The organism is Agarivorans sp. QJM3NY_33 (assembly GCF_050870865.2).
Classification (GTDB): domain Bacteria; phylum Pseudomonadota; class Gammaproteobacteria; order Enterobacterales; family Celerinatantimonadaceae; genus Agarivorans.
In genome coordinates, this window is sequence record NZ_CP194039.2 from 3,893,396 (window position 1) to 4,008,738 (window position 115,343).

The following is a 115,343-nucleotide window of genomic DNA, read 5'->3' on the forward strand; positions in this document are numbered from 1 at the left end:
TCGCAAGTTGTTTCAGATACCCTAACTTGGGTGATTACTGGCTCCTATGCTGCCGAAACCTTTACCCGAGGTTCAGGTACTTGGGCAGCCAATCCCGCATGGCAATCGGTAGATAAAGTGGTGATAGTCTGGCCAACTGAGGTTGCCGGGAATACGACCGGGATCCAAGGAACGGCTGGCTATCAAGAAATAGCTATATCCAGCGTGACGATTTCGGATTTTGTCGCTGCGACTAACACGGCCCCAGCCCTTGATTTAAATGGTGTTGGCGCGGGTAACGATCACACGATCTCGTTTAGCACCAGTACTGTATCCATTGCCCCCGATGCGACGGTCACCGATGGTGATGGCGATACCATGAGTACTATCACCGTCACGATGGCGAGTCGCCCGGACGGAAGTGCAGAAGGCTTGAACGTGACGGCCGCAGCAAAGAATGCACTAGGTGGTATCAGTGGACAAAGTGACAGTGTGCTGCAAAATACCATTAGCATAACAGGCGCATCAGCGACCACGGCACAAGTGGCTACTTTTTTGCAAAGTATCACTTATAACAATACGGCGGGTTCTCCGGATCTGAGCGCCAGAAGCGCGACGGTGGTAATCAACGATGGGACTGATGATAGCCTCACTCGGACCGTGACGATTAATGTGACAGGAGATATCACTCCGCCCAGTGGCCACAGTGTCGCCTTGAATCAAACAAGCTATAACGCGACACAAGCCAGCAGCCTATCCTTCCAGTTTGCTAGTGGTGAAGTTGGAGCAAACTACAGTTATAGCCTGACATCAACTGGGGGCGGGAGCGCAATTACGGGGACAGGCACACTTGCCACGGCCGTAGATACGGTTAGTTCTTTGAATGTCACAGGGCTGAATAATGGGACATTAACCCTGAGTGTGGTTGTGACCGATGCGGCAGGCAATGCGGCGACAGCGGTCACCGATACGGCCACGCTCGATAAAATCCCCCCCACTGTGGTGACAACCACATCAGATAACGCGCTAAAAATGGGAGAGACGCCAACCCTAACCTTCACCCTGAGTGAAGCAAGTAGTAATTTTGCTTCTGGGGATGTCGTCGTTACGGGGGGAGCACTGTCAAACTTTAGTGGCAGTGGCTCACTGTATACGGCTACATTTACACCGACCACAAACAGTACCACGGCGGCAACCATTAATGTGGCCGCAGATACCTTTACCGATCTAGCGGGCAACAACAATACGGTTGCCACTCAACTGAATATGACGGTAGATACCCTGCGTCCCAGCGTGACCCTGTCGAGTAACAAAACCCAGTTAAAAGTCGCTGAAACCGCCACCATTACCGCAACGTTAAGCGAAGCGAGCAGTGACTTTACGGTCAGTGATATCGCGATCATCGGCGGTACCTTAAGTGGATTTACCGGCTCAGGCACCAGCTATACGGCCACCTTTACGCCAACCACAAGCAGCACCACGGCGGCAACCATTAATGTGGCCGCAGATACCTTTACCGATCTAGCGGGCAACAACAATACGGTTGCCACTCAACTGAATATGACGGTAGATACCCAGCGTCCCAGCGTGACCCTGTCGAGTAACAAAACCCAGTTAAAAGTCCCTGAAACCGCCACCATTACCGCAACGTTAAGCGAAGCGAGCAGTGACTTTACGGTCAGTGATATCTCTATTACGGGCGGAACCTTAAGTGGATTTACTGGTTCTGGTATCAGCTATACGGCCACCTTTACGCCAACCGCAAACAGTACCACCGCGGCAACCATTAATGTGGCCGCTGATACCTTTACCGATCTAGCGGGCAACAACAATACCAGTGCAACCCAACTGAATATCGCGGTGGATACCCAGCGTCCCAGCGTGACCCTATCGAGTAATAAAACCCAATTAAAAGTCGCTGAAACCGCCACCATTACCGCAACGTTAAGCGAAGCGAGCAGTGACTTTACGGTAGGGGATATCCTTGTAGCGGGTGGTAGCCTGTCAAGCTTTAGTGGCAGTGGCTCACTGTATACGGCTACATTTACGCCAACCACAAACAGCACCACGGCGGCAACCATTAATGTGGCCGCTGATACCTTTACCGATCTAGCGGGCAACAACAATACAGTTGCCGCTCAACTGAATATGACGGTAGATACCCTGCGTCCCAGCGTGACCCTGTCGAGTAACAAAACCCAATTAAAAGTCGCTGAAACCGCCATCATTACCGCAACTTTAAGCGAAGCGAGCAGTGACTTTACGGTAGGGGATATCCTTGTTGCGGGTGGTAGCCTGTCAAGCTTTAGTGGCAGTGGCTCACTGTATACAGCCACCTTTACGCCGACCACAAACAGTACCACGGCGGCAACCATTAATGTGGCCGCAGATACCTTTACCGATCTAGCGGGCAACAACAATACGGTTGCCACTCAACTGAATATGACGGTGGATACCCAGCGCCCCAGCGTGACCCTGTCGAGTAACAAAACCCAGTTAAAACTCGCTGAAACCGCCACCATTACCGCAACTTTAAGCGAAACGAGCAGTAACTTTACGGTCAGTGATATCGCAATCATCGGCGGTAGCTTAAGTGGATTTACCGGCTCAGGCACCAGCTATACAGCCACCTTTACGCCGACCGTCAACAGTACCACGGCGGCAACCATTAATGTGGCCGCTGATACCTTTACCGATGCTGCGGGCAACAACAATACCAGTGCAACCCAACTGAATATCGCGGTAGATACCCAGCGTCCCAGCGTGACCCTGTCGAGTAACAAAACCCAGTTAAAAGTCGCTGAAACCGCCACCATTACCGCAACGTTAAGCGAAGCGAGCAGTGACTTTACGGTCAGTGATATCGCGATCATCGGCGGTACCTTAAGTGGATTTACCGGCTCAGGCACCAGCTATACAGCCACCTTTACGCCGACCACAAACAGCACCACGGCGGCAACCATTAATGTGGCCGCAGATACCTTTACCGATCTAGCGGGCAACAACAATACGGTTGCCACTCAACTGAATATCGCGGTGGATACCCAGCGTCCCAGCGTGACCCTGTCGAGTAACAAAACCCAGTTAAAAGTCGCTGAAACCGCCACCATTACCGCAACGTTAAGCGAAACGAGCAGTAACTTTACGGTCAGTGATATCGCGATCATCGGCGGTAGCTTAAGTGGATTTACCGGCTCAGGCACCAGCTATACAGCCACCTTTACGCCAACCACAAACAGCACCACGGCGGCAACCATTAATGTGGCCGCAGATACCTTTACCGATGCTGCGGGCAACAACAATACCAGTGCAACCCAACTGAATATCGCGGTAGATACCCAGCGTCCCAGCGTGACCCTGTCGAGTAACAAAACCCAGTTAAAAGTCGCTGAAACCGCCACCATTACCGCAACGTTAAGCGAAGCGAGCAGTGACTTTACGGTCGGCGATATCTCTATTACGGGCGGCACCTTAAGTGGATTTACTGGTTCTGGTACCAGCTATACAGTCACATTGACCCCCACAGCAGAGGGTCAAATAAACGTTTCCGTTGCCGCAGATACCTTCAGCAATGCATCTGGCAACCTGAATATAGCGTCAACAACTCAGCATATTCAGTATGACGGAACCGCCCCTTATATTACGGCATTGCTTCCTGCAGATAACAGCGCCAATGTGGCTAAGGATGCGTCGTTGGCGCTCACATTTAACGAAACCATAGTTGCCGGGAGTGGCAATATTTCTATTTTTGACAGCGCCGATGATAGCTTACTCGAAGCCATAGCTGTGGGTGGTTCGAAAATAATCATGACTGGGCAAGTTGTGACCATCAACCCTACCGCCACTTTTACGCCTACTCACAGTTATTATGTGCTGATTGGGAACAATGCCCTTGAAGATAGTGCAGGCAACACCTTTAGCGGATTTTCGACACAAAACTCATACAACTTCACCATTAACAACCTCGTTCCTCATGTATCCGATGATGCCATTTCAATCGCTGAAGATAATCAAGTTGCGATTGCTGTTTTGGAGAATGATAGCGACGACGATAGTCCAATCAATTTAGCGAGTATGACGATTCATAGTCAGCCGCTTCATGGCATTACCCGTGTGAATACCGGAACGGGAGTCGTGAACTACACACCGGATCCTAATTATGTCGGCAGCGATAGCTTTACCTATACAGTTGAAGATATCTATGGAGGCGAATCCATACCCGCAACAGTTACCCTAACAGTGGCACCTGTTGCCGATGATCCGGTAGCGATCAATGATGTTGCAGAGACAATGGAAGATACCTTATTACCAATTGACGTTGTTGCCAATGATACCGACCCAGATATTGGCGATATACTAAATACCACTCAAATTGTAGTCACACCACCCGCACATGGCAGTGCCGTGGTAGCTGATGGCAAAGTGAACTATACACCCTCCCTTGATTTTACCGGGACAGATCACTTTAGCTACACCGTTGCTGATAGCACTGGGCGAGTGTCGAACCTTGCCACGGTCACGATCAATGTATCTGGAGCAAATGAGGCTCCTATCGGCGTCGCAGATAGTGTCACAACAGACGAAGATCATGACGTTGATATCAATGTGCTTGTCAACGATACCGATAGCGACGGCACAATTGATGTCGCCAGTGTCCAAATAGTTAAGCCACCAGCGCATGGTTCGGTGAGTGCAAATGCCAGTGGAGTGTTGACCTTTACCCCTGAGGCTAACTATAGCGGTGGTGATAGTTTCACCTATGTTGTTGAAGACGATTTACATGCTAGTTCTGCAGAAACCACCGTCACGGTGACCATCAATTCTCTCAATGACGCGCCAGTTGCCCGCGATGACATCGCGATGCTGCAGGCAGATATTCCCCATCGCATCAATGTGTTGGGGAACGATAGTGATATCGATGGCACACTAAATCTGAGTTCGATTTCTATCGTAGCAACGCCAACGCAAGGGCTTGCCACAGTGATTGCTTCTGGTCTGATTCAATATACCCCAAACACACATCTTAGTGGAGAAGACAGCTTTACCTATACGATTGCCGACAACTCAGGTGCCATTTCTAATGTGGCCACCGTGACGCTGACCAATAATGTGGTGAACCACCTCCCCATAGCGAACAACGATGAAGCCTCAACAGAAGAAGATCAGCCGGTCAGCCTAAATGTAACCAGCAACGACAGCGATGTTGACGGTTCACTGGAAACCACATCTTTAATGATCGTAACAACTCCGAGTTTAGGTTCGGTCACCGTGAATGGCGATGGGTCGATCACCTACATCCCTCAGGCAAATGCCAGTGGCCTAGATAGTTTCATGTATACCATCAGTGACAATGAAGGGGGGCGCTCCAATCAAGCCACCATACATATCACGATTCGTGCGGTGAATGATGCCCCCAGTATCAGCATTGACTCTACCATCAGTACCGATGAAGATAATGACCAGAACCTAAGTTTTACTTACACAGATGTAGATGACAACACGGTCGTCGCAAGTGTCAGTACCCAAGCAAGCCATGGCACAGCCAGCGTAAACGGCACCAGCGTGAACTATATACCCGAAGCGAATTTCTTCGGTAGTGATAGCTTTACCCTCACTCTCACCGATAATGCGGGCTATACCACCACCCAACAAATTAACGTCACCGTTTCTTCAGTCAATGATGTGCCGAGCATCAACATAGGCTCCACCTTAAGTACCGATGAGGATAATAACCAAAGTCTCAGTTTTAGCTACTCAGATGTGGATGGCGATACAGTAGTCGCTTCAGTATCCACCCAAGCAAGCCATGGTACGGCCAGCGTAAATGGCACCACCGTCAGCTATGCCCCCGTAGCGAACTATTTTGGCTCGGATAGCTTTACCCTCACCCTAACCGATAATAATGGTTACAGCACCAGCCAGCAGATCAACGTCACCGTGGCCTCGGTGAATGATGCGCCCAGCATTAGCATGGGCTCCACCTTGAGCACCGATGAAGATAATAGCCAAAGTTTGAGTTTTACTTATTCAGACCTAGACGGTGATACCGTGGTCGCGAGTGTTAGCAGCCTAGCTAGCCATGGTACGGTGAGCGTAAACGGCACCAGCGTGAGCTATGCACCCGAAGCGGATTTCTTTGGTAATGATAGCTTTGTCCTCACTCTCACCGATAACAATGGTTATCAAACAACAAAAACCATTACCGTGAATGTTAACGGACTTAACGACAAACCGATTGCCGAAGATGATTTACCAATTTTACAAACCAATGATGAGAACCGCTATCAAATAGACGTCTTAGCCAATGATAGTGATGCCGATGGCGACCCTATTTCCATTATTGCAGCCTCGGTGAGTGTAGGAGAAGTGCGAATTAAAGATAACCAACTCGTTTATCAAGCGCCTATTGGCACCGCGGGTAAAGTCGAATTTAACTACATGATTCAAGATCCAACGGGAGCAAGTGCCAGTGCCCAAGTCTCTTTACTACTGCAAGCGATTGCCAATGAGCGATTACCTACATTAAGTCCACCTGAGGATGTTGTCGCAAATGCCACGGGCTTATTTACAAAACTTGATATCGGAAAGGCAAGTGCGGTTGATGCAGCAGGTGAAGCGCTTCCAGTTTCTCTGGTGAATGGCCCGAGCTTATTTCCTCCCGGCAATAACACTGTACATTGGCAAGCCAGTGATGCTCAAGGCAACACCGTGATCTTAAGCCAGAATATAAAAGTAAATCCATTAATTTCAATCGCTAAAGACCAACAAGTGGTTGAAGGTACAGAGCAACAGGTTACGGTATACCTGAATGGTAAAGCCCCTGACTACCCGGTTCGCATTGCTTATAGCGTTTCGGGAACCGCAGATGAGAACGACCATGATTTAAGTGACGGGGAACTTATTATTGAGCAGGGAACGGAGGGGGTGATTCCATTATTCATTTACCAAGATTCGCAAACAGAAGGAAATGAAACCATTGAAATTCACCTCAGTCGCGAGCACAACTTAGGCAATAAGTCGGTACATACTTTAACGATTGTTGAAAACAATGTGGCCCCAGAAATGGAGCTTCAAGTTTCACAAGCTGGAGAACAGCGGCATTTAGTGCTCAATAATCAAGACTTAGTGCTCATTAAAGCCTTAATATCCGATGCTAACCCAGCTGATAATCACACTATAGTCTGGGCTTCCAAGCATTCAGAGATGATTAATTTAGCGACCGAACAGGATCAATTCATTTTTAACCCAACATCCTTAGTTCCTGGAATATACCCGTTAACCGCAACGGTAAGTGATGATGCCCCCGAAGCTCTCAGCTCCAAACAAAATATATATATTGAGGTGACCAACGCACTCGCCGAACTGGGGAATGAAGACAGTGATAATGATCTGATCTCAGATGCCCAAGAGGGCTATAAAGATTCTGACAATGACGGAGTTCCTGATTACCTCGACGCCATTGATGAATGCAACGTATTACAAGAACAAGTCTTACACGGACATCAATTCTTAGTAGAAGCAGAGCCCGGCGTTTGTTTACACAAAGGAGTTACCATTGCTGGAAATCAAACAGGCGGCGCGCAATTACTTGAACACGAGCTACTAGCCAATGATGAGATGACGAATGTAGGTGGTATATTTGATTTTATTGCGACGGGTTTAGCGACACCGGGACAAAACTATACGGTAGTACTCCCCCAACGCTTACCTATCCCCGAAAGTGCTGTTTATCGAAAATTTCAAAACGGACAATGGGTTAATTTTGTCGAAGATACAAATAATATAGTCAGCTCTGCGGCTGGCGAACAAGGGTACTGTCCGCCCCCCAATGATCCACAGTGGGCTGCTGGCTTAAACGCTGGATATTGGTGTGTGCAATTAACCATTCAAGATGGAGGCCCAAATGACGATGATGGCCTTGTGAATGCAAGTATTACCGATCCGGGCGGAGTCGCCATAAACTTAAGTAACAACCAATTTCCTGTCGCAATGCCCGATAGTGTGACCGTAAAATGGAATGAGAGTATTGTTATTGACGTTCTCGCAAATGATACCGATCCAGATAACGATACACTTAATATCACTGCCGCAACGGTCGACTTTGGCGAATTATCCATTGAAAATTCACAACTGGTATACACCACGTCAGATAGCTTTTTCGATAAAGCAATCATTCAATACAACATTACCGATAACCATGGCGGATCAGCTTACAGCTCCGTTGTTATCCAAGTTGTCAACAACTTTGCTCCGATAGCCCATCAAGATAGCGCCACGACCGACGACCATAGTCAAATCAAAATTTCGGTCCTGAGCAATGATCTCGATGCCGACAATGATCAACTAACCCTCACTCAAGCAAGCGCAAACTATGGAGACGTAGTCATCAATGATGATCAAACCTTAACTTATACACCCAAACTAGGTTTTGATGGCGAGGATATGATCACTTACAGCATACAAGATGAAAAATCAGCAAGCGCACAAGGCACGGTAATGGTCACGGTGAAAGCCTATGTATCAACTACTGTTGAAAACTCTTCGGGAGGCTCTATGGGAGTAACTATGTTGTTATTCGCAGGCTTGCTCCTGCTACGTCGCCATAAACAAATAGGCAGCATGCTATTATTACTTATCATTAGCGCTCAGGCACAAGCAGAGCCAAACCGATGGTCAGTTGAAACAGAGCTTGGCTATGCCAAAGCACACCACAACAGTGAACTCGATAACATTCCTTCGGTACAAGTCATGGATACTGATGACTCAGATTTTGCTTGGTCCATTGGAATTGCTTATCGTTTCAAACCCAAGTGGAAGTTAGCCCTTCGCTACATCGATCTTGGTCAGGGCAGTGCCACTTTAAAAGCGGAGACTCTCTCACCCGAGGAATACCACCAAGCCGTTGCAAAGGCGACGCCAGTACTTGGCCATGGTTTCGCAAGTGATTTGAGTTACCAACTGCTGAATAACGAGCATATTCTGGTTGATGGCAGCCTAGGCCTGTTCCGCTGGAAAAGTCAGTTAGAAAGCATTGTGCAAGACAGTGTGATCCAACATGATAAAACCGCCACCGATCCCTATCTCGGTCTACAAGCCGCTTATCAATTAAGTCCTCAATGGGCCCTAGGCCTTGGATACGCTCATTATTTCATTTCTGAGAACGATATTGACGCTTTCAGTATAAAACTTATTTATCGTTTATAAGCCATCCTATTTACAGGGTTCTATTATAAACAAATCCGCAGCTCTTTCGATTTGCAGCACCAAAACCTCAAAGTGCTGCAAATTCTCGGCTTAAATCGCAATCAAATATCCTTGAAATACCTCAATAGATAACGCTTGCTATAAATAACTCATTGTAGCCATTCAAGCACTTGTTGATAACTGGGTACACTGCCTTTGTGTATCACCTGTTCATCAAGCACCACCGCAGGTGTCGACATCACCCCATAAGCCATAATTTGAGCTGGCTGTTCGACTTTCTCCACACTAATTTCGCTATCTAATTCATTGGCGGCTTTTTCTAATAAAGCGACGGTATTTTTACAGTTACGACAACCTGAGCCTAAAACTTTAAAATGTTTCATGATTCACTCCTAAATAAAAGTACTTAAAAAATTAAAAATCCAACCAATCAAGGTGAAGGAACACAACAAGGTCACGAATAAAATGGCTAATAAACGCCATTGCATCACTTGTTTTAACAAAATAAATTCCGGCATACTGGCGGCCACAGTACTCATGCAAAAAGCCAGCGTCGTACCTAAAGGTAAGCCGTTCACTAACAAACTTTCCATGATGGGGATCACCCCTGTCGCATTCGAATAGAGGGGAATGCCAATCACCACCGCAGCAGGCACCGACCACCACTGACCACTTCCCAAATGTTGTTCTATCCAACCATCAGGAACAAAACCATGTAAGGCAGCACCAACTCCAACGCCGATAATCACCCACTTCCAGACACGAGAAAAAATAGTTCGAGTTTCATCGAAAGCAAATTGATGGCGAGCTCGATAACTTAAACGTGTAGAACGTTGCTCATTAGAAGGCTGTGCACTTTGGCTTTGTCCCTCATGTAAGGCCTTAGCCGCAAAAGACTGCAACCATCGCTCCGCATGAATGGCATCAAGAAACAGCCCGCCAAGGATCCCAACCGACATCCCTATCAGCAAATAAAGTAGGGTAAACTTCCACCCAAGCAGGCTCATCAGTAATAATATGGCAACTTCATTGATAAGCGGCGAGGTCAGTAAAAAGGCCATGGTGATGCCCAAAGGGATCCCAACTGAACTAAATCCCAAAAACACTGGAATACTAGAACAAGAGCAAAATGGGGTAATCGCGCCAAAGACACTCGCCAATACATAGCCAAACCCGCGGCTTTTACCCTGTAGAAAATCCCTTACTTTTTCCACGTCTAGAGACGCCCTTAATAAGCCAATGAAGTAAATCATCACCAGCAACAAGGCAAAAATCTTGGTGGTATCTTCAATAAAAAAATGTACCGCAGTGGCCCATCGCTCATCAGGTTCTAAATTTAATAAGCGGTAGGTAAACCAGTCTGCGAACCAGCTAAAATAGTAGAACATCATTGTCTCCCCTAGAGTTCACACCATCGGCAATGCAACCATGGTGAAACTCACTTGTAATTTTCGATTAGCAGTGTCTTTAGGGTAAGACGGCACAGGAAGTGAAAAGATGCAAAAATATATGCCCCCTCTTAAGGATAGTTAAACTTCGAAGCTCCACACTGGTTGCGAATCACAGTTATAACGGAAGCAAAAATCGGAATAACAAGCACAGGAAGTGTCGACGGAAAAAATTTGATCACTCCATGGTTCATCGAATTCCTGTCCAAGTGCGAGTTACTTTTAAACTAATGCGTATTTGCCCCAAAATGAGTTAGCTTATTTTTTTGGGGAGCTGTTAGTCTCGTTTTTATCATTTAGTTTCGTTTGCGTAATTTGTCAAAGTAATCAATGATAGAAATGGATCGATGATTGATTCCGAGTAAAAAACTAAGGTAGACAATGGGTTAATATCAAATCATAAATTGATGAGCGAACGTGATGAAGATCATGTTTTTTGTGATAGGACGCGCGCTCATTGAATGGGATAGGCCGCACGTGCGGCCTACTTAGCGTTATGTGTCACTGTCCTTCAAGGATTAGATGAAATATTTAAGTGTAATGTTCATTATTCTAGCTATATTGGTAACGTTTATTACTAATTATTGCTTCGAAAATGCAGGCTCGCCTCAACTTATAGCTAATGTTATGAGTATATTTTGGGCTCCTTTTTATACTGCTACTTCTGGAGTAAACGTTGAGCCTACTCCTTTCTATTTAGTTGAAAAAAATTCAACTTATATATTAATTAGTGCAGGTGTAACCTTATCTCTAGTTGCCAGTATGATTGAAATTGTGAAATTAATGAAATTTGGTAAAAACCAACAATCAGCATGTGTAATTGCTTTGTCTGTATGCCTTTTATATTTCAACGCTAGCATTTTCGCATGGAACACATAATCGGGTAGCCGGAGGTATCTAGCCTCCAGCCCCCACAACACCCTGCATGCGGCTCCGCACAGGGCGTTTCACTTAGAATAGTGAAGCTTTATCCATCCATCTCGTAGCGCAAATAGACCTTGGGATTTCAAGTAAGCATTCGATAATGCTTGTTGGATCCCCGGTGTTTTCGAGCTCCTCCATGGGCCTTTACTGGTGATACCACACGCCACTGCGGCTTGAACATGTACCCCTCGGCGCATGAGATTCCTCACTTTGGTTCTCGGTTTTCGCCATTGTCGCCAATAGGCCATTCGTACTCTGCGTCTTACCCAATGATCAAGATCGACACACAGTTGATAGCAATTCGCGATCCCAAAGTAGTTTATCCAGCCTCGGAGATATTGGCTCACTTTAGCGAGCTGGTAAGTCATCGAGACGCCCCAGTTTCGGTTGGTGAGGCGCTTTAGCTGTTGTTTAAACCGGTGTAGCGTTTTGGCATGGATTTGCAGCCGTCCCGCTTTGAAAGTAAACCCTAAGAACTGACTCTTCGCTGTTTTAACCACCTGGCTTTTGGTGGTGTTAACGATTAACTTTAAGCGGCGTTGCAAGAAGTGACTAATGCTCGCTAGCACCCGTTCTCCTGCACGCCGACTTTTCACCAAGATGGTGAAATCGTCAGCATAGCGGGCGAATTTATGGCTCCGTTTCTCCAGTTCTTTATCTAATGGGTCGAGCATGATGTTGGCCAGCAAGGGGGATAATGGTCCGCCTTGTGGTACACCTTCTCGAGTTTGCTGATAGCACTGGTTATGGATAAAACCCGCTCTTAAGTAGTGTCCAATCAGCTTAAGTAAGCGCTTATCTTGCATTCGGTGACCCAGTTTACTCATCAATAAGTCATGATTAACTCGGTCAAAGAATTTAGATAAATCCACATCTACCGCAAAACGTCGGCCTTGCTTGATGATGCTTTGCACTTGTTTCACCGCTTGTTGCCCATTCTTGTTTGGTCTAAATCCAAAGCTGTTCGCTGAGAAGCTAGGGTCAAAGATAGGCGTTAGCACTTGGGCAATGGCTTGCTGGATGACACGGTCGAGCACGGTTGGGATCCCCAGTTGGCGTTTACCGCCATCGGGTTTGTCAATCTCCACACGGCGAACCGGTTTAGGTTGATACTGGCCGTAGCGCAGTTCCGCCGCCACCTGTTTCCAGTGTGCTTTTGCCCAAGCAGGGAAGGCGTCAATGGACATGTTATCTACGCCAGCAGCCCCTTTATTGGCTCGAACACCTTGCCACGCGAGCTGAATATTCTGCCGCGTTAGCATATGTTCGAATAGATGTTGGCTAAAGGTTGGCTGCGAGTTATTACGCTGAATCGCATCTACGCCGGACGGCGAATGGGTGTTCAAGTTTAACAAGGCTCCTCCTTTATTCTAAGTGTTCAGGCCTTCACCGTGTCCCAACCATTACGATGGGCGTTGGGCTACTATGCCGTCTGCTGAATTCTACTTAATCACCAATTGAGTTGCCCCAAATAGCGCTATCGTTGTTCATCGTATTTGCTCACTTAAGTTGATGAGACTTAAGTGCCAGGCCTGTTTGAGCTAGCGGCCAAGCTAGTGAGTTTAACGATCGCCTGTTAAGCAGATCTCCCCACTCTTTGTTTATAAGAAGTAGAACATGCACTTTCTCTTTCTCTGCACTGCTGCATCATTTACGGTGGCCGTTAGATCACATGGCTTCGTTGTCTTGTGCCAACTCGCCTCCAGCCTACGCCTCATATGATGTTCTTGTTCATCAGCTCGCAGATTTGCGTCCGGCTTCCTTCAGACATTCCCTCGCGGCAATGCCCTTGCCATTCGCTAGTAGTTAGCGTTTAATAATCAAAATATTATTAAACGGTGACCTTCCTACAGAGGACTTTCACCTCATTAGTTCATGCCCATGCTGGGCGTACACAATGCATTGCAGCGGACAAGCCGCTGAATGTGGCGTTAACCCATAGAAATTTTTATCCGAAACAGACGCTTTAGAGTTAAGGCTTTAACTCGGAAATGTCCACAGATGTTTCAGTCCACCCAGACCGATTGTTATTGCTACTGGATCAGTTCTAGTTGATTGCCAAACTCAACGTTGACCAACAACATTGAGAGGAGGTCATCATGAGAAAATTATCTTCTGGAAAATGCAGTGGCATCAAAAGGCCATTTAAGCTTGAAGAAATCTGGCGAGTCAGAACTAGATTGGAGATTGAAAACAACCTAATGCAGCTTGCGTTACTGAACCTAGCTATTGATAGCAAGTTAAGAGCGAGCGATTTGCTAAAGCTGCACGTATACGATGTTTCTTCGCAGGGAGTTATCTACGAAAGGGTGCAATGTATTCAACAAAAAACAGGCACTGACGTACACTATGAGATCACTCCGAGAACGCAACAAAGCATTAGCCGATGGATCTTTTCAGCCTCCCTAGAGGCAAGCAGTTTTTTATTTCCGAGTGGCCGCCGTAAAGAGCAACCTATCAGCTACTCATACTATCGTTCAATTATCAGGAATTGGGCTGTAAAGCTTGGATTGAATGCGGACTATTATGGTACTCATTCCATACGTCGCACCAAAGCAACATTGATTTATGCCAGAACAAAAAACATTAGGGCGGTACAAATCCTACTTGGGCATTCGAAGCTAGATAACACTATTCGGTACCTTGGCGTTGAGCTAGAAGACGCTCTGAGACTCTCTGAGAAAACAGACTGCTGATCAGCGCTGATACAGGCTTTTCTTCTCTTCTGAAAAGCCTGTGCTCCAAAGTGAGTTAGTGTTGTTCACCAGAAATTTGGGTTTTGGCTATTTCTAGTAGAATCTAGTATGAGACTCCATCAGCAATTAAACCGGCTGCCCTTATCAAGTTTAACTCGTTAGAACGCATGTCCTCCGAAGTAGATTATTAAGAGTTGTTTTTAAACTAATTTCTCGCTGTTGCTAAAATTGCTTGCAGTAATCTTCGCCTTTGACTTACCATCACGATGATATGAAAGCTTTGTTTTTGATCTTTGTGTTTTGCTTACAAATGGTATCCGGCGTTTCTAGCGCTTCGGAGCATTCTTCGCATGCGCAAAAACATAGTGCCGATCAAGAAATAATGCACATGACTATGGATTGCCATAATGATGGCAATATTCCTGACAATGAGAATAAATCTAAGCTGGATGACTTATGTAAGTTAGATTGTCAGTTGTCATTGTGTGCTGCAACGCCTGCATTCATATCTTCCAGCCTACACTTCATACCGCAGCCACAAAGTGCAGCGACCAGTTTTTACACTTTTAATCTCCACCCGTCTTTACAGGAACTACCCTTCAGACCCCCTCTTACTGTTTGATTTAGTTAACTATTTCTTTAATCAACAGTAAGGAAGAAACATGTTTATTCCCTCTTGCAAAGAGGTTGTGCTTGTCGTTGCGCTATCGACAAGTGCCACGGTGATAGCCGCCCCCTTAAATATTGAACGTGCAGTAGAGCTAGCGCTTAGTAGCGATCCATCTGAGAGTTTATATGCTCAGCGACAACAACAAATTGCAGCCATGGGTGTGCAGAGTGGTCAGTTAAAGGACCCTATGATCAGGCTAGGTCTCGCGAACCTACCCACTGATAGCTTCAAATTTGACCAAGACCCTATGACTCAGCTGAGTGTTGGGCTTGCCCAAGAGTTTAGCCGAGGCAATACCCGTGAGCTAAGCGGCCAGCGTTACCAAATATTGGAGCAGCAAACTGGCCATCAAGCTGCTGAACGCCGCTTGGAACTTAGCCAGCAAATCCGACAAATGTGGCTAAGTGTGCGTTTCGCTAACACGGCACAACATCTTTTAGCCGAGAACAAGCAATTGTTCGCTCGCAATGTTGAGCACGTGCGTGGCCAGTTCGAATTGGGCTACAAGCAAAGCCAAGACCTGTTCCAAGCGGAGCTACAACTAAGTAAGTTTGATGAGCAGATTGCGGCCTTTTCCCAGCAAGAACAAGCCTATCGAGGACAGTTAGCAACGTGGCTTGGCGCTCAGGCTTACCAACCATTTGATAGCGCACTTCCGCAATGGGATGCCACCGCTAATTATGCAGAGCAAGCCAATACCGAACACTACACACTGCTGTCGCAGCACCCTCTGGTGTTGGTGAAACAAGCCGCCATTGATGACGCTGAAAAACAAATCGAAATCGCCAATGAGGCTTACAAGCCCGCCTTTAAAGTCGAAGTCGGATATGGCCATCGAAACAGTCGTGATATGGATGGTAGTGCTCGTCCCGATTTGGTTTCTGGTTTTTTGTCTATGGACGTCCCATTGTTCACTGATAAACGTCAAGACCAGGCGGTTATTTCAGCTACACGTGGTAAGGGGGTGAAGCAAGCGGAACGCGACCTACTGCTAAAAAACATGAATGGTAGGCTCAATGGTCAGGTTGCACAGGTACAAAACCTTAACCTGCGCTTAGCTCGCTATCAGCAAACTTTGTTGCCACAAGCCCAAGCTAATACCCAAGCCGCTATCCAAGGTTATCAATCTAATACAGTGAGCTTTGAGCTGGTGGTCAAGGCTTTCATGGATGAAACCGCCTTGAAGCTGGAGTTTGAACAGCTGCAAACCCAGCAATACCAATCCCTTGCTCAAGTTCGTTATTTTCAGGCCCTGTAGGAGTAGAACCGAATGAATAAATTTGTATTAAGCAGTCTATTTCTAGCCCTTGGCTTGGGCGGAGGTTACTTCGCAAATGACTTGATGCAGCAACAGCATAGCACTGATAGCCACACTGGTTATAGTGTATCGGGGGAAGCTAAGCCGCTGTACTGGGTCGCGCCAATGGACCCTAACTATCGCCGTGATAAACCCGGTAAGTCTCCTATGGGGATGGATCTCATTCCAGTTTTTGAGGAGAGTCAATCTGCTAGTCAACCCGGCTTAGTCTCCATCGACCCGAGTGTTGAGAATAACCTAGGTGTGAGAACAGCCAAGGTTGAGCTTAACAGTTTCGCCACGGCCATTGAAACAGTGGGCACACTAAACCTGAACGAGAATACGCAGTGGCAACTTAATAGCAGGGTTGCAGGTTGGGTTGAAAAGCTGGCGGTAAAAGCAGAGGGCGAGCGTGTTGATGCAGGCCAGTACCTTATGTCTATTTACTCACCGGAGTTAGTTAAGGCCCAAGACGACTTACTCAATGCCCTGAACATGGGTAACAAGCGTTTGATTGACTCAGCTAAGACTCGACTTAATGTACTGGGCATGTCAGCTCAGCAAGTTAAGCGCGTGACTAAGCAACGTCGTAGCGAACAGTTAGTCGAACTATATGCACCAAGCTCTGCTTACATCGCCAAGCTTGGTGTTAGGGAAGGCGCTTATATTACCCCTGCTACCAAGCTAGTTGATGCCGGAGCCTTGGACAGCATTTGGTTAATCGGTGAATTATTCGAGTCCCAAGCAGGCTTAGTGGCGCAGGGGGACCGGGTAGAAATGCGTGTAGACAGCTACCCCGGACAAACCTGGCAAGGTGAAATTGACTACATCTACCCAAATCTTGACCCGCTTACTCGCACCCTGCGTGTTCGCATGGAGTTTGCCAATGATGATGAGCGGCTCAAACCTAATATGTATGCTCGAGTCGGTGTCTCCTCGGCACAAGCGAGCCAAGTATTAACCATTCCTAGCGAAGCGGTGATTAGAGGCGGCCGCTTTGATCGCGTAGTAATGAAGCGAGGCGCAGGAAAGTACCAAAGTGTGCGAGTTGAAGTCGGTCGCGAAAGTCAGGGGCAAATGGAAATACTTGATGGCTTGATGAGTGGTGACACCATCGTGACGAGTGCCCAATTTATGTTGGATTCTGAATCTAGCTTGAGCGCTGATTTCAATCGCATTGGCCCCCCAGATAGGCTTACCGAGTCGGTAGTGGCGAGTGGTGTGGTAATGGCGGTAAAAGACGGAGCCCTCACCATTGCCCATGAACCCGTACCAGAGTGGGAATGGCCAGGTATGGTGATGGACTTTCCATTGGAGCAGGCTGAAATTACCGAGCAGATCGTGCCGGGAAGAGAACTCAAATTTACCATTAACAAGCAAGACAATCAGTTTCCCATTTCCAAGCTTGTCCCAGGTGACTTGAATCTTGAAGCATTGAAGCAACCAGCGATGGGTCATGACCACAGCACGATGGACCATTCACAGATGGGACATGGCCCACAGCAAAGCGCAGATGTTGATACTAGTACCTTAGTGGATGAGGATTTGGATTGGCTAGATTTCGATGATGAAGAGGGAGAGCAGTAATGATCCCTAGTATTATTCGCTGGTCGATACACAATCGTTTTTTAGTCTTAGTCTCAACGCTCGCCATATTGGTTTACGGCGGCTTCGCTATCAAAAATACGCCAGTCGACGCCATTCCAGACTTGTCCGATGTGCAGGTCATCATTAAGACCTCGTACCCAGGCCAAGCTCCACAGGTGGTTGAAGATCAGGTTACCTATCCCTTGACCACCGCCATGTTATCAGTACCGGGTGCGCAGACCGTGCGTGGCTACTCGTTCTTTGGTGATTCCTATGTCTACATCATTTTTGAAGATGGTACCGATATTTACTGGGCACGTTCGCGGGTACTAGAGTACTTATCGCAAGTCGCACCTAATTTGCCGGCAGCAGCAAAGCCCGCGCTAGGGCCTGATGCTACTGGGGTTGGCTGGGTATTTAGCTATGCCTTGGTCGATCGCACCGGTCAGCATGACCTTAGTCAGTTACGCAGTATTCAGGATTGGTTCTTGAAATACGAGCTGCAAACGGTTGCTGGTGTCAGTGAGGTAGCAACGGTCGGTGGAATGGTGAAGCAGTACCAGATCAGCATCGATCCCGATCGCTTGCGAGCCTACCAGCTGAGCCTGCCGCAGCTAAAGAACGCGATTTCCCAAGGGAACCAAGAGACCGGTGCTAGCGTGATTGAAATGGGTGAAGCCGAGTACATGGTGCGCAGTAGCGGCTACATCAGCTCGGTCGAAGACTTGCAACAATTGCCATTAAAGCTCAACCCGCAAGGTATCCCCTTGCTACTGGGTGATGTTGCCGATATTCAAGTAGGGCCACAAATGCGCCGAGGGCTCTCAGAGCTTGATGGCGAGGGCGAAGTGGTCGGTGGCGTAGTGGTGATGCGCTACGGGGAAAATGCCCAGCAGGTGATTGCCGCAGTCAAAGACAAGCTGGATAGTTTGAGCGCTTCACTGCCCGATGGCGTAGAAATTGTCACCACTTATGACCGCTCCGGTTTGATTGAACGTGCAGTAGAAAACCTCAAAGACAAACTGATTGAAGAGTTTGTGGTGGTGGTCTTAGTGTGTGCGGCCTTTCTGTTCCATATCCGCAGCTCACTGGTGGTATTGGTTAGCTTGCCTGTGGGGATCATTATTGCCTTTATCGTGATGAGCTGGCAGGGAATTAACGCCAACATCATGTCGTTAGGAGGCATTGCCATTGCCATCGGCGCGATGGTCGATGGAGCCATCGTAATGATTGAAAATGTGCACAAGCACATGGAGAAAACCGAGCTGACTGATGCTAATCGCTGGGAAGTGATTGGTAAATCCGCGTCAGAGGTGGGACCTGCCTTGTTCTTCTCGTTGTTGATCATTACCTTCAGCTTCGTGCCAGTCTTTGCCTTGCACGGCCAAGAAGGCAAGATGTTCTCTCCCTTAGCCTACACCAAGACTTATGCCATGGCAGCAGCAGCTGGCTTGGCAATCACGCTAGTGCCAGTACTTATGGGGTACTTTATTCGCGGCAAGGTGATTGCCGAGCATAAGAACCCATTAAACAGGCTACTCATAGCCAGCTATAAGCCATTACTCAACCTCAGCTTAAAAGCGCCAGTGTTAGTAGTAGTCATCGCTGTCGCCTTAGTCGGTGTAGGTTTTTATCCGGTAAACAAGATTGGTAGTGAGTTTATCCCCCCTTTGGATGAGGGTGACTTGATGTACATGCCAACCACTTATCCTGGGATTAGTATTGGCAAGGCGCGAGAAGTCTTACAACAGACCAATAAGCTGATCAAGACAGTGCCAGAAGTAGAAAGGGTATGGGGCAAAGTCGGTCGAGCAGAAACAGCGACTGATCCCGCACCTCTCACGATGATCGAAACCTTCATCACGCTTAAGCCTCGAGAGCAATGGCGAGAAGGAATGTCCACCGACAAACTGCGCCAAGAGCTTGATAACTTGGTGAACTTCCCTGGATTGACCAATGCCTGGGTAATGCCGATTAAAACCCGTATCGATATGCTTGCGACTGGGATTAAAACGCCTATTGGCATCAAAATATCAGGGGAAGACCTCAGTATAATTGAGACTATTGGTAAAAACATTGAAGACATCCTTGGCCAAGTTCCTGGCACCGCCTCCGCATACGCTGAGCGTGTTGCAGGTGGACGCTATGTAAAAGTAGATATCGACCGGATCGCAACTGCTCGCTATGGCCTCAACATCGCAGATGTGCAGGCAGTAGTGTCTACCGCCATTGGCGGGATGAATGTGTCAGAGACAGTGGAAGGCCTAGAGCGTTACCCAATCAACTTGCGCTACCCTCAGCGTTACCGCGACAGTGTAGGACAACTAAAACTATTACCCGTGGTCACGCCCAGCGGACTGCGATTGACCCTTGGAGATGTGGCAGCGGTTTACGTTGAAGATGGACCTCCAATGATCAAGACCGAAAACGCACGTCCTAATGGCTGGATCTTCGTTGATATTGAAGGCCGTGACTTAGGCAGCTACGTACAAGATGCTAAGCAGTACGTGCAAGAGCATCTAACTCTGCCAGCGGGCTATTCAGTCAGTTGGTCAGGGCAATACGAATACATGGAACGTGCAGAGGCCACTTTGAAAGTAGTGGTACCGGCAACGCTCGCCATCATCATGTTGCTGTTGTACATGGCCTTTAGGCGAGCGGGTGAAGTGCTACTAATCCTAGGCACCTTGCCCTTAGCGATGATTGGCGGCGTTTGGCTCATGTATCTATTGGGTTACAACTTCTCCATCGCCGTTGGCGTGGGTTTCATCGCTCTAGCTGGGGTTGCTGTAGAAATTGGCGTCATCATGCTGATTTACCTTAATCAATCACTTGAAGAGACCTTGTCCAAACACATCATTATTAACAGGCAACAATTACGCACAGCCATTGTTGAAGGTGCTGGTTTGCGTGTACGACCGGTGATGATGACCGTAGCCACAGTGGTCATAGGCCTGATTCCGATTATGAATGGTGAAGGCACCGGCTCCGAAGTTATGCAAAGAATTGCTGCACCGATGATCGGCGGTATGGCCTCAGCGGTGGTATTGACCCTGCTAGTGCTGCCCTCAGTTTATTACTTATGGAAGCGCGTATCTCTGCGCAAACTAATTAACGAATAACAATTAAGGAAAAATTAATATGAAAAAATTAGCTTCAATACTTACCGCATCCATCCTTACACTAGTGAGCGTTACAGCCAATGCCCACAGTGAACACTGTAAAAACACCGAGCTTGGCTCGGTTATGGAGGACATGAAATCTGAGCTTAAAGCCTACGTTGATGCATTCAAAGGTGACGATCAGGTAGCTATGCAGCAACATGCAGCACAACTGATTAGTAATGCTAAAGAAGCTAAGCAATTGATCCCACTGAAACTGCAAGATAGCGAACATCACATGGCTGAGCATGATGATCATATGGTAGAGATGGCTAAAGTGGACCACTCTGGTATGAGCCATTCAACTATGGATCATAGCGCTATGGAAAGTATGGATCACAGTAACATGCCAGATATGGAGGATATGGACCACAATACCCATATGGCGCATATGAGCTATATAAAAGGTATAGATGAACTGCTGGTGTTATTTGGCCAACTACAACAAGTTGATGACAAGAAACTCGTCAAAAACACCCTAATCAAGGTGAAGAAGCATAGCAAACGAAGTCATAAACAATTTCGTATGAGTTGTGATAAATAGTATTTATTGGCCGTCATAAACTGGCGGCCTAGCAAGACCCCTAAAGCGCCTAAGGCAAAGAGTGAGAGGGTGATGATGAATGTTAAGCAAAAAATTTTGGTATGGGACAGATTTATTCGTTTTTATCACTGGCTGCAATTAGCTCTGCTAGTCGGCTTGTGGTTAAGTATGAAGTACGATGAAGTCGATTTGCACATGCAGCTAGGCTTGGCACTCTTGGCTTTGCTTCTGGTTCGATTCATCTGGGGCTACTTTGGTAGTGAAACCGCGCTGTTGAAGTCACTACAGCTTCATCCTAAAGGTGCACTCGATGAACTTAAACAAGAATTGGGCGGCACAGAAAGCATACATACTGGGCACTCTTACCTCGGTTCTTATATGGTGCTGGCTTTATGGGTACTGCTATTAATACAACTTCTATCTGGCTTGTTTAATTCTGATGACATTCTCTCTGATGGCCCCTTATATGCCTACGTGGACGAAGAATACTACGAATGGTTTAAAGCCCTCCATTCAAGTAACGCCGATTACTTATTTGCGCTTATCGCAATTCACATACTGGCGATTGGATACTTTTGCTTAAGGAAGCGTGGTTACTTGAGTGCTATGTTCAGTGGTTATAAGAATAAAGATATCGCAACCAAACCTAACATCAAGCCTGGGCTTTGGCCGATATTGGCAGCTAGTCTGCTGATAGCATTGACCTTAGTTTTCTAAATCGTAAACAACTACAGAATGAAAAGGCCTTGAGCGTGACTCAAATCAGCGGCTTTTTTGATCTAACTTATCATATAGATAAATTGGGTTTGCGAGAATAAGAGTGAGAACAGTTACTATTTTTTATTAGAATTCTTACTTACAGGGATGGTAAATAAGTTTATGGATCACCAACATCAAGCCGCTTTTGATATTAGCAGCCAAGCTCACCAACACGATTTTTCTCACCACACCAATCAAGGTGAACAGCGTACATTAATTGTATTAATGCTTACTGCCATTACCATGATAGTTGAAATTGTTGCTGGAACTTGGTTTGGCTCCATGGCTTTGCTTGCTGATGGATGGCACATGGGGACTCACGTTGCTGCATTCGCGATAACTATCTTCGTTTATCGATATGCTCGCAAGCACGTAAACAACCCCAAGTTCAGCTTTGGTACCGGAAAAGTCAGCTCGCTTGGAGGTTTTGCCAGTGCAATTGCTTTAGCGGTAGTTTCTCTTCTCATGATAATTGAGTCGATTACTCGCTTCTTCGAGCCACAAGCGATTGCCTTTAATCAAGCGATTTTAGTTGCTGTTATTGGCTTGTTAGTTAACTTAGTAGGTGCTTGGATTCTCAAAGATGATCACCATCATCACCATGATGAAGAACACAGCCACTCTCACCAAGATCACAATCTACGCGCAGCATATATGCACGTACTGGCCGACGCACTAACATCATTACTCGCTATATTCGCTCTGCTCGCTGGCAAATACGCTGGGCTTAATTGGTTAGACCCAGTAATGGGTATTGTGGGAGCTCTAGTTATAAGTAAATGGGCTTGGGGCTTAATATCATTAACAAGTAGTCACTTACTCGACCAACAGTGTCAAACCACCGAGAACCGTGTGCGTGAAGCTTTGAAAGACGAAGAGATAGAAATCACAGATTTGCATGTTTGGCACCTCGGAGAGAAGTCACTTAGCGCTGTAATCTCAATACGTAGCGAAGCACCTCGTTCGTTGATAGCCTATAAGCAGCTGTTACAACATATTCCCAAGCTGAGACATGTAAGTATCGAAGTTCATAAGTAGTACTCAACGTTTTACTTTAAAAAAAGCCATAGAGTCGCTTATTTTAACCGAGTGCTAACTCGTTATTGTCCAGAGGCGTGTTACAGCGAAGAATCGCAACCCAAACATATATGGGATCCACGTATTTACAAAGTGATAATTTCAATAGACGGTTAAGATACGTACGTATATTCGGCTTCTTGTTGAAGGCGCTACCTGGTAAGGCCTTACCACATACTGGAATCCTCGTTTTTTTCATTCTCCTAAGTCTAGTCTTGGCAAAGGAGGGAGTGGATCCCATACATCAAGTTGGAAGTCATACGAGATATTTGGCAAACAAACAACCTGTGTCCAAATTATAATAATGTTACTGTGAATCTGGCTTACTAGAGCAGATTTACTGTCATTCATGTGGGTCTGACTTATGAACCCGCTCATTATCCAAACTTTCTAAACGACATTTAAATTGCATATTGAGTTCTGCAAGTGTAACGGTCTCAAGTTGAGCGATAAATACACGTCGAGACATCTCTAAAGCATGGTTAAGAGACTCATCAGCTATCTGCTGTACTAAACATGTTGGGTTGTCGGAATCGCTTGATATTGCAAATAAGCGAGGCATACCTAAGGCTTCGTAAAGCCCAAGCAACGTAATTTCGTCGATGCGTTTCATTAATATCCAGCCTCCATTATGCCCTTTGTTGGACATAACATAACCTCTATCACGTAACCCTGACATTGTTCGCCGGATGACAGATGAATTTGTATTTAGCATCTTAGCTAAAGCTTCAGAGGTTAAAGGTTGCTGAGTATCGTGCATATGTAGTAAGGCATGAATAACTCTTGATAGCCGAGAATCGGTTCGCATCGCTAACTCCTTTTCATGTTGCTTTTAAAGATACATGAAAATACAATGGTCTTCACGATACATTTGAAGTTACATGAGTTGAGTATAATGAACGATCAATGTCTACCAAACAGATGGCAAGCACTCTTCTTCTTGTTGCTTGCCAACTTCCTCAATATATTGGATGTAACCATTGTTAATGTTGCTATTCCGCGGATTTACCAAGATATGGATATTTCACATTCTCAAGCACAATGGGTATCAATCATATATTTGATAAGCTTCTCTGCCTGCTTGCTTCCTTTGGGTAAGCTGGGAGATATGTATGGCAAATTGCGATTATTCAAAAGCGGGCTAATCGCCTTTATGGCGACATCATTGATGTGTGCGGTTTCTCCTAGCATTGAGATGCTAATGTTCAGCCGGTTTTTTCAAGGTTTTGCAAGTGCGATGATGGTTCCACAGGTGTTAGCCATTGCAGTGTCAATGTTTCCTGTAGAAGAAAAAACAAAGATGTTTGGTTATGTGGGGATTGTGGGAAGTTTAGCGTCAATCCTTGGCCCCGTCGTCGGAGGGACGTTGATTTCACTCAATCTATTCAGCCTTGATTGGCGAATTATCTTTGTTATAAACATTCCCATTGGAGTAATCGCGTATTTTGGCGTGAAAAGAAATCTAGCGAACGAAGTGAAAAGGTCACGATTACGAATAGATTGGCTAGGGAATAGTCTAGTTATATTGATGAGTATTTCTCTTATTGTGCCTCTCATTGAAGGCTACAGCTTAGGCTGGCAACCATGGATACTGGCTGTGTTAGCGATGTCTCTACCTAGTATATGGGGGCTCAACCTTTGGTTGAAGAAGCCTACAGCAGATAGTCGTCGTCCTAAATTGATATCTGTTGGCCTATATAAAAACCGTTTCTTCACAAACCAAGCTATGTTCATGATGTTGTTTAGTACCACGACTCCAGGGTTGTTCTTTGTACTAACATATTACATGCAGAGACATCTTGGCTTTAGTCCGTTTGAATCAGGAGCTGTGACTTTGGCATTCCCTTTAGGGGTTCTTATCTCTTCATCAGTGCTAAAAAATAGCCCTTTATCATGGCAACGCTACAGAGTCTTTGGTGGTTGTTTAGGACTTACCGTTGCATGGTCAATACTATATCTCACAATTAGCTATATTTCTGTATTTGATGAGTTATATTGGATTTCATTGCCTTTATTCATAGGAGGGCTTGGAATGGGAAGCGCAATAATTGCGTTATTTCAAAGCATGATGAGCACTGTAGATAGAGAAGATTCTGGTACTGCTTCAGGTGCAATGCAAGCATTACAACATATAGGTATGGCAATAGGTATTGGTATAGCTGGCCAGATCTATTTTATATCTATTGATTTTTATGAAATGCCACTGGTAGCGATGAAAAACTGCGTGTTATACAGCGCAGTCATGATTGGAGGATTTACGTTGAAGTCTCTTCATAGTTTCATCGGCAAAAAAAGAAATATCGTTGACGTTGTAAGAAACTAAGAGCACATAATTGTGCTCCCAAGTAATTTAAAAATTACATTACTTTTAGTAAGTCGAAAATCAACGATTAGAGCATGATTTCTATCGTGTTTTTGTCAAAAAACTTACCCAGCGTTGTAGCCAGACTATACCTTGGCATTAACTGATAAGCATTCTTCCGAGCCAATCCCCCTTTAATAAGCAATGTCCAACAATGAATTTGGAAGAGAGCAAGCTATAGTATTTATTAAACGCTCGCTACAGACCAAGATGACTGCATTTTTCCATCAAACTATAGTGTCCTTCGATAGTAAGCCCGCTGATTTAAGAGCGCTTCGGTTTAAAGCAACAGATCTGCTGTTGCTCATCATAAGCAATTTGACATGCACAATTAAGTTGCTGTTTAAGCTTCACTCTGGCGCGCTGCAAACGAGACTTAGCCGCCGATAAACTCAGTTTATGCTGCCTCGCATAGTCTTGTTGCGACATCCCTACAATGTCACAGCACTGAATAATATGACGATCGCGCTTCGCTAATCGCTCGAGCTGTCTGGGTAAGCATTGAACTAAGGCATCGATCGGCTCAAGCGCCGTTTGTGGCTGCTCAAGACGATTCAAATCATGACTGCTAATAAACTTTGCAGACTCGCGATAGTGATCGACTAAACGATTTTTCGCAACTTTAAACAACCACGCTTTCACATTATCGAGACGACAAAACTTGTCCTTCTGGCGTAAGGCTTTCACAAAAACATCTTGTAGCACATCTTCTGCTAACAAGGAGTCTTGGGTCTGTGAGAGTAACCAACCCAACAAAACTGTTTGATATTGTAACCACGCTTGAGTTAAACACGGTTTCGGCTGAGCACGCGGCATGAATCACCTTTTAAAGATTAATGGAGCACAATTGCATTCAATTTCTGAGATGGCGAGTGCCGTCATATCCGATGGACACTCGCAAGATTAACAGTGCCGTTCAAAGGCCCTTCCACTATACGGTGTAGGCTTCGATTTCCATTTTTAATTGCTCAGCTAACTTGGCCAAAGCCATCGTTGAGCTGGAGCTTTGCTCGGCTCCCTGAGCCGTTTCATTAGAGATATCACTAATCGCAATAATGTTCTGATTGATCTCTTCGGTGACTGAGCTTTGTTGTTCAGCAGCAGTCGCGATTTGTGCATTCATCGCCGAAATATGATCAACACTTTGAGTAATTTGCGCTAAAGCGTCCCCCGCCTGTAAAGATTTTTCGGCTGTTAACTTCGCGTTATTAGCCCCCTGCTCAAGCCGTTGGGTTGACTCTCGACTGCCCTCTTGTAATTGCGAAATCGTTTGCTGAATTTCCCCTGTCGACTGTTGAGTACGACTGGCAAGGGTTCGAACTTCATCGGCCACAACCGCAAAACCTCGGCCTTGCTCGCCGGCCCTAGCCGCTTCGATAGCCGCGTTCAGTGCAAGTAAATTAGTTTGCTCAGAAATACTTTGAATCACTTCTACCACGCTACCAATTTCTTCCGCATGCTGCGCTAGCTTTTGCATTTCTTTAACCGAGTCTTGCATTTCATTAGACAAACTTTCGATCATCGCGATACTCTGCCGCACCACCTGTTGACCATCGGCGGCGGCCAAATCGGCTTTTTCCGATGCCTCGGCGGCTGTACTGGCGCTTTGCGCGACTTCATGAACAGTGGCCGTAAACTGGTGCATCGCCGTTGCAATTAACTGAGTTTGTTGCTGTTGATCAAAAATGTTTTGTTTGGTTTGCATCGCAACCGATGAACCTTCTTCTGCTGAACTAGCAAGCACTTCAACCGACTGCTTATTGGTACTCACCACATGTTGAAACTTAGCCACGATGGTATTCACATCGCTGGCAATATCAGTAAATTCATCCTCTCCATCCACATCAATTCGCTGGGTTAAATCCCCCGCAACAATCAAGCTCGATTTAGCTTGAAGCTGACGAGCCGCTTCCGAAACGCGCTTCACTATCAGTGCCGACAGACCAATAATCACCAACAAACTTAAACTAATAATAATACCAACCGACCACATGAAATGTTCGGTATCAGCTTCGGCCTGTTGAAAGTTTTTAGCGGCTTCATCTATTTGCAGCTTTAAGAATTGTTGGGCGACCATGGTGACAGAGGCATAACCAGGGTTAATCACCTTTAATAATACCAAATTAGCATCAGTAAACTGGCCTTGCTGTAGCGCTTTAATCGCAACCTCAAAACCACGCTGCGTCACTTGGTCAACTTCTTTCGCCAGCTGCTGAGTAACCCTGCGTTCTTCATCCGATAAATCTGAACCTAATATTTCCCGGTCAATCAGCTGATGCAAGGCTTCAATGTTAGTTTGAATCGCATCGATATGTTTACCTAAAGGATGGTCATGCATTTTTGCAAATTCAGAGCTGGGATCGTGCTGAAAGGCCAATAATAAGGAGCTTCGCGCACTGCCGATATTATCCAAAATCTTACCAGCTCGAACGGTGTGTTGTATCCCTTGAGTATATAAATCTTCTATTGCGGCTTTCTCTCGGTTCATCCCGGTAATACCTTCATAAGCCAAAAAACCAAAGGCAATAAGAAATAATAAAATGATAACTTTAAGTCGAAAACTAACTGTGCGCATAAATCCTTCCATGTGAGAGAAAACCCAAATCACCGTAAATTTGAATAAATGACCAAAATTGGCTCGAAATCCCTTATTCGTCACGGTCAGTGTTATTCAAAACAAACGTATCTTAATTTCAATCTTCCAAAACAGCGTCAAACGCTGTTAATCAAACCCTGCGGTGCATTGGTTGCGCATTAAGCCACCACATAACTAGTTTCACATGGCATGCCTTACTTAAAAACACCATAAACCGCAGTAAAAGAATCCCCCAATATGAACCGTTGCTGATAGTTAAATACTAGAACAAGCAGCTAACTATCATTCACAATCTATTTGATAAGAATCAATAAAACAGTACTTTGCTTGAAGAAAGCATGGATTAGATATAAGCAATCTTCCAAATCAAAACACAAAGCGGAGAAGTATCAACTATTCAAGGGATAACGAGTTGATTCAGCGCCGCTGGTTTTGCTATCGACCACAGCCAAGGAAAGTTGAACAATTTGCTCCAAAGTAAAATATTGGTCAATCGCGAAAATACCGCCTCCCCAATCATTAGTCTCACTTGCGGCCAGTCGGCAGCCAGCAATATAAAGCCGCTTTCTTAAGTATTTCTTAAGAAAACAATTTTAAGCTCTCTGCGTTCAGGCGGATCCTCGTTTGCTGTTAACAGAGCCACGAGGAAAGCTTCATTTATTAAAATTAACCACTGATTAAGACTTATGAAACAAACTCATACTGGCCTCGCACGCATTATTTATGCCACAGGATTTTCTATAAATGGTTTCATTTCCGCCTGGAAAAGTGAAGCCGCTCTCAGGCAGGAAGTCACGTTATTACTGCCTTTAGCCATCACAGCCTTATTTCTGCCTGTAAGCAAGAGTGAGCAGATTTTGCTTATTGGTAGCCTGATACTGGTTCTGATTGTGGAATTACTCAACTCAGCCATCGAAACGGTGGTTGATCGCATCGGCTCTGAATGGCACGAGCTGAGTGGTCAAGCCAAAGACATAGCCTCAGCCGCGGTGCTTACATCTCTCATTTTCGCTGCTTTTACTTGGAGTTGGATTCTCATTTAACATGCGTTCATTAACTAGATTCGCCTTACCCTATTGGCTCGCCACTTTGTTCATCGCCCTGTATTTTGCAGTGGTACTTAACCTTCCCATATACGCCAAAATAAGTGAGATATTCAGCCACCTCGAACAAGTAAAACTAGGTTTCATCATAAGCATTCCGCTATTTTTTGTACTCGCTTTAAACCTGATATTTCAGCTGTTCTCTTGGCCGTTACTGTTTAAACCATTTTTTATTCTATTGATCTTATTATCGAGTATTGTCAGCTACAGTAGCTTTAACTATGGCACCATTTTTGACCAAGATATGTTGGTTAATATTTTGGAAACCAATGCTGGTGAAGCCAGCTCATATATCAGCTTATATTCACTAACCTGGATCCTTGGCTTAGGCGTTCTACCAAGTGTTCTACTCGCGCTATTACCAATAAAAAAAGAGCGCACCTTTATTCATTTCATCGCTAAAAAATGCTTAGCCATGATCCTATCTGTTTTGGGTATTCTATTAATCGCAGCTTTGTATTATCAAGACTACTCGTCGGTCGGTCGAAATAATTCCTATTTAAATAAAATGATTATTCCTACCCAGTTTGTCTACAGTGCCTATGGGCAGGTCAAAGACAGCTACTTTACTAAACCCATGGTCTATAAAACCCTCGCAACCGACGCCAAACAAATAGCAAATGCTGCTGCGAACACAAGTGCAAATAAGCCGAACTTAGTCATCTTTTTATTAGGTGAGACCGCCCGCGCACAAAACTATCAATACCATGGCTATGCTCGTGATACTAACGCTTATACCCAAGCCTATCACCCGTTCTTCTTTTCCAATATGTCCTCCTGCGGCACAGCCACTGCAGTATCGGTACCTTGTTTATTTTCTAACATGAATAAAGCTAACTTCAATCGCAAGCAAGCCGATCACCAAGACAACCTGTTAGATATTCTGCAACGAGCTGGTATTAACTTACTATGGAAGGAAAATGATGGAGGCGATAAAGCAGTCGCAAAAAACATTCCTCTCATCAATATAGATACTTCGCGACAAGATCAACAATGTAATGGTCATAGTTGCTATGACATGGTGCTATTGGAAAATCTCGATCAACAAATCTCGGCGATGTCAGGGAATCGTATGATTGTGATGCATCTGATGGGGAGCCATGGCCCCACCTACTTTCAACGCTACCCAAGTTCAATGGCAACCTATCAACCCGATTGTCCACGAGCCGATATTGAAAACTGTTCGATAGAGCAAATTCAAAATAGTTACGATAACAGCATTCGCTACACCGACTTTGTCACCGCACAAGTGATAAAACACTTACAAAGTTTGCAACAATACAATACTGCGCTGATCTATGTCTCAGACCATGGAGAATCACTGGGTGAAAATGGTCTGTTTCTGCATGGCATGCCCTACAGCTTAGCCCCAGAAACCCAAACCAAGGTTCCCTTGCTGTTTTGGATGTCTCCAGGTTTTGCGAAGCAAAAACATATCGACTCAAGCTGTTTAAACGCTTCTCGTGATAAGCCTTATTCCCACGACAATCTATTTCATTCCTTACTCGGTTTAATGGATGTCTCGACTCAGGAATACCATGCCTCTGAAGATATATTCAGCCCTTGTCGTTCACTTACAAACAGCTCTTTTTAGCCTATTTTGTCAAACCTTAAGTCTTCCTTAAGTTTTGCAACTTATGATGAATTTGAAACTAAACGAACAGGAGAACAAGATGTCACCGATTAAAATGTCAACTCAACTTATTGCATGTATCCTAGCCGCAACCTCCTTTGTGGCTTTAGCCGACCCTACTTGTACTCAACAGCCTGAAAGTACTTGGATCCCCATCGAACAAGCCCAACAGCGGGTTGAAGAAATGGGTTACAAAATCAAAGTATTTAAAAGAACCCACACTAGTTGCTATGAACTTTACGGTCATACCAAGCAAGGAAAACGAGCAGAAATTTACTTTAACCCAACCAACATGGAAAAAGTAAAAGAGGAAATCGATGACTAAACACTACGTTTGGGATTGGCTAGTAAGACTGACTCACTGGACCGTTGCAATACTATTTTTAAGTAACTTTTTATTGCTGGAAGAAGGCAGCGAACTGCATCAGTGGGCAGGCTATGGGGTCTTAGCCGCTATTGCGACGCGTTTAGTCTGGGGCTTGATTACCCGTTCACCGGCTCGACTCAGTACTTTTAGGCCGTCAATCGCAGCAGGTATTGCTCACCTAAAGGAGGTGCTTGTGAGCAGGCAAGATCAACACCACGGGCACAATCCCGCAGGTGCTTTGATGATCTGGCTCATGTGGTTTTTACTGATTGCTACTGGTCTTTCGGGCTGGGCAACCCAGACCGATCTATTCTGGGGAGAAGAGTGGCTTGAGAAAGTCCATGGATTACTAGCTGATCTGTGTATGATCGCCGTTGCAATCCATGTTTCAGCGGTGATCATCATGACCAAAATCACCGGCAACCCTTACCTCAATGGCATTTTGTGGGGTCGTAAAAACTAATCTGGTGTACAGTCAACAATGCAGTTCCACTGCATGGTTGACTGTACAAAACGACGAAACTGGAATGACTATTTTCGCGACAATTGTTACTTCAAATAAATTACACCAGACTCTCCCTTGAGGTGATTTATTTAAGAACCGCACATCATCCCAACGCTCGGTTCAAAGCGCTCAGCGACCAGGCTATGTTACCGCTTCACCTTAATCGCAGCTCAGGCGCTATACCTATCAGCCTTTGAACAGAAGAATCCCCGCCTTCTGCAAACAAACTCAGCTCGAAGCAACATCGACCACTTCGAGTCTACAAGTCCTCGCTTCTGGCATATTAAGCCTGAAACTGATGAATCAAGCGCTGTAAGGCTTGTAGTTTATCGACCAACATCCCCGTGCGCTCGACCGACTCATCCCCTGTCACCGCCGTTTCCTCGGTTAGCTTATTAATATTAATCAAATTACGATTAATTTCTTCGGTCACCGTGGCCTGCTCTTCTACTGCCACTGCAATTTGATGACTAGTATCCGTCACACGATGCAACATATCACCAATTTCAATCAGCGAATCTCCGGTATTCTGAGCATTCACTAAACATTGCTCAGAGAGCACCTCACCCGAGGCCATGGTTGAAATTGCCTGCTCAGCAGTAGTTTGCAAATTATTAATCATGGTATGGATTTCTTCGGTAGAAACTTGCGTTTTCTGGGCTAAGTTTCGCACCTCTTCCGCCACCACAGCAAAACCGCGCCCAGCATCGCCAGCTCGAGCGGCCTCAATGGCCGCATTCAAAGCTAACAAGTTGGTTTGGTCGGCAATCGAACCAATCACATCGAGGATCCCTTCAATTTGCTGACTACTTTCAGCCAATTGACTCACCACTGCTTGGGAGTTTGCTAACTCCTTATGTAAAGCCTGCACCGAGTCGATCGTGGTATCAACCTGTTGTCGCCCTGCAACCACCGCGGTATTGGCTTGGCTGGTCAGCTGCGATGCTGACTCGGCACTTTCCGCCACTTCTCGAGTAGCATGAGCCATCTCGGTCACCGCTGTAGCGACCTGAGTGGTTTCATCGTTTTGCTGAGAGAGACTCTGTTTCATAGACTGCATGGTCGCCAATTCATCCTCGGCAGACAGCAGAATATCGCCTGTGGTTTCCCCAGTGCGAGCCACCACTGCACGCAATTCAGCTTGGCGCATCCGCAAGGCCAATTCGATGGCCGAAAACTCATCATAATGATCAGTGTAAAGATTTTCCATCAAAGGGTTGTGGTAGGCCTGCTGGGCTCGTTGATTCAGTTGTTGAATCCGCGAGCGTTGTCGCCAGCCGAAAAATAGGCTGGCAGCACCAAGTAAAGCGCCTCCCCCGGCCAACCAATACATTCCCGCAGTCAAAGCCTGCCATTCCAGCAAGCCCAACATGCTTAGCGTTAATAGCAACATATAGGAAGCATAGTGATGTCGCCAGCCCAATAAACGCTGCGGTTTTTTTCCTTGCTGCAATTGACTATAGGCCGCATCCGCTCGTTTAATTTGTTCACGTTCAGGGCGTGATCTCACCGACTGATATTCAATGGTTTCACCCTGTTCATTTTTAATCGGCGTAACAAAGGCACTCACCCAATAGTGATAAGCGCTATCTTTACAGCTATTTTTGACTAAACCCATCCAGCTTCGGCCCGATAGCAAATACTCCCACATCTGGGCAAAGGCCACTTTGGGCATATCCGTATGTCGGATAATATTATGTGGTTGACCCGATAACTCAGTGGCCGAGTAACCTGCTACATCACAAAAGCTTTGATTGGCATAAGTGATATAACTATCGTTATCGGTGGTAGAGATCAGACTGTCAAATTCAGAGTAATCGACTTCTTGTTGAGTTACGTGCTGTTGTACTGCCATAACGAATACTTATATCTAAAAAATATAAATATACACAAAAAAATACACATAAAAAAAACAATTTATGTATTTAACAAATATGTAATACACTGATATTTTTCTTCTATTTTATCATTAGTTTGTTTTTCAAAATATTGCTCTGAATTTTGATGGCTATCCGTAGAAATAATATGTTTAGAGTCATAAAAACAGTCTTGAACAGATAAAACCATGAATATTCATCACTCGTTTTTTTTAATATATTTAACTAACTAGCAAACTAAAGTATCCACGACAATCCCCGTAGATTCGCACTCCAGGCCGATAAATCAAAAACCATCAAATCTTTAAGGTTCTCAATCAAGCTCAAAAACTTAGAAATATCTTTGATTCATATAATAAATTCGACGAAGCCAAAAACATTTTCACTTTATTTCAAAAGCATTGCTAATAAGCGGCCATAAATTATTTTAGACATTACTAATATATAAATTAAAACTGTGAACTCCCTACATGGATCCTTTGATAAATTTTGATCTAGATAGCTCTCATAAAATGCAGCGTATGCTAAATTTTTACTAATTTTGATTTCTTAAGATTTAGCGTCGGCAGTGAATCACCTGCCTTCATAACACCGTGCCATAGCATCGTTAGCGACTAACGAATGGCAAGCTATTGCCTATTCTTAGCGCGGCAAGATGGTGCACTGAACTTAAGGAACCCTGATGAAAGCAAAATCTGTCGATTTATCAAGTCCTCCCGACCTTACCTTGAGCCATGGCACAGGTGCCGTCGCAAAACGAAAACCAATTTATCAATCGCTGCTGCCACCTTGTAATGCTGCCTGTCCGGCGGGAGAAAATATCCAAGCTTGGCTATCACTAGCTCAACAAGGTGATATACAACAAGCTTGGCAGGTATTGATGAACGACAATCCTTTCCCAGCGATCCATGGCCGAGTTTGCTACCATCCCTGTGAAGCAGCCTGTAATCGCAATGAGGTGGATCAAGCCGTCTCGGTACACGCCATCGAGCGTTACTTGGGCGATGTCGCCTTAGCCGAAGGCTGGCTACCTGAATACAATGCCACGCCGAGTGGCAAAAAAATCTTGATTGTGGGGGCTGGTCCCAGCGGCTTATCCGCCGCCTACCACCTAGCTCGTTTAGGACACAGCGTAGAAATACGCGATGCCGGCAACAGCGCTGGCGGCATGCTACGCTTTGGCATTCCGGCCTATCGCTTACCGAGAAATATATTGGATGGCGAGATCTACCGCTTACTTAGAATGGGGGTAAAAATCACTCTCAACCACCGGGTCGACGATCTAAAACAGGAGCGAGAACAAGGTGGGTTTGCCGCCGCCTTTGTTGCCATTGGCGCTCACATCAGCAAGAAAACTGAGATCCCAGCCCAAGAGGCGAGCAAGATCATCGATGCCGTCAGTTACTTAGAAGCCATCGAACAGGGCCAAAAACTCAATCTCGGTCGTAGAGTCGCCATCTACGGAGGAGGTAATACCGCCATGGATGCAGCCCGCAGTGCCAAACGCCTTGGCGCCGAGCCAATGATCATCTATCGCCGCGACATGGCGAATATGCCCGCCCACCAGTTTGAGGCCTATGAAGCGCTGGAAGAAGGAGTGCAAATCAATTGGTTACGCACCATCAAAGACTTCAGCGAACAACAACTCACCGTCGAGTTGATGGAATTAGACGAACAAGGTTACCCTCAACCCACCGGTAAGTTTGAAACACTTTCCGCCGATAGCCTGATCTTAGCCCTCGGACAAAACGTCGATACTCGCCTGCTCAGCCAGTTCGAACAGATCCGTTATCACGATGGTGTGGTGGAAGTAAATCAACACATGATGACCGGTGCCGAAGGTATTTTTGCCGGCGGTGATATGGTGCCTTCGCTACGCACTGTGACCATTGCCACAGGCCACGGCAAAAAGGCCGCCCATTGCATCGATACTTGGTTACAACAAACAGAACTAACCACGCCCCCAAAAGCAAAAATCGCCACCGCCGAACAGCTTCACCTCTGGTATCAAACTGATGCCCCTGTCAATCCCAAAAATCAACTCCCCCCCGAACAACGGGTTGATGATTTTAGCGAAGTCACTCAAGGTTTAAGCGCTGAACAGGCTCAATTTGAAGCCCAACGCTGCTACTCCTGCGGCAATTGCTTTGAGTGTGACAGCTGCTATGGCGCTTGCCCACAACAAGCCATTAGTAAGCAAGGCGAAGGACAAGGTTATGCCATCGACTATCAACGTTGCACTGGTTGTCAAGCCTGTGTAAACCAATGTCCTTGTGGTGCGATGACCATGATCGATACGGTGGAGGAAAACCAATGAAACCACGCATGCTCACCCTCGACGGTAACGAAGCAGCGGCTCGAATCGCCTATTTATTTAGTGAAGTTTGTGCCATTTATCCCATCACCCCCTCTTCAACCATGGCTGAACTGGCCGATGAATGGGCCAATCAAGGAAAACCCAACCTATGGGGACAAATACCAGAAATCATTGAGATGCAAAGTGAAGGCGGTGCGGCTGGCGCGGTTCACGGCGCGCTGCAAGGCGGCGCTTTAGCCACCACCTTTACCGCTTCTCAGGGCTTGATGTTAATGCTCCCTAATATGTACAAAATTGCTGGAGAGCTAAGCCCAGCGGTATTTCATGTAGCCGCTCGCGCCTTGGCTGCTCAAGGATTATCGATTTTTGGCGACCATCAAGATGTAATGGCAGTGCGCGCCACAGGCTTTGCCCTGCTCGCATCGGCCTCGGTGCAAGAGGCGCAAGACATGGCTTTGGTGGCCCATCTCGCAAGCCTACGCTGCCGCATTCCCTTTGTGCATTTCTTCGATGGCTTTCGAACCTCCCACGAAGTCAATAAAATTGCCGCTCTGGACGCCACGCAAATTAAGCCGCTGGTCGACGATCACTGGGTGTGGCAACACCGCCAACGCGCGCTCTCACCAGAACGCCCAAAAATTAGAGGCACCGCTCAAAATCCCGACGTTTATTTTCAGGCTCGCGAGAGCGTCAATCCTTATTATCAACACGCCCCCAGCATCGTTGCCGATGTGATGCAGCAGGTCGCGAGCCTAAGCGGTAGACCTTATCGCCCCTTCGATTATCATGGTGCAGCAGACGCCAGCGATGTACTGGTGGTGATGGGCTCGGCGAGCATCACCGTACAACAAGTGGTCGCGCACCGCTGTCAACAAGGCGAAAAAGTTGGTGTGGTTACGGTACGGCTATACCGTCCCTTTAGCAGCGAACACTTTTTGGCGGTATTGCCAAATACGGTGCAAAGGATAGCAGTGCTTGATCGCACCAAAGAGCCCGGCTCACAAGCCGAACCATTACTACTGGATGTTCAATCGGTGATCCACGAACACCCCGAGCGCCTGCATATTAAGGTCTGTGGTGGGCGCTATGGCCTATCCAGCAAAGAATTCACCCCAGCCATGGCCGATGCGGTCTTTAAATCCCTACGCGCTTCGCCAGTTAAAACTCGTTTTAGCGTTGGCATCAACGACGATTTGAGTCACCTCAGCCTAACAGTTGATAGCAAAATGACTTTGCCAGAAACCGGCGTCAGTAGCGCACTGTTCTATGGTTTAGGTTCCGATGGAACGGTTGGGGCCAATAAAAACACCATTAAAATCGTCGCCGAACGTCCGGGGTATTATGCGCAGGGTTACTTTGTTTATGATTCTAAAAAGTCTGGCTCAACCACGGTTTCGCATTTACGTTTTGCCCAACAACCGATAGATGCGCCCTATTTGCTGGAACACGCCGACCTAGTCGCGGTTCACCAACCGCAATTATTACGACAAATGGACTTAGTGAACAAAATCAAAGCACAAGGCTGTTTGTTGCTCAACAGCAGCTTGAATGACCAACAACTTTGGGACTCATTCACCGCAGATACTCAGCACTCTATTCTTGAGCAGCAAATCAAGGTATATGCGATTGATGCCACCGCGGTCGCCCTCGCTGGCGGCATGGGGCGCCGAATCAACACGATTATGCAGGCCTGTTTCTTTGCCTTAGCCAACATTCTGCCACTCGAGCAAGCCTTAAACGCCATGAAACAAGCCATTACCAAGAGCTATCAACGCAAGGGGGCTAAAGTTGTCGAGGCCAACCATGCCGTTGTCGATGCTAGTATCGCCGCGCTACGAACAGTGACTTTAGGCCAGGCAAATTCGGCACGACAACTGAGCCCCGCGCTCAGCCCGCAGGCTCCGGCCTTTATGCAACAGGTCACCGCCAAGATGATCCGTGGTTTAGGCGATCAAATTCCGGTATCGATGCTGCCCGATGATGGCACTTGGCCCAGCGGCTCCAGCCGTTATGAGAAACGTAACATTGCCGCCACACTGCCCAAATGGGACAGCGAGGCCTGCATTCAATGCGGAAACTGTGTCATCGTTTGCCCACATGCGGCGCTGCGCGCCCGTTTCTATCATCAAGCTTACTTAGCCCAGGCGCCCAGCAGTTTTGCGTCGGCAGCTCTGGCCGCCCGAGGCTTTCCCGATACCCACTATACTTTGCAGCTCTACGGGGATGATTGTACTGGTTGCGGATTATGTTTCGAGGCCTGTCCGGTGCGCGGCCCCGAACAACAGCGAGCGCTCACCATGCAGCCCAAACCGCAACAGCAACAACCGCTGCGTGAAGCGCTGGCTTTTTTCGAAAGTTTGCCAGTCAACGATCGCAGTCGTGTGGATTTTTCCACTGTGCATGGAGTGCAATTTCTTGAGCCGCTGTTTGAATTTTCCGGGGCCTGTAGTGGCTGCGGTGAAACACCTTATTTGAAACTGATTACCCAACTATTTGGCGATCGTATGTTAGTTGCCAATGCCACCGGCTGTTCATCTATTTATGGCGGTAATTTACCCACCACTCCTTGGTCAAAAAATGCCGAGGGCCAAGGACCCGCTTGGTCAAACTCGCTATTTGAAGACAATGCCGAGTTTGGTTTGGGTCTGCGACTCAGCGCCGATCAACAGCGACGCGAAGCCGAGAGACAACTACAGCAATGGCAACCCGCCTTCGATCCACAACTCATCGAAGCGGTACTCAACGCGCCTCAGCAGTTTGAATCCCAACTCAGAGCACAACGTCAACGCCTGCAGCAACTAATGCAACAAATTAAAGGCCATGCTCATGCACAAACGCTCAGCTCGGTATTAGATTATCTGTTACGTCGCTCGGTATGGATAGTGGGCGGCGACGGCTGGGCCTACGACATTGGTTTTGGCGGCTTAGACCATGTATTGGCTTCCGGCCGAGACGTGAATATTTTAGTCATGGATACCGAAGTCTACTCCAATACCGGTGGCCAAATGAGTAAATCAACCCCGCTAGGCGCGGTGGCTAAATTTGCCGCTGGCGGAAAAACCATGGCCAAAAAAGATGTGGCCCTGCAAGCCATCGCCTATGGCAATGTTTATGTGGCAAGAGTCGCGCTGGGCGCCGATCCTCAGCAAACGCTGTTGGCCTTACGTGAAGCCGAAGCCTATCCCGGCCCTTCACTAGTGATAGCCTATTCACATTGCATTGCCCACGGTATTGATATGCAAAAAGGTTTAGATCAGCAACAAAATGCAGTCCTCAGTGGGCACTGGCCATTAATTCGCTATAACCCAGTGCTGCGCCAGCAGGGAGCGAACCCTTTTGCCCTAGACAGCTTACGCCCCAGCGTGCCCTTAAAACACTACCGAGAACAGGAGAATCGTTACCAGATCTTAGCCCAGAGCCAGCCCGAAGAGGCGCAACGTTTAATGGATATTGCCGAGCAGGTGGCGCGTCAAAAATGGGCCACCTACGAAGAAATGGCCCATCGAGATGCCAGCCATTTCCATCCCGATGCACGGCGTGAACTTTAAACAAAGAGGGAGAGGCGGCGCCAGCCATACTCTCCTTCGCTCCGATGCGCGCGTGAAAATCAAACAGATACACCTTAAACAAAGAGCGAAAGAACAGGCGCTGACGCGACAAAATTAACAGAACCGAACAGGACCTTTGACTTTGCAGGGCAAACTTTAGCTGGGGATTCCCCCTGACATATCTCTTCCATCCCTGTCACCATTGATTACCTGCATAAGGGTGCCGCTGAGGCTCATAATCCCAAGTATTCGAATCAGCAAAACAAAGGAGCCTTTTCATATCCTAAACTTGTTCATTTCTAGCGAGCTTGGCCGACCGATGTTCAACAGACGACCCATCTCGCTCAATACAGAATGTTCTAGATAGCTATCGAGCTTACGCCACCGAGGTTTATGAAGTTTAACTAAAGTCCCCAAGATAGCGACGATTACTATGGGATTAAAAGCCTATAGTCTAATCTTTAATTAACTCGATAATGAATGTTAAAACAATGAGCTAGCCCTAAAATAAAACATATTACTTAAACGATAAATGATTATTATTTGTCACCGATATATCAAGTCGGTATATTAAATAAACAAAAGGAATTTTCATCTAGCCCATAAGATATACGCTCTTTTTAGCCCTAACAGATGACCCCATAGAGGGATGAATCGTGCGCAGCTAAATAACGATGACTTAGCAAATTAAGCGAGGATGCATGCAGAAAATAAAAGGCAAAAGTGTTTTTTGTTTGGTCGCAACTTGTCTCATTTGCTTACTTCTGATTGTTTCCCCCCAATCGACTTTCGCTCAAGTTGATGCGCAACAACCGCTCAAAATTGGTTATCGGATCGACAGTGCCCCCCTTCAATATCAAGACGAATCTGGTCAAGCCAGCGGCGTTCTGATCGATTTTTGGCGAATATGGGCCGAGAAGAGCCAACAATCTATCCAGTTTATCGGAGGAAACAACAGTGAAACTCAACGCTGGTTAAATGAAGGAAAGGTGGATGCGATTGCAGGCCTGTTCAGCAGCGCCCAACGTGAAACCCAAATGGCATTTTCTAAGCCCTTATTACATAGCGCTTATTCCCTATACTACAACCCCAACTTAACTCAACTTGATACCAACCTCGATATCAACCAACGCTCCATCGGCGTGACTCAGGGTAGCTACCATCATCAATGGCTGCTAGAACATTACCCCAAGGCTGATATACATAGTTATTCCGGCTACAACCAGCTATTTGAAGCCGCAATCACTGGAGAGGTTGAGCTGTTCATCACCCAAGCTATCTATCTAAAAAAATACCTCAGTGATCATCCGGTGAGCGTTCGTTTTGAAGCCTTTACGTCGGTGCTGTATGACCGAGCCTACCGCGCAGCCGTAAAGCGCGATAATCAACAGCTGTTAGCTAAAATTAATCGCCACTTGGCAGATATATCCAATCAGGACAAAAATGCTATTTCTGCAAAATGGAGCGGTTTTCACTGGGAATATCTGCCCCCAAAATTAAATGCTATCAATAATGCCAAAGTTCAGCTCAACTTAACCCCGACAGAACAAGACTGGTTAGCGAAACATCCAGAGATCACCATTGGCGTTGATGGCAATTGGCCACCGGTAGACTTTACCAACCAACAAGGCATACATAGCGGAGTTCTCTCCGAATATTTAGAGCTTATCGAGAACCGTTTAGGGATCAGCTTAAAAGTGAAAAGCAATGCTCGTTTCAAAGACATGGTTCAGCAGTTAAGGAAAGGAGAAATTAAGCTCGGCACTACCATTGTACAAACCGCAGACCGAGAACAAGACTTATGGTTCACCCTCCCCTATTTCAGCGCAGTGAAAGTCATAGTCAGCAACAGCGAAGGCAAGCAATATAGTGACTTAGCTCAGCTCTCGGGGAAAACGCTAGCCATTGAAGATGGCTTCTTCCTTATCGATGTACTGCGTAAAAGTCATCCCGAGATCAACTTAAAAACCTACCCTTCCACCGCTGATGCCTTGAAGGCTCTCTCCTTTCAACAAGTTGATGCGTATGTGGGAAATCAAGCGGTAATCTCGTGGTTAAAACAAAACTTACAGCTCAGTAATATTTCCTTTAGCGGTGACCCTCAGCTGCCTTTCGCCTTACAACGCTTTGCGGTACATCAAGACCCACAATGGCAACCCTTGGTCGGCATTCTGAATAAAGCCTTAGCCAGTATCAGCGTTGCCGAACGCCAAGCCATACTCAGTCACTGGGTAAACAACCGCCAACAATTCATCAATGCCCTCCCTCTCAATCTAAGCAACCAACAAAATATTTGGCTAGAACAGCACCAACAATGGAACATTGGCGTAGACCCTAAATTTGCCCCCTTGAGCTTTATGGATGAAAAAGGCTCCTTTGGCGGTATCTCTTCAGAAGTTCTGAATATCGTGACCAACATTATTGGCGTAAGCTATAAACTTTCTGAAACAAGTAGTTGGTCAAATACCTTACAAGCTCTCCAGCAAGCCGAGGTCGATATCGTCCCATCGGTTCCCTATGTCGAACAAAATCAACAAGACACAGCAGAAATGCTGTTCAGTAAGCCCTACCTAACTCGCCCCTATATGATATTTGTGCAGGACAACACCCAATTTGTGAGCAGTGTTGAAGATCTCGTCGGACATCGAGTGGGGGTGCTCAATCACCACAACTTAGAAAACCAACTACAGGTAGATTACCCACTACTCGAACAGTTTCCTTTCTCATCACCTCAACAAGCCTTGTTAAGCTTAAGTGCTGGCGAAATTGATGCCTACATCGGGATCCTGGACTCCACTTCCTTATCATTAACCGAGTTAGGCATCGCCGATATCAAGATAGCCGCACCCAGTCCCTACTCTTACCAAGCATCGATTGGCGTCCGTAAAGATTGGCCTGAATTAATACCCATCCTCAATCAGGCTATCGACCGAATATCGGCACAACAAATGAAGCAGATCAAGAACCACTGGTTTTCAGTTGACTTTGAGCATCAAGCAAATAACTACTTAATTTGGCGAGCCATTCTAATCACTTGCATGATTGCACTGCCAATTATCATTGTGATTTTCATTTGGAATAGAAAACTTGCTATCGCCAAGGATAAATTAAAGCTGAGTAGTGAAAAGCTCGCACAAGCCAAACAAAGTGCAGAACAGGCCAATAACTTTAAAAGTCAGTTTTTAGCCAATATGTCTCATGAAATCCGGACCCCGATGAATGCTATCGTCGGCTTTACACATCTGATGCTCAGTAGCAAACTGGATGATACCCAGCAAGACTACGCCAAGAAAATAAAACGCGCGTCGCTCACCCTACTGGGCGTCATCAATGACATCTTAGATGTGTCTAAAGTCGAAGCTGGCAAGCTAGAAATAGAGCAAATCAAATTCCATTTAAGTGAAATTGTCTACAACCTATCAAATCTGTTGGCACCAAAAGCAATAGAGAAGAACATAGATATCTTCATGGATGTTGATCCGAAAGTGCCCGATATCCTGATTGGCGACCCTCTCAGGCTAGAACAGATCCTGATTAACCTGACTCAAAATGCCATAAAATTTACAGAGCAGGGACAAGTTGTGGTGAAGATCAAACTGCTCGAATCGGTGCCAAACCGGGTTACCCTTGAGTTTTCGGTCAATGACACCGGCATTGGGATCTCCGAAGACAACCTCAGCAAATTATTCCAGCCCTTTGTTCAGGCCGACGACAGCCTCACTCGAACCCATGGCGGTACCGGCCTGGGTTTAAGCATCAGCAAATTATTAGTCGAGCTGATGGGGGGAGAAATCTGCGCCACCAGCATTGAAAATCAAGGCAGTACTTTTAGCTTTCAGCTTAACTTAGCTTACTCCGAAGACAAACAATACGACCAACAGTTGCAAGCCGAACTCAGAGATATGCGAGTTTTGGTGGTCGACGACAACCAATTGGCCAGAGACATTAGCAGCGAAATATTACACTCCTTCTCATTTAGAGTTGATTGCGCGAGTAACGCTGCAACCGCCATCGATATGCTTGACCGACACAACAACATCGAACCGGAAGATCCCTATCGCTTGGTATTAATGGATTGGAAAATGCCACGAATGAATGGCATTGAAGCGAGTAAATACATCAAAGAAATGCCTCTTCGCATGATGCCCGCAATCATTTTAGTCACCGCCTATGGGCGTGAAGATGTGCTGCGGCAGGTAGAAAAAGAACAACTTGACGCCTTCTTAATTAAACCACTCAACGCTTCACTATTATTTGATTGCATCATGAAGCTATTTCATCAACAGCCAAGCAGTTCACTGGCAACTCAAGCGATGGTCCCCCACTTACTTGAGGGCAAGGTATTGTTAGTGGAAGATCACCCCATTAACCAAGAACTCGCCAAAGAAATGCTGACCCAAATGGGCCTGCAAGCCAGCATTGCCAAGCATGGTCAACAAGCAATCGATATGCTGCAAGCTGAGGCCTTCGATTTAGTCTTAATGGATATACAAATGCCAGTACTCGATGGCTTTGAAGCCACTCGAGCCATTCGCAAGAATAGCCGCTTCGCCAAACTCCCGATTATTGCCATGACCGCTCATGCAATGAAAGAAGATCAGCAACGATGTTTCGAAGCAGGCATGGACGCTCACCTAGCGAAACCTATCGATCCCGAGCAATTATTCTCAGTACTAAGCCAATACCTTGCGCCTCAAGCGCAGCCAGATACTGAGCCAGCGCTGGTGATAAACGCTCCAGCCGAAGATCCATTACCAGTCATTGACGGCTTAGATAGCCAATGGGGGATCACCCGAGTCGGCGGCAATGCACAGCTTTACCAAAAACTACTGAGTGATTTTTATAGCAGGCATCACCAAGAATTAGAGACCCTTTCTCAGGCGTGTAGGCTACAACAATTTGACGATGTAAAACGCATTATTCACACCATTAGAGGGGTCGCAGGTAACCTTGGTGCCAAATCGCTCGAACAAGCAGCGACCGATTTTGAACCGCTCATCGCCCAAGCAGAGCAAGCTTTTGCCAGCCAACAATGGCAGGAGTTTCAGCACCAGTTTAAGCACTTGTTCGAACAACTTGCCAGTAGTCTTGCACCACCCAGCTCAGCCCCTGAAATCGTCAGTCAATCACCAACAACTGTACTCAATACTAGCGCCGAAGCTCTATTAACGCCGCTTCGAGAATTACTAGAAGAAGGCAATCCACAGGCCAAGAAAACCATTACTGAATTTGAAAATAAGCTACCGCGTATACTCTATGATGAGCTCGTCAGACTGATCAACGAATTTGAGTTCGACAATGCCCTCACGGTGCTAGACGAACATATCAATAAAAAAGGATAGGTTACACCAACATGCTTAAGCCAACAGAAAAAATACTGATTATTGATGACGAAACATTTTATATCGATGTGCTAGTGGAGTTGCTCGCCCAGAAATTTGTGGTTTCGGTGGCTAAAAATGGCGAACAAGGTTTAGAGCGGATCAGACGTGGCTTCTTACCTGATCTCATCCTATTGGATGTATTAATGCCGGGATTGGATGGCTATCAGGTTTGCCAACAGCTCAAAGCCATGCCCGAAACCAAAGACATTCCGATTATTTTCTTAACCGTCAAAAGCGATGTGGAATCGGAAATTCATGGTTTCAACCTAGGAGCGGCCGACTACATCTCCAAGCCCTTTAGCCTGCCAATCGTGAGTGCTCGAGTGAACACCCATATGGTTTTAGCCAGAATGCACAAAACCTTACAACAGCAGAATTCACAGCTTGAAGAGCTGGTCAATCAAAGAACCAAAGAGATCTCGCGCACCCAAGATGTGGCGATTTATTGCATGGCCTCGGTCGCTGAAACCCGTGATAACGAAACCGGTAAACACCTGCGACGAACTCAGCATTACATCAAACTATTGGCAGAGTACCTAAGAGAGCAAGGATTCTATACCGCTCAGCTCGACAACGACTTCGTTGAACTATTATTTAAATCTGCGCCGCTGCATGATATTGGTAAAGTCGGCGTGCCCGATGCAATTCTGCTTAAATCCGGGCCTCTCGATGCAACTGAATGGCAAGAAATGCAAAAACACTCAGAATATGGGCGCGATGCCATCTTAAAGGCCGAGAAAGAGTATGGACCGTCCAGTTTTTTAAGCATCGCCAAAGAGATTGCCTATAACCACCATGAAAAATGGGATGGTAGCGGTTACCCTCGGGGTTTATCGGGGGAGCAAATTCCGCTCTCGGCACGGCTAATGGCCATTGCCGACTGCTATGACGCACTGATCAATAAGCGCAGCTACAAACAAGCTTTTAGTTACCAAAGTGCCAAAGAGATCATCCTCCAGGGACGCGGTAGCCATTTTGAACCCGCTTTAGTCGATGCCTTTATCGTCTTAGAAGCGTCCTTTATAAAAATTGCCCAACAATTTGCCGAAGATGAAGACGAATAAATGTCCTTTGCACCACTAAGTTTCAGGCAAACCAACATCACTCTGGGCAGTGAAACAACAAACAGGATGGTTCAGAGATAGTTTTCAAGAACTCAGCCCCCCATTGCTAAGTAAAAAACAACCGCCCTCAATAAGCTTCATTCACTTACTGAGGGCAGTTAATCTTCGACCGCCTTTTAATACCCATCTAACTCATTATCGGCAGATTTATTCTGCGTAATAAATTGCTCATATAAGTAATCCGATTGGTATAATTCAATGGCTTAAATTAATGCTGCGATACTAAGCTGCCGTGTTTTTCTCTGCTTTTCATCCAAAGCATAATGCCACCGAGTACCGCGAAAGGAACGATCGGATCCACTAGGGTCCCCCCTTGACCAAAAATAAGGTTTAGGAGCATCACAATACTCGCGCCAATTGCCCAAGCAATGGTCGAAGTCACACTCCAGATCTTCAATTGGTCACCCAACTCGGTAATCCCCAAAGTACGACTGATGATATGAAAGTAAGAGTCATTTAGATGGGAGAAGCCAACCGGGCCTACCGCACATGCCAATGCAACAAAGACCGGATCCAGACCCAAGGTTTCCACCAATGGTAATGCCATGGTGGCTGCAACCATCATTGATGCCGTCGCGGAACCTTGGATCAAACGCAACATCGAGGCTATCGCCAATGGCACCAATAAAGGAGGTATGCCACTACTTGAAATCGCTTCTGCCACCTGAGGGCCAGCACCGGATGCTTTGAGCACTGCGCCCATTGCGCCACCACAACCAGTGACCACTAAGATAAGACCGGTAGTGGCCAGCGAATCGTCCATCGATCCCACCATATCTTTGCGTTCGATATTCCGCGTTAGACCATAGAGCGCCATTAATACGCCAATCCCTACCGCCACGACAGGGTTGCCGACTAATGACAATAAGGCGTGAAAAGTCGAATCTCCTTTACCAACAATAGTATTCGCCAAGATCAGCGCTATCGGGATCAGGATCGGTCCAAAAGATAGAAAGTTACTTGGCAGTTTTTTCTCGTCGGCTGCTTGCACGGTATCTAAATTCGCCCAAGCCGCTTCGGAAGTAATCCATTGCTCACCGTTTGGCACGCGGTAGTACTCTTTGCCTATTTTTCGAATATAAAACAAGGACAACAGCATCATCGGAATAGAGACCAATAATCCCCATAACATGTATACGCCCAAGTCCACACCAAGAATGCCAGCAACTGCCACTGGGCCAGGCGTTGGCGGCACTAAGGCGTGAGTGATCAGCAAACCAAGCGCTAATGTGACCCCTAAGCCCACGGCAGATTTTCCGGTATTGCGTGAAATGGCACGCACCAGTGAGTGCAAAATGATATAGGCCGAATCACAGAATACAGGGATCGCCACCAGCACCCCTGTGAGACCAAGCGCTATATCTTCACGTCCTTTACCACAGAGCTTCACGAAGGTTTTTGCCATTCGAATCGCCGCCCCGGAGCGCTCAAAACATGCCCCCATGATCACGCCAAACGCGATAATTAAACCAATGCCACCAAGCACTCCACCAAAACCCGCTTTAATCGCACCAATCAGTTCCGTTGGTGCCATTCCGGCAAATAAACCCATGATGATACTGGCAATAACCATCGCCAATGCCACGGGGATCCGTGTTTTAATAATCATCCCCATCATGGCAATGATCCCGACTATAATTCCTATAAGAGCAGCGTCCATTATATTGTCCTACCTATCAGATTATATTTCTTCAGTTGTGTTTAGCTACTACCTCCTTGAAAGGAGGCAGTGAGTTTGGTTGTCGTTCTTATTATGTGTTGCTTAAAGGTAAGGTCTGACCCAGCCTAAACCAGCTTCAGTGCTTGACTTAGGTTTATATTCGCAGCCAATCCATCCTTGGTACCCCACCTTGTCTAATACTTGAAACAAATATGGATAATTCAGTTCACCATCTGAAGGTTCATTGCGATCGGGAACCGAAGCGATTTGAACATGACCAATATCGTCCGCCAAATCCGCCATCAGCACGGTGACGTCTCCATCCATGATTTGTGCGTGATACAAATCAAATTGTAGTTTTACATTGGTGCGTTCAACTTGCTGAATAAGCGCGACGGCGTCCCGCTGATGGGACACAAAATAGCCTGGTACATCGCGAGAATTAAGCGGCTCGATCATCAGCTCAATTCCCTGCTCAGCAAATCGGTCTGCGGCATAACGAATATTGCTGATGAATGTGTCGACATGCTGTTGCTCACTAAATTGCGGATCCACAAGACCTGACATGGCGTGGACTTTTTTGCAGTTGAGTGCCTGCGCATACATCATCGCGGTGTCGACACTTTGCTTAAACTCTTGTTCCCGTCCAGGAATAGCCGCAAAACCCCGCTCCCCTGCATCCCAATCACCCGGCGGCATATTAAACAGCGCCAGTTCAAGGCCAAATTGACTTAACTTATCTGCCAATACTTTTGGTTCATAGGCATAGGGAAACAAAAACTCTACCGCTTTAAAACCCGCTTGATGGGCTTGCTCAAAACGCTCCAAAAAGTCCACGTGGTTGAATAACATCGTTAGATTTGCTGCGAATTTGGCCATTACTTGCCTCTCCCTTTTAGGTCTTCGACTTCTGCGTCGCTGAGATAACGAATTGGATAGTCCTTCAGTAAGAACATTAGTTTTGCTGTTTCTTCCAGCTCCTCGGCATTGTCAACTGCATCCACTAAATCACTACCGGTGATCACCGGTCCGTGGTTGGCAAGTAAAAATGCTCGATAGTCGGCGGCTTGTTTACCCAAGTCTTCGGCTATTTTAGGATCTCCCGGTCTTAAATATGGAAGCACTGGCAGCTGCCCAATTCGCATCACGTAATATGGTGTGAACGGGCGAATGGCATTTTCCACCGTCAAATTATCCAAACACGACAATGCAGTGAGATAAGTCGAATGTAGGTGCACAATGGCGTTACAGTCTGGATTATTACGATAAATAGCCAAGTGAAAAGCGACTTCTTTCGATGCCTTATGCCCAGAAATTAAATGACCGTCGATATCCACGACCGAGAGCTGCTCAGCCACTAATCGGCCAAATGATGATCCGGTTGGCGTCGCCAAGAAGTGCCCATTGGGCAGTTTAACGGATAAGTTTCCCGCGCCACCCGTCGCATAGCCTCGTTCAAACATAGAGCGAGCTAAGTCGACCATTTGTTGTCTAATTTGTTGCTCTATCATGCAAGAAAACCTTGTGCTTTAAAGAAGAACTGCGGATCACCAAAATTGCCCGATTTCAGCGCCAACGACAGCGAGCCATCAAGGGATTTGACCCAAGGCACACCGGGAGCGATTTGAGGACCAATGTGAAAACCCGCAACGTCAAGACTTTGGGTCACCGTACCGGAGGTTTCTCCCCCAGCTACAATAAAATTGACCACGCCATGCTCTTTTAGTTGGTGAGCGAGCAAACTAAAAAAGGACTCAACTGCATGACTTGAGGCTTGAGCACCGTATTGGCTTTGAATTGCACTGAGTGTCTCAGTATCGGCCGTAGCATAAACCATGGGGGCAAATTCACCGTCGAGGTTCGTGATGACCCACTGCATTACACTTTCGCTGTAGGATGGATCATTGATACACGCAGCAACATCCACCGCAAAGTGTGGCGCTCGCGCTTGGTAAGCCACAACTTGTTGATTGGTCATCGCTGAACATGAGCCAGAAAGCACCACCGTTTTTGCTTGACGAGGTAAGCCTTGCGCTTTGGCTTCAGTTTGCTCCGCCAAACTTCGCCCCCAATGTTGAGCGATGTCAGCCGCTAAACCGGAGCCCCCGGTCACTAATTTTAACGACTGAATCGCCTCCCCTATTGTCGCTAAATGCTGCGCATTGAACGCATCAAGCACTGCGTAACGAAAGCCTTGCTGTTGTAACTCAGCAAATTTTGCCTTGAGTGCTTGGCTACCTTGCTCAATCACTTGATAATTCACCAAACCAGCATCGCCATCAGACTGTGCATTCATCAGACGAACTAAGTTTGAATCCGTCATTGGAGTGACGGGGTGATGACGCATTCCAGATTCATGCAGCGGCTCACCGAACACAAATAAATGCCCGTTAAACACCGTGCGACCGTTCACAGGCAAGGCCGGACAAACAATCGTGAAATTTTCGTTCAGTGCTGCCAACAACGCGTCCGTCACAGGACCAATATTACCTTGTGCCGTGCTATCGAAGGTTGAGCAATATTTGAAGTAAAACTGTTGGCAACCTCTGGCCTGCAACCATGCTAAAGCCACCAGTGAGTCGGATATTGCCTGATCGACCGGACAAGAACGTGATTTCAAGCTTATCACTACAGCATCTGCTTCAATCTCTATCGGCAAACTCGGAACACCATTTAACTGTACCGTTCGCATACCATTTTCTACCAGAAAACCGGCAATATCGGTGGCACCAGTAAAGTCATCTGCAATCACACCAAGTAACATTATGACTCCTCCATGCCGGGCAATTTGATGCCGTCAAAAATTTTAATCACCGCGCTGTCATCTTCTTTGCCAAAACCAGCATTGCTAGCAGCGGTGAACATGTTCAAGGCGGTGCTGGCTAGCGGCAATGGAAATTTAAAATCTTGCGCCGTATCCGCCACCAGATTGAGATCTTTCACGAAAATATCCACCATCGATTTGGGTGTATAATCCCCATCCACCACATGCTTCATACGGTTTTCAAACATCCAAGAGTTCCCCGCAGCATTGGTCACCACTTCATACATCACATCTAATGGGATTTGCGCCCGTGCTGCCAATGCCATAGCTTCGGCCCCCGCCGCAATATGCACTCCCGCCAAAAGCTGATGAATAATTTTCACGGTTGCCCCCAAACCGATGGCTTCGCCAATGTTGTAAACCTTTGCAGCTGTCGCATCCAATACTGGCGCAAGCTTGGTAAACGCCGCACTAGAACCGGCAGCCATAATGGTCATCTCACCCGCTTCGGCTTTCACTGCACCTCCCGATACCGGGGCATCCAACATCAACAGACCATATTTTTTCAACTCTGCGTCTATTTGCTGTGCATCTTGAGCTGAAATAGTGGCCGAAACCATGACTGCCGTATTTGGCTTTAAATTTTCTGCCAAACCGGAATCAAACAGGATCGATGTCACTTGTTTGGCATTTATCACCAGCAGTAACACTGCATCCAGCAGCGGCGCAAATTGCTTCGCATCTGTCGATACACCTTTGGCACCAAAATGATCTAAGGTCTCTAAAGCCATTGGATTAAGGTCAATCCCATAAACATCGAGACCTGCACGGACACAAGATTTCGCTGCCCCCATCCCCATCGAGCCTAAACCAATCACAGCTACCGATTTAACTATTTGATTATCCATCGTCTTTTCCCAAAACATGTTGAATACAGTGTGTTAATTTATGTTCCATGGTGTGATTATATGTTAATTAATGTGAAGAAACCTGAGATGTAACTCACAAACAGCAATATTAATATTAAATTCAGGTAAAAAAATCGCATGACCATTAACAAACCCGCTCAGCATCCGCCAAGACAATATTCTAGCTAACAATTATTAACACAACTTCACAGTTTTATCCCTTACTGTTAAGATACAAACATCACCAACTCTCATAAATAATAAATCTGAATGATCCCAGCAGAACGCCATAAGTTAATCTTGTCACTACTTTCACAGCAGCAGCTCATCAGCATTAACCAGCTGATAGAAAAATTAGATGTTTCGCATATGACAATACGAAGAGACATCGCAAAGCTAGAACAAAAAGGAAAAGTATTGTCGGTTTCCGGTGGCGTTCAACTGACTCAAAAAATCCATCAAGAGGCCTCTCACGATGCAAAAGCCACCCTGCACGCACAGGAAAAAGTCGCAATTGGCGCCCTAGCCAGCCCTCTCATTCCCAAAGCATGTACCGTCTATTTGGATGCAGGAACGACAACCCTAGAAATAGCCCATTTAATTAGTGAGCGTTCCGATTTAGTGATCGTCACCAATGATTTTGTGATTGCCAATTTTCTGATCCAGCATAGTCACAGTGAGATTTACCATACTGGCGGGCGAATTGATCGAGAAAATCAATCTTGTATTGGCAGCAAGGTAGCTGAATTTCTATCTGGTATGAATATCGATATCGCCTTTGTGTCGACGTCTTCTTGGAACTTAAAAGGAATATCCACCCCCAGTGAGCCCAAAGTCATCGTGAAAAAAGCCATCGCGCAAGCCGCGCAGAATGTCGTTTTAGTTTCTGATGCCTCAAAATACGGAAAAGTAGGCACTTTTCACGCCCTAGACATTAATCAATTCAACATCATCATTACCGATTCAAGTTTTCCACAGAGTATTCAACAAGAGTTACAAGAGAAAGGGATCACCGTGCTAACTCCGCGATAGCTGCCCATCAAGCTGACCGCTTCGCAGCCGAGGCCTCGGTTATTCACAACAATCACGCAAACTCATGTTTGAGAAGCGACGCTTAATATGCTTTGATCGACCAAACAACGGCAAGCCCCCTGCTTGGTCGCGTGCTACTCTTGCTTCAATCGAAGAGCAGCCCTTAATCACGCAGGTATTCCACATGCTGCGGTCAGCTTCACTTCAATTATCAGCAACAATCCACCAAGCAAAACCCTCCCATAAATGTTCATCAATGCACCTAATTAGTTCAATTCGATGATTTTATTTGTTTGATAGGCAACTTTCCTTCCAGCCAATTTTGTCATCTTACAAATTGATTGAATAAATCTTATTTCATATACGAATAAACAAAAAAACATAAAAATCACATAAAATTAATAACTTAAAAACATACTTGAAATTAAATCATAAGTTACACAATTATTTACCTGCTTATAAAAGCAGCATAATTCAAGTTCTCATTGGAGCTTAGGCACTCAATTTGCAGAAAACCTAACCAAGTAATTAATCATAATGATTTGTATTTAATATTTTTCACTCTGTCATGCATCTTTTGGGAGCTGAAATGACATCCGAATTCAAGAATAAAACCAAACGAAAACTATCAGACTTAATTGTCGATGAAGTAAAACGGCTGATTGTGTCTGAAGAACTCAAGCCAGGGGATCGTCTACCCAGTGAAAAAGATTTGATCGAGCAATATCAGATCTCCAAAGGAACAGTTAGAGAAGCATTAAAAGCCTTGGAAGTTGAGGGTTTGATCAAAACAAAACCAGGTCCAGGTGGCGGTGCATCACTGACTGAAGTTGGCACCGAGCCAGCCAGTAAAGCCTTGCGAAACTACCTTTACTTTCGTCACATCAGCCCAGAACAACTGTATCAAATGCGAAAACTAGTTGAGGTTGAGATAGCCGTGTCTGTGGTCGGACATTTGACGGAAGACGAACTTTCATTGCTGAGAAAGTACACCGATCAGTGCAGTAAAAAACCAAGCACAGAAGAAGAGCAGCGACTGCAGAAAATCGCCGAATTGGAATTCCACAATGTGTTAGCGGATGCTTCGCCAAATCCAGTTCTGGGATTTTTTGGACGATTTTTAAACGAATTATTGAGAGATCTCGTCGTATTAAAAAAAGCCTATTTAATCGACTACTACGCATTCACAAAGTCGAATGTTGATTATCACTACGCACTCATTAGTGCGTATGACAAACAAGATAAAACTCAGGTTCGAACCCTGATGGGGGAGCACATGTGTGAAGCAGAAATGCACTTTGTCACGCTTGACGGAGAAATTTCTAAAAAAATGTAAGGGATCTTAAATATAAATTACAAGCCATGAAACCAAGCCTTAAGGCCAACATCACCAAAGGAACTAAAGATGATTAAAAAATATTTGAAACATACTGCACTTGTATTCTCAATAGCATCCGCTTCTTGCCTTGCACTTGCCCAAGACGAAGCCGTAACAATTTATGGCGTAAAATCTCTGTCGGGAGGCTTTGCTAGTTATGGTAAGTATGCAGATATGGGGTCGAAATTAGCAGTTGAGCAATATGGAAAATTGCTTGGGCAAACACCCACTTATAAAGAGATCGACACCGAAGGTAATGCAGGGAAAGCGCTTCGTAAAGTACAAGAAGCGATTAGCCAAGATAAAGCCAAGTTTTTTGATGGCGGCACCCTATCTTCAACGTCTCTGGCACTGGGTAAGGAAATCAATAAATCTGGCGGCGTCTTTATCACGCCAGCAGGTGCTGATGAGCTAACCGGTGTCGATTGTAACGCCGCCACATTTCGTTGGTCGGTGCCAACTTACGGCGCTATCAGAGAAACCGTGATCCCTTTGTTTAAAGAGCACCCAGAAAAAAAACGGTGGTATACCATCACCCCTCAATATGTATTCGGTGAAGCGCTACTATCTAATGCAGAAGCCGTATTTGATGAACTTGGCATTGAGCATGTTGGTAATAGTTACCACTCGTTACAAGAGCAAGAATTCTCTGGCTACCTCACCAACGCAATGGCGGCTCAACCAGACGTTCTCTTATTACTAAACTTCGGCGCTCAATCCTCTAATGCCTTACGCCAAGCGATTAACTTCGGCCTAAAAAATCGAATGACCATCTTAGTCACTTGGTCATCAGGCTTAGATCAATTCCAAGAACTCGGTGCTGATATCACAGAAAATGTCTACTTCGGCGCACAGTATTGGCACACCGTTGACACCCCATTCAATGCAGCCCTAGTCAAGCAAGTTAAAGATGCATATGGTATCACCCCCAACTACCCATTAGCGGCCGATTACACCAGTACCAAACTTCTGTTAGATGCCATTGCAGATGCAGGCTCAACCGAACCGAGTGCTGTCATCAAGGCTTTAGAGGGCAAGTCTTATGCGGGCCCAACTGGAACCGAAACCGTTCGAGCCGCCGATCACCAAGTCTTGAAAAACTACTACCTATTAAAAGGTAAAGCCGCTTCAGAAATGAAAAATGCAGATGATTTTGCAGACATTATCAGCTATGGACAGTCTTTCCCTGACCAATCATCGCTCAAGTGCAAAGCTCTTTAAAAGTTCCACGCCACTTTGCTCAATTGACGAAGTGGCGCGTCAATATTGTTAGAGGTGAATTATGAACCTGTATTTATTTCAGGCAGTAAATGGGATAGGGCTTGGAATGATTTATTTCCTCTTCTCGGTAGGGCTTACTATCATTTTTGGGCTACTTAACTTTGTGAACTTTGCTCACGGTGCTTTTTATCTTCTGGGAGCATACCTGAGCTATACCGCCGTCGCAGTAACTGGAAATTACTGGCTGGCACTGGTTGCCGTCCCCATTTGTATCGCACTCATTGCCTGGGCATGTGAAAGAACCTTGATCAAAAGGGTCTACCATCTTCCACACACCTATCAAATTCTAGTGACTTTAGGCGTTGCCCTCATCATTCAAGAGCTCTGTATTTCAATATGGGGACCAATAGGGAAGCACGTTGCGCCTCCTGATTCTCTGAAAGGTGTATTTCAAATCGGAGACTTCTTCTATCCAGAATATCGACTCTTTGTGATTGCTTTTTCGGCTGTGGTTGCGATTCTGGTTTGGCTATTACTAGATAAAACCAAATTTGGCGCACTAGTGCGAGCCGGCAGTGAAGACGCTGAAACCGTTTCACTATTAGGAACCCATACCCATCGCTTATTCTCAATTACCTTTGCCTTAGGAGTCGGTCTTGCAGGTCTTGCTGGCGTACTCGCAGCCCCCATTAGAGGCGTAAGTCCATTTGTAGGGCCAGAAGTTCTTGGCATTGCATTCGTGGTGGTCGTCATTGGAGGAATGGGTTCTTTCACTGGCGCGTTAGTGGGCGGGTTATTGGTTGGTTTGGTACAAAGTCTAATGACCACCATTTGGCCGCAAGGTGCCAGCTTAATGATTTATGGCGCGATGGCAGTGGTCATTTTATTGCGTCCTTACGGATTATTCGGGAGAGCATAAGATGAATACGAAGACTTCTATTTTTGGCGGAATAACCATCCTAGCCTTAGCATTGATTGTGTTAATGCCGATATTACTTCCTTCCATCACACTCGCAACAGAGATTCTAATATTTGCTCTCGCCGCATTAGCCTGCAACCTTCTTCTAGGTTATACCGGCCTCTTGTCATTCGGACAGGGGATCTTTTTTGGCGGCGGCGCTTATAGCGCTTCATTAGTCATGATCCATCTAAATTTTGGATTAATAGCAGCCCTAGCCACGGCCATTTTGATTGGTGCATCACTGGCTCTAATCGTTGGCGCTTTGTCGATCAGAAGAACTGGGATTTACTTTGTCATGCTTACGCTGGCCTTCACTCAGATGGCATATTTCTTAGCCTATACATTTAGTCAATGGACTGGCGGTGATAACGGGCTACTCGATGTACCTCGGCCTGCGCTCGCAATCTTTGGAATGACAATCAGCGATCTACAGAGCAGCGAAGCATTTTATGTTTTTGTCGCAAGCCTTTTTGTGATTGTGTTTGTGTTTGCCCGAAGAGTGATCCATTCGCCCTTTGGAACAACCCTTGTGGCAATTCGAGAAAACGAAGGCCGCTCTTCGGCGGTCGGCTTCTCAACCAACCATTTCAAGCTAATGGCCTTTGTCATTTCGGGGGCGATAACCGGCCTTGCTGGGGCTCTCTACGCGCTTCTTTTAAACTTCGCCCCGCTGTCAAACATTGAATTAGCCATGTCAGAAAACATCATGATTATGACCATCATCGGAGGAACCGGCTCATTACTCGGTTCCATTCTGGGGGCTGGCTCAATTGTCTTGATAGGAGATCTACTCTCATCGATATGGCCGAGGTGGATGATGATCTTGGGAGCTGCATTGATCGCGGTCGTATTGTTCCTTCCTGAGGGTTTGTGGGGGGGGCTAAGGTCTTTAAGTTCCAAATTATTGGTATCTAAAAAATCCAAGCAAGAGGCTATTTCCGAGGTGACCAAATGAACTCAAGTTACTTATTAGAAACCTCTAAATTAGGCTTAGATTATGGGGCATTTTCTGCGGTAGGAAGTGTTGATTTAAAGATCAAGAAAGGCTCAATTCATACGGTGATCGGCCCAAATGGTGCCGGAAAAACCTCATTATTTCATTGCTTAACTGGCGAACGAAAACCAACCCGTGGAAAGATCTTTTTTAATGGCGAAGATTTGACTTATCTTGCGGCACATAAACGAGTATCGAAAGGGATGTCTCGCTCGTTTCAGGTAACCAGTCTCTTCCAAAACTTAGATGTACGTGAAAATTTACGTATCGCCGCTCAGGGTCGAGACGGCCTTAGTGCGCTCAAGTTTTGGGTTCCTGAAACCGCCAACCACAAGCATTTGCTAAAAGCCGATGAAGTGATGGAAAGAATTCAATTAGATAAGTGGGCTGACAAACTGGCCGGTGAGTTATCACATGGACAACAACGAATACTGGAAGTTGGTATGGCACTCTGCGGATCCCCATCATTACTATTGCTTGATGAACCGACCTCAGGAATGGGCGTTGATGATATCCCAATGATGACCGGCTTAATTTCAGAACTAGGCAAAGATCATACGGTCATGCTGATTGAGCATAATATGCGACTCGTGATGTCTATTTCCGACCGGATCACCGTGATGCACCAAGGCAATATTTTAATCGAAGGCTCTCCTGAAGAAGTCAAAGGGGATGAATTGGTTAAAAAAGCATACTTAGGAGAAAGTGGCAATGAGTAGATTAGTGATCAACAACCTGCACTCTTTTTACGGTAAAAGCCATATTTTAAACGGAATTGACTTGGCGATTGAGTCTGGTGAAATTGTGACACTGCTGGGACGAAACGGTGCCGGCAAAACCACCACCCTAAAAACTATCGTGAGTATCGTTAAAGCGCAACAAGGAGAAGTGCTATTAGATGAGGAAAACCTTGTTGGTAAAGAAATATACGAAATCGCACGACGCGGGATTGCTTTAGTACCGGAGCACAGAGGCATTTTTGGCATTCTTTCCGTTGAAGAGAACCTCAAAATTGCAATCAACAAGCGTAGTCCCTGGAGTCTTGAAGACATTTATCAAATGTTCCCACGCCTCAAAGAACGCAGAAAGAACGGTGGCAACGCCCTATCTGGGGGTGAACAACAAATGCTCGCGATCGCGCGAGCTTTAGTCAATGCCCCAAAATTTCTGCTACTTGACGAACCAACAGAGGGTCTCGCCCCCGTCATCGTTGATGAAATCATCCGGATCCTCGCTCAGATTCGCGCTGCTGGTGTTGGCGTGCTGCTGGTTGAGCAAAATTTATCGGTATGCGAGAAGTTAGCCGACAAACACTACGTGATCGAGCTTGGTGAAATTGTTTACCAAGGCTCTCAAACAGAATTTAGCAAACAAGACGAGATTAAAAATCGATATCTTGCGGTTTAGTGGAAGAAACGCTGTATGCAAATGAATAAACGATCACCTAGCTTAGGGAAGATCAAGGTAAACACCGAACGTCTTTGGGACAGTTTGATGACCCATGGGCAAATTGGCCATACCCTAAAAGGTGGCTTAAATCGCTTGGCGCTAACCGAGCGAGACAAACAAGGCAGAGACTTATTTAAGAAGTGGTGTGAAGACGCGGGCTGTACCGTTTTAATCGATGAGATCGGTAATATTTTTGCACGAAGAGCTGGTCAAAACAATCATCTCCCCCCTGTCATGACAGGTTCCCACATTGATACCCAACCGACTGGTGGTAAGTTTGATGGCTGCTTTGGTGTGATGGCTGGTTTAGAAGCAATACGTACCTTGAACGCCCTGAACATACAAACGATTGCTCCGATCGAAGTTGTCGCATGGACCAACGAAGAAGGCTCAAGATTTCCGCCATGCATGATGGGATCTGGTGTATTTACTGGAAAAATTTCACTCGACGAAGCGCTATCCACAAAAGATGATGCTGGGATCTCAGTGCAAGATGCGCTCAATCAAATTGATTATAACGGTAACAAAAGCCATCTTGGCCATAAAGTCACCGCTTATTACGAGGCACACATCGAGCAAGGTCCAGTACTGGAAGAACAGCAGAAACAGATCGGCGTTGTGGTTGGAGCCCTTGGCCAAAAGTGGTTTGATATAGAAATAACGGGCATAGAAGCTCACGCAGGCCCAACCCCCATGCACCTTCGAAAAGATGCCGCCGTTGCTGGTGCTGAATTACTCCAATTTATACATCAAATAGCCCTGCAAAATTCGCCTCATGGCCGAGGAACAGTTGGCTGTTTTGAGATATTTCCAAGCTCTCGCAATGTGATTCCTGGTCGTGTAAAAATGACGGCCGATCTCAGACACTTAGATTCAATAGTACTCGAAGCAATGACCCAAGACTTATACCGCAAAGTGGATACCTTGGCTCAAAAATACGGCCTTCAAATAAACATAAGCGCAACAGCCAATTTTCCTCCCATCTCCTTTGACAGCCAATGTATCGATCAAGTAAGAACTGCGGCCACCGACTTAGGATACCCGAATATGGATATTGTTAGTGGTGCGGGACATGACGCTATTTTTATGGCCGACGTGACGTCTGCCGGAATGATTTTCGTCCCTTGTGAGGGAGGGATAAGTCATAATGAACTCGAGAGAGCAAAGGCAGAAGACCTTGGTGCAGGAGCCTCTGTGCTACTGAATGTTCTATTATCTGCTGCTGGGGTCTTCGAAAATGACTAATTCCAAACATACTCATGTAGCAGACATGACAGCGGTCGAACTCAGCCAGCTGTTCCAATCCAAAGCACTTTCTCCGGTTGAAGCGACTCAAGCTTCACTGGAACGGATTGAGCAGTGTAACGCTTCGGTTAATGCATACTGCTTTATTGCTGAGCAGGATGCGCTCAAGGCTGCAAAACAATCTGAAGCACGTTGGTTTAAAGGAGCCCCACTCAGCAAAATTGATGGTATACCTAGCTCTATCAAAGACTTAACCTCTGTCGCTAAATGGCCGATCCGTAGCGGCTCATTGACCAGTTCTGAAGACTTGGCTGTCGTCGATGCTCCGTTTACTCAAAAGATGAGACAGGCTGGCGCGGTGATACTTGGTAAAACAACCACCCCCGAGTTCGGCTGGAAAGGCGTAACCGATAGTCGACTGACCGGTATCACCAGAAACCCTTGGAAAACAACTCAAACCTCTGGAGGATCTTCTGGTGGTGCTGCTGTCGCAGCAGCTTTAAACATGGGGGTTCTACACCAGGCCAGTGATGCTGGAGGCTCGATACGGATCCCCGCTTCCTTCTGCGGAGTATTTGGTATAAAACCGACATTTGGTTACATACCTCAATGGCCCGCAAGCGCGATGACAACTCTTTCTCACCTCGGACCAATCACCAGAACGGTTCAAGACAGCTTGTTAATGATGGATATCGTCGCGACCCCCGACATCAGGGATTGGTACTCAAACAGTGTTTTTAGCGGGACTTGGAGCGATGCCAATAAATGGCCTCTCGATGGCATCAAAATAGCCTACAGTCCAACGCTTGGCTACGTCGATGTTGATCCCCTGATACTCAAACTAATTGATGTTGCTGTCACATCACTTGAGCAACTGGGCGCAAAGGTGGAGCGAGTCACACCCAACTTCCAAGATCCCATCGATACTTTTTCAACTCTTTGGTTTGCTGGGGCTGCGAAAGTAATCTCTGGCTTCAGTCAAAAACAACGCGAATTGCTCGACCCAGGTTTTCTCAAGATTGGTGAACAGGGGAGTAAGATTGACATCGTCGACTATATGAAGGCTGTCGATCAACGAGCCGAATTAGGACGCACCATGCAGGCCTTTCATTCAAACTACGACATTTTAATCACCCCAACTCTGCCTCGTACGGCCTTTGAAGCAGGCCAAAACACCGAGACTCAACAGCAAAAACACTGGATGGATTGGACGCCATTTTCTTACCCCTTTAATCTCACGCAGCAACCCGCATTGTCGATTCCCTGCGGTCAAGTCAACGGATTACCTGTAGGACTTCAAATTGTCGCGGATAGAGGGAATGACTTAATGGCCATAAACATCGCAAAACATATTGAAGATTTAATTCCCACTCAATTTTTGGATGCTCCTAGAATTGCTTGATCTTAGCAAATGGTTAGTTGGATAATTTTTCAAGCTATCTGCATCAAGACAAAGCCGATTGATGACCTCATTCGATATCAATCGGCAATAATGCTGTAGAAATGCGCCACAAATACCAGCCAAAGGGCTCCCAAAAAATTGGGCTATGCCCTCTATAGCCTGCCACAGCGCTATCCCCCTATCACTTGCATCACCAAAATTAATGGCAAGTAAGGTAAAGCGATATCCAAATACAATGAAGCCATTGGATTGTCAGCTACGCCGCAACAAATCCCCCTAAGAACCAAGAGAGTACTTTCCGTAATACAAAAGATTTCCAGATATTGCGTGCTCAACATGAGATTGCTCGGCCAAGCACAGCTAGCTCAACACGCCCAGCACTGATTCAGATCATATTTTAGGCGCAAAGTTCGAAATTTAATCTACTGATTAATCGCCCATTATATGTTAGCTTTTAAATTATCAATTGAGTTATGTTGGGGAAGTCCCTGAACAATAGAGGATTTTCCCCTCCTGATGAGCTTTTAGTTTAGAGGGTGGTGCATGTATCTCTTAAATAGGGAAAGATTAAAACAAGGGGATATTATTCTTACTTGTTCCGACAAAAAACCAAGTAAAACCATACGAACCTTAACGAGGTCGGCGTATTCACATGTCATATTATATGTCGGTGAATCTAGCTATATTCATTCTGATCCTGAAGGGGTGCATTCCGGAAATTTACAACGGATGATTTTGGAACAACCTGAATATGTCCAGGTGGTAAGAGTTAACGATCCTCAGCCCATCAAGAAAGCCATTGAATTTGCTCGACTACAAGTTGGCTCATCCTATTCAAGATTAAGTGCTGTGAATGCGGGCGCAAAATTTTTTTCCAAACTAGAAACCAAAAAGCAGTTTTGTTCTCGTTTGGTGGCTAAGTCTTATGAATACGCGGGTTTGGCGTTAGTTGCCAATAGTGATACTTGCCTCCCTCAGGATCTCGCTGATTCACAGCGTGTCTCGGTGATTAAAGACTGCATATACCAAGCAAGTAAAGAAGAAATTGATTTTGCATTAAGTTTTAACCCAATTAACAAGCAAACTGAAATTACCAATGACATTCTAAAGTCTGTCAGAAAGATAATGGGGAATAAGATTCAGTCATTAGCAGACATCACATCCAGGCTGATTAAAGAACCACATTTTGACCAACAAGTCACCGAGATATATGCCTGTTCAGGCTATCTTGATATGTGGCGTTACGAAAAAGAGAGAAATGCCTGGCGCTACAACGCAAACTCATTCATGGAACTGCGATTAACCAAGCAAGAGATTATTAGACGAGCATATAAAGAACTTGAAGTCGCAGAAAGCTTATTAGCATTGTATAAAAATAACCTTGAGCAATATTTTTATATTAAGGAACAATATAAATTAAAATATGCCGAACAGCAGTTCAATTTGTATCGGCAATTAGTCGAAAACGCATTAAATCATAAGATGACAGCCGAAGCCGTGATAAAAAAGAGCTTTTCAACACCGCGCTCAGAAAATTTTGTTGCAACGACTCAGGCATTTTTATTGAGCTAAGCCAGACCTTTATACAGAGTGCATTCATTATGGCTCAATAAGCAGTGTAAGCCTTAATCCGAAGCCCATACCGCGATACACGAGATTGAGTATTAGACCTTTCCTTTGCTCGCCGAATGATTCAATAAACGATTTAATTTGCTATTCGCATCGCTCAAACTCGCAATATCTTGGTTGGCTTCTTTCACCTCCCGTTGTAACTGAGCATTCAGCAAATCGGCAGCGTTCAACTGCTCGGTAAGCACGTTCAACTTGCCTGGAAAAGTACTATTTTCTATCTGCGCATCAAGCAACTGTTCTTCCAGTTGACTTAACGCTAACTTTGTTAAGCGATGACCCTGTTGTTCTTTACCAAACTTAGCCTGTAAATGACCCAACTGTTGCTGAAGTTCTGTCTGCTGTTGTTCAGTCTGCCGTTGACGCTCGTTCTCCGCCATATCCTGGCTCAACTGGAGCTGAGACTTCGCTGCTGCAAGCTGGGTTTTTAACTGGCTCAGTTCAGCCGTATTGTCCAAATATTTAGACTCTAGTTGAGCGACATGCTGCTGAAGCCTTACTTCTGTTTGCTGATATTGCTCAAGTTCCGGTAAGACTTGTGCTAGCTGATTTTTCAGCGATTGGCGACGCTCGACTAAAGCTTGCCTCTCCGCCTCTTGTTGAGTCAATTTAGCGACGTACTCTTGCAACTGTTGTTGTAAACGCTCTATTTGCTGAGCAGCAGCGTGCTTGCCCTGCTCTAAAATAGTCAGCTGCTCACGTAACACGGTTTCGCTCTCAATCGCCACTTGCTCCCGCTGAACCTGCTGCGCGGTCTGTTGACTTAACTGCTCAGCCAAAGACTGACATTGTAGCTCTAATCGCTCAATCTGAGACTGTTGTAAGGCCTTACTGCTAGCTAAGTGCTGGTTATGTTGTTCCAACTGTTGACAACGTGTCGCAAGTTCGCGAGCTTGATGACTCAATTCACTTTGAGCCTCTCCCCGCAACTTGCCCTGCGCCAACTCTTGTTCGAGCGCTTCTCGGCTGGCTTGTAGTTGCTGACGTAAATGCTGCTCATGCTCTGATTGCTCTAAGGCGGCCTCTTCTTCAAGCTGTTGATAAGCTTCAAGCTGGCTTTGTACTTGCTGTAAGTTTTGGCTTAAGGCCTGATTTTCAGCACTCAAACTGGCATGTTGTTGCTGCGCCTGCATTTGCGCTTGTTCTGCCTCTTCCAAACTTGCCTTGAGCAACTGTTGCTGCTGCTTGGATTGATCAACTTCAGTCTGTAGTTCACTGGTTTTCTCAACCGCTCCTGCTAACTGAGTACGTAAGCCAATCATGTCAGCTTCCAAAGTCTGATACTTAGTGGCTTGTTCGCCTAATTGCTGCTGATGTTGGGCCATTAACTCAAGCCGCCCAGAATCCCAAGACTGTTGTTTTTCTTGCGTCAATCTATCAACCCGCGCCTCGATAGATTGATTGAGCTGGACAAACCATTGATTCAGAGAATCGGCAAAGCCATTGGGTAAGGCGGCGATGGCATGCTGCTGACGATACATTTTATTGAGCTGCTGATGTGTGGCAGTGATCGCTAGCTCAAGCTGCTCTTGGCTAAAGCTTGCGTCTGTATGTTGACTGAGATACTCGGCGAAGGATGACGAGTCTAATGTGCCACCTTCGATCATCAACTGACAAGCTAGAGAGTGTAACTGTTTGCCATCCATGCTATTCCTCGAGCCTCCTGAGCCAGAGACTTATTGCCATCAACTCATATAACAAACTATAAAAATCAAAGGATATGCCGATATAATTATTGACGCCCAATACTACGTATATCAGCAGACCAAAATTAATTATTCAAATCCGCCGAAAATAAGTTGTAAGCAATCAGATGAATCAAACTATCTTGAGGCAAATTGAATTAGAGGGAGAACTATAGCAATGCTTAAATTGGCGAAGCAATGAGCAATATTTAAAAAAGTTATGACTATCAAACTATTATTATAAAGTTGTTCCAGCGATCAGACTTAAGTCCACTATCGTTTCACCTTACACAAGGTAAGTCACTTCAGCCAGAGAGCTTGCTTAGCGGAAATAAAGAGAGGGCAAGCCTTAAGCCCTCAGTAAGCAATGCACTAACCGCTGGGGGAGCGTTTATCATGACTTCGCTGTTTAAACGAACGACTCCATCAATATATGCAGTCGCTCTTAAACAACCAAACTAAGACGCGGCGTCTAAGGTAAAGGTTGCTAGCTGACCAAGTTGTCGTGCCGACTGCGCTTTAAGGGCATGGCTGGCATCTTCGCTGGTTTGAGCATCGCGGTTAGCTAACTCAGCCAATTCGACAATTTTGCTCACGTTGCTGGCAACCCGAGTCGCTACCGTGAGTTTCTCTTCCGCAGTTCTGGCTATATCTTGACTACGTTCGCTAATTTGGCTCAGTAATTCGGCGATTGATTGTAACTGTTGGTCACTTTGCTCGGCCTGCACCATACAACTATCAACCATGGTTTCACCTTGCTGCATCAACTTGGCTGCTGACTCAGCACCTTTTTGCAAGGTATCAATTACTTGAAAAATTTCGACCGTGGAGTTTTGCGTCCGACTCGCAAGACTTCGAACTTCATCGGCAACCACCGCAAAACCGCGACCTTGCTCTCCCGCTCTGGCGGCTTCTATCGCGGCATTTAAGGCTAATAAATTGGTTTGTTCAGCAATCCCTTGAATAACATCCAAAATAGAACTAATGCCATCAGATTGCTGTTTAAGATCAATCACCTGAGAACTCGCTTGAGTAATGGTTGATTGCAATTGATTGGTGGTCTCGCGAGTACTTTGCGCCGCAACCCGCCCTTGCTCGGTTAAAGCCGATACCGCGCTGATTTCATCTCGTGAAACGTTAGCTTGCTGCGACACATCTTGCACACCAACTTCCATCAAAGTGACGGCTTCCGCGACCAGATCGGTTTGCTGTTGTTGGTCACGGATCAAACCACGAGTATGCTGGCTTGCCGCTAAGCCTTGCTGTGCACTCCCCTCTAATTGTGAGGCATTACTAACCATCGCTTCAATGGTTTGACTAAGCTGCGCGGTAAGCGTATTCAGTTGGTTAGCAATTTGCCCAAACTCGTCATTACGCTGTAACTTGACTCGCTGGCTAAAATCACCGTCAACCAAACGTTTCATTTGATCCAAGGTTCGTTTCAAGGGCAATCGAATACTTCGAGTCACACTCCAGGCAACCACTAAGGCAATCACCAACGAAACTGCAATCGCGGCCAGCATCTGCAAGGTTGCCATATAAGTACTTTGACGAGCCTGCTCACTCGCAGAATGAATGATCGATGAAACCTGCTGATTAATACTGTCCAACATCGCTAAGGCGGTGTCGGTTTGTTGATTTAATTGCGCTAAATTAAGTTGTTGCTGATGTTGTAATTGACTAATGCTAGCGACCACTGCAAATAGGCCCTGTTCACTAAAAGATTTAGCTAATAAATCGAAATAAGCATCTAAGTCACCGGCGCTCACCGGATCATCTTTTTTCAACTGTTCACGCTTGCTTAGCATTGAATCATAGTAGGTATGAATCACGCCTAACAAACGTTGACTATCTTCTGCAGTTTGCGCCGTAAACACATTATTCACCGTGCGGCTCAAACCCATCCCATCACCTAAGATCCCCTTGGCAATCCATTGAGCGCCATCTTCAACACTATCAACTAAGAGTTCTGCATCATCTTTAAAATAAACCCATTCTTGATTATAGTGTTTGCGTAAGCCTGCTAATTTTTCAGTACTGGCTAACCACTGGTGACGCGTTTCGAGTTGTTGCGCCGAAGTGCTGCTAATCAGCTGTTGTTGCTTAGCTAATTCCGAGAGGCCTTCGCTCAATTGCGCATCATCACGTCCCAGCTCTAGTAATTGTTGAAAACTATTTAGATACTGCTGACTAAGCGACGCTAACTTGGTTTCTAAGTCGCTGAGTTCGGAGGCTTGCTTTTTTCCACTATGTAAACCAACCATCCGCGCAGAATTAAGCAATAAGCCCGACAATTGATTAGCGCGCTCGGTCATCGGCGTAAGCTGCTCAACGGTTCTTTTCAGCTGCGCTTCGACACCTCGCATATTGATTTGGCCAATCACAGCCATAACCACTAATAATAGCAACAAGACAGCAAATCCTAACAAGGTTCGCATCACTACCGATAAATTCATTTCCATCATTCCTTGTACCCACAACTCGGCCGAGCCGTTCCATTATCTAGCGTTTTCTGCCGTACTTTTTAAGCACATAAGAAAGCTCGTATCAAATACATATCACAAAACCGAGTAAAAGATCGAGAAAAAATACCAATTATGTAGAAATATTCAGACTAATAAGCTACGGGTTAAGAATAATTGTGCTGTTATTGCGGCTTGGATTTAGCACCTTCGAGTTGCTTAAACTTTGTGAGAAGAGAGCTTTAGTCGGCATGACCTGATAGTCCTATGATGACTCGACAGTGTAGATAAACAGCTTAAGTACTTTATCCTGCAGATTCGAGAGATACAAAAAAGATCGCGACTGCGATCTTTTTTTGGGGGCTATAACTGCACCATAAACCATGTGCTGATTAATCGCTAAACATGCCCATAACCTCTTCCATTTGCTCATAATCGTACAGCCCTGCTTGCCAGCTAAGTACCAATTCATCTTCATTGCTAAAGTTTACGCATTCTCCACGATAAGACTGACCTGAATTTCCAGCCTGATAGGCAGTATCAACGGAACAAAACTGCGTTAATCCTTCGCTATAACCTAATTTGTAACTGGCAACTTGATCTTGGCTCAAAGCTTTGAGTTGACTTAACTCAATGCTGGTACGTTGATGGTGACCATTCTGTCCGTCAAGAACACCCACTTCTTGCCACTGCTCTTGTTGCACCAAATTACTTAGCGATGCAGCATTAACTGAAGCGGCGATGACGAAACTAAATACGATAAAAATAGACCTAAACATGTGAACCTCCTTGGTGGCTCTGGGTAATCAAACTTCACCTTAAATATAAGACTGCCAGAACCAATAAGTAAGCGACTTTACAAAGCTTTAAGCGCCCTTTACAGTGGTTTACAAATTTTGAAACAGCGCCGTTTACTGAGCTAGAAAACAAATGAGAATTCAGTTTTAAACGCCACCAAAGACCATGAAAAAATGTTCTTTTTTTAATGGGTTTATTCTGCGTTCGGTGGTTCATTAAGACAAAGCTTATAAGATGAAAGGTCACATCCATACGCGATTAGTGGGGTCGAAGACTTGGTCTCCATATGTTTGACTCTTTTTCTTTACCAGCAAGAAACCGTTGTATTTGCTTCACATTCAAAGTCATTCTGACTAGATAAAGGCAAACATCCGCAAACAAGGCAAAACCGGACTGCAAAAATGCTGCGGCATTTCAAACAGAACCAAAGCCATGATGAAATGATAGATGCAAAACAAATCATATGAATCAGCGCAGGGCTGCACCGATCAGAACAAGCGCAACTTAATAATTGATTTTCCCTCGCATTTGCTTGGTTTGACCACGCTGAGTCTTCTGATCCATCCGCCGACGTTTTGAGCCCAAGGTTGCTCTGGTGGGGCGACGTTTCTTTTGTACCACTGTCGCATCAAGGATCAGTTCTTTTAAACGTTGTAAGGCTTCTTCCTTATTTCGCTCCAAGGTACGATGGGTTTGTGCCTTAATGATAATGACCCCATCTTTGGTAATCCGTTGATCAGATAACTTTAACAAACGTTCTTTATAGAAATCAGGCAAGCTTGAACGCTTAATATCAAACCTTAAATGGGCAGCACTAGAGACTTTATTAACATTTTGACCTCCAGCGCCTTGAGCTCTGATAGCGGTAAATTCCAATTCCCAATCGGCCAAGCTTAGCTTATTAGATAATTCCAGCATTTCTGATTAAACCATTCCTAAAGAGTATTAATCGGGCTCAAAGTCAATTTAACTTGGGCGATTAATGATGACGCGGATAAATGTGTAATCGCGACAGCTGTCGCGCAGACTAGCACTCTAAGTCTATCACTCGCAACCACCTCGTTATGCCAACAACAGCCATTTAAGGCCTAATTGGTACTCGTATTCCGAGAAACAGAGAATATGCGGGTTAAAGTAAAGTGTATCCCAGTTTAAAATGTCACTCACGAGCGCCACCGTCATGAACCAGGCCATATGACTCACTCGCTAAGGGTAACACTCGAGATGAAGATTTGAGCAGCAATTCAAAACTCTCTTGGCTTAAGGGCTTAGAAAACCAATAACCTTGAGCATAATCACAACCCTCGTTCGCTAACAACTGATACTGATTTTCAGTCTCGATCCCTTCAGCGATCACTTTAATGCCCAATTTATGAGCCATCACTATAATCGCTTTACAAACACTCAAATCATCACTCTCTAAACTCAAGTTTTTAATAAACATACGATCGATTTTTAAATAATCGATGGCAAACTTTTGCAAGTAAGCCAAGGACGAATAGCCCGTACCAAAGTCATCTAGTGCCACTTCAATACCAGCCTTGCTTAAGGTGAGTAATTTTTCGTTAACGGTGGGGCTATTATTCATCAGTAAACCTTCAGTGATTTCCATCACTACCGCACTACTCGACAACCCAGCCTCGCTCAGCTCATTGAGCCAAGCATTCACATCACAGCCGCTCTCAAAATACTGCTTGGGGGAGGTATTTATACTCAATTGCACCGCGGGTAAGCCTAATTCTTGCCAACGTTGTAATTGCGCGACTGCACAACTAAATACCCAGTTGCCAATATCTACGACAACTCCAGTTTCTTCTGCAACCTGAATAAAATCATCAGGGCTTATCCAGCCTTGACTTGGGTGTAACCAACGCACCAACACTTCGGCTTTGACTAACTGATGATTGCTTAAATCGACGATGGGCTGAAAACGTAAATGCAACTGTTGTTTGACCAGCGCCATTCGTAAGTCGTTCACCAACAAGCGTCGCAGTTGTGCCTGCTCCTGTAAAGATGCTGTGAAATAGCTGAGACGGTTACGCCCTTGCTTTTTGGCGACATACATCGCTTGATCAGCATGTTTTAGCAAGTCATCGATTGTATCTCCATCCTTAGGAGCAAAGGCAACCCCAATACTTGTCGAGATGTAGACTCGTTCAATTCCAAGTTGAAACGGCGTACTCAGCGTTTTTAAGAGTAACTCACCCAAATTCGTGACTCGCTGCTCGCGACCACTGTCAGTGAGTAAAAGGATAAACTCATCCCCCCCCAACCGAGCCACATGTTCACCTTCGCCAATACAATGTTGGATCCGCTGAGCCGCTATTTGCAATAGCATATCGCCCATATCATGACCAAGGGTATCGTTAATCCCCTTAAACTGATCCAAATCTAACAACATTAAACAAACAGACTCTTGCTGACGACGATTAGCCAAGGCGTCACTGAGTAAACGATTAAGCATGCGCCGATTTGGCAGTTTCGTCAGCGCATCAAAATTGGCTTGTTGCCATATTCTCTGCTCCGCTTTTTTGCGAACCTGCACCTCTTTACTCAGGGCTTCGGTACGTTGCTTCACCCGCTGCTCAAGCAACATTCGACTCGTGTACACTTCACTCGCCATAGCATTAAATTTAACCAGTAAGGCTTCTATTTCGGTTGGCATAAAACGTCGATTAACATTCACATACTTCCCCATTTCTCCATGAGAGATGCCTTGAGCAGCTTCCACAACTTGGCAAATGGGACGGATCAACATACAAGCTAAATACCAACTCACCATCCCCACCACAAATACACATAGCAGCGACAACCAAAAGGTAAACTGCTTTAGCTGGTGAGAAGATAAGAGCAATTCAGAAACAGGCTGCACCACCAATACTCCCCAGCCTGTCTCTGCAACTTTAGCAAATCCAGCGACCATTTCTGTTTGCAAATTAGGGGAATAAAACTGACTCAGCCCATCGCGGTGATGTTTAAGCATGATCACCGGCGCTAAACTCGATAAATCTTTAGCGCGTTGCCACCATTGAGCATTAGGGTGCGCCAATACGCGACCATTTTGGTCGACTAAAATCGCATAACCTTGTTGTTCAAAGCTTATCTCAGCTTGGCTTTGCACTAAAAACTCAGTACTTTGCGCCCCGATCAGAAAGCGATCTTCACCTTGATAAATCACCATGAAGATAGTGGCTTGCGGTAATCCTTCGGTCACCACCGCACTATATGCAACTCGAGTCTTATCAGTCCTCGCCTGCGCCATTGCAGCGCGCAGTTGCAACGGTACGTCATCAAAGATATTCAGCGCTTGATCCGCATAAAAAAAACGCTGCCCACGGCTCATCTGCCACTCAAATAAGGCATAGATATTGGCTTGACGTAGCAAAGTAGAAAACGCTTGGGGGAAAGGCTGAGAAATGATTTGCTGATTGACAGCACTCAGCATTGCTGCGCTGTCATTGACATAGCGCGACAAGTTAAAACTAGTCGTCTTGGCCAGCAGTCGATGTTTTTGTTGCACACTTGCGATGTCACTTTGTTGAATTCGATGTTGTAACCAAGAACTCACGATCAAAGTCGGCAGCAAAGCCGCCATCATACAAATAATAAACAAAATATATTTGAGGGAAATCCGCCGAGTCATCCATGCCAGCCAGAAATATGCTAATTAAGTTTAACTCTACATCATATTCAGCAAGATGCGACAACTAAAGTTGTGGCCAATTTCAGAACTCATCATAATTCGAGTCAATATCCAATGGATCAGCAGACATCGACCCCAGCAATTGAAAATGTAGCCCCCCATAATGGCTCCAATCATGCAGAAAATTCAGCTTCATCGAGTCATTTTATCTGATACTAGCGGCTTGTTAAGCTATGAGCCTAAACCGATTTTGGCTGGCTTTAGCTCTCTCAAATTAAGGTATGAATGTGTTGGTAACGACAATTGACTATTCATTGCAAGGACGGAGGATATGAATCAATATTTGATGCTATTTACGTTGTTACTGGCCTCAGCGAGTGTACTAGCAAATAAGCAACACTTAATGCCTTCAAAGCTGGCAGATCAACGCCAGCTCCAACAACTTAATCGAAGCTCACAATAGCAAATCGATCAATTAGATGCACAACGTCAAGCGACCCTCAATGAAAAACGTCAATTACGCTTGCAAAGCGAACTCTTAGAGCAATATAACCTGCACTTACATGCCATGGTCCTTCAGCAGCAACAACAGTTACAGCAACTCAAAGGCGATCTCACGTCCTTAGCCCAAAGCGAACAACATGCCCTTCCCTTGGTGCATCAGATGTTGAATGAACTCACACCATTTGTCGCCAGAGATCTGCCATTTCTGAGCCAAGAACGAGAGCTACGCTTACAGGACCTCGCGCAACTTTTAAACAGAGCTGATATTAGCTTGGCAGAAAAATATCGCCAAGTATTAGATGCTTACCAAATCTAAATGGAATATGGGGAGACCGTCGAGGCATATCAAGCCATGCTCAACGAGCGTCAGATCAATTTCTTTCGGCTTGATCGCACCGCCTTATACTATCAAACGCTCAACGCACAGCAGTCGGCACTGTGGGATCCAGCGACGCAACAATGGCAAATTTTAAGCCCTACAGACAACCTCAGTTTAAGGATGCCATCGCTATTGCTTGGGAACGACAAGCGCCTCACCTACTGAGCTTACCGATACCACCTCCATCAAACCACATCAACAAGTCGGAATCATAAAATGCATTTGTCTGCGGCCAAATTACTGATGATTTCGCAGCTCAGCTTCAATAGCATCACTTGCTGGGCGAATAATCAACTCAAGCTCACCCAAAGCCAAGCACTAAACCAGCAAAGCGAACAGCAATTTGAGCAAGCTCTTCAACAACAACGACTGCGATTACAGCAAACTCGCCAACGTTTAGCGCAGGCTGAAGCCACACAACAGCTGTTAAAACAACAGTTTGTGAACAATGAACATGCAATGAGCCTGAGCCAGCAGCAACTTCAACAAAGTAGTGGCCAACTTGGAAAAGTATTTGAACTGATCAAGGCCAAGGCGACAGAAAACCAAATAGCCTTAGATAAATCCTTAGTGGCAGCAGAGTAGTACCCCGATGCCAGCAAGCGTTTAGACTTTGCCAAGCGTCAAGGTCTTCCCACAGCAACCGAGATGCAACAATTCCCTCGGGTGTTACTGGCACAACTGCAATATTCAGCCAGTATCAGTTTTTTTGATACCGATATAATCGGTAGCGATGGTCAAGTGCAGCGACAGCACTTACTAAGAATTGGTAGCTTTAATATTATCAATCAACAGGGCCAATACTTGGAATGGCAGGCAGCACTAGAAAAATTACAGCTCTATCCCCGCACCCCAAGCAACAAGCCAACTGACAACAACGACTAAAACAAGCCGGTCCCGTAGCTGGGCTAATCATGGTGCTCGCACTAGTCGGCTTAGTAGTCGGTTTATTCCGTCTTTTCATACTCTTACAAAATGAACGGAGAGTACGACAACAATTAAATCATCCCCAACAGCTGTCTGCCAATAACGCCTTAGCTCGGGTATTAAGCGCCGCCCAAGGGCCAAGCTCTCGCCTAGAGGACTTAGAGCTACGTATCGATGAAGCAATATTAGGCGAACTACCAAAGATTGAGCGAGGCCAAAGTTTAGTCAAGTTGTTCGCTGGGCTCGCTCCGCGACTGGGTCTACTGGGCACGGTGTTAAGCATGATCACGACTTTCCAAAATATTAGCCTTTATGGGAGTAGCGATCCTAAATTTCTAGCGGCAGGGATCTCACAAGCCTTGATCACCACAGTACTGGGCCTACTCGCCGCTATTCCCTTGTTGTTTTGCCGTAGCCTGATGAGCGCTCGCAGTCGAATATTACTGCAAGTGATTCAACAGAAAGGTTTAGCGCTGCTTGCTCAGCAACACCGACACGAACCGTCCAGCAATGCTGTCGACCAATAAATGATGAAGCATGGCCTGATGTTGCTGCACTCAAGCCTCGACAGCCTACATCTGCTGTTGCATCTCGGAGGGTGGGTTTTATCGTTGTTACTCGGCCTCTCGGTATTACTAGCGAACCTATTATTGGAACGAGACCGGTTTCGACTGATCAGCTATCCAGCCCAACACAAGGCTTACCAAACTCAACTAAAAGGCCTAGAACACCGCGATCAATGGCTTAACCTACGCTGCGATATGGAACTTAAACTGAATCAACACCTGAACTTAATCAAAACGCTAATCAGTGTGTCCTTTATTGGGCTTGCTCGGCACCGTCTGTGGCATGATTGAAGTCTTTGACAATATGGCCTTGGCGGGCAGCGCCGATCCACATTTAATGTCTTCAGGCATTGCTCGGGCAAGTTTGCCCACGATGACAGGCATGAGTATCGCCGTCATCGACTTAATCAATTTTACTTATATTAAACGCTGGACCACTCGCAGTAAGTTAGCGCTGCAACGACGTCCAGCAAATATAAAAAGGGATGCCTAGATGAAACGGCGCGATATCATCAATAAACCGGAAGAAGACGCCGAGACCAACATGACGCCAATGCTGGACATCGTATTCATCATGCTGATTTTTTTCATTGTCACCAGCAGTTTTGTCAGACCAAGTAGTATCGAAGTGAATCCTCCAAGTGCGTAGACTGGCCAATTACAAAATGACTCGGCCAGCCACTTAAGCCTAGCCGCCGATGGTAATATTGAACTCGATGGCCAGTGCACCGACCTACGCTTGGTCAAGACAAAACTTCAGCAATTAACAACGCAGCGGACCAATTTTGCCATCTTAGTCGAGGCCGACCAACAATCCACAACCGGGCAATTGGTGGCACTTTTAGATCAACTTCGCTTAGCCAAAGTTCCTTATCGCCTAGCAACCCAAGCGAGTCAACCTTAATGTTACGCCTTTTATTCGCCTTTCCCGCAGGCCTGCTCGTAGCGGGCAGTTTTTTTGTATTCCTGGCTAACATCTCGGGACTCAAACAAGTGCCGCTCCCCCAAGCGCAACCCTTAGCTGCTATACAGTTATTTGCTCAACGTCACAGCCGCAAGCCCGAATTGGTTCAGCGTCGACCTCTGGTACCGCCTCGTTTAGCGCCAACCACAACGGAGTTTCATTTCAGTCCACCAGCAACCAGTGTTCACCAAACACAAGCAAATATAGAACTCTCGGTTTCAGCGATCGCTCTCCCCCTCGCTAAAGTTAGTCTTAGCCCCCTTAAACTACCGGCTCTTACTGCAAGCGTGACCAAGGCCGAGCTAAGCTCCCCCAATAACCTACTGAGCGAAGGCAAGGCGCTTCGCCTCATACTCGGAATTCAACCGAGCTACCAAGTAAAACCGCAATATCCTTTCAATGCGCAACGACGCAACCTCGAAGGCAAGGTTGAACTAGAATTTATCGTCGGCTCCGATGGCAGAGTAAAGGCTTCAAGCATCAAAGTACTAGCGGCCGAGCCTGCGCTGATATTCGAACAAGCTGCACGCCGTGCCGTGCAGAACTGGCGTTTCGTATCAACAACAACGGCCAGTAAGCTTTATAACGCGCCAGCTGATTGAGTTTAATTTGCATGAACAGTAAATACTTAATCGTACTATCAATTATATTTATTTCATTTAGCAGCAATGCTGCCAAATTAAGTCAAAGCGAAAGCCGTCAGCTACAATCCGCTCAACGACTGCGACAACAACGATTCACAGAGGCCGAGCACTATCTCGAGCAGTTAAATCATCAATATCAACAACAAAAACGGGCTTACGCACAAACCGTTGCTTTGCTTTATCGAAGTCAAGTTGCTCTGGAACAGCAAACTTATGCTCAAGCGCTCAACAATTTGCAAGAGGCTTACCATTTACAGCAACTTTCCGATGACCAACAAAACAGCACTCTCTACCAAATTGCGCAGCTACAATTACAAGAGCAGCAATGGTCGGCCGCCATTACGTCTTTTTCCCTTTGGCAAGCACAACAGCTCCCCCCTGTATTGGCCGATAGCAAATTTTACTTGGCGCAGGCGCATGCTCAGCTAGGACATTGGAATAAAGCAGAACAACACATCGCTCAAGCTTTAACCAGGCAACCCGCGGCGCCTCCTTTAATTTGGCTACCACTGGCTGTCAGTATTTATAGCCAACAACAACACTGGCCTTTAGCCATCAGAGTGCAACAGCAAGTATTATTGAGGCAAGGACAACAACTTCAAGCTTATCTGGTTCTGGTAGCACTACAACAAGCACGACAGCCCGATAAAGCGCTGGCTTACTTACAGCAAGCCTTTCAAGCCAACTTATTTGAAAATAACGAACCCTACCTTTTACTCAGTCAACGGTAGCAAAGCCAAGGCGCGCCTTATCAGGCAGCTTTGGTATTACAACAAGGCATGCAGCAAGGGCGCATGGCAGGGCAAGCCAAACTACGCCAAAAACGCTGCCAATTATGGCTAAGCGCCAAAGACTACCCGCAAGCTTCCAGCTGTTTTAGTCAATCGCTCAATCTTGAGCCGAACGGGAAACATTATCAACAGCTCGCTTATGCACAAGCGCAACAAAGGCTATGGCAGCAAAGTATCAATAGCTTACAGCGAGCGCTTGACTATCCCGACACCGAACCAGCCCACAACTACTTGAACCTCGGTTTGCTCTATCTGGAATTGCAATGTTATCCCGAGGCCGAGCAGGCATTAAAAAAGGCGGGAGAATCATCTTCAACCGCCTCTATCAGCCAACAAGCGCTGCGCTATTTACAGCAGCGACAAACGCTTAGTTTACCTTAAGCTACTGATGATTCAGCAACTGCTTTAAAAGTCTCGGCTTCAACTTTGGCTGGCGCACCGAGTGCTGGACGCAAGGCTTTCAGTACTTGATGACGAGTCACAACACCGACTAACTTACCGTTATCAACAACAGGGAAAATCTTCGGACGGTAAACACTGCTGTTACGTAGCCGCTCTTCAAGTGGTTGATGAGTGCTGCTCAACAATACACCTGAATCAGAAACTGGGTACACTTGAGCAACATCAACACTCATATATTCTGCTAGTTTAAGTAAATTATGATTAGGAGCCACGGTCATTACGTCCTTTTGCATGATACTTTCTACGTTAGTCGCACTTGGTTTGCTGTAATCTTCCAGCCATAACTTACGTAAAATTTCTAATTCAGAAACAAACCCAAGTAATTCCATCTGTTGATTCACGACCACAGAGCCAAACAAGCCATTCGCCAACAATGCATCACAGGCTGTCGCCAGAGTCATATCCGGGCTTAAGGGGGTGGTTACCGGTGACATAATGTCGGCAACAGTCATCGATTTTAAGTTTTGCATAGTTGGTTCTCCGATAGGACCAGAAATTTGATTTGATAAAACAGATATAGAACTTGAATGGATTTGTGCTTGTGGCTTACGGTGGTAGATTGACCAATAGCCCAAGCCCACAATCACTGCGCCACCAATGATGTTACCGATAGTGACTGGAATGACGTTGTGCCAAAAAAAGTTTGACCAAGTAAGATGAGCAAAAGCGCTGGATTGAATCCCTAAATCGCTCCAAAACGATGGTTCAGCCCAAGTTTTAATTGCGATCCCTAAAGGCACCATAAACATATTGGCCACGATGTGTTCAAAACCGGTACTCACAAACATCGCCACAGGCAAAATCACTAATGCGCCCTTGGCTGCACTCGACGTGGTACTAAAGGTCATCCATACCGCTAAACACACCAACAAATTACACAACATTCCCAACAATACGGCTTGCAAGAAGCTGTGCTCTAATTTGTGTTGTGCGATCGCCAAGGCATTTAAGCCCCACTGTCCATGATCCAATTGATAAAGCTTGGCGCCACTGACAATTCCAACCAGTAAGATGGCACCAATAAAGTTACCTAAATAAACCTTGCTCCAGTTTGCGAGCATCTGTCGAGTATTCAACTTACCGTTGGCCCGAGGAATAATAGACAATACCGTACTGGTAAATAACTCACCGCCACAGACCACTAGCAGTACCAAACCTAAACTAAATGCTAAACCTCCAAATAGGCGGTTAAAGCCCCAGCCCAATTGTTGTCCTGAGCCAGTGGTCACCGTAATGTAGAAAACGAAAGCAAGACCAATAAATATTCCTGCGCTAATTGCTAAACTCAAAGTTTTACCAGTACTGCCACTCGCCTTCTTATAGGCATACTGTTCGGCGTACTGTGTCATTTGATCCGGGCTTAAAGCAGCATTTGAAGCATGAACAGGCAAGGTACTTGGCTTACTTGTTGATACTACAAATGGGGCATTAAAACGCTCGGGTTGCTGTTGATTCATTCCCACAAAAACCTTTATTGAAAGCAGCTCAGCCGCTCGGTAGCTAATCGTGACACTACCTTAAACAGATAATTGCTCCGCAGTAAGCGCATAATTTTTATGACCGCTATCAAAACTATTGATAGCACTTAGCTTTACTATGCTAGGCTTGAAAGTTGGCCGTCATCCGATACTCACTGGAGTGATTAATGCGTTATTCCCTAAAGCAATTAACCGTGTTTGAAGCCGTTGCCACCCATGGTAGTGTCAGCGCAGCAGCTGAACACCTCGCATTAACCCAGTCAGCAGCCAGCATGTCGCTCGCACAATTAGAAAAACTGTTAGGTAAACCCTTGTTTGACCGTCGAGGCAAACGGATGGTATTAAGTCAATGGGGTCTATGGCTAAGACCCAAAGCCAAACAGCTATTACTCGATGCAATGCAAATAGAAGAAGGTTTCGAAAACCAGCACTTGGTGAGTGGTGAACTACAACTTTGCGCCAGCCAAACCGCAGCGGAACACTTGATCCCCGACCTAATTAGCGCGATCGATAACGATTTCCCTCAATTGAGAATTAACTTTTCAGTAGAAAATACAGCTGAAGTGATCAATGGCTTAATTAACTACGACTACCAACTTGGGGTCATTGAAGGGCGTTGTGATGACGACCGTATCGCTCACCACATCTGGTGTAATGATCACTTAGTGATTGTTGCCGCCTCCCACCATCCTTACGCCAAACTCGAAAAAGTCAGCATTGCTCAGTTGGAGCAAGCACGTTGGGTATTACGTGAGCCCGGAGCAGGCACACGACGAGTATTTGATAGTGCCATTCAAGGCACCATCGAAAGCCTAAAAGTGCATCGCGAATATGAGCATGTACCGGTGCTTCGTTCTTTGGTCGCTAACAATAGTTATCTTAGCTGCCTGCCCTATCTGGATGTGATAAAAGCTTTAGAGCGTGGCGAATTGGTCGTACTCAATGTACCTGAACTTAACATTGAACGCTCACTGTCTTTTATTTGGCGGAACGATACACCAGAAAACCCGCTGCGCGACTTAGTCATTACGGAAGCAAAAAGAATGTTTAAGTTACGCACCTCTCACCTATAAACAAAAGTCACTTGTATATTGAGAAAAAGCACTATACACTAAATGCGAATAGTTATCATTTAACATGTGGTGCTTTATGAAACATCAATTGACTCTCGCAGCATCGGCTGCAACATTATTTATAGCGAACCCAGCTATGGCCAACCATGGCTGGCCAGCAAAAGAACTCTCAACCCTCGAAAATATAGCGCTCGCCTTATCGATGATGTTCTGCATGATATTTTGTATATGGTTGATAAAAACTATTAAACGCGCTCTAAATCAGCCTCATCTACTCACTTTACCCAAAAAGCTAAAGCGCTAAAAAGCAGCCATATATCACAACAGTTGAAGTGATGGGTCGATAACATCACCAGAGTAAAAAAGCTCGGTAATAGGCCGCAGGCTAATCGAGAAAAACGCTACTGCTGGTCTCTGAAGTTTTTTGACTATAAAGTTTGTGCGGAAATTGCTTTTCCAAATAGATCTGGTCTGCCACATCAATAGACGGAGAAAAATGCAAATGTAATCGTTGATTGCTTTCAATCCCTTTGATTAAACCGAGTACTTTCCTTCCCCGCATCATTTGGCGGCAATCATAAATAAATGAGCTCGGTAGATGGCCTTTGATAACATTCACTTTGCCAGAGCGTAGCTCACAGACAAAAGTACAATGAATGTAGCGCAGTCGATAAACCAATACCGCAGCGATGACTAAACCAAACATAATACCAATTATCACACCACACTCCTTGTGTTGAGCTTTCAGCTAATCCGTTCTACATCGCTCAGATATGAAGATAAAAAACTCAATAAGAGTAAATGTGATGCCTCAGAAAGACAATGGCAAACATAAATTTTTGGCTATTAATCAAAAATTTATGTGTTTTTGATAGGGGGAACCACAAATAAATAGACTGAAAACCGTTTCAAGAAAATACTTCTCCATCGGTTAAAAGTCACAACCAAGAAGCAGAGTAGGTTTTGAGAAAATAATGCCCAAGTGAAGTTTAGATATTTCACTTGGGCATCTTAGCTAGGAGGCTATGCTGCGCATTTAGGCTACAACAGGATTACTTTTTACGACCTTCAATCACTAAATCCATTTCTACAGAGGTGGATTTAGGGCCTAAATTCATCGGAATACCATAATCTTTCATCACTAACTGGGTTGAACCAACAAAACCAGCACGGTAACCACCCCAAGGGTCTTTACCTTCACCAACTTTGCTCACATCAATCACAATATCTTTCGTCACCCCGCGTAAGGTAAGTTGACCGTACAACTTGCCATGCTCTGCATCACTGGCCTCATACTTGGTGCTCACAAAGCCGGCTTGCGGATATTTATCAACCTCTAGGAAGTCTCCACTGCGGATGTGTTTATCACGCTCAGCGTGATTGGTATTTACCGATTTAGTATCAATATTAACTTTCACCTGAGTCGCCTCTGGAGCAGCCGCATCATAGCTAAATTCACCATCGAAAGTATCAAAGCGTCCAACCACAAAACTGTAACCTAAGTGATTAACCTTAAAGTTAATCGAGGCATGAGCGCCTTGGGTATCAATGACATAATCTGCGGCACTGGCCGGTAAAGCGAACATGCTTGCCGCAAATGCAGCAGCAATAAACTGTTTTTTCATTTTTTTATTCCTTTCATCAGTATACGAGCGGGTTTCAACATCCTAATTAATGTTCGGTCTTTATCTACAAAGTGGTGTTTTACAGCAGCCAAGGCATGCCCGGCCGCCAAAGCGATTAAACTCCAAGCAAGAAACGCATGTACTTTGCCTGCAAATTCTTCTTGCTGAGGAATACCATGCAAGGTAGCCGGCACTTCGAACCAATCAAATACAGAGATGGGACGAGCATCGGCAGTGGAAATCAAATAACCAGAAACCATCAATACAAACATCACAGAGTAAAGCAGAAAATGCCCGACTTTAGCGCCACGTTTTTCCAACGGATGATGGTTTTCAAGGCTTAAGACCTGAGGATTTAAGTAGCGCCAACATAAGCGAAAAACCATTAAAATAAACAATAAGATCCCAACACTTTTATGGATCATCGGCGCGGTTTGATACCAACTCGAGTAATAGTTCAAATCCACCATGAACAGGCCCAAACCAAACAACATCAGCACAATGATGGTGGCGAGCCAATGGATCATAATCGAGATGAAACCATAGCCATTGGCGGTATTACGAAACTGCATAACAGTCCTTTTTGTTGCTTTAACATTTTCTAGTGGATTAGCATTACCGATAACGCCATCTAATAAAATCGAATTTAATGTTAAGGAATGTTCTATTTATTAGAAGTAAAGATAACAGCAAGACCACATCACACTACATTCAGCTACAAAGGTAATGGAATTCCTGACAAAAGCAAGCTCGACCCACTACGCAAAAGTGTTAAGACTTAACAAAATCTTCACTTTCAAGGCTATACTTTTAAGGTACATTTTTCGTATCTCACAACAGCCAGAGATAATGAGAGCGCGCTTGAACTCGATGAAGTCAGTGTTGGAGCAGATTTATGAAACAACCAAGCTTTGACGATATGGACGAATGGGACGAACTAGACCTACTCCATAACGCAAAAAGTCATAAAACTCAGCGGGACAAAGCCAAAGCTCGTCGCCGCATTGATGAATACCACGAGCGTAGGCAGTTACAACGCCATCTCGATCAAGATTATGATGACGACTACTAATCGGTAGTAATGCAGACCTTTTATGTAACAATCAGGGAAGCTTCGGGCTTCCCTGATTTTTAACTGTGAAGCAAAAAAGCAGCCAAAATCTTGGCTGCTTGAGTCCCCCCTGATCAACTAAGGTTATCATCCTCGCTGAGTTCCTCTCTAACCTCCCAATTAAACTACAGCCAACCGCCCTTTGTTACACCAACCCACAAAGCTCAACACAATTCAAACACCCACAGCGACAAGTAAATGAATAAAAGGAGTTTTGTAAAAAAAATGCATCTAAAATGCTACAAAGCTTTTTCTGCTGGCACTTTAGTCCTATAATTCGCCGTCAATTTATTCTATCAACAGCGCTTCTCCATAGCTGTTTGCCGCACTCATTGGCCGACGATCGCTTTAAGCAATGCCGACCCATTAGCTAATTAACAAGGAAAAAAGATGTCTCCAATCTTAGAGGTAGTACTGATCAGCTTCGCCGTACTGGCGCTGTTAGGTGTAGTTCTAGAAGATGTAATTCACGTCAATAAAGCCAAGGTCACACTGTTTTTGGGGACTTTGGCCTGGATCCTGTTATTCATCTTTCAGGGACAGGGGGAGCAGCATCAACAAGTCATCGATGGGCTTGGGGAAAACATCTCAGAAATTGCTGGATTATGGCTATTCCTTGTGGCGGCAATGACCTTCGTAGCCTATTTAAATAAAAAAGGTATGATAGAAAATCTTATCTATTTCTTCCTACCAAAACAAATTAGTGAAAAAGCGCTACTGTTTCTAACTGCTGTATTCTGTTTCATTTTTTCTTCCTTAGCCGACAACATCACCGCCACACTAGTTTCGGTTACCTTGATCCTATCGCTCAACTTAAGCCGCAAGAAAACCCTGCGTTTTGCCACTCTGGTGGTATTTGCAGTCAACTCTGGTGGGGTAGCATTGATCACCGGTGATGTTACAACTTTGATGATTTTCCTTGCCAATAAGGTCACCATTACCGATCTATTATTACTGTCGATCCCTTCGTTCTTCTCGGTATTACTGTTAGCACTAATGCTCTCTGTTGGCATGAAAGATACGATTGAAATCAAACGTCATATTACCGAAGTTCGCAAAGTAGATGCGGTTATTGCGGTGATCTTTCTGGCAACTATTGTTTGTACCATTTTTGGCAATGCGCTCTATCAAATCCCGCCTGTGCTTAGTTTCCTATTTGGCATGTCGTTAATGTTCCTCACCGCCCGCTTCTTTAACGAAGACCAAGACGAAGATTCGATTTTGGAATACATTCGAGTCATTGAATTTGAAACCCTACTATTCTTCCTCGGGATCTTGCTATTGGTTGGCATGCTGAAAGAAATAGATGTACTCGACCAGCTGGTTTCGGTATACGAAGTCTTACCACCAATCGCCGCTAACTATCTAATGGGCGCAATGTCTGCCACCATCGACAACGTGCCACTCACCGCGGCCTTATTGAAAGCCGGTATTAGCATGTCAGCGCCAGATTGGCTGGGTTTGACTTACGCAGTTGGTGTGGGCGGTTCCTTACTGGTGATCGGCTCAGCTGCAGGCATTGTTGCCATGAGTAAAATTGATGGTTTAACCTTTGGTAGTTATTTACGCTATTTCCTCTATTTGCTGATTTCTTACACCGTGGGTTATGCCGCAGTGTATTACTTTAGCACGCTAATGATGGGCTAAATACTAGCGCAATTTTGAGTGCCATTTGTGATTCATTAAAGCAAGGGCGGCCCTGCTCAGGGCGGCCCTGAGACGAACCATTGACCAGGCTTAAATGCTTGATCGCGAGCCTGCATCATCACCATGCAACAAACCTCACTCACCATCAACAATACGGGCTTAAGCCGGCAACTTTAAACAGCGACTAACGACTTGCTGGCGCACAATCTCTCCTAAGCGAACAACTTCCGGCTTTTCCGCTCCCTCGGTGCGATGCATTAATAATCCTAAATTCCCCAAGGATGGCAATAAATCATCAATGGCCAAAAGGCTGGCTGGCAAGCCAATGCTGGTGCGTACGGTAACTCCCAAACCCGCCTCCACCGCAGCCCAGATTCCATTCAAACTCTGGCTACTATAAACCACCTTCCAGGGAATTCCCGCTTTATCGAGTGCTGCAGTGGCCTTCTCCCGCATTAAGCAGGGGGCTTCAAACATCACCAAAGGTAGGGCTTGTCGACGTCGCAACAATGACTCCAGCGACAAGTTAGGATGGCTTAACCACAGCAAGGGAAGCGCACCCAAAACTTGTTGATTAGCGCAACTTTGACCTGCATCCCAGGCCAGCGCTAAGTCATATTGCCCTTGCTCAATGCCTTGAACTAACTGTTGATTACGGGTCACACTAGTACACAATTGAACTTGCGGATAAGCGCGACTAAATTGTCCCAGCACTTGAGTCAGAAAGCTCTCAGAAAAGTCTTGCTGCATCGCAAAATGCAGCTTCCCGGTTAACTCGGGAACCACCAAAGCCGCCATCGCTTCATCATTTAATGCTAATAGGCGTCTTGCATAACTAAGCAACTGTTCTCCACTATCAGTCGGCAACAGCTGGCGGCCTGATTTTTTAACTAAGGGACAACCCGTCTGCTGCTCTAACTTCTTTAATTGAGCGCTCACCGCAGAACTTGAACGATGTAAGCGCTTGGCAGCAAGCGCGAAATTGTTTAATTCCATGCCCAATACAAAGCTACGTAAGGCCTGAAGATCTAAGGTTTGTTGGCTCATTCAAATTATCCTGAATTCCAAAACAATCAATCAAAAATGTTTTGATTTTATGTATCAATACATTGTGCCAGAATCAATGGGTATTTCAAGTAGCAATCCCAAAATTCGAGGAGAGATCATGAACAACACCGAACAACTATTTCGTTATGCCCCAAAATTAAAACAACTGAGCGAGCAAGTCTTATTTGCTGATGTTTGGCAGCGCCCCTTATTAAGTCCACGAGAGCGCAGCCTTATAACATTAGCGGCACTGGCAGCTTTAGGCCGAACCGAACAACTGCCGTTTCATTTAACCCTGGCAGAAAAAAATAGCTTAACCAAGGAAGAGCTGGGGGAGCTCTTCACCCACTTGGCTTTTTACGCAGGTTGGCCAGCGGCGGTCAGTAGCCTCTCTCGTATCGAACCACAGGAGTAAGTTCCATGCCAATGGTCATTTGTTTCAACCACGCTGAAGATTGGTCTTTTAGTCAAGGTCAGATATTCACTACGGAGGCTCTATGCTAGCCATGCAATATCGAATTATCCTTCCGGCCGATTACAATATGGTCAATATTCAAACAAGGATTAAAGAAAAAGCCCATCTACTCGATGGCTACCCCGGATTAGTATTCAAGGCCTATTTATATTCAATCAAAGATAGTCCAGACTACTTCAGTACGGTCAATAGTTACGCCCCTTTTTACCTATGGAAAGATACCTCAGCAATGGCGAGCTTTTTGCGCAGTCCTGGCTTTGCCGCGTTGAGTGAGCAATTCGGTCGCCCTTCGGTGAAAAGCTGGCTACTTGAAGGTGAAATAAAGATGCCAGAGCAGCAAGCTTACGCTTGTATCGAATCAACAAGCACAGATACAGCCGATCTGATTGGCTTCGACTGCTCTAACTGGTCTTCGCTGAAGCTGAACTGGCTCAACCAAGCCAGCACCCAGCCAAGTGAGCAAAAACAATATTACCAAATTGGCTATCTCGCTCGCGGCCAATAAAACTCAGCACTTGCGCATCAGCAGTCATTTATCTGCTGATGCGCCCGCAATCACTGCCTATTATCATCCTCCCAAGCAACGACCAGTTCACGGTGAGGTCAGTTAGTATTCTTCATTTTCAGCTTTTTACGAGTCCTTTCCTATGAGCATCTAGCGTTTGTCGATATACGTTCAATTCCTTAAAATCCTAATGAAAGTGGTAATATGGAGTTTCTTCAACAGCCTTAAAATAGGAAATTCCCTTGTTAGCATAAAGGACTTTATTGAATCAACACTTATACTTTCGGAGGAAACATGGAAGTATTGCTGTATAGCGCGAAAGGATCAAATAGCTCGCAAAGAGTAGAATGGATCCTCAATTTCAAAGCTATCCCACACCAAAAAATTGAGCTTAGCGCCAATGAATTGGCAACCAGCTATCGAGCCATTAACCCTTTTGGCTATGTCCCCTCCTTGGCTGTAGATGGTTTTGTATTTTCGGAATCGATGGCTATCGCCGAATATCTAGAGGAAAAATTTCAGAACGGTCCTTTACTTAGTCAAAATATCAACCAAAAAACCAATATTCGTCGTGTTTGTGAATACGTAAACTCAAGTATTCATTCACCTCAAAATAGAACTGTGCTCAAATTTTTTCGTCCTGAGCTCGATGAACCATCTAAACGAAAACTCCGCGGAGATTGGATTATACATTGCCTTGAACGACTAAGCGCAACTCTCTGCAATGAATCGGGATATGCTATAGGTACACACTTTAGTCTGGCAGATATATTTGTAGCTTCAATATACAAAAAGGCGTTGCAACATGCTTGTATCGAAAGTGAATTTTACAATCAGCACTTGCTGTTCATTCGAAAAAACCAAAGAGTAGCGACCTCGGAACCACCAACATAATCGGCTAGCCGGAGGTCTTTCACCTCCAGCTAGCGTAACCAGCCTCTGTCATGCCACTCAGGCGGTTTAAATCAAATTTAAACGAGATGAAACTGACTGCGCATCCCTTGCTCTCGGATTGGAATAATCGCTTGATATGCTGCACTGTTATACCAATTTTGGGCGCTTTTCTTGTCTGGAAATTCGATGACGGCTTTAATTGGGTGCTTAACTTCACCATGTAAGCTCTCTATTTCACCTTTGGCGATGAAGTGCCCACCAAAGGCTTTCAATGTTTCAGCAGCTAGGGCGCTGTATTTTGATAGTTGCGTTTTATCTATAGGGCTCACATCGACGATCACTAAACTTGTCATTTTTTAAATCCTTAAATGATTGAGTTGACATAGCTTATGCTTACGATTAACACTAAACAATAACCCAATAATTAACTTACTGTTTAAATTTATGAACAGCGTAAAATTAGCGCCTTTACTATTAATTTTTGTTGAAGTGGCCAATCAACGTTCATTTACGAAGGCGGCTAACAAGCTTGGCCTGAGTAAGTCGGCAATTAGTCAACAAATTAAGCGCTTAGAAGAAACAACCGGTCAACAATTATTGATACGTAATACTCGAGGTCTTGTATTAACAGCCGTTGGAGAAGCGTTACTCGCCCGCAGTGAATTATTTAGCGAACAACTAAATATGACCTTAATTGAGTTAAATAGTGCCAAATCGCAGCCTAGCGGTAGCTTTAAAGTATCCGTCCCTCCGTTTTTTGAGCAACATATTGTTATTCCTGCATTAAAACAGTTGAGTTTAGAGTTTCCAAAACTTCAGCCTGAAGTTCTTGTCACGGGAAAATGGCAAGATCTGATAGAGCACAACCTAGATGCGGCAATTTTTGGGGGAAATATAAAAGACTGCAGCTACCGAGCACTATCAATAGGAAAGGTATCAGAGATATTAATAGCTTCACCTCGCTACATCACACAACATGGTACTTTAAAAAATGTTGAACAGTTAATCGAACAGCAGTTTATCGCGACCCCTTGGCAACATGATGAATTGCAATTATTTGATAATAATCAAGCAAATAAACGACAAGTGAAAGTGACACATCACGCCCGAGTAAATACACTGGCAACAGTACTTGAGATGGTATTGCATGATATGGGGATCGCATTTTTTCCGGAGTTCTTAGCACAATCTCATCTCGCTAACGGACGAATCATTCGAGTGCTACCAGAGGTGAGAGGAAAAGCTTGGCATTTTTATTTTTTACATCAATATAAAGGCGAGAAACCAATACATGTCACTCGCTTCTATCAATTATTCCGTCACTACTTCGCCAAGGCTAGCCTATAGCGATAACTGCTAGGCATTTTTATCCACTCGTGATCCAAGCGCAGCCTCCCTCGCTTTTAGCTAACAAATAAACGACCGAAAAAATAGCATGAAAGCCAGTATAATAGCTCGGCGTGGGAGCGTAATGGCTAATGCTTGGATACAAGTAAACACTCACATCCCTCGGCGACGATAAAACTGCTGTGGATCTCCGGGTTGGTCTTGGTAGAGTTCAAAGGATTTATCGGCAATCAGCTGGCCAGCCAATTCGATGGTCATTCGCCACGTCCCCAGCTTATTGCTCACTGGTGGCCAAATCGTATCCCCTAAATAGAAGTCCCAATCGTTATTGCGCACATATACTTCCCCATCAAATGGAGGGCGGACTCGACCATGATCATCTGGAATATTAGGATGATAAATGCAATAACGTAACTTTTGCCCCTTGGCTTTTTTGATATTCACAATCAAGCCAAACTCTACATCCACTTGCGCGGCAACTCGCTGCGTAAACTCAACAATTTGTGGTAGCGCCTTGGCCTCACTATCCCACTGATTATAAATTCCGTAACTATGTAGCTTTACTTGAGGTTTCGATTTAGCCATGGACACCTTTTGCAGACTTAAAAATCATTTATTCTAGCCTAAACGAGGCTAAAACTGCCACGCAGATGCTTTCCCCCTTGGTCTAGACAGTGTAGGCTTAGTCCTTATCAAGTGCGACTTTGTGTTGCCCACACTCTCATAGTAATCAGGGATGACCTTATGAAAACCTTTATCGGTGCCGCCTTAATCATTGCCAGTTTCTCACTACAAGCGACCCCCGTTGATGACCTGCTCGCACTCAATGATAGTGAACAACAAATGGCAGCTATCCGCAGTAATCTAAACAAGGCATTAATGCGACAAAATCCGCCCTTAAAAGACTTTCAGGCAATATTAAACGAATGGGCCAATAATTATCTGACCTGGGAAGAAATGAAACCCAAAATTGCAGAAGTCTATTTAAAACACTTCACCGATGAAGAACTGGCGCAGTTGGTTGCATTTTACAAGACCCCTTTGGGACAAAAAACTCAAGCGCTCAACGCAACGCTAATGCGTGAAACGGCTGTCGCCAGCGCGCTGGTCGCCAAGCAACATCACGGTGAACTCGAGGCCATGTTGAAAAAAGCAATGGCAGCCAAACAATCGGGCCAGCCCTAAGCAAGCACTTTATTTTGACGGGTAGGCATCCAAGCGAGCAGGCCCGCCCTAAAACTTAAAGACTCGGAATCTTCTAATAAGAGCTGTAACCAGCTCTTTGGCGATGACTCTCAAGCCATGTTGCGATTAATTAGGCGGGACTAAGCACTGATAAACGGCTTTGTAAGAAGTGCAGCAACATACCGTATAGCGGCACAAATAAAGCCAAATTAACCGCTAACTTAAAACCATAATCAACCCATGCTATTTCAAGCCAATGTTGCGCCATAAAGGCATCACTACTGGCATAAAAAGCCACCCCGAAAAACAACAAGGTATCCACTACATTGCCGAATATACTTGAGGCTGTCGGTGCTATCCACCAGCGCTTTAAACGGCGTAAACGGTCAAATACCTTCACATCCAATAGCTGACCAACCGCATAGGCAATAAAACTAGCGAGCGCGATCCGTGCAACAAAACTATTCCAAGTAAGCAAGCCCGCTAAACCTTGAAATTGGCCTTGATAAAACAACACTGAAACTAGATAGCTTACTAGCAGCGCCGGTAACATAGCCGAGAAAATGATTTTCCGTGCGCGACTGGCACCAAATAAACGCACCGTTAAATCGGTGGCAAGAAAAATAAACGGGAAAGTAAACGCACCCCAAGTGGTGTGAAAACCAAAAATAGTGAAGGGAAGTTGAACCAAATAATTACTGGCAGCAATCGTCACAATGTGAAACACAGCCAAGATAAAAACACTGCGGCGTTCAGCCTCAGATAATTGTAAAAACCACATAATAGTACGACCTATCTTTTTGATAATTGGGGTAAGAGAACCCAAGGGCGCAGGATTATTCCACAACAGCGAACGCTCTGCAAGTACTAGTGGCACCTAGGCCTGCAACTTTTTAGCACCTGATTCGCAATTTTTAAGCAAACCAAACACGCAACTCTTTCGCTTCCTAGGCAATCTTAGTTACACTGCGTCATTGCGCTGGCGTGCGGTCATGCCTCTGCGTAGCTATGGTGTAGTTTGACCGTAGTTTATTTAGCTAATTTAAAAGGATGCATTTTGTCTGGCCTATTGCGGATCATCTTGATCGATACCCACCTTCAAGGGGTAGTAGAATTAAAACTCGACCAACATAGTAATATTTGCGGTACCAACGCCTCGGGTAAAACCACCCTTCAGCGATTGATACCGGTATTTTACGGTGAATACCCGAGTCGAGTCGTACCCAGTACCCGAGATAGCTTCGAGCGCTGGTATCTGCCACGCGAAGCCAGCTACATTATTTACGAATACCAACGCTACAACGGTGACCTGGCCCAAGTGGTGTTATCTTCAGGAAGAGAAGATCAAGGGGTAAAATATCGTTTTATTGGCAAGCCCTTTGAGTTAAACGATTTTATTGAACGCCAAGACGAACAAGGAAGCTGGTTTCTCGCGCCTGCTAAGCTCGGCCAACAACTCAAAAAAATCACGCATCAGGGTAAACCTTTAGCCACCACGCGCTTTCTTAATACTCGAGAGTATCGCGCCATTATTCAAAATGACCGCAGCTTACAAAATACCGGCGATTCCGACATCAAAGCCTATGCGCGGCAATTTACTATGTGCGATCCAAAACATAGCTTACGTCACATCGAAAAATTGGCAAAAGCCGTGCACTCCAAAGAAGGCAAGATGGAAACTATCAAATCGATGATTGCCGCTATTTTGGAAGAAGAAGGCGTGACCCTAAAGCCAACATGGGTTGATGCGAATAAAGCACAAGCCTGGATCCAAGAAACCCGACTCATCCAACAGTTTGCAACTATCCGCCCCAAATTTGTCAAACTCGAGCAGATCTACCAGCAGTTGTTGCACAGTGAAAGCTATCTATTACAGCTAGAACAGGGTCTACAAAATGATGAAGCCGAATTGTTTGCCCAATGTGAACACGGCCAACGCCAGCTCAACCAAACCAAACAGGACTTAAGTCAGCTAGAAAGCCAGTGGCAAGACCAACGCGAAGTGCTCAATCAAGCCGTGTCTGAAGCAAGTGCCGATGTAAACAGTTACGATCGACAATTGAATCACATTGAAGACAATTACCAGAGCTGGCAAGACAAACAAATAGAACAGGCCTTGATGGCTGTCGAACAACTCCCACAGTGGCGAGAACAGCTCAATGAGGTGAGCGAACGCCACCAACTGTTGACCGAGCAGCACAGCGATATTGAAGCCGAACTGAATCAACGGAAGAGCCTGATTAACGAACAGCTCAATGTGGCCTTAAATAAATTACATAAAAACAAAGATCAGTTGCAACAACAGCTCACCCAAGAGCGCCAACAGCAGCAAGCGGATCTAAATAATGAGCAGCAACAGCAACAAAGCCAAGTAAACCAAGCCGAGCAAAAGTTTCAGCAGCAACAACATCAGTACCAATTAGAGCTGGCTCAACTGGAAGCTGGCAGCCTGCAAATGGGGCACACCGAAGAAGAAAGCCGGCAACTCAACATCATGGATAATCGGCTGGATGAAGCGCGTCAACAACAGCAGGTTTTATCGAGCCAGTTACGCCAACACAGTGAACAACTACAGCAGCTAAAACAACAGCGTTACCAAGCCGATCAGGAATTGGCGAATCGCAGCCAACAAAATCGTCGACTAGAGCAACAACTGGAAAACTTAAAAGCCAGTTTACATCCTGCAGATGGTAGCCTATTGGCACATTTACGCAGCGAACATCCGCAATGGGAACACTCTATTGGTAAGGTGATCGACCCCAGTTTGTTGTCTCGTCGCGATCTAAAACCACATCACGACGGCGACACCCACAGTCTCTTTGGTTTAAACCTTGACCTAAAAGCCATCGAAGCGCCCGAGTGCGCCGCCACCGAGCAACAAATACTGCAACAACTAGAGCAACTCAAGCAGCAATATCAGCAGGCCCAAACACAACTACAGGAAGCAGAAAGCAACTTAACAACTTATAACAAGGCAATACAGCAACAGGAATTAAGCTGCGCCGAAGCCAGCGCTGCTCACCACAATAGTGAGGACGAATTGAAGCGCCTCCAAGAAGAAAAACAACTACTTAAAGAGAATTGTTCGAAGGCTTTACAGCTGCGCCAAGCGGCCGCGCGTGAGCAACAAAGCCAGCTTAAAAGCTATTTACAAGAGGCCAGTACCCGTCACCAAAACTACCTTGAAGAACTACGCGAACAACATCAAGAAGCCAAGCTAGAAAAGATGGCTTGGTGGGAAGAAAAGGTGGATGTGCTGGCGCAGCAAGTTAGTCAGGCACATGACGCGATTAGCCAACGCCAACAACAAGCAAAACAAACACTCAAACAATTGGACCAATGGTATCGCGGCGAGTTACAAGCACTCGGCTTAGATGATCAGCTGATTGTTGATTTAGCACAGCAGAAACGTGATTTGAACCTGCAAATCCAGGAAGCCGAACAATTTCGCGAGGAAGTCAGCGAATATAAAATTTGGCAGCAACAGGTTTGGCTCAAGCAAAAACCTCAGCTCAACGATGCCCTAGCAAAAGCGCGCCAACAGCAAACCACTGCCAAACAAGCACTCGCTGAGCAACTAAGTGTCTTTAAGCAACAGCGTGATAGCCAACAACAACGGTTAAGCGAGCTAAAGCAACAACAAGAATTCAGCCAACAGCAGCATGCTCAGACGCAAAACTTGGTTCGTCGCATCAAACAGCTGGACTTAATTAAAACGCCACAGCAAGAGCCGAACAGCGCAACACAACACGCAACCCCTGCCGAACGAGCTCGCGATGCAGAACAGCGGATTAGCCAACGCAATCAACAACTGGAGCAGGTGAACGAATCGGTACGCCATTTCGACACCTTATTAGCCCAGCAAGCTGGCTCCGATTTAAGTGAAACCTGGGAACGCTCTCGGGCCGCTTGCCGTCATCTCCAAGAAGATGGCGAAGCAAGCTTAGCCTACCGCGAATTGGTCCCTCATTTGGCCGAATTACTCAATGGCCTGGTCCCCCAAAAAGTTCAAGGGCTGATCGACCACGGCCGTAATTTAGGGATGAGCATTAGCAGCTTCTATCAAAACTTAAGCGATATTGACCAACGGATCCTGAACCAAAGCCGTCGCATTACCCGTGAAATCGGTGAAGACTTAAGTCTCGATGGCGTCTCCGATTCAGCGGTTAAAATTCGTTCTAAGATTAGCGAACTCGAATTCTGGGATGAGTTAAAAACCTTCGTAGATAATTTTCAAACTTGGCAGCAACAAGGTTTTAACCAATTGCCCGATGAAGATTACGCGAACAGCATGCGGATCGCTTTAGATATTATTGGGCGCAGCGCACTCAAAGAAGGGGTATCCCGGCTATTACTGATCGAACTCACGCTGCGCGAAGGCAACAGTGACTTGGTGATCCGCACCGACCGTCAGCTCAACGAGTCCAGTAGCCACGGGATGGCTTACCTCATCTTGTGTAAGTTCTTACTCGCCTTTACTCGCTTGCTCCGAGGGAATGCCAGTACCTATATCCACTGGCCGATTGATGAGCTAGGCACCTTACACCAGAGTAATGTGAAGAAAATTTTTGACGCCTGTGATCACAATCAAATCCGCATTTTAGGAGCTTTCCCCAACCCTGAATCGGAAGTATTGGATCTATTCACTCACCGCTACATCATCAACCGCGACAAACGCCAATTACAAGTGGTACAACCAAGAGTTAACTTGCTACAACAAAAACTGAAAGCGGCCAAAGCGAAACAAATGGAGATAGAGTCATGAGTCGATTATCTGCCACGGGGATGAGCGAAACCGGCAGGGTGCTTGAAGCCTTACTCAGCGGCCAATTTATTTGTCAGATCAGCGATGAAGATGGCTTTAGTTATCTCAGTAACGAAGCCAACCGTGAACGTATCGACAACCACCTGCATGTATTAAATCGGCGTTTAGCCAAAGCCTGTGAAGGCGAACTGTACTTCTGTGCCTATCGCGAGTTAGGAGATCAGGAGCACAAGGTAATTAGCCAGCAATTTAATGATATCGCAGGCAGCTTACTACCGCTCACCGAATGGTTGATTCTAAGCCAAGAAGCCCTTGGACAAGATAGTCCGATTAGTGCTGGTGCAGCATTACGCCTCAATGAGCTACAAAGCGTGGTCGAAGATACACCAGCGCTACGCGAACAACTGACTAAAATCGCTCAATATCGACTATTTGGCTCAACCAGTAGTCAAGTGGATGGCCAACTCAAGCAGGTATTTAAACGCCTCTGTGAGCAGGGATACTTGGTTCGCCCCAACCAAGAAAAACAGATCTACATTGCGACCGCCAAGGTTGACTATATCTTCGAAGTGATTAGCTTTATCGACGAGGCTGAAGGTTTAGGCTTGGAACAACAAGCAATGGATGCGATTGGCCAGCAGGAGTCGCTACTGTGAATCAACATCTGCAACAGGCTGGGCTTAAATTATTTAAACTGCTCGCTCGTCATGGCGAAAGCTTGATGCATGCCTATATCAACGGCAAGCTAGATGAAACCAAACTCGATAACAAACAAGTCGAGGCACTATTAAAAAGTGGTGTCATTTGGCGCCCCGCTGCCGATGAGGGTTTACATCTCAGCTCTAACCTTCGGGCCCTACTCGAAGAGGCCCTCAGCGATACCCGTAATCGACAGATTGATGCCAATGTCGGATCTCGACTCGAAACCATAAAAACCTTGGCCGCCCACTATAAAGAAGCCTTACATCATGATGACTTAGCCGCCAGCGATGTCTACCTAAGTGATTTAAGCGAACATTGCTATAGCCTCACCGAGAGCTTACGCCATAGTTCACGAGTCTTATGGAGCAGAATTAATAACGAATTTGGTTATGTCCCTAGTCTTAGTGCCAAGATCCGCGAAAACGAATTGGCCCAACAACAAGTCAGCGAGTTACTCGATAGCTTATCCTTGCTGAACTTCGACGCCCTCAGTCAAGTTGCCGGTGATATTCGTGAACTGAGGCGGCTGTTAGTGATAACCCTCAGTCAAGCAGTATATGACTGCACTCAAGAGCTTGCTGTGGTGCAAACCCGACTACTCACGCTGCTTGGCCGGTTTAGAGAGTTACGCGGCAAATCTCGACTACTCAAAGGCTTACAGATATTCCATGCCCAGCACCCCGATTTTAGCCCACGCGATCCAACGGTCCAATTAGATGTTGCGCCATTGTTTAACCAAGCCCCACCGCTGATGCGCAGTGCTAGCATCGATATTCATAACTCTGAACATGAGCATGAGCTACTCCAGGTGGTGAGTCAGCTCCAGCGGCAACATCGTTCCAACCAAACCTTCAGTGATACCGAACAGGCGGTCTCTCTAGAAAATGTCGCCGAGTTCACCCTGCGAGAACAACAAATTAAGCGCGATGTAGAAGATTATTTATTAGCGGTCATCGAGCACGCCAAAGGACAAACCGCTTTAGAATATTATCAACAACATCAGCTCAATTGGGATGCCGAAGCGTGGCTATATCAGGTGTGGGGCAGCTATCATGCACTCCCTGAAGAACAGCGCGACTATTTTGCTCTCGATCCAATTGAGGATCTGCACCCTATTTTTAGCGGCAATCGCATCGTACGTGATTTACAAATATGGCTACGCTAATAAGCAAATTTAGTAAAATTCATTTACACTGCTCATCACTCCCGAAGACCTATTGCTCTTCGGGAGTTGTTTTTATGCAATGCTCAATGATGAATACAAGGCAGAAAGGATAGCATTGAGTGGCTCAAGTTCAGCGGACAATCACCAACGAAAAGCGTCCAACACTGCCGCCAGATAGTTTATTCAGATAAACACTGCCACCATTGATCGGCCGCTCCTAGAAACAGCATCACAACAGCAGGAAATCAGGTCGACTATTGACAGTCCATAGCTGACATAAAAACGCAATAATTCATTGACACAAAAGACTAAATCAGAAGTAAGTGCTTACATTTAGATACAATCGCTTACAATTTGAATTCATATTTATTTGACTGACTAGTCGAATATTTTAGAATAACGGCATTGTTGAGCCAAAAGCAGTAGGAAGTAAAAGTGAAAGTTGTCGATTTTCTTAAGAAAAAACGTGAAATGCTGGCTCAAAATCCCTTTGAACTCAAAGATTGGCTATCTCCTGCTATTCGTGACCATTGGATTGAATTTCTGAATAAAGCGCATGACAGCCAACTGATAAACTGGGTGAGAGAATACCAGTTAAGTGCCAACAGTGAGCAACAAGCGAGTTTTAAAGAAACGATCGAATTACACCCCAAGGCCGAAGCACTCCTAGAAGAACTGTCGATGCAACTGGGGGAAGAAGTGCATGTGGGTGAATGGCTCACCATTACCCAAGAGCGAATTAACCAATTTGCAGACGTGACCAAAGATCATCAGTGGCTACATACCAATCCCCAGCGAGCCGCCGAAGAGTCTCCCTTTAAGACCACCATTGCTCATGGCTTTTTAACCTTGTCTCTTCTGCCTGCATTAACCGAGAGTGTCGACCCCGAGCAACCACTCTATCCTTCGGCGAAAATGATGGTCAATTATGGGATCAATCAAGTCCGCTTCCCTTACCCGGTCAAGGTGAATAACCGGATCCGAGCACGCACTCGACTCACCCGAGTGGCACCAGTAAAACGCGGTTTAGAACTGGTCAAAGAAATTACTGTAGAAATCGAAGGCTGTCGTCGTCCTGCCTGTGTTGTGGAATCGGTGGTTCGTCTCTATTTTTAAGCGACTAAAATCGCTATGATAGTTCACGTTGGGTAAGACAAGGAGCTTAACGTGAATAACCCCCACCCTCATCAAATTTCACTGCAACAACATTACCACCAACAAAGGCGCTCTTATCAGTACTTGTTGAGCCAGCCGAAAAAGCGCGACAAGCATCAAGCCTTACCGTTGATATTATTTTTGCATGGCCGTGGAGAAATTGGCGATGATATTCACTTGTTACTGGATTTTGGCCCCAACAGCTATTTAAAACAGCATCAACTGGATGCTATTTGTGTTAGCCCACAGGTTCCCAAAGGGCGTAATGGCTGGGCAATCGCCGAATTAATCAGTTTATTAGATGAACTCGAACAACAACATCATATCGACCGTAGCCGAGTCTACCTCACAGGTTTAAGCATGGGGGGATTTGGCGCACTCAACCTAGCACTTGCACAACCGCAGCGGTTCGCCGCTTTGGCTGTACTGGCTGCAGGAGACCCAAACCGCCTAGCACCTTGGTCCATGAATATGCCTGCCCGGCCAGTATGTGCCGAACTCTATCAGCGCTTGGCGCAGTTACCCATTTGGCTGGCTCATGGCCTAAAAGATGAAACCATCCCAGCAGACTTTTCTCAAGAACTAGTCGATAAGCTCTCGCAACTCGAACGCACCGCCAGCCTGCAATTTACCCAATATCCACAGCATGGTCACAATATTTGGGATGAGCTATACAACCGTCCTAGTTTTTGGCAGTGGTTGTTAGAACAAGAAAATTTGCATCCAAATCAAACTGCAACGGTGTCCGGTAAATTTGACGCCTTACTCGGCGACTATGGTAACCATCAGGATTATGTGTCGATAACTCAGGAACCTCAGGGTTTATCATTAGTATGCAAAGACTTACAAGATAAGACACTACAATTTTCGCTTCACCCAGTGGCCGATAAGCTGTTCTTCTGCGAAATTGGCTGTGTGCGATTTATTCAGCAAGCGGAAGCCCCCATACAATTGGCTCTAACCCGACTCACCTTGCTCGATAAATTGCCAAGCCGCGATTAAAGCACCCGCTTGGCATAACTTTCGCGATCCATATCGACCACTTCGACGGTGAGGCTTTTTACCATATTTAAGCTAGCAGACAACTGGCTTAATAATGAAGCGCTGAGTGCTTGCTTTTGCTGGGTGCTGCGTCCCGATAAAATGCATAAACGGATATGCACCAAGCTATGCTCACTTAATCCGCTATAAACATCCTCATAAGCGATTGCCCGCAATTTTATACTGGCGGGCTCAAATTCACCGCTATCTCGGATGATCTCAAAGGTTTTCCGTAACAACTTCGGGACTTCAATTTGCTCGGCAATCGACGCCGAATACTCAACAATACAATGGGGCATCGTTACTTTTCCTCTCTGTTGCGACAGTGTTAATAAGCTGCAATTACATTAAACAAAAATATTTAGTAATACAATTAAAAAATAACCACACGAAAGTTGATCTAGATCACGCCTAAGTATTAGACTCGCTCAGATAATGCTCGCCCGACCAGCTCCGGCGTTTTTAGCTACTTTTATTTGGAATATACACAATGACCAACACTACTCCCGCGAACCCAGCACCACTAGGATTAATGGGTTTCGGCATGACCACCGTTTTACTTAATATTCACAATGCAGGTTTTTTCCCCATCGATGCCATGATTCTCGCAATGGGGATTTTCTACGGCGGAGTATCACAAGTGATCGTTGGAATCATGTGCTTTAAACGCGGTGATACTTTTGGCACCACAGCATTTACTTCTTATGGTCTTTTCTGGCTAACACTGGTTGGGTTAATCGTACTCCCTAAAATGGGCCTCGCAGAGCCAAGCCCAGCAGGTTTCATGGCTTGGTACCTAACCCTATGGGGCCTATTCACCGCCTTCATGTTTGTGGGCTCATTGCGCTACCCTACCGCCAAACAAATTGTATTTGGTAGCCTTACCGTGTTATTTGCTTTACTAGCATTACATGATTTTACTGGCAATGAAATCATTGGCACCATCGCTGGATTTGAAGGTATTTTCTGTGGCTTATCGGCAATGTACTTTGGTATGGCACTGGTTCTTAACGCCGAATATGGTCGTACCATCTTACCTGTAGGACGCCCATTTGCATTACAAAACAATAACGCACCACTCAAAGTAGCCGCCTAATCGCGCTGCTGGTTTCAAGCTAATTTTTGGTACAAACCTGGCGTCTTGACACGCCATGATCGTGGTCGACATGAGCCCCTTTCTTATCAATTCGAGATTGGGGCGATTAATATCAACGCTTACTGCGCCACAATCCCTTCCTTGCCACTGGTCACTGCTTTCTCTTACAAATAAGCTCTCAGCGCCTCTATCGAACAAAAAAACCTAAGCAAGTAGACTATTTCAGCATTAAGCCTTGAGAGATCATTTCAAGCGGAGTAAATTAGCCTAGCTTTACCATGGCTTAACATTATGATGACAATGGATTGTTTAATTGACTGGTTCAACTAAGAGTGTTTTTCTGGTACTCACGATTGTGTGTAGTGCTTTTGGCTTAGGTCTGGGCTTTAGTTATTGGCAAGACCCGAGTACAAAACTTAGTTATCTTGATTGCCCAACGCTCAAGTTGGGGCAATGTCAATGGCAAGACCAGCAGCAACAGTGGTTACTCAAGCTACCCGGAGATAATCTGGCCGCCATGCTGGTCCACCCGATCCGTTTAACCACCAATATCACTCAGCCACCGCCACTAGAACTGCGCCTGGAAGGTGTTGATATGTATATGGGCGAGGTAAAAGTTCAACTAAAGCCCAATGCAGACGGCGTCTATTTAGGCCAATTATTGTTACCAATTTGTAATACTGGAAAAATGCGCTGGAAAGGATACATCGTATCCCTTGATCCGCAGCAGCCCGTTGCCCTTAGTTTTGAGGTTAATAGTCAATGAAATACCTAGCATGGATTGCCCTATTTATTATCAGCCTTGGCGCTGGCATCGCCAGTTACCAGTGGCTGACCACAAGCCCACAAGATGCAGACATGACAGCAGCGGCTCCTCCGGTCAAAGTCCCTCTCAATCTATTTAAAATCAACAGTGATGATGGGCGTTTTCATCAGCTTAGCCATGATAAACAGATTTATATCGCTTATTTTGGCTTTACCCATTGCCCAGATGTTTGCCCCACATCACTAGCGATCCTCAGTGCCGCCTTACAAGGGGCCAGCGAAGCACAGCAACAAAAAATACAAAGCTTATTTATCAGTGTTGACCCCAAACGCGATGACGCAAAAACGGTCAGTACCTACGCCGCTTATTTTCATCCCGACATCATTGGATTAAGTCCAAACGAAGGTCAGCTACTGGGTTTAACCCATGCCCTGGGAGTGTATTATAAGTACGTTGATACACCCAATTCGCAGTTAGAATATAGTGTTGACCATAGTTCCTTCTTTTACTTTCTCGACTCCGATGGCCAGCTCTTAGCGAAAGTTCCTCATACCCTCGATCCAAAGCCGCTGGTTAAGCAAATTCAGCGCTTACTACCCTAAAAGGATTACTTATGCGCCCTCTATTAATTCTACTGAGTTTTATTTTAAGTACACAATTAGCCTTCGCGGCGGATACTCTCGAAGTTAGCGAGCCCTATGCTCGGGCTACGCCCCCGAATGCCCCTACGAGCGCTATTTTCCTCAGTATGCATAACACTTCCGAGCAAGCGATTAGCTTAATTTCGGCAAGCACACCCGCTGCTGGTCGAGTCGAGTTGCATACTATGTTAATGGATGGCGATATCATGCAGATGCGTCAAGTCCGGCAAATTGAAGTCCCAGCAAAAGGGACCATTGAGTTAAAACCCGGCGGTTTTCACTTAATGTTATTTGATTTGCAGAAAGCCTTCGTTGAGGGAGAGCAACTACAACTGTACTTGAATTTTTCAGATGGCAGTCAGCAGCACCTGAACGTTCCGGTAAAAAACGTCATGGCGATGATGAAAATGACACAGTAACACGAGCAAGAGCCTTTTAAGCCTTGGCCTTTCATGTTTGTTGCAGATACAAATGCGCGATAACGACAAGAGAAACAAGGCTTGAAGATAAGCGCTTTAGCAAATCAGGCTAAGCGCTTAGCCAACCGCCAATTCTAAATAATGATCTAAACAGATATCGTAATCACGCGCTGATACCGCCCCTTCTATTTCCTCACTTTCAACTTTACTTAAGTCCAAAGTCGTCACTTCAAGGTGGGTATGCGAGACCGCGCTATAAATTAGCTTCAACACTGGCTGCAAGGGTTTAAGCTGATTACGAGCTACCACTAAACCCAAACGCCCGGATATCAACTTCACTAAGGTACCAACCGGGTAAACCCCCATACAACGGATAAATTTTTCAACCAACAGTTTATCAAACTGACTACCGACACCTTTTAACAAAATACGGAATGCTGCCGTCGGAGGCATACCACTTTTGTAAACACGATCGGCGGTAAGTGCATCATAACAATCAATGATATTCGCCATCCGGGTATAAGTTGACAATTGCTCACCGCTTATTTGATGGGGATAACCCAAACCATCTAGGCGCTCATGATGATTACTAGCGATATCCAGCATCACTTTGCTAATCCCTTTTTGCATTCTCAAAATTGAATAACTGTGAACCACATGCTCCCGCATAATTATAAATTCTTGCTCAGTTAACTTATCTGGTTTGTGGAGTATTGCATTGGGGGTATAAATCTTACCGATGTCATGCAACATTCCGCCCATGAGCAATTGTTTTTGCAAGCCCTTACTTTGGCCTAAAAAACTTCCAAAATAGGCCAGCAGCATACCTACGTTAAGCGAGTGCTCCATTAAATATCGATCTTTGGCGCGGATCCTTGCTAAACATAACATTGCATTACTTTGATTTTCTAATGAATCAATCAGCTTCTCAGCGACCCGTTCCATCGGAGCAATATCAATCGCTTCACCATGTTGTAATTGTTTAAAATAATTACCTTGTATCACTTTAGCTTCATGAAATAGCTTCTTCGCCAAACGTTTCTGAGTTTCATCACTGGATATGTGAGGCTTGCTTGCAGATCGTTCTAGCCCGTTAGTGGGGGCAGGCACAGGCTGTTCAAACATACTACGCGCCCAATCAACTTTGAGCGTTTTTACCCCTTTACTTTTTAATTGGGTAATTTGTCTATTTTGGGTGATCAGTCCTGATTGGCTCACATGGCTATGACCAGTTTGCGATTCGATGGCAACAACAAACATACCTTTTTTCAAGGCATCAATATCAACCACTCTGATGTCATAGCTCGAATTCACCATATGGTTCCACGGCTCCGTCAATCAACCCAATCAAAGAGCACTTACGCCCACACCTATTGACAGCATTATCTATGCTTAAAAAAGCCTCTATTTAAAGTGTAGAATGTTATCTATCTCAACAAAGCGACAAATGATGATTTTTGGGCGATGGCTTACAAATTGATTCATCAAACCGAAGCTAAATACTCTTTGGCCAAACTTTCTACGTGTGTCTTCTCTTTCTCAGTAAAGGCTGCTGCTCTCGCGGTCAGCGAAGAAAAATTTAAAGTTCCTAAAATTTTCCCATCTTTCTCTAAAGGGGTTCCAATATAGCTTTCTAGATGTAAGGCTTGATAACAAGGATGTAGGCACATCTCGGTAATCGCACCAACGCGCTCATAAGCTACAGTTTGAGCTTGTCGTAATACTTCACGACAATAGGTAGAGTCAACGTCAAACTCATCCCCTTGCCGAACTAAATCTAAGCTCGAATAAGCTGCAACGACGCGGTAGTGATTACCTTCGACCTGACTCACAATGGCTAATTGCATGCCCAGATCTTCCATCGCATCCTTCAACCACAATTGAATGTCTAACATACTCAACTCCAAGTGACTCTGGGTGTATATCTGTGACTAAGTTTAGTCTAAGTTGAGTTGTTGTTTGAGAGCCAGCGGGTATACTCAAGCAATGCACAACTTTGACCTATGGCGAATGCTCATTTTCGTCAGCCTACTTAGCTTATTTATCTTGCTAGAAATCCGCTGGCCAAGGCACCCCCGTTTAATTCCTCGCAGCCAACGCTGGCCAGCTAACTTTGTGCTAATCATCGTCAATGGTGTGTGCGTTAAATTAGTCTTCCCAATCAGTACTTTCGGCTTAGCCATGTGGAGCTCGGAGCAACAATGGGGGGTATTGAATCAACTAAATTTCAATACTTATTTGAGTATCCCACTGAGTATTCTGTTATTAGATTTTGCGATCTATTGGCAACATCGTTTATTTCATGCCCTCCCTGTACTTTGGCGTATACATCGGATGCATCATGTCGACCCAGACTATGATGTCAGCCTAGGCTTACGCTTTCATCCGATTGAAATATTGCTGTCGATGGCGATTAAACTGGCAATCATTCTGCTGCTAGGCGCACCAGTGATGGCAGTATTTTTATTTGAAGTGATACTCAATGGTATGGCGATGTTTAATCATAGCAACTTGAAACTCCCCAACAAATTAGATGGGATACTGCGTCGATTCGTGGTTACTCCCGACATGCATCGGGTACATCATTCACAACGCATAAATGAGCATAATAGTAACTATGGCTTCAATCTGTCATGCTGGGATCGCTGGTTTAATAGTTACATTGCACAACCCAAACTCGGCCACCAGCAACTTCGTTTCGGCTTAAGTGGCTGGCCCGACGCCAAAGATAATCGGCAGCTCAAAGGCTTGCTCTCACTCCCCTTTCGTTCAGCCAAATAAGCCTGCAAACTAAGCAGGGCTAGAGAGGCTGCCGCTGGAGCGACCAATATCATATCGACTCAATCACGATGAAACGAATATTAAATATGGGTGGATCATTTTAGTCTTGGTCAAGCGGTAGCGGTAAGTTGAGACTATCCTTAGATTCGGTGGTTTCCGCCGAGCTAAAATCTTCGATAGCCTTATCTAACAACTTCAGATCCTCTGGGTAATCATGGCTCAACTGATGGATCCAATCGTCAACATTATCCCACCAAGCTGGCAATTCGGGAGATTGAATTTTGTTGGCCAAACGCTGGATGCGAGCCAAACCAATAGAACCCGCGGCACCTTTGATCTTATGAGCCTCGGAAGCAATTCCCTGCTGGTCTTTCGCAAACAAATTACTTTCAAGTACTTGCATATAATCGGGCATCACTTGCCTGAATAAAGTAACACTATCGGTAAGCACCTGACTGCCAATGCTACTACAAAACTGTTCAATCAGTTCCAAATCTAATACCGGCTGAGAACTGCGACTAAGGGCCTGGCTAGGATTTAGTTGAGTCTCGGAGGGCTCATCATGTGGGCCAATAGCAAATACATTATTCAAACAATGAACCACCGCATTGCGGTTGATCGGTTTATGGATTACATCCACCATGCCAGCTTTAGCAAACTCTTGTTTGCTATTGACCACATTCGCGGTCAACGCCACCATCGGCGGAAGTTGTTCTTTGGCGTAGTCTTGTTGTAAGCGTTCAGCAATATCGAAACCGCTCATATCAGGGAGCTGAATATCCAACAATATTAAATCAAACGAGTCGGGATCAAAGCTCGCTAAGGCTTGCTTACCATTCATTGCCACCGCCACATGGTGGCCAAGTTTTTCTAACAAAGCTTTCGCGATGGTGACATTTAACTCAACATCTTCGACTAATAAAATGTCTAAAGGGGGATGGTCTATTTGCTCCGCTTCATCGGGGATAGAGTCCAACTGAACCTTGAGACTGACCGTAAAACACGAGCCTTCCCCCTCCTTGCTCGTGACCTTAATATCTCCGCCCATCGCCCGAACCAATTGACGAGACACCGACAAACCAATACCACTACCGGTGGCAGATTTTCGGCCTTCCACTTGGTAATACATGGCAAAGATTTGTTCTAACTGATTTTGTGGAATGCCCGGTCCGGTATCGGTAATACTGATATCGAGTTGTACTTGCTGCTCGGCCAAAGGCTGTGCCTTAATCATCAACCCGACTGCTCCCTTTTCGGTAAACTTCACCGCATTTTGGGTCAGATTCCATAATACCTGACGCAACCGGGTCGGATCGCCGACAATACTGCTCGGGATCGGGCCTATTTGTTCAAATTTAAAACTTAAGCCTTTATTCTGCAACTGCATTTCGGTCAAGGTTTCGATGTCATTCACCAAGGCCTTAAAATCCATAGGTTCCATCGACACCGCAAAACGACGCCGATCGAGCTTATCTAAATCAATGATGTCGTTAAAAATATTACCCAGCGTGGTGGCACTTAATAAAATAGTATTCACATGCTTACGCTGCGCATCATTCAGTGCGGTATCCAGTAATATCTGGCTCAGACCAACGACCCCATTGAGTGGCGTGCGCAACTCATGGCTTAGCGTAGAAATAAACTGAGTTTTATCGCGGTTAGCCTTTTCTATATTCGCCTGATGACGCATTCGTTCGGTAATATCTCGACCAAAACCCAATAGGCCTAAACGATTACCATTACGACCATAGAAAGGGACTTTGCGTAATTCAAAGAAAGCTTTTCGGCCATCGGGATATTCCAACCATTGCTCGTAGGTCAGCGGCTCATCGTTATCAAACACTTGGTGATCGGTTTCAACAATTTTATCGGCAATATCCTCTGGATAAACATCATAAGGGGTCAAACCTATTAATTTTTTTTCTGTTCGGCCAACCAACCGCTCTAAGGCAAGGTTGCATCCAGAAAACTGTCCTTGTTCATTGCGGTAATAAACCAAGTCAGGGGAACTATCAATAAAGCTACGCAGCAAGGCCGAATGTTCTTCTAACTCCTGTTGAGCCAGTTGACGTTGTTTCACCTCTTGTTCCAAATTAACAATCGCTTGACGACGAGCCGCCTCGGCTTTCTCACGTTCGTCGATTTCTTTATTTAGCTGGCTAATGTTGGCTTTTAACTTATTGGTAAGTTGTAAATCACGTGAACGCATTTTCTCTAGCTTACGAATAACCTTGCTTAAACGCTGTCGAGAATCTTCAATTTGTTCCACCACCACCGACATGAAAAACACCGCCCAAGGCGTGATAATTAAACCAAAAAATACCGAGCGGATCAGATCCACCGCCGAAACTTTACCGGTAAGGGCAAAGGTAACGCTCATCTGAATCGCTAAAGCCACCATGATAATCGCTGCCGCAAGGCTAATGCTAAACTTAACCACGCCCAGACGAGACAATAAATGCACATAATAGGTGGCTAATTTTTTTAGTGGCGTCATTAACAATGCTTCCTTATCTTCACTATTCGCTTACATTTTTGGGTAGCCAAGCTAAATACCCTACGATAAAGATGGTTAATATTAAACAGGGTTCTGTGGTATAACAGCCCATCTTTTTTTAACTAAAGCCATCGAACAAGGCTTTATTAACACATAATCGTCCGTGGAGTACCAAGTGCATGTCTACTGCAATGCCTGATATCGCTAATTCAAGCCAAGCCCAAACAGAAGGTCAACTGGATTGGGTTGGCATGAGCCAAATAGAAATGCCGATCATGGTGGCATTTGAGGATCAGGCCCCCAGTCGAGTGAGCGCCCACATCGAAGCCTTTGTCAGCTTAGATGATCCAAAGGCCAAAGGCATTCATATGTCTCGCTTATACCTGCTCCTTGATCAACTCTCAAATCAGCAGGTATTAGATTATGCAGGTTTAACTAGTTTACTGGATCAGTTTATTGCCAGTCATCAAGATTTAAGCGAACACGCACAAGTAAGCTTTAACTTCGACTATCACCTACGTCGCCGTTCTTTAGTTTCAGGTAAAACTGGTTGGAAGGCCTATCCTCTGCAGATTAAAGCCACCCGCCTGAAACAGCTCACCGAGATCGAACTCAGTGTTGAAGTCCCTTACTCTTCGACTTGCCCTTGCTCAGCTGCTTTATCACGGCAACTCATTCAGCAAGCCTTCGCCGAGCGCTTCGATTCAGAATCTGTTGATAAAGCCGACGTTCAGCGTTGGTTGGGCACCACCGATGGAATAGTCGCAACCCCGCATAGCCAACGCAGCATTGCCCAAATTAAAGTGAAACTAAGCACTCAAGCTCAAGACTTACCATTAATTAGCTTAATTGATGAAGTCGAAAATACTTTACAAACCCCGGTGCAAGCAGCCGTAAAACGCGAAGACGAACAAGAATTTGCTCGGCTTAACGGACAAAACCTAATGTTTTGTGAAGATGCCGCTCGCCGTTTACAACACCGTCTCAATCAACGCCAAGACTTCTGTGATTTTTGGGTGAGAGTGAACCACTTAGAAAGTTTACATGCTCACGATGCGGTGAGCATTGTGACCAAAGGCATCAAGCAGGGTTACTCTGGACAATAACAACATCGCATAGAGCCATCCCTAAACACTATCACTGGCGGCGCAAAAACGCGCCTTGCCTTGGTGTTTCGCGCGATACAATTGCAAATCGGCAATTCGAACTAATTCGCCATAATCCATCCCCTGCTCGGGGACAATACAAGCTAACCCAAGACTCACCGAAATAATTGGTTTCACTCCTGAATACTCATGAGGTATTTGTGCTTCATCGAGATATTCAAGTACATTATTTGCGATAATTTTAGCCCCATCCAAGCTGGTGTTTGGTAATAAAATAGCGAACTCTTCTCCGCCATAACGCGCGACTAAATCAGAACCACGCTTCACCGAACGACTAATTATTTTCGCCACTTGACGTAGCGCATCGTCCCCCAGCTGGTGACCATAGTTATCGTTATATTGCTTAAAACAATCAATATCTAACAACAGCAGGCTGAGCTCAATTCCCTCGCGACGATGGGTGACCCATAACTGCTGCAATTTTTCATCAAAACTACGCCGGTTGGCCACCTGGGTTAAGCTATCAATAAAACTCAATTCTTGAAGCTGCATAATTGCATCAGCCAGCTGTTGTTCGGTGGTTTTTCGCTCCGTCACATCACGGGTGATAAAAATAATCCCCTTTTCACCGCTCTCATCATCGAGATAAGGTCCTTTGATCACTTCATACCAGATCTGATGACCATCATCGAGATAAACCAATTCTTCATAACGGAGCGGTTTACCGGTTTCTAAAATTTGTCGATTTTGCTGTTGATGCTGCTCTAATTGTTCTTCACTTAAAACTTCGGTGAGATGCTTGCCATGCAAATCGTCACTGGTGTAACCAAACATCTTGGCAAAGGGTTCATTCCCGCCAATAAAGTTGCCTTTATCATCGATAAACCCAAGTGGGTCTGGCGTTGAATGAAATACCGTACGGATCAGATTGTTTTGTCGCCCGAGCTTTTTCTCGGAACTAATTCGATTTTGGTTTTCTTGTTCCAGTTTACGGTTCAACTCATGCCACTTGGTCACATCATAAGAAACATTCAGTACTCCAGTGACTTCATCATGCTGATTCTTAAGTGGGTAAACATTATTTTGTAATAAAATTTGTCGACTATCTGGCGCGCTAAACCACTCGGTGTACTGGCATGGTTCTCCCGCGAGTACCTGTTGATCATGTAATTGGCTACGCCCTAACTCGTAGTGCGTCAGAAAATCACTTAAACGCTTGCCTGTTAATTCAGAGGGTTTTAGGCCGTGGAACCCTGCCCAAGCCTGATTACAGCCCAGTAGACGTTCATTAGCATCTTTAAAATAAATAAACTCTGGAATGGAATGAAGTACATCTGCAAACAACTTCTGTTCTTGCTCTATTCGATTTAGATAGGCAAAGCCTTGCGCATTCTCATAAGCATTAATAAACCATAGCTCTCGACAACCGTGCACACTTAAACTGGCGTAAAGTAATAATACCTTGGCTTGTGGTGGAGACTCGAGCTGCCAGTGCACCCCTTCCATCTTCTGTGAAGCCGTATAAGGTTGAAGCAAGTCAATCAATTGCGTGAGATGCCGAGACTCAGAGAAAACCCAAGCTTTACCGTTATTCGTCAGCTGTAGCAACTCACAAAAGCGGGGATTAGCAAACACAACTTCTTTGGTGTTCGCATCTAACATCAGTTGTGCTGCGGGAGACTTGACCATCGCAGCCTGCTGGATAAGGATCCGTCGACGTGCCAAGCCCCAGAGAATAATCACCGTAATTAACAATGCGCTTAGCGCCGCGATAGTGAATTGCATCCAAATCGCCGGATAAAAAGTCTCTTGCATCAATCGTCCATTTTTCTGCAGCTGTAGACTACTTTACCTGATAATGCAAAATATGGAACTATTCTATTATGAAACAAGTAATTACGTCACACACTAAGTAACTTTAGTGGCTAAGGCTGTTCCTTGAGCGCCTTGTTCAGCCAGTGCTTTCGCAATATCGGTGAGTGCCCACCATTTATTCTGGCACCACTCTGGCGCTAATAATATGGGAGGGCGTGAATGCGCACTCACCCGATGAAACACCACATGTGGCGGCGTATGCTGGATCAACTTTACCGCTGCGCTCACGTATTCAGCTTGGCTCATGGTGCTTAAACGACCCGCTCGCCAAGCCTTAGCCATGGTACTGCCTTCCACCACGTGTAAGGGATGTAGCTTAATACCTGCAATATCCAAAGCCAATACAGCCTCAAGCGATTGCATGTAATGCGTTAGCGTTTCTCCTGGCAAACCTAAAATTAAATGCGCGCAAACCTTAATTTTGTGTCGCTGAGCCCGCGCCACCGTTTGTTCAAAAGCCGCAAAATCATGCCCTCGATTAATTCGCTTCAAGGTTTCATTGTGGGCGGTTTGTACTCCTAACTCCAGCCACACTTCTTTACCTTGCTGCTGAAATTCGGCCAACATTTCTAATACCGCATCAGGCACACAATCTGGGCGAGTACCAATGCACAAGCCCACCACCGATGGGTCATTTAAAGCCTGCTGATACATCGAACGTAAATATTCAATCTCAGCATAGGTGCTAGTATAGGCCTGAAAATAGGCGAGATAAGCGATATTTTTATGTTTCATTTCAGCTTTACGTGCAGTCAGCTGCTCAGCAATTGATAAACGTTTTTGTTCGGGTTTCACAAAGGAGTCCACGTTACAAAAAGTACAGCCGCCAACGCCAATACTACCGTCGCGATTAGGACAGGTAAAATCACCATCCACACTAAGTTTGCGGACTTTTCCAGCAAACTGCTGCTTTAAGTGACGCCCGAGCGTATTTACATATAAATCTAATTGCACAACAACTACTTACCTACGTTGACCAAAACCAGCTTAAAATCACGGAAGCCAGTCTAGCGATAAGCGCCGAGCACTGCATCGGCATAGATCAATCCAACGACAGATCTAAAGGCTATTTTGATCAAACAGAGCTGTTATACTGTGCGCCGCAATTTATCACCTAGGAATCAATATGAGTAGCAGCGACAATGCCGCCATAGAGCAATACAACCGTCTCACCAGCAAACAACGTTACCAGTCGTTTGTAGAGCAGGCTCGCCAAGCGCAACAACTATGGACTTTAAGTGATGAGCAGGGTTGCTTAATCATCGAAACCGGCGAAGAAAAAGTCCTGTTACTATGGAGCGAACCTGCATTTGCGGAACACTGGGCCAGTAAAGATCATTCCAGCTTTCAATCGCTTGCAATTTCGCTCGACGATTTTATCGAGAAATGGGCGCCCGGTATGAGCCAAGATGGCTTCGACATTGCCGTTGCTCCCAGCTTTGCTGGAGAAGGGACCATTGTCGCGCCTCTCGATCTCGCCGAAGAACTCTCAAGCGGCAAAATAAAATAAGCGCAAAATCAGGCGAAACGAGCCAAGCACCAGGCAATTCATCCCAAGTTCAGCTTAAATAGGCCAGTTAGCGGCATTAAGCTGTTTTTTTAGCGCTAGCTTAAGTGTAGAATCTTCGGCTCGAAATTTGTTCACCGCCCCCGTGGGCACAGCAATAGATACAGGTTAAATTATGACAACAACGGTTAATCCATTAATAGAAGATCTTAAGGCGCGTGGTTTAGTCGCCCAATGTACTGCCGACGAAGAACTGGCCGAACACCTTTCTAGTGGAGCCCGCACCCTGTATTGTGGCTTTGACCCCACCGCCGACAGCCTACACATTGGTAGCCTGGTGCCACTATTGATGTTGAAGCGTTTTCAACTGGCAGGCCATAAACCTTTAGCCCTAGTGGGTGGGGCAACTGGTTTAATTGGCGATCCAAGCTTTAAAGCGGCCGAACGTAAACTCAACAGTGATGAAGTGGTGACTGGTTGGGTTGCTAAGCTACAAAAACAAGTCAGCCAATTTATTGAATTTGGCGAGCAAGACAATGCGGCGAAAGTGATTAACAACCTCGATTGGACTGGCAACGTCAACGTGATTGATTTCATGCGCGGTGTGGGTAAACACTTCAGCGTAAATGCAATGATCAAGAAAGAGTCGGTGAAGCAGCGTATCGACCGCGATGAATCGGGCATTTCTTTCACCGAGTTTAGCTATATGTTGCTGCAATCTTTCGATTTTGCCGAGTTGAGCGACAAAGAAAATACCACCCTGCAAATTGGTGGCTCCGATCAGTGGGGGAATATTACTGGCGGTATCGATCTGGCGCGCCGTATGTATGGCAATAAAGTCTATGGTTTAACCATGCCGCTCGTCACCAAAGCCGATGGCACTAAATTTGGTAAAACTGAGACTGGCACAATTTGGCTCGATCCTAAACGTACCTCTCCTTACGCATTCTACCAGTTTTGGATTAACAGCGCCGATGCCGATGTTTACCAATTCCTTCGTTACTTCACCTTCTTAAGTGTTGCAGAGATTGCTGCCATTGAAGAGCGTGATAAAAGTGCTCAGGGCCGACCTGAAGCGCAAGCCATCTTAGCTCGTGAAGTCACCCGCTTAGTACATGGTGAAGAAGGTTTAGCCTCTTCAGAGCGGATCACCCAAGCGCTATTTTCTGGTGACTTAAGCTCGCTCAGCGAATCAGACTTAGAGCAGCTGGCCCAAGATGGCTTACCCTGTCGTCAAATTGAGCAAACACAAGCCAGCTTGGTTGAGCTATTAACCGCCACCGAACTGGCAAAATCGAACAAGATGGCGCGTGAATTCATTGGTAATGGTGCGGTTGCCATTAATGGCGAGAAAGTCACTGACCCAATGGCAGAGCTGAGTGCAAACGGCGCATTGTTTGGCAAATACACCTTAATAAAGCGCGGTAAAAAGCTGTTCAGCTTGGTGATTTGGGCTTAAACAATAGAACTCAACAATAAAGGTGCCGCAAAATACAGCACCTTTATTGTTGGTCAATCCTCGAAGATCAGCGTGCTATAAACTACTCATCTTCTAAACGCTCGATGCCAAGCTTTTTCATCACAAACTTCTCGTAAAATGTCTCGCTGGTTCCAGCTCTCATCTTATGCATAAAGTATTTTTCAAAACCAACCTTGGCTAAGTGCACCCATTTGCCTTGGGCAAACCAAGTGACATTACGCGGAGGGATCTGTGGCATCGCCACAAATGCGATCCCACCATCCCCGGTATCGGCCAAACAAACCGCATTCCAGCTGCCTTTTGCTGTGGCTGGTTGCTGAGTTAAATCGGCATGAATATTTTCTGCAATCGCGGTCATCATCGACTCAATCATATAACCGGTTTTTGGTGTGCCTAGTGGCACTGGGGTAACTTCAACAGGCGGGATCGCTACACAAACACCAGCCGAGAAAATATTTGGATAATGGGGAGAGCGCTGAAACTCATCTATCTTAACGAAGCCTTTCTCATTACACAGTTCTGGTACCTGAGCCACCACCTCAACTCCTTTAAAAGGAGGGATCAACATCGCATGTACAAATGCTAAATCATGGATGTCTCTCAGCTCTCCTTGGTGATCACATTCAGCCACTCGCATGCTCCCTTCACTCACCCGCTCAACTTTGGCATTAACCACCCATTTTATGTGCCGATTACGCAGCTGACTTTCCAACATCGATTTAGAGTCAGCGACCCCACCCAGCCCCAAATGACCAATATAAGGCTCTGGACTCACAAAGGTCATCGGGACTTTATGCCTGATTTTCGCATCCCGCAGCGCCTTATCTAAAATCAGTGCATACTCATAGGCAGGACCAAAACAACTCGCGCCTTGAAAAGCCCCCACGACCACTGGACCGGGGTTTTCGATGAGCTTTTGCACATCTTGATAGCATTCGATCGAGTGCCCTAAGGTACAAACCGACTGAGTAAAACCGCCCACAGGCCCTGCACCTTCAATCAGCTCAAAAGCTAATTTGGGCCCAGTTGCGATCACCAGATAGTCATATTGCAAGTCATCAGCCCCTTCTATCTCCAACCGATTATGTGCAGCATCTAGTAAAGTCGCTCGTCCCACCACCAAGTCAATCTGTTTATTAGTCAAAGGCTTAAGTAAATCAATACAGATCTGTTCTGGCTTTCGCCATCCCACCGCCACCCATGGATTAGAAGGAACAAAATGAAATGCGGGGTACTCATTTACCACCGTGATCTGATGTGATTTACCCAATCTATTTCTAAGATCGTAAGCCCCCGCTAAACCACCCAATCCGGCACCCAATACCACAATATGCGACATCTAACGAACTCCTGCTATAACAAGCTGAGAATTTAAATTAGTAAAGACTAATTTAGAAAACCCTACAATACGACTATTGTCTATAGCGATACAGAAATGTGACCCACGCCGTTTTACATTATTTCGCAGCTCTCTAGCTGTAATGCAGAGTCAGAAAGCTTGATAGATAATACTAAGCCCTCAATAAACAAGGATAATATAGCGAAGTTAATGATGAGACGAATACCGATTTCGCCGCTGATTTCTCGGGACAATTACACTTGCAACAAGCTTCTGGCAACAAAATCCCTGTAACAGACTTAAAAAAGTCATAAATCTTACCTAAGCTGCTTGCAGTCTGCCGCAGAAGGCGGTAACTATTGACTGATAAAAATAATAGTGAATTTTAACGAACATAAGGAAAACTATGCATATTCGTCCCATTCGTGAAGAAGATGCCAGCGCAGTGGCCAAATTGGCTGAACAACTTGGCTACCACCCAACGGCACAAACTGTATTACCGAACATTCATGCCATTTTGGAAAACCCTGCCCATCAATCTTTTGTTTACCTCAATGAACAAGAGCAAGTGATTGGCTGGGTACATGTTTATGTAGCCTTACGTTTAGGCTCACTTCCTTTTGCCGAAATTAGTGGCATGGCTGTCGACTTGAACTACCAAAAACAAGGCATTGGCCGCCACTTAGTGAAACAATGCCGCCATTGGGCAAACAGTCGCGGGGTAGGTGAAATTCGGGTCCGTTGCGATACCACTCGTGAACAGGCCAACCAATTTTATCAACATATCGGCTTTAAACATCGCAAATCACAACACGTGTTTGTGCGCGATCTATAGCTGTCTATCCCATCGGCTTATGATAAAATCTGGCGGATTTCTTCTTTAACTACAGAGACACTTATGACAACGGCAATTATTGGTGCAATGGAACAAGAAGTGGTAGCACTTCGCGAACTAATCAACAACTGTGAGACCTACAGCTTTGCAGGTTGTGAGTTCTATAGTGGAGAGATTAATCAGCATCCCGTTGTGGTCACTCGCTCTGGTATTGGTAAAGTTGCCGCAGCGATCGCCACCACCGTATTATTGCAGCGCTACCAGCCCAGCCAAGTGATTAATACTGGTTCTGCTGGCGGCTTCGATCCCAAGCTAAAAGTGGGTGATGTAGTCATTTCTGAGGAGCTGCGTTACCACGATGTTGACCTCACCGCATTTAACTACGAAATGGGTCAACTACCAGCCAACCCCGCCGCCTATAAGGCCGATAGCAAGTTAATTGAGCTTGCCGAGCAGGCCGCTCAACAACTATCGGGGCATCAAATCGTCCGAGGTTTAATTTGTACTGGTGATATTTTCATGGCCGACCCAGAGCGAGTAGCAAAAGCCCGCGCTGACTTCCCCAATATGATGGCGGTGGAAATGGAAGGAGCGGCAATCGCTCAGGTTTGCCATTTAGCCAAAGTGCCCTTTGTTGTGATCCGTGCTTTATCGGATATTGCTGGTAAAGAATCACCCGCGTCTTTTGATGAATTTTTAGAAACCGCAGCCAAGCACTCTACCGCCCTTGTGCTAGCGATGTTGCAACAGCTGCAACGCTAATGGATGAAAGCTCTTGGCTTTGGTTCAGCCTTAGCATCCCTTTACTCGGCATTGCCTTAGAGCGACTGATCAGCGGCCAGCTGTTCAAGCAACCCTTGTTGGTTGTTGGTCGCTTAGCCGAGCTGTTAGCGCAAAAAGTCAATCGGAGCAGTAATGGAACCAGACAACAGCGTCTAGCTGGCAGCATGGCCTTGTTTACCCTAGTGCTACCTTTAGCCATAGGCTTAGTTCTGTTTAATCAACTGAATCCCTTAACAATGCTGGTTGACCCCTTGTTATTACTGTGTTTATTGCAATGGCAACAACCAATGCACAGCTATCACAAAATCACTTTGCTGATCAATAGGCAGCAGCATCAGCAAGCCCGCAGCTTACTTCGCCCTTGGGTACTGCG

At 45.6% G+C, this 115,343-nt stretch carries 92 protein-coding genes and 2 pseudogenes (2 of these 94 running past the window's edge); 62 read left to right on the forward strand and 32 right to left on the reverse strand.

All coding sequences use genetic code 11. The annotated features are described in order from the left end of the window. On the forward strand, positions 1-9,183 hold the 3' portion of the coding sequence (locus ACRRSY_RS17555) for an Ig-like domain-containing protein (protein ID WP_432463723.1). The gene continues 1,056 nt to the left of window position 1, outside the view; only the last 9,183 of its 10,239 coding nucleotides appear in the window; its start codon lies off the left edge, out of view; it ends in the stop codon at positions 9,181-9,183. A 149-nt stretch (positions 9,184-9,332) separates the two neighbouring features. Here ACRRSY_RS17555 and ACRRSY_RS17560 read toward each other — a convergent pair whose 3' ends face one another. Further along, positions 9,333-9,566, reverse strand: a complete 234-nt coding sequence (locus ACRRSY_RS17560; protein ID WP_432451964.1) for a thioredoxin family protein — start codon at positions 9,564-9,566, stop codon at positions 9,333-9,335. Positions 9,567-9,575: 9 nt separating this feature from the next. Next, entirely contained in the window at positions 9,576-10,571 is a 996-nt protein-coding gene (locus ACRRSY_RS17565; protein ID WP_432461131.1) for a permease, read from the reverse strand. Positions 10,572-11,153: 582 nt separating this feature from the next. Between ACRRSY_RS17565 and ACRRSY_RS17570 the strand changes: the two genes are divergently transcribed. Further along, positions 11,154-11,510 carry a hypothetical protein gene (locus ACRRSY_RS17570; protein ID WP_432451962.1) on the forward strand — a complete coding sequence of 119 codons (357 nt, stop codon included), beginning with the start codon at positions 11,154-11,156 and terminating at the stop codon, positions 11,508-11,510. Positions 11,511-11,578: 68 nt separating this feature from the next. Here ACRRSY_RS17570 and ltrA read toward each other — a convergent pair whose 3' ends face one another. Next, on the reverse strand, positions 11,579-12,910 hold the full coding sequence (ltrA, locus tag ACRRSY_RS17575; RefSeq protein ID WP_432463724.1) for a group II intron reverse transcriptase/maturase: 1,332 nt from the start codon (positions 12,908-12,910) through the stop codon (positions 11,579-11,581). A gap of 744 nt (positions 12,911-13,654) precedes the next feature. Between ltrA and ACRRSY_RS17580 the strand changes: the two genes are divergently transcribed. The 7 genes from ACRRSY_RS17580 to dmeF all read left to right on the forward strand — a co-directional run bounded on the left by ACRRSY_RS17580 (position 13,655) and on the right by dmeF (position 23,307). Continuing rightward, positions 13,655-14,251 carry a tyrosine-type recombinase/integrase gene (locus ACRRSY_RS17580; protein WP_432451960.1) on the forward strand — a complete coding sequence of 199 codons (597 nt, stop codon included), beginning with the start codon at positions 13,655-13,657 and terminating at the stop codon, positions 14,249-14,251. 662 nt (positions 14,252-14,913) lie between these two features. Next, the gene (locus tag ACRRSY_RS17585) at positions 14,914-16,179 is read left to right on the forward strand and encodes a TolC family protein (RefSeq protein ID WP_432463725.1); all 1,266 of its coding nucleotides are present in this window, start codon (positions 14,914-14,916) and stop codon (positions 16,177-16,179) included. 12 nt (positions 16,180-16,191) lie between these two features. Continuing rightward, a complete protein-coding gene (locus ACRRSY_RS17590) occupies positions 16,192-17,805 on the forward strand; it encodes an efflux RND transporter periplasmic adaptor subunit (RefSeq protein WP_432463726.1) in 1,614 nt (537 codons plus the stop codon). After that, the gene (locus ACRRSY_RS17595; RefSeq protein ID WP_432463727.1) at positions 17,805-20,927 is read left to right on the forward strand and encodes an efflux RND transporter permease subunit; all 3,123 of its coding nucleotides are present in this window, start codon (positions 17,805-17,807) and stop codon (positions 20,925-20,927) included. Before ACRRSY_RS17590 ends, ACRRSY_RS17595 begins: the two co-directional genes overlap by 1 nt. Positions 20,928-20,946: 19 nt before the next feature. Next, positions 20,947-21,510 (forward strand): copper resistance protein CopA, encoded by a 564-nt coding sequence (locus ACRRSY_RS17600; protein WP_432451956.1) that lies wholly within the window; start codon positions 20,947-20,949, stop codon positions 21,508-21,510. Between the two features lie 72 nt (positions 21,511-21,582). Then, positions 21,583-22,227, forward strand: coding sequence for a cytochrome b/b6 domain-containing protein (locus ACRRSY_RS17605; RefSeq protein ID WP_432451955.1), 645 nt, complete (start codon positions 21,583-21,585; stop codon positions 22,225-22,227). Positions 22,228-22,389: 162 nt separating this feature from the next. Next, the gene (dmeF, locus tag ACRRSY_RS17610; RefSeq protein ID WP_432451954.1) at positions 22,390-23,307 is read left to right on the forward strand and encodes a CDF family Co(II)/Ni(II) efflux transporter DmeF; all 918 of its coding nucleotides are present in this window, start codon (positions 22,390-22,392) and stop codon (positions 23,305-23,307) included. Positions 23,308-23,689: 382 nt separating this feature from the next. On the opposite strand, the gene ACRRSY_RS17615 is transcribed toward dmeF, so the two are convergent. After that, entirely contained in the window at positions 23,690-24,154 is a 465-nt protein-coding gene (locus ACRRSY_RS17615) for an Rrf2 family transcriptional regulator (RefSeq protein WP_432451953.1), read from the reverse strand. An 87-nt stretch (positions 24,155-24,241) separates the two neighbouring features. On the opposite strand from ACRRSY_RS17615, the gene ACRRSY_RS17620 reads away from it, so the two are divergent. Beyond that, the gene (locus tag ACRRSY_RS17620) at positions 24,242-25,669 is read left to right on the forward strand and encodes an MFS transporter (RefSeq protein WP_432463728.1); all 1,428 of its coding nucleotides are present in this window, start codon (positions 24,242-24,244) and stop codon (positions 25,667-25,669) included. A gap of 303 nt (positions 25,670-25,972) precedes the next feature. On the opposite strand, the gene ACRRSY_RS17625 is transcribed toward ACRRSY_RS17620, so the two are convergent. Continuing rightward, on the reverse strand, positions 25,973-26,524 hold the full coding sequence (locus ACRRSY_RS17625) for a sigma-70 family RNA polymerase sigma factor (protein WP_432463729.1): 552 nt from the start codon (positions 26,522-26,524) through the stop codon (positions 25,973-25,975). 115 nt (positions 26,525-26,639) lie between these two features. Further along, entirely contained in the window at positions 26,640-28,283 is a 1,644-nt protein-coding gene (locus ACRRSY_RS17630; protein ID WP_432460003.1) for a methyl-accepting chemotaxis protein, read from the reverse strand. Between the two features lie 707 nt (positions 28,284-28,990). On the opposite strand from ACRRSY_RS17630, the gene ACRRSY_RS17635 reads away from it, so the two are divergent. The 4 genes from ACRRSY_RS17635 (at position 28,991) to ACRRSY_RS17650 (ending at position 31,870) form a co-directional block, all read left to right on the forward strand. Further along, entirely contained in the window at positions 28,991-29,347 is a 357-nt protein-coding gene (locus tag ACRRSY_RS17635) for a diacylglycerol kinase (RefSeq protein WP_432451949.1), read from the forward strand. Position 29,348: 1 nt separating this feature from the next. Next, on the forward strand, positions 29,349-31,001 hold the full coding sequence (locus tag ACRRSY_RS17640) for a phosphoethanolamine transferase (RefSeq protein ID WP_432463730.1): 1,653 nt from the start codon (positions 29,349-29,351) through the stop codon (positions 30,999-31,001). 79 nt (positions 31,002-31,080) lie between these two features. Then, positions 31,081-31,365 carry a PepSY domain-containing protein gene (locus tag ACRRSY_RS17645; protein ID WP_432451947.1) on the forward strand — a complete coding sequence of 95 codons (285 nt, stop codon included), beginning with the start codon at positions 31,081-31,083 and terminating at the stop codon, positions 31,363-31,365. Then, positions 31,358-31,870, forward strand: a complete 513-nt coding sequence (locus tag ACRRSY_RS17650) for a cytochrome b/b6 domain-containing protein (RefSeq protein ID WP_432451946.1) — start codon at positions 31,358-31,360, stop codon at positions 31,868-31,870. Before ACRRSY_RS17645 ends, ACRRSY_RS17650 begins: the two co-directional genes overlap by 8 nt. A gap of 325 nt (positions 31,871-32,195) precedes the next feature. On the opposite strand, the gene ACRRSY_RS17655 is transcribed toward ACRRSY_RS17650, so the two are convergent. After that, complete coding sequence (locus ACRRSY_RS17655) at positions 32,196-33,767, reverse strand: methyl-accepting chemotaxis protein (protein ID WP_432451945.1); 1,572 nt, start codon at positions 33,765-33,767, stop codon at positions 32,196-32,198. Between the two features lie 704 nt (positions 33,768-34,471). Between ACRRSY_RS17655 and ACRRSY_RS17660 the strand changes: the two genes are divergently transcribed. The 4 genes from ACRRSY_RS17660 (at position 34,472) to ACRRSY_RS17675 (ending at position 46,102) form a co-directional block, all read left to right on the forward strand. After that, the gene (locus ACRRSY_RS17660; protein ID WP_432463731.1) at positions 34,472-36,106 is read left to right on the forward strand and encodes an NAD(P)-binding protein; all 1,635 of its coding nucleotides are present in this window, start codon (positions 34,472-34,474) and stop codon (positions 36,104-36,106) included. Beyond that, complete coding sequence (gene nifJ / locus ACRRSY_RS17665) at positions 36,103-39,654, forward strand: pyruvate:ferredoxin (flavodoxin) oxidoreductase (protein WP_432463732.1); 3,552 nt, start codon at positions 36,103-36,105, stop codon at positions 39,652-39,654. Before ACRRSY_RS17660 ends, nifJ begins: the two co-directional genes overlap by 4 nt. Before the next feature lie 701 nt (positions 39,655-40,355). Then, a complete protein-coding gene (locus ACRRSY_RS17670; RefSeq protein ID WP_432463733.1) occupies positions 40,356-44,996 on the forward strand; it encodes a transporter substrate-binding domain-containing protein in 4,641 nt (1,546 codons plus the stop codon). Positions 44,997-45,007: 11 nt separating this feature from the next. Next, entirely contained in the window at positions 45,008-46,102 is a 1,095-nt protein-coding gene (locus ACRRSY_RS17675; protein ID WP_432463734.1) for an HD-GYP domain-containing protein, read from the forward strand. A gap of 268 nt (positions 46,103-46,370) precedes the next feature. Here the strand turns inward: ACRRSY_RS17675 and ACRRSY_RS17680 are convergent, their stop codons facing one another. From ACRRSY_RS17680 to ltnD, 5 genes are all read right to left on the reverse strand, one after another. Next, positions 46,371-47,822 (reverse strand): GntP family permease, encoded by a 1,452-nt coding sequence (locus ACRRSY_RS17680; RefSeq protein WP_432451940.1) that lies wholly within the window; start codon positions 47,820-47,822, stop codon positions 46,371-46,373. 102 nt (positions 47,823-47,924) lie between these two features. Further along, positions 47,925-48,701 carry a 2-oxo-tetronate isomerase gene (gene otnI / locus ACRRSY_RS17685; protein ID WP_432460007.1) on the reverse strand — a complete coding sequence of 259 codons (777 nt, stop codon included), beginning with the start codon at positions 48,699-48,701 and terminating at the stop codon, positions 47,925-47,927. Then, the gene (gene otnC / locus ACRRSY_RS17690; protein WP_432451938.1) at positions 48,701-49,333 is read right to left on the reverse strand and encodes a 3-oxo-tetronate 4-phosphate decarboxylase; all 633 of its coding nucleotides are present in this window, start codon (positions 49,331-49,333) and stop codon (positions 48,701-48,703) included. The genes otnI and otnC overlap by 1 nt, the downstream gene beginning before the upstream one ends. Continuing rightward, a complete protein-coding gene (otnK, locus tag ACRRSY_RS17695) occupies positions 49,330-50,586 on the reverse strand; it encodes a 3-oxo-tetronate kinase (RefSeq protein WP_432451937.1) in 1,257 nt (418 codons plus the stop codon). The genes otnC and otnK overlap by 4 nt, the downstream gene beginning before the upstream one ends. Then, positions 50,586-51,494, reverse strand: a complete 909-nt coding sequence (gene ltnD / locus ACRRSY_RS17700) for an L-threonate dehydrogenase (protein WP_432451936.1) — start codon at positions 51,492-51,494, stop codon at positions 50,586-50,588. Before ltnD ends, otnK begins: the two co-directional genes overlap by 1 nt. Positions 51,495-51,764: 270 nt before the next feature. Between ltnD and ACRRSY_RS17705 the strand changes: the two genes are divergently transcribed. The 10 genes from ACRRSY_RS17705 to ACRRSY_RS17750 all read left to right on the forward strand — a co-directional run bounded on the left by ACRRSY_RS17705 (position 51,765) and on the right by ACRRSY_RS17750 (position 62,748). Beyond that, positions 51,765-52,526 carry a DeoR family transcriptional regulator gene (locus ACRRSY_RS17705; RefSeq protein WP_432463735.1) on the forward strand — a complete coding sequence of 254 codons (762 nt, stop codon included), beginning with the start codon at positions 51,765-51,767 and terminating at the stop codon, positions 52,524-52,526. Between the two features lie 589 nt (positions 52,527-53,115). Further along, positions 53,116-53,862 (forward strand): FadR/GntR family transcriptional regulator, encoded by a 747-nt coding sequence (locus ACRRSY_RS17710; RefSeq protein ID WP_432451934.1) that lies wholly within the window; start codon positions 53,116-53,118, stop codon positions 53,860-53,862. Between the two features lie 69 nt (positions 53,863-53,931). Beyond that, the gene (locus tag ACRRSY_RS17715) at positions 53,932-55,125 is read left to right on the forward strand and encodes an ABC transporter substrate-binding protein (protein ID WP_432451933.1); all 1,194 of its coding nucleotides are present in this window, start codon (positions 53,932-53,934) and stop codon (positions 55,123-55,125) included. A gap of 106 nt (positions 55,126-55,231) precedes the next feature. Beyond that, positions 55,232-56,044, forward strand: a complete 813-nt coding sequence (locus ACRRSY_RS17720) for a branched-chain amino acid ABC transporter permease (RefSeq protein ID WP_439033332.1) — start codon at positions 55,232-55,234, stop codon at positions 56,042-56,044. Position 56,045: 1 nt separating this feature from the next. Continuing rightward, positions 56,046-57,041 carry a branched-chain amino acid ABC transporter permease gene (locus ACRRSY_RS17725; RefSeq protein WP_432451931.1) on the forward strand — a complete coding sequence of 332 codons (996 nt, stop codon included), beginning with the start codon at positions 56,046-56,048 and terminating at the stop codon, positions 57,039-57,041. Beyond that, the gene (locus tag ACRRSY_RS17730; RefSeq protein WP_432451930.1) at positions 57,038-57,799 is read left to right on the forward strand and encodes an ABC transporter ATP-binding protein; all 762 of its coding nucleotides are present in this window, start codon (positions 57,038-57,040) and stop codon (positions 57,797-57,799) included. Before ACRRSY_RS17725 ends, ACRRSY_RS17730 begins: the two co-directional genes overlap by 4 nt. After that, the gene (locus ACRRSY_RS17735; RefSeq protein WP_432451929.1) at positions 57,792-58,487 is read left to right on the forward strand and encodes an ABC transporter ATP-binding protein; all 696 of its coding nucleotides are present in this window, start codon (positions 57,792-57,794) and stop codon (positions 58,485-58,487) included. The genes ACRRSY_RS17730 and ACRRSY_RS17735 overlap by 8 nt, the downstream gene beginning before the upstream one ends. Before the next feature lie 21 nt (positions 58,488-58,508). Beyond that, positions 58,509-59,774 (forward strand): Zn-dependent hydrolase, encoded by a 1,266-nt coding sequence (locus ACRRSY_RS17740; protein ID WP_432463736.1) that lies wholly within the window; start codon positions 58,509-58,511, stop codon positions 59,772-59,774. Continuing rightward, positions 59,767-61,176, forward strand: coding sequence for an amidase (locus ACRRSY_RS17745; RefSeq protein ID WP_432460010.1), 1,410 nt, complete (start codon positions 59,767-59,769; stop codon positions 61,174-61,176). The genes ACRRSY_RS17740 and ACRRSY_RS17745 overlap by 8 nt, the downstream gene beginning before the upstream one ends. 543 nt (positions 61,177-61,719) lie before the next feature. After that, complete coding sequence (locus ACRRSY_RS17750; RefSeq protein ID WP_432463737.1) at positions 61,720-62,748, forward strand: YiiX/YebB-like N1pC/P60 family cysteine hydrolase; 1,029 nt, start codon at positions 61,720-61,722, stop codon at positions 62,746-62,748. Positions 62,749-62,840: 92 nt separating this feature from the next. Here the strand turns inward: ACRRSY_RS17750 and ACRRSY_RS17755 are convergent, their stop codons facing one another. From ACRRSY_RS17755 to ACRRSY_RS17775, 5 genes are all read right to left on the reverse strand, one after another. Then, positions 62,841-64,451, reverse strand: coding sequence for a hypothetical protein (locus tag ACRRSY_RS17755; RefSeq protein WP_432463738.1), 1,611 nt, complete (start codon positions 64,449-64,451; stop codon positions 62,841-62,843). A gap of 497 nt (positions 64,452-64,948) precedes the next feature. After that, positions 64,949-66,946 carry a methyl-accepting chemotaxis protein gene (locus ACRRSY_RS17760; RefSeq protein ID WP_432463739.1) on the reverse strand — a complete coding sequence of 666 codons (1,998 nt, stop codon included), beginning with the start codon at positions 66,944-66,946 and terminating at the stop codon, positions 64,949-64,951. A gap of 398 nt (positions 66,947-67,344) precedes the next feature. Then, positions 67,345-67,731, reverse strand: a complete 387-nt coding sequence (locus ACRRSY_RS17765; RefSeq protein WP_432451923.1) for a DUF2799 domain-containing protein — start codon at positions 67,729-67,731, stop codon at positions 67,345-67,347. Between the two features lie 523 nt (positions 67,732-68,254). Further along, positions 68,255-68,668, reverse strand: coding sequence for an alternative ribosome rescue aminoacyl-tRNA hydrolase ArfB (gene arfB, locus ACRRSY_RS17770; protein WP_432451922.1), 414 nt, complete (start codon positions 68,666-68,668; stop codon positions 68,255-68,257). Positions 68,669-68,909: 241 nt separating this feature from the next. Beyond that, positions 68,910-71,393 carry an EAL domain-containing protein gene (locus ACRRSY_RS17775; RefSeq protein ID WP_432463740.1) on the reverse strand — a complete coding sequence of 828 codons (2,484 nt, stop codon included), beginning with the start codon at positions 71,391-71,393 and terminating at the stop codon, positions 68,910-68,912. 523 nt (positions 71,394-71,916) lie between these two features. Here ACRRSY_RS17775 and ACRRSY_RS17780 point away from each other — a divergent pair. The 10 genes and pseudogenes from ACRRSY_RS17780 (at position 71,917) to ACRRSY_RS17825 (ending at position 76,549) form a co-directional block, all read left to right on the forward strand. Further along, positions 71,917-72,441, forward strand: a pseudogene (locus ACRRSY_RS17780) (DUF3450 family protein). A gap of 51 nt (positions 72,442-72,492) precedes the next feature. Further along, positions 72,493-72,861 carry a hypothetical protein gene (locus tag ACRRSY_RS17785; protein ID WP_432463741.1) on the forward strand — a complete coding sequence of 123 codons (369 nt, stop codon included), beginning with the start codon at positions 72,493-72,495 and terminating at the stop codon, positions 72,859-72,861. A 63-nt stretch (positions 72,862-72,924) separates the two neighbouring features. Continuing rightward, positions 72,925-73,161 (forward strand): hypothetical protein, encoded by a 237-nt coding sequence (locus ACRRSY_RS17790; RefSeq protein WP_432460015.1) that lies wholly within the window; start codon positions 72,925-72,927, stop codon positions 73,159-73,161. A gap of 29 nt (positions 73,162-73,190) precedes the next feature. Continuing rightward, positions 73,191-73,730 carry a MotA/TolQ/ExbB proton channel family protein gene (locus ACRRSY_RS17795; protein WP_432463742.1) on the forward strand — a complete coding sequence of 180 codons (540 nt, stop codon included), beginning with the start codon at positions 73,191-73,193 and terminating at the stop codon, positions 73,728-73,730. Then, a complete protein-coding gene (locus tag ACRRSY_RS17800; RefSeq protein ID WP_432463743.1) occupies positions 73,731-74,060 on the forward strand; it encodes a hypothetical protein in 330 nt (109 codons plus the stop codon). Further along, positions 74,053-74,262 (forward strand): MotA/TolQ/ExbB proton channel family protein, encoded by a 210-nt coding sequence (locus ACRRSY_RS17805; protein ID WP_432460018.1) that lies wholly within the window; start codon positions 74,053-74,055, stop codon positions 74,260-74,262. Before ACRRSY_RS17800 ends, ACRRSY_RS17805 begins: the two co-directional genes overlap by 8 nt. Before the next feature lie 81 nt (positions 74,263-74,343). Continuing rightward, positions 74,344-74,673: pseudogene (locus ACRRSY_RS17810) on the forward strand (ExbD/TolR family protein). Beyond that, on the forward strand, positions 74,673-75,335 hold the full coding sequence (locus ACRRSY_RS17815) for an energy transducer TonB (protein ID WP_432463744.1): 663 nt from the start codon (positions 74,673-74,675) through the stop codon (positions 75,333-75,335). The pseudogene ACRRSY_RS17810 and the gene ACRRSY_RS17815 overlap by 1 nt, the downstream one beginning before the upstream one ends. An 11-nt stretch (positions 75,336-75,346) precedes the next feature. Then, on the forward strand, positions 75,347-76,108 hold the full coding sequence (locus tag ACRRSY_RS17820; protein WP_432463745.1) for a hypothetical protein: 762 nt from the start codon (positions 75,347-75,349) through the stop codon (positions 76,106-76,108). 30 nt (positions 76,109-76,138) lie between these two features. Further along, positions 76,139-76,549, forward strand: coding sequence for a hypothetical protein (locus ACRRSY_RS17825; RefSeq protein ID WP_432463746.1), 411 nt, complete (start codon positions 76,139-76,141; stop codon positions 76,547-76,549). Here the strand turns inward: ACRRSY_RS17825 and focA are convergent. Beyond that, complete coding sequence (focA, locus tag ACRRSY_RS17830; protein WP_432463747.1) at positions 76,546-78,087, reverse strand: formate transporter FocA; 1,542 nt, start codon at positions 78,085-78,087, stop codon at positions 76,546-76,548. The two genes, ACRRSY_RS17825 and focA, sit on opposite strands and share 4 nt — an antisense overlap. 188 nt (positions 78,088-78,275) lie before the next feature. On the opposite strand from focA, the gene ACRRSY_RS17835 reads away from it, so the two are divergent. After that, positions 78,276-79,181: a LysR substrate-binding domain-containing protein gene (locus ACRRSY_RS17835; protein ID WP_432451912.1), complete on the forward strand. Its 906-nt coding sequence runs from the start codon at positions 78,276-78,278 to the stop codon at positions 79,179-79,181. 385 nt (positions 79,182-79,566) lie between these two features. Here ACRRSY_RS17835 and ACRRSY_RS17840 read toward each other — a convergent pair whose 3' ends face one another. From ACRRSY_RS17840 to ACRRSY_RS17850, 3 genes are all read right to left on the reverse strand, one after another. Beyond that, positions 79,567-79,902: a DUF3634 family protein gene (locus ACRRSY_RS17840; protein ID WP_432463748.1), complete on the reverse strand. Its 336-nt coding sequence runs from the start codon at positions 79,900-79,902 to the stop codon at positions 79,567-79,569. Positions 79,903-80,233: 331 nt separating this feature from the next. Continuing rightward, positions 80,234-80,806, reverse strand: a complete 573-nt coding sequence (locus ACRRSY_RS17845; protein ID WP_432463749.1) for a YceI family protein — start codon at positions 80,804-80,806, stop codon at positions 80,234-80,236. Further along, a complete protein-coding gene (locus ACRRSY_RS17850; protein WP_432460021.1) occupies positions 80,803-81,378 on the reverse strand; it encodes a cytochrome b in 576 nt (191 codons plus the stop codon). Before ACRRSY_RS17850 ends, ACRRSY_RS17845 begins: the two co-directional genes overlap by 4 nt. A gap of 323 nt (positions 81,379-81,701) precedes the next feature. Between ACRRSY_RS17850 and ACRRSY_RS17855 the strand changes: the two genes are divergently transcribed. After that, complete coding sequence (locus ACRRSY_RS17855) at positions 81,702-81,878, forward strand: PA3496 family putative envelope integrity protein (protein WP_432451908.1); 177 nt, start codon at positions 81,702-81,704, stop codon at positions 81,876-81,878. A 438-nt stretch (positions 81,879-82,316) separates the two neighbouring features. Then, positions 82,317-83,564 (forward strand): sodium:proton antiporter NhaD, encoded by a 1,248-nt coding sequence (gene nhaD / locus ACRRSY_RS17860; protein WP_432464731.1) that lies wholly within the window; start codon positions 82,317-82,319, stop codon positions 83,562-83,564. A 159-nt stretch (positions 83,565-83,723) separates the two neighbouring features. On the opposite strand, the gene ACRRSY_RS17865 is transcribed toward nhaD, so the two are convergent. Next, positions 83,724-84,611 carry a LysR substrate-binding domain-containing protein gene (locus tag ACRRSY_RS17865; protein ID WP_432463750.1) on the reverse strand — a complete coding sequence of 296 codons (888 nt, stop codon included), beginning with the start codon at positions 84,609-84,611 and terminating at the stop codon, positions 83,724-83,726. A 118-nt stretch (positions 84,612-84,729) separates the two neighbouring features. On the opposite strand from ACRRSY_RS17865, the gene ACRRSY_RS17870 reads away from it, so the two are divergent. The 3 genes from ACRRSY_RS17870 (at position 84,730) to ACRRSY_RS17880 (ending at position 86,485) form a co-directional block, all read left to right on the forward strand. Next, a complete protein-coding gene (locus tag ACRRSY_RS17870) occupies positions 84,730-85,026 on the forward strand; it encodes a carboxymuconolactone decarboxylase family protein (protein ID WP_432463751.1) in 297 nt (98 codons plus the stop codon). A gap of 91 nt (positions 85,027-85,117) precedes the next feature. Continuing rightward, complete coding sequence (locus ACRRSY_RS17875) at positions 85,118-85,591, forward strand: DUF4865 family protein (protein ID WP_432463752.1); 474 nt, start codon at positions 85,118-85,120, stop codon at positions 85,589-85,591. 294 nt (positions 85,592-85,885) lie between these two features. Further along, positions 85,886-86,485, forward strand: coding sequence for a glutathione S-transferase family protein (locus ACRRSY_RS17880; protein WP_432463753.1), 600 nt, complete (start codon positions 85,886-85,888; stop codon positions 86,483-86,485). Positions 86,486-86,562: 77 nt separating this feature from the next. Here ACRRSY_RS17880 and ACRRSY_RS17885 read toward each other — a convergent pair whose 3' ends face one another. Next, a complete protein-coding gene (locus ACRRSY_RS17885; RefSeq protein WP_432463754.1) occupies positions 86,563-86,838 on the reverse strand; it encodes a DUF1330 domain-containing protein in 276 nt (91 codons plus the stop codon). A 91-nt stretch (positions 86,839-86,929) separates the two neighbouring features. On the opposite strand from ACRRSY_RS17885, the gene ACRRSY_RS17890 reads away from it, so the two are divergent. Then, positions 86,930-87,832, forward strand: a complete 903-nt coding sequence (locus ACRRSY_RS17890) for a LysR family transcriptional regulator (protein ID WP_432463755.1) — start codon at positions 86,930-86,932, stop codon at positions 87,830-87,832. A 153-nt stretch (positions 87,833-87,985) separates the two neighbouring features. On the opposite strand, the gene ACRRSY_RS17895 is transcribed toward ACRRSY_RS17890, so the two are convergent. Further along, positions 87,986-88,417 (reverse strand): DUF3859 domain-containing protein, encoded by a 432-nt coding sequence (locus tag ACRRSY_RS17895; protein WP_432451900.1) that lies wholly within the window; start codon positions 88,415-88,417, stop codon positions 87,986-87,988. A gap of 159 nt (positions 88,418-88,576) precedes the next feature. Between ACRRSY_RS17895 and ACRRSY_RS17900 the strand changes: the two genes are divergently transcribed. Continuing rightward, positions 88,577-89,017, forward strand: coding sequence for a DUF2059 domain-containing protein (locus ACRRSY_RS17900; RefSeq protein WP_432451899.1), 441 nt, complete (start codon positions 88,577-88,579; stop codon positions 89,015-89,017). A 130-nt stretch (positions 89,018-89,147) separates the two neighbouring features. Here ACRRSY_RS17900 and ACRRSY_RS17905 read toward each other — a convergent pair whose 3' ends face one another. Continuing rightward, positions 89,148-89,798, reverse strand: coding sequence for a 7-cyano-7-deazaguanine/7-aminomethyl-7-deazaguanine transporter (locus tag ACRRSY_RS17905; RefSeq protein ID WP_432456145.1), 651 nt, complete (start codon positions 89,796-89,798; stop codon positions 89,148-89,150). Positions 89,799-90,074: 276 nt separating this feature from the next. Here ACRRSY_RS17905 and ACRRSY_RS17910 point away from each other — a divergent pair, with 276 nt between their 5' ends. From ACRRSY_RS17910 to ACRRSY_RS17930, 5 genes are all read left to right on the forward strand, one after another. Beyond that, complete coding sequence (locus ACRRSY_RS17910; RefSeq protein WP_432463756.1) at positions 90,075-93,782, forward strand: ATP-binding protein; 3,708 nt, start codon at positions 90,075-90,077, stop codon at positions 93,780-93,782. Continuing rightward, positions 93,779-94,438 (forward strand): hypothetical protein, encoded by a 660-nt coding sequence (locus ACRRSY_RS17915; protein ID WP_432463757.1) that lies wholly within the window; start codon positions 93,779-93,781, stop codon positions 94,436-94,438. Before ACRRSY_RS17910 ends, ACRRSY_RS17915 begins: the two co-directional genes overlap by 4 nt. Further along, entirely contained in the window at positions 94,435-95,649 is a 1,215-nt protein-coding gene (locus ACRRSY_RS17920) for a phosphoenolpyruvate carboxylase (RefSeq protein WP_432463758.1), read from the forward strand. Before ACRRSY_RS17915 ends, ACRRSY_RS17920 begins: the two co-directional genes overlap by 4 nt. 435 nt (positions 95,650-96,084) lie before the next feature. Further along, positions 96,085-96,765 (forward strand): MaoC family dehydratase, encoded by a 681-nt coding sequence (locus tag ACRRSY_RS17925; protein ID WP_432451895.1) that lies wholly within the window; start codon positions 96,085-96,087, stop codon positions 96,763-96,765. 51 nt (positions 96,766-96,816) lie between these two features. Beyond that, positions 96,817-97,806 (forward strand): alpha/beta hydrolase-fold protein, encoded by a 990-nt coding sequence (locus tag ACRRSY_RS17930; protein ID WP_432460027.1) that lies wholly within the window; start codon positions 96,817-96,819, stop codon positions 97,804-97,806. Here ACRRSY_RS17930 and ACRRSY_RS17935 read toward each other — a convergent pair. Continuing rightward, positions 97,803-98,144 (reverse strand): 5-carboxymethyl-2-hydroxymuconate Delta-isomerase, encoded by a 342-nt coding sequence (locus ACRRSY_RS17935; RefSeq protein ID WP_432460028.1) that lies wholly within the window; start codon positions 98,142-98,144, stop codon positions 97,803-97,805. The two genes, ACRRSY_RS17930 and ACRRSY_RS17935, sit on opposite strands and share 4 nt — an antisense overlap. Before the next feature lie 191 nt (positions 98,145-98,335). Between ACRRSY_RS17935 and ACRRSY_RS17940 the strand changes: the two genes are divergently transcribed. From ACRRSY_RS17940 to ACRRSY_RS17955, 4 genes are all read left to right on the forward strand, one after another. Continuing rightward, positions 98,336-98,941 (forward strand): acetate uptake transporter, encoded by a 606-nt coding sequence (locus ACRRSY_RS17940; RefSeq protein ID WP_432463759.1) that lies wholly within the window; start codon positions 98,336-98,338, stop codon positions 98,939-98,941. A gap of 313 nt (positions 98,942-99,254) precedes the next feature. Continuing rightward, positions 99,255-99,707: a hypothetical protein gene (locus ACRRSY_RS17945; protein WP_432460029.1), complete on the forward strand. Its 453-nt coding sequence runs from the start codon at positions 99,255-99,257 to the stop codon at positions 99,705-99,707. After that, a complete protein-coding gene (locus tag ACRRSY_RS17950) occupies positions 99,704-100,309 on the forward strand; it encodes an SCO family protein (protein ID WP_432463760.1) in 606 nt (201 codons plus the stop codon). Before ACRRSY_RS17945 ends, ACRRSY_RS17950 begins: the two co-directional genes overlap by 4 nt. An 11-nt stretch (positions 100,310-100,320) precedes the next feature. Next, on the forward strand, positions 100,321-100,767 hold the full coding sequence (locus tag ACRRSY_RS17955; protein ID WP_432460031.1) for a copper chaperone PCu(A)C: 447 nt from the start codon (positions 100,321-100,323) through the stop codon (positions 100,765-100,767). 117 nt (positions 100,768-100,884) lie between these two features. Here the strand turns inward: ACRRSY_RS17955 and ACRRSY_RS17960 are convergent, their stop codons facing one another. Next, a complete protein-coding gene (locus tag ACRRSY_RS17960) occupies positions 100,885-102,084 on the reverse strand; it encodes an HD-GYP domain-containing protein (protein WP_432460032.1) in 1,200 nt (399 codons plus the stop codon). Positions 102,085-102,251: 167 nt separating this feature from the next. Continuing rightward, positions 102,252-102,662, reverse strand: coding sequence for a GAF domain-containing protein (locus ACRRSY_RS17965; RefSeq protein WP_432463761.1), 411 nt, complete (start codon positions 102,660-102,662; stop codon positions 102,252-102,254). Between the two features lie 91 nt (positions 102,663-102,753). On the opposite strand from ACRRSY_RS17965, the gene ACRRSY_RS17970 reads away from it, so the two are divergent. After that, positions 102,754-103,548 carry a sterol desaturase family protein gene (locus tag ACRRSY_RS17970; RefSeq protein WP_432460035.1) on the forward strand — a complete coding sequence of 265 codons (795 nt, stop codon included), beginning with the start codon at positions 102,754-102,756 and terminating at the stop codon, positions 103,546-103,548. Positions 103,549-103,648: 100 nt separating this feature from the next. Here ACRRSY_RS17970 and arcB read toward each other — a convergent pair whose 3' ends face one another. After that, positions 103,649-106,045, reverse strand: a complete 2,397-nt coding sequence (gene arcB / locus ACRRSY_RS17975) for an aerobic respiration two-component sensor histidine kinase ArcB (protein ID WP_432460036.1) — start codon at positions 106,043-106,045, stop codon at positions 103,649-103,651. A 179-nt stretch (positions 106,046-106,224) separates the two neighbouring features. Here arcB and folE2 point away from each other — a divergent pair, with 179 nt between their 5' ends. Next, positions 106,225-107,151 (forward strand): GTP cyclohydrolase FolE2, encoded by a 927-nt coding sequence (gene folE2 / locus ACRRSY_RS17980; protein ID WP_432451884.1) that lies wholly within the window; start codon positions 106,225-106,227, stop codon positions 107,149-107,151. Positions 107,152-107,172: 21 nt separating this feature from the next. Here the strand turns inward: folE2 and ACRRSY_RS17985 are convergent, their stop codons facing one another. Beyond that, positions 107,173-108,966: a sensor domain-containing diguanylate cyclase gene (locus ACRRSY_RS17985; protein WP_432460037.1), complete on the reverse strand. Its 1,794-nt coding sequence runs from the start codon at positions 108,964-108,966 to the stop codon at positions 107,173-107,175. A gap of 93 nt (positions 108,967-109,059) precedes the next feature. Continuing rightward, positions 109,060-109,980, reverse strand: a complete 921-nt coding sequence (locus tag ACRRSY_RS17990; protein WP_432463762.1) for a TIGR01212 family radical SAM protein — start codon at positions 109,978-109,980, stop codon at positions 109,060-109,062. 172 nt (positions 109,981-110,152) lie between these two features. Here ACRRSY_RS17990 and ACRRSY_RS17995 point away from each other — a divergent pair, with 172 nt between their 5' ends. Together ACRRSY_RS17995 and tyrS are read left to right on the forward strand one after the other, a co-directional pair. Further along, positions 110,153-110,536 (forward strand): DUF2750 domain-containing protein, encoded by a 384-nt coding sequence (locus tag ACRRSY_RS17995; protein ID WP_432451881.1) that lies wholly within the window; start codon positions 110,153-110,155, stop codon positions 110,534-110,536. A gap of 172 nt (positions 110,537-110,708) precedes the next feature. Next, positions 110,709-111,992, forward strand: coding sequence for a tyrosine--tRNA ligase (tyrS, locus tag ACRRSY_RS18000; protein WP_432451880.1), 1,284 nt, complete (start codon positions 110,709-110,711; stop codon positions 111,990-111,992). 82 nt (positions 111,993-112,074) lie between these two features. Here tyrS and ACRRSY_RS18005 read toward each other — a convergent pair whose 3' ends face one another. Continuing rightward, positions 112,075-113,352, reverse strand: coding sequence for an NAD(P)/FAD-dependent oxidoreductase (locus tag ACRRSY_RS18005; RefSeq protein WP_432460040.1), 1,278 nt, complete (start codon positions 113,350-113,352; stop codon positions 112,075-112,077). A gap of 406 nt (positions 113,353-113,758) precedes the next feature. Here ACRRSY_RS18005 and ACRRSY_RS18010 point away from each other — a divergent pair, with 406 nt between their 5' ends. From ACRRSY_RS18010 to ACRRSY_RS18020, 3 genes are all read left to right on the forward strand, one after another. Beyond that, positions 113,759-114,187, forward strand: a complete 429-nt coding sequence (locus tag ACRRSY_RS18010) for a GNAT family N-acetyltransferase (protein ID WP_432451878.1) — start codon at positions 113,759-113,761, stop codon at positions 114,185-114,187. A gap of 63 nt (positions 114,188-114,250) precedes the next feature. After that, positions 114,251-114,949 carry a 5'-methylthioadenosine/S-adenosylhomocysteine nucleosidase gene (mtnN, locus tag ACRRSY_RS18015; protein ID WP_432451877.1) on the forward strand — a complete coding sequence of 233 codons (699 nt, stop codon included), beginning with the start codon at positions 114,251-114,253 and terminating at the stop codon, positions 114,947-114,949. Beyond that, on the forward strand, positions 114,949-115,343 hold the 5' portion of the coding sequence (locus ACRRSY_RS18020; protein ID WP_432451876.1) for a cobalamin biosynthesis protein CobD/CbiB. 553 nt of this gene lie beyond the right edge of the window; the window shows 395 of its 948 coding nt (coding positions 1-395); the start codon lies at positions 114,949-114,951; its stop codon lies beyond the right edge, outside the window. Before mtnN ends, ACRRSY_RS18020 begins: the two co-directional genes overlap by 1 nt.

What these genes read in the sequence shown, in the direction of transcription:
- ACRRSY_RS17560 (WP_432451964.1), bottom strand. Translation starts at nt 9,566, where the DNA reads ATGAAACATTTTAAAGTTTTAGGCTCAGGTTGTCGTAACTGTAAAAAT.
- ACRRSY_RS17565 (WP_432461131.1), bottom strand. Translation starts at nt 10,571, where the DNA reads ATGTTCTACTATTTTAGCTGGTTCGCAGACTGGTTTACCTACCGCTTA.
- ACRRSY_RS17570 (WP_432451962.1), top strand. Translation starts at nt 11,154, where the DNA reads ATGAAATATTTAAGTGTAATGTTCATTATTCTAGCTATATTGGTAACG.
- ACRRSY_RS17580 (WP_432451960.1), top strand. Translation starts at nt 13,655, where the DNA reads ATGAGAAAATTATCTTCTGGAAAATGCAGTGGCATCAAAAGGCCATTT.
- ACRRSY_RS17585 (WP_432463725.1), top strand. Translation starts at nt 14,914, where the DNA reads ATGTTTATTCCCTCTTGCAAAGAGGTTGTGCTTGTCGTTGCGCTATCG.
- ACRRSY_RS17590 (WP_432463726.1), top strand. Translation starts at nt 16,192, where the DNA reads ATGAATAAATTTGTATTAAGCAGTCTATTTCTAGCCCTTGGCTTGGGC.
- ACRRSY_RS17595 (WP_432463727.1), top strand. Translation starts at nt 17,805, where the DNA reads ATGATCCCTAGTATTATTCGCTGGTCGATACACAATCGTTTTTTAGTC.
- ACRRSY_RS17600 (WP_432451956.1), top strand. Translation starts at nt 20,947, where the DNA reads ATGAAAAAATTAGCTTCAATACTTACCGCATCCATCCTTACACTAGTG.
- ACRRSY_RS17605 (WP_432451955.1), top strand. Translation starts at nt 21,583, where the DNA reads ATGATGAATGTTAAGCAAAAAATTTTGGTATGGGACAGATTTATTCGT.
- dmeF (WP_432451954.1), top strand. Translation starts at nt 22,390, where the DNA reads ATGGATCACCAACATCAAGCCGCTTTTGATATTAGCAGCCAAGCTCAC.
- ACRRSY_RS17615 (WP_432451953.1), bottom strand. Translation starts at nt 24,154, where the DNA reads ATGCGAACCGATTCTCGGCTATCAAGAGTTATTCATGCCTTACTACAT.
- ACRRSY_RS17620 (WP_432463728.1), top strand. Translation starts at nt 24,242, where the DNA reads ATGAACGATCAATGTCTACCAAACAGATGGCAAGCACTCTTCTTCTTG.
- ACRRSY_RS17625 (WP_432463729.1), bottom strand. Translation starts at nt 26,524, where the DNA reads ATGCCGCGTGCTCAGCCGAAACCGTGTTTAACTCAAGCGTGGTTACAA.
- ACRRSY_RS17630 (WP_432460003.1), bottom strand. Translation starts at nt 28,283, where the DNA reads ATGCGCACAGTTAGTTTTCGACTTAAAGTTATCATTTTATTATTTCTT.
- ACRRSY_RS17635 (WP_432451949.1), top strand. Translation starts at nt 28,991, where the DNA reads ATGAAACAAACTCATACTGGCCTCGCACGCATTATTTATGCCACAGGA.
- ACRRSY_RS17640 (WP_432463730.1), top strand. Translation starts at nt 29,349, where the DNA reads ATGCGTTCATTAACTAGATTCGCCTTACCCTATTGGCTCGCCACTTTG.
- ACRRSY_RS17645 (WP_432451947.1), top strand. Translation starts at nt 31,081, where the DNA reads ATGTCACCGATTAAAATGTCAACTCAACTTATTGCATGTATCCTAGCC.
- ACRRSY_RS17650 (WP_432451946.1), top strand. Translation starts at nt 31,358, where the DNA reads ATGACTAAACACTACGTTTGGGATTGGCTAGTAAGACTGACTCACTGG.
- ACRRSY_RS17655 (WP_432451945.1), bottom strand. Translation starts at nt 33,767, where the DNA reads ATGGCAGTACAACAGCACGTAACTCAACAAGAAGTCGATTACTCTGAA.
- ACRRSY_RS17660 (WP_432463731.1), top strand. Translation starts at nt 34,472, where the DNA reads ATGAAAGCAAAATCTGTCGATTTATCAAGTCCTCCCGACCTTACCTTG.
- nifJ (WP_432463732.1), top strand. Translation starts at nt 36,103, where the DNA reads ATGAAACCACGCATGCTCACCCTCGACGGTAACGAAGCAGCGGCTCGA.
- ACRRSY_RS17670 (WP_432463733.1), top strand. Translation starts at nt 40,356, where the DNA reads ATGCAGAAAATAAAAGGCAAAAGTGTTTTTTGTTTGGTCGCAACTTGT.
- ACRRSY_RS17675 (WP_432463734.1), top strand. Translation starts at nt 45,008, where the DNA reads ATGCTTAAGCCAACAGAAAAAATACTGATTATTGATGACGAAACATTT.
- ACRRSY_RS17680 (WP_432451940.1), bottom strand. Translation starts at nt 47,822, where the DNA reads ATGGACGCTGCTCTTATAGGAATTATAGTCGGGATCATTGCCATGATG.
- otnI (WP_432460007.1), bottom strand. Translation starts at nt 48,701, where the DNA reads ATGGCCAAATTCGCAGCAAATCTAACGATGTTATTCAACCACGTGGAC.
- otnC (WP_432451938.1), bottom strand. Translation starts at nt 49,333, where the DNA reads ATGATAGAGCAACAAATTAGACAACAAATGGTCGACTTAGCTCGCTCT.
- otnK (WP_432451937.1), bottom strand. Translation starts at nt 50,586, where the DNA reads ATGTTACTTGGTGTGATTGCAGATGACTTTACTGGTGCCACCGATATT.
- ltnD (WP_432451936.1), bottom strand. Translation starts at nt 51,494, where the DNA reads ATGGATAATCAAATAGTTAAATCGGTAGCTGTGATTGGTTTAGGCTCG.
- ACRRSY_RS17705 (WP_432463735.1), top strand. Translation starts at nt 51,765, where the DNA reads ATGATCCCAGCAGAACGCCATAAGTTAATCTTGTCACTACTTTCACAG.
- ACRRSY_RS17710 (WP_432451934.1), top strand. Translation starts at nt 53,116, where the DNA reads ATGACATCCGAATTCAAGAATAAAACCAAACGAAAACTATCAGACTTA.
- ACRRSY_RS17715 (WP_432451933.1), top strand. Translation starts at nt 53,932, where the DNA reads ATGATTAAAAAATATTTGAAACATACTGCACTTGTATTCTCAATAGCA.
- ACRRSY_RS17720 (WP_439033332.1), top strand. Translation starts at nt 55,232, where the DNA reads ATGATTTATTTCCTCTTCTCGGTAGGGCTTACTATCATTTTTGGGCTA.
- ACRRSY_RS17725 (WP_432451931.1), top strand. Translation starts at nt 56,046, where the DNA reads ATGAATACGAAGACTTCTATTTTTGGCGGAATAACCATCCTAGCCTTA.
- ACRRSY_RS17730 (WP_432451930.1), top strand. Translation starts at nt 57,038, where the DNA reads ATGAACTCAAGTTACTTATTAGAAACCTCTAAATTAGGCTTAGATTAT.
- ACRRSY_RS17735 (WP_432451929.1), top strand. Translation starts at nt 57,792, where the DNA reads ATGAGTAGATTAGTGATCAACAACCTGCACTCTTTTTACGGTAAAAGC.
- ACRRSY_RS17740 (WP_432463736.1), top strand. Translation starts at nt 58,509, where the DNA reads ATGAATAAACGATCACCTAGCTTAGGGAAGATCAAGGTAAACACCGAA.
- ACRRSY_RS17745 (WP_432460010.1), top strand. Translation starts at nt 59,767, where the DNA reads ATGACTAATTCCAAACATACTCATGTAGCAGACATGACAGCGGTCGAA.
- ACRRSY_RS17750 (WP_432463737.1), top strand. Translation starts at nt 61,720, where the DNA reads ATGTATCTCTTAAATAGGGAAAGATTAAAACAAGGGGATATTATTCTT.
- ACRRSY_RS17755 (WP_432463738.1), bottom strand. Translation starts at nt 64,451, where the DNA reads ATGGATGGCAAACAGTTACACTCTCTAGCTTGTCAGTTGATGATCGAA.
- ACRRSY_RS17760 (WP_432463739.1), bottom strand. Translation starts at nt 66,946, where the DNA reads ATGAATTTATCGGTAGTGATGCGAACCTTGTTAGGATTTGCTGTCTTG.
- ACRRSY_RS17765 (WP_432451923.1), bottom strand. Translation starts at nt 67,731, where the DNA reads ATGTTTAGGTCTATTTTTATCGTATTTAGTTTCGTCATCGCCGCTTCA.
- arfB (WP_432451922.1), bottom strand. Translation starts at nt 68,668, where the DNA reads ATGCTGGAATTATCTAATAAGCTAAGCTTGGCCGATTGGGAATTGGAA.
- ACRRSY_RS17775 (WP_432463740.1), bottom strand. Translation starts at nt 71,393, where the DNA reads ATGACTCGGCGGATTTCCCTCAAATATATTTTGTTTATTATTTGTATG.
- ACRRSY_RS17785 (WP_432463741.1), top strand. Translation starts at nt 72,493, where the DNA reads ATGCATTTGTCTGCGGCCAAATTACTGATGATTTCGCAGCTCAGCTTC.
- ACRRSY_RS17790 (WP_432460015.1), top strand. Translation starts at nt 72,925, where the DNA reads ATGCAACAATTCCCTCGGGTGTTACTGGCACAACTGCAATATTCAGCC.
- ACRRSY_RS17795 (WP_432463742.1), top strand. Translation starts at nt 73,191, where the DNA reads ATGGTGCTCGCACTAGTCGGCTTAGTAGTCGGTTTATTCCGTCTTTTC.
- ACRRSY_RS17800 (WP_432463743.1), top strand. Translation starts at nt 73,731, where the DNA reads ATGATGAAGCATGGCCTGATGTTGCTGCACTCAAGCCTCGACAGCCTA.
- ACRRSY_RS17805 (WP_432460018.1), top strand. Translation starts at nt 74,053, where the DNA reads ATGATTGAAGTCTTTGACAATATGGCCTTGGCGGGCAGCGCCGATCCA.
- ACRRSY_RS17815 (WP_432463744.1), top strand. Translation starts at nt 74,673, where the DNA reads ATGTTACGCCTTTTATTCGCCTTTCCCGCAGGCCTGCTCGTAGCGGGC.
- ACRRSY_RS17820 (WP_432463745.1), top strand. Translation starts at nt 75,347, where the DNA reads ATGAACAGTAAATACTTAATCGTACTATCAATTATATTTATTTCATTT.
- focA (WP_432463747.1), bottom strand. Translation starts at nt 78,087, where the DNA reads ATGAATCAACAGCAACCCGAGCGTTTTAATGCCCCATTTGTAGTATCA.
- ACRRSY_RS17835 (WP_432451912.1), top strand. Translation starts at nt 78,276, where the DNA reads ATGCGTTATTCCCTAAAGCAATTAACCGTGTTTGAAGCCGTTGCCACC.
- ACRRSY_RS17845 (WP_432463749.1), bottom strand. Translation starts at nt 80,806, where the DNA reads ATGAAAAAACAGTTTATTGCTGCTGCATTTGCGGCAAGCATGTTCGCT.
- ACRRSY_RS17850 (WP_432460021.1), bottom strand. Translation starts at nt 81,378, where the DNA reads ATGCAGTTTCGTAATACCGCCAATGGCTATGGTTTCATCTCGATTATG.
- ACRRSY_RS17855 (WP_432451908.1), top strand. Translation starts at nt 81,702, where the DNA reads ATGAAACAACCAAGCTTTGACGATATGGACGAATGGGACGAACTAGAC.
- ACRRSY_RS17865 (WP_432463750.1), bottom strand. Translation starts at nt 84,611, where the DNA reads ATGAGCCAACAAACCTTAGATCTTCAGGCCTTACGTAGCTTTGTATTG.
- ACRRSY_RS17870 (WP_432463751.1), top strand. Translation starts at nt 84,730, where the DNA reads ATGAACAACACCGAACAACTATTTCGTTATGCCCCAAAATTAAAACAA.
- ACRRSY_RS17875 (WP_432463752.1), top strand. Translation starts at nt 85,118, where the DNA reads ATGCAATATCGAATTATCCTTCCGGCCGATTACAATATGGTCAATATT.
- ACRRSY_RS17880 (WP_432463753.1), top strand. Translation starts at nt 85,886, where the DNA reads ATGGAAGTATTGCTGTATAGCGCGAAAGGATCAAATAGCTCGCAAAGA.
- ACRRSY_RS17885 (WP_432463754.1), bottom strand. Translation starts at nt 86,838, where the DNA reads ATGACAAGTTTAGTGATCGTCGATGTGAGCCCTATAGATAAAACGCAA.
- ACRRSY_RS17890 (WP_432463755.1), top strand. Translation starts at nt 86,930, where the DNA reads ATGAACAGCGTAAAATTAGCGCCTTTACTATTAATTTTTGTTGAAGTG.
- ACRRSY_RS17895 (WP_432451900.1), bottom strand. Translation starts at nt 88,417, where the DNA reads ATGGCTAAATCGAAACCTCAAGTAAAGCTACATAGTTACGGAATTTAT.
- ACRRSY_RS17900 (WP_432451899.1), top strand. Translation starts at nt 88,577, where the DNA reads ATGAAAACCTTTATCGGTGCCGCCTTAATCATTGCCAGTTTCTCACTA.
- ACRRSY_RS17905 (WP_432456145.1), bottom strand. Translation starts at nt 89,798, where the DNA reads ATGTGGTTTTTACAATTATCTGAGGCTGAACGCCGCAGTGTTTTTATC.
- ACRRSY_RS17915 (WP_432463757.1), top strand. Translation starts at nt 93,779, where the DNA reads ATGAGTCGATTATCTGCCACGGGGATGAGCGAAACCGGCAGGGTGCTT.
- ACRRSY_RS17935 (WP_432460028.1), bottom strand. Translation starts at nt 98,144, where the DNA reads ATGCCCCATTGTATTGTTGAGTATTCGGCGTCGATTGCCGAGCAAATT.
- ACRRSY_RS17940 (WP_432463759.1), top strand. Translation starts at nt 98,336, where the DNA reads ATGACCAACACTACTCCCGCGAACCCAGCACCACTAGGATTAATGGGT.
- ACRRSY_RS17950 (WP_432463760.1), top strand. Translation starts at nt 99,704, where the DNA reads ATGAAATACCTAGCATGGATTGCCCTATTTATTATCAGCCTTGGCGCT.
- ACRRSY_RS17955 (WP_432460031.1), top strand. Translation starts at nt 100,321, where the DNA reads ATGCGCCCTCTATTAATTCTACTGAGTTTTATTTTAAGTACACAATTA.
- ACRRSY_RS17960 (WP_432460032.1), bottom strand. Translation starts at nt 102,084, where the DNA reads ATGGTGAATTCGAGCTATGACATCAGAGTGGTTGATATTGATGCCTTG.
- ACRRSY_RS17965 (WP_432463761.1), bottom strand. Translation starts at nt 102,662, where the DNA reads ATGTTAGACATTCAATTGTGGTTGAAGGATGCGATGGAAGATCTGGGC.
- ACRRSY_RS17970 (WP_432460035.1), top strand. Translation starts at nt 102,754, where the DNA reads ATGCACAACTTTGACCTATGGCGAATGCTCATTTTCGTCAGCCTACTT.
- arcB (WP_432460036.1), bottom strand. Translation starts at nt 106,045, where the DNA reads ATGACGCCACTAAAAAAATTAGCCACCTATTATGTGCATTTATTGTCT.
- folE2 (WP_432451884.1), top strand. Translation starts at nt 106,225, where the DNA reads ATGTCTACTGCAATGCCTGATATCGCTAATTCAAGCCAAGCCCAAACA.
- ACRRSY_RS17985 (WP_432460037.1), bottom strand. Translation starts at nt 108,966, where the DNA reads ATGCAAGAGACTTTTTATCCGGCGATTTGGATGCAATTCACTATCGCG.
- ACRRSY_RS17995 (WP_432451881.1), top strand. Translation starts at nt 110,153, where the DNA reads ATGAGTAGCAGCGACAATGCCGCCATAGAGCAATACAACCGTCTCACC.
- tyrS (WP_432451880.1), top strand. Translation starts at nt 110,709, where the DNA reads ATGACAACAACGGTTAATCCATTAATAGAAGATCTTAAGGCGCGTGGT.
- ACRRSY_RS18005 (WP_432460040.1), bottom strand. Translation starts at nt 113,352, where the DNA reads ATGTCGCATATTGTGGTATTGGGTGCCGGATTGGGTGGTTTAGCGGGG.
- ACRRSY_RS18010 (WP_432451878.1), top strand. Translation starts at nt 113,759, where the DNA reads ATGCATATTCGTCCCATTCGTGAAGAAGATGCCAGCGCAGTGGCCAAA.
- mtnN (WP_432451877.1), top strand. Translation starts at nt 114,251, where the DNA reads ATGACAACGGCAATTATTGGTGCAATGGAACAAGAAGTGGTAGCACTT.